Source organism: Phyllobacterium sp. K27 (assembly GCF_054796155.1).
Genome location: NZ_JBTWND010000002.1, coordinates 1 through 115,343, shown reverse-complemented (window position 1 = coordinate 115,343; position 115,343 = coordinate 1). Strand labels below are relative to the sequence as shown.

At 56.8% G+C, this 115,343-nt stretch carries 105 protein-coding genes and 7 pseudogenes (1 of these 112 running past the window's edge); 55 read left to right on the top strand and 57 right to left on the bottom strand.

The features are described from left to right. Both ACYJL1_RS17415 and ACYJL1_RS17410 read left to right on the top strand, forming a co-directional pair. On the top strand, positions 1-587 hold the 3' portion of the coding sequence (locus tag ACYJL1_RS17415; RefSeq protein ID WP_460898198.1) for an HpcH/HpaI aldolase family protein. Its footprint begins 169 nt before the window's first position; the window shows 587 of its 756 coding nt (coding positions 170-756); its start codon lies beyond the left edge, outside the window; it ends in the stop codon at positions 585-587. A gap of 149 nt (positions 588-736) precedes the next feature. Further along, positions 737-1,537, top strand: a complete 801-nt coding sequence (locus ACYJL1_RS17410) for an IclR family transcriptional regulator (RefSeq protein WP_460898197.1) — start codon at positions 737-739, stop codon at positions 1,535-1,537. A gap of 353 nt (positions 1,538-1,890) precedes the next feature. On the opposite strand, the gene ACYJL1_RS17405 is transcribed toward ACYJL1_RS17410, so the two are convergent. The 3 genes from ACYJL1_RS17405 to ACYJL1_RS17395 all read right to left on the bottom strand — a co-directional run bounded on the left by ACYJL1_RS17405 (position 1,891) and on the right by ACYJL1_RS17395 (position 5,862). Then, complete coding sequence (locus ACYJL1_RS17405) at positions 1,891-3,186, bottom strand: ImmA/IrrE family metallo-endopeptidase (protein ID WP_460898196.1); 1,296 nt, start codon at positions 3,184-3,186, stop codon at positions 1,891-1,893. 389 nt (positions 3,187-3,575) lie between these two features. Continuing rightward, the gene (locus ACYJL1_RS17400; RefSeq protein ID WP_460898195.1) at positions 3,576-4,601 is read right to left on the bottom strand and encodes a TIGR02391 family protein; all 1,026 of its coding nucleotides are present in this window, start codon (positions 4,599-4,601) and stop codon (positions 3,576-3,578) included. Positions 4,602-4,758: 157 nt separating this feature from the next. Then, a complete protein-coding gene (locus ACYJL1_RS17395) occupies positions 4,759-5,862 on the bottom strand; it encodes an AlbA family DNA-binding domain-containing protein (RefSeq protein ID WP_460898194.1) in 1,104 nt (367 codons plus the stop codon). A gap of 137 nt (positions 5,863-5,999) precedes the next feature. Here ACYJL1_RS17395 and ACYJL1_RS17390 point away from each other — a divergent pair, with 137 nt between their 5' ends. Further along, a complete protein-coding gene (locus tag ACYJL1_RS17390; protein WP_460898193.1) occupies positions 6,000-6,806 on the top strand; it encodes a hypothetical protein in 807 nt (268 codons plus the stop codon). A gap of 310 nt (positions 6,807-7,116) precedes the next feature. Here the strand turns inward: ACYJL1_RS17390 and ACYJL1_RS17385 are convergent, their stop codons facing one another. The 6 genes from ACYJL1_RS17385 to ACYJL1_RS17360 form a co-directional block, all read right to left on the bottom strand. After that, positions 7,117-9,066: a MacB family efflux pump subunit gene (locus tag ACYJL1_RS17385; protein WP_460898192.1), complete on the bottom strand. Its 1,950-nt coding sequence runs from the start codon at positions 9,064-9,066 to the stop codon at positions 7,117-7,119. An 8-nt stretch (positions 9,067-9,074) separates the two neighbouring features. Further along, positions 9,075-10,268, bottom strand: a complete 1,194-nt coding sequence (locus tag ACYJL1_RS17380; RefSeq protein WP_460898191.1) for an efflux RND transporter periplasmic adaptor subunit — start codon at positions 10,266-10,268, stop codon at positions 9,075-9,077. A gap of 245 nt (positions 10,269-10,513) precedes the next feature. Beyond that, positions 10,514-11,863: a sensor histidine kinase gene (locus tag ACYJL1_RS17375; protein WP_460898190.1), complete on the bottom strand. Its 1,350-nt coding sequence runs from the start codon at positions 11,861-11,863 to the stop codon at positions 10,514-10,516. A gap of 1 nt (position 11,864) precedes the next feature. Continuing rightward, the gene (locus ACYJL1_RS17370) at positions 11,865-12,539 is read right to left on the bottom strand and encodes a response regulator transcription factor (protein WP_460898189.1); all 675 of its coding nucleotides are present in this window, start codon (positions 12,537-12,539) and stop codon (positions 11,865-11,867) included. 208 nt (positions 12,540-12,747) lie between these two features. Further along, on the bottom strand, positions 12,748-13,032 hold the full coding sequence (locus tag ACYJL1_RS17365; protein WP_460898188.1) for a YMGG-like glycine zipper-containing protein: 285 nt from the start codon (positions 13,030-13,032) through the stop codon (positions 12,748-12,750). A gap of 230 nt (positions 13,033-13,262) precedes the next feature. Further along, positions 13,263-14,150: an NmrA/HSCARG family protein gene (locus ACYJL1_RS17360; RefSeq protein WP_460898187.1), complete on the bottom strand. Its 888-nt coding sequence runs from the start codon at positions 14,148-14,150 to the stop codon at positions 13,263-13,265. Positions 14,151-14,257: 107 nt separating this feature from the next. On the opposite strand from ACYJL1_RS17360, the gene ACYJL1_RS17355 reads away from it, so the two are divergent. After that, positions 14,258-14,653: a winged helix-turn-helix transcriptional regulator gene (locus ACYJL1_RS17355; protein ID WP_460898186.1), complete on the top strand. Its 396-nt coding sequence runs from the start codon at positions 14,258-14,260 to the stop codon at positions 14,651-14,653. A gap of 267 nt (positions 14,654-14,920) precedes the next feature. Here the strand turns inward: ACYJL1_RS17355 and ACYJL1_RS17350 are convergent, their stop codons facing one another. From ACYJL1_RS17350 to ACYJL1_RS17310, 9 genes are all read right to left on the bottom strand, one after another. Further along, positions 14,921-15,151, bottom strand: a complete 231-nt coding sequence (locus tag ACYJL1_RS17350) for a hypothetical protein (RefSeq protein WP_460898185.1) — start codon at positions 15,149-15,151, stop codon at positions 14,921-14,923. A gap of 25 nt (positions 15,152-15,176) precedes the next feature. Then, a complete protein-coding gene (locus ACYJL1_RS17345; RefSeq protein WP_460898184.1) occupies positions 15,177-15,641 on the bottom strand; it encodes a TniB family NTP-binding protein in 465 nt (154 codons plus the stop codon). 35 nt (positions 15,642-15,676) lie between these two features. Further along, positions 15,677-16,795 (bottom strand): branched-chain amino acid ABC transporter substrate-binding protein, encoded by a 1,119-nt coding sequence (locus ACYJL1_RS17340; protein WP_460898183.1) that lies wholly within the window; start codon positions 16,793-16,795, stop codon positions 15,677-15,679. 113 nt (positions 16,796-16,908) lie between these two features. After that, positions 16,909-18,543, bottom strand: coding sequence for an AMP-binding protein (locus tag ACYJL1_RS17335; RefSeq protein ID WP_460898182.1), 1,635 nt, complete (start codon positions 18,541-18,543; stop codon positions 16,909-16,911). A 2-nt stretch (positions 18,544-18,545) separates the two neighbouring features. Then, the gene (locus tag ACYJL1_RS17330; protein ID WP_460898181.1) at positions 18,546-19,295 is read right to left on the bottom strand and encodes an enoyl-CoA hydratase/isomerase family protein; all 750 of its coding nucleotides are present in this window, start codon (positions 19,293-19,295) and stop codon (positions 18,546-18,548) included. A 10-nt stretch (positions 19,296-19,305) separates the two neighbouring features. Then, on the bottom strand, positions 19,306-20,997 hold the full coding sequence (locus tag ACYJL1_RS17325) for a methylmalonyl-CoA mutase family protein (RefSeq protein ID WP_460898286.1): 1,692 nt from the start codon (positions 20,995-20,997) through the stop codon (positions 19,306-19,308). Between the two features lie 5 nt (positions 20,998-21,002). Beyond that, positions 21,003-21,992, bottom strand: a complete 990-nt coding sequence (gene meaB / locus ACYJL1_RS17320; RefSeq protein WP_460898180.1) for a methylmalonyl Co-A mutase-associated GTPase MeaB — start codon at positions 21,990-21,992, stop codon at positions 21,003-21,005. Then, a complete protein-coding gene (locus tag ACYJL1_RS17315; protein ID WP_460898179.1) occupies positions 21,989-22,456 on the bottom strand; it encodes a cobalamin B12-binding domain-containing protein in 468 nt (155 codons plus the stop codon). Before ACYJL1_RS17315 ends, meaB begins: the two co-directional genes overlap by 4 nt. A 16-nt stretch (positions 22,457-22,472) precedes the next feature. Next, the gene (locus ACYJL1_RS17310) at positions 22,473-23,810 is read right to left on the bottom strand and encodes an aspartate aminotransferase family protein (RefSeq protein WP_460898178.1); all 1,338 of its coding nucleotides are present in this window, start codon (positions 23,808-23,810) and stop codon (positions 22,473-22,475) included. A gap of 93 nt (positions 23,811-23,903) precedes the next feature. Between ACYJL1_RS17310 and ACYJL1_RS17305 the strand changes: the two genes are divergently transcribed. Beyond that, on the top strand, positions 23,904-24,761 hold the full coding sequence (locus ACYJL1_RS17305; RefSeq protein WP_460898177.1) for a LysR family transcriptional regulator: 858 nt from the start codon (positions 23,904-23,906) through the stop codon (positions 24,759-24,761). A gap of 489 nt (positions 24,762-25,250) precedes the next feature. On the opposite strand, the gene ACYJL1_RS17300 is transcribed toward ACYJL1_RS17305, so the two are convergent. From ACYJL1_RS17300 to ACYJL1_RS17270, 7 genes are all read right to left on the bottom strand, one after another. Continuing rightward, positions 25,251-26,228: a hypothetical protein gene (locus ACYJL1_RS17300; RefSeq protein ID WP_460898176.1), complete on the bottom strand. Its 978-nt coding sequence runs from the start codon at positions 26,226-26,228 to the stop codon at positions 25,251-25,253. A gap of 215 nt (positions 26,229-26,443) precedes the next feature. Further along, complete coding sequence (locus tag ACYJL1_RS17295) at positions 26,444-27,952, bottom strand: hypothetical protein (RefSeq protein WP_460898175.1); 1,509 nt, start codon at positions 27,950-27,952, stop codon at positions 26,444-26,446. 240 nt (positions 27,953-28,192) lie between these two features. Continuing rightward, positions 28,193-30,268 carry an AIPR family protein gene (locus ACYJL1_RS17290; RefSeq protein ID WP_460898174.1) on the bottom strand — a complete coding sequence of 692 codons (2,076 nt, stop codon included), beginning with the start codon at positions 30,266-30,268 and terminating at the stop codon, positions 28,193-28,195. Positions 30,269-30,270: 2 nt separating this feature from the next. Then, on the bottom strand, positions 30,271-31,263 hold the full coding sequence (locus ACYJL1_RS17285; protein ID WP_460898173.1) for a PD-(D/E)XK motif protein: 993 nt from the start codon (positions 31,261-31,263) through the stop codon (positions 30,271-30,273). Beyond that, positions 31,250-33,976 (bottom strand): Z1 domain-containing protein, encoded by a 2,727-nt coding sequence (locus tag ACYJL1_RS17280; RefSeq protein ID WP_460898172.1) that lies wholly within the window; start codon positions 33,974-33,976, stop codon positions 31,250-31,252. The genes ACYJL1_RS17285 and ACYJL1_RS17280 overlap by 14 nt, the downstream gene beginning before the upstream one ends. Beyond that, positions 33,969-35,438 carry an ATP-binding protein gene (locus ACYJL1_RS17275; protein WP_460898171.1) on the bottom strand — a complete coding sequence of 490 codons (1,470 nt, stop codon included), beginning with the start codon at positions 35,436-35,438 and terminating at the stop codon, positions 33,969-33,971. Before ACYJL1_RS17275 ends, ACYJL1_RS17280 begins: the two co-directional genes overlap by 8 nt. A gap of 114 nt (positions 35,439-35,552) precedes the next feature. Next, positions 35,553-37,163 carry a DNA cytosine methyltransferase gene (locus tag ACYJL1_RS17270; protein ID WP_008126518.1) on the bottom strand — a complete coding sequence of 537 codons (1,611 nt, stop codon included), beginning with the start codon at positions 37,161-37,163 and terminating at the stop codon, positions 35,553-35,555. Between the two features lie 76 nt (positions 37,164-37,239). Between ACYJL1_RS17270 and ACYJL1_RS17265 the strand changes: the two genes are divergently transcribed. The 3 genes from ACYJL1_RS17265 to ACYJL1_RS17255 are packed head-to-tail and all read left to right on the top strand — an operon-like array spanning position 37,240 to position 39,315. Continuing rightward, entirely contained in the window at positions 37,240-37,770 is a 531-nt protein-coding gene (locus tag ACYJL1_RS17265; RefSeq protein ID WP_460898170.1) for a very short patch repair endonuclease, read from the top strand. 59 nt (positions 37,771-37,829) lie between these two features. Continuing rightward, entirely contained in the window at positions 37,830-38,441 is a 612-nt protein-coding gene (locus tag ACYJL1_RS17260) for a type IV toxin-antitoxin system AbiEi family antitoxin domain-containing protein (protein ID WP_008126514.1), read from the top strand. After that, the gene (locus ACYJL1_RS17255) at positions 38,434-39,315 is read left to right on the top strand and encodes a nucleotidyl transferase AbiEii/AbiGii toxin family protein (protein ID WP_460898169.1); all 882 of its coding nucleotides are present in this window, start codon (positions 38,434-38,436) and stop codon (positions 39,313-39,315) included. Before ACYJL1_RS17260 ends, ACYJL1_RS17255 begins: the two co-directional genes overlap by 8 nt. Positions 39,316-39,318: 3 nt before the next feature. On the opposite strand, the gene ACYJL1_RS17250 is transcribed toward ACYJL1_RS17255, so the two are convergent. From ACYJL1_RS17250 to ACYJL1_RS17235, 4 genes and pseudogenes are all read right to left on the bottom strand, one after another. After that, complete coding sequence (locus ACYJL1_RS17250) at positions 39,319-40,620, bottom strand: hypothetical protein (protein WP_008126512.1); 1,302 nt, start codon at positions 40,618-40,620, stop codon at positions 39,319-39,321. Then, complete coding sequence (locus ACYJL1_RS17245) at positions 40,621-42,759, bottom strand: ATP-binding protein (protein WP_460898168.1); 2,139 nt, start codon at positions 42,757-42,759, stop codon at positions 40,621-40,623. Positions 42,760-42,817: 58 nt separating this feature from the next. Then, positions 42,818-43,093: a hypothetical protein gene (locus ACYJL1_RS17240; protein ID WP_460898167.1), complete on the bottom strand. Its 276-nt coding sequence runs from the start codon at positions 43,091-43,093 to the stop codon at positions 42,818-42,820. Between the two features lie 164 nt (positions 43,094-43,257). Further along, positions 43,258-44,373 (bottom strand): annotated as a pseudogene (locus ACYJL1_RS17235) (RHE_PE00001 family protein); the annotation flags it as partial. 288 nt (positions 44,374-44,661) lie between these two features. Here ACYJL1_RS17235 and ACYJL1_RS17230 point away from each other — a divergent pair. Next, positions 44,662-45,573: a recombinase family protein gene (locus ACYJL1_RS17230; RefSeq protein WP_460898166.1), complete on the top strand. Its 912-nt coding sequence runs from the start codon at positions 44,662-44,664 to the stop codon at positions 45,571-45,573. On the opposite strand, the gene ACYJL1_RS17225 is transcribed toward ACYJL1_RS17230, so the two are convergent. From ACYJL1_RS17225 to ACYJL1_RS17210, 4 genes are all read right to left on the bottom strand, one after another. Beyond that, positions 45,562-45,975, bottom strand: coding sequence for a type II toxin-antitoxin system VapC family toxin (locus tag ACYJL1_RS17225; protein ID WP_460898165.1), 414 nt, complete (start codon positions 45,973-45,975; stop codon positions 45,562-45,564). The genes ACYJL1_RS17230 and ACYJL1_RS17225 overlap by 12 nt on opposite strands. Continuing rightward, positions 45,972-46,205, bottom strand: a complete 234-nt coding sequence (locus ACYJL1_RS17220; RefSeq protein ID WP_460898164.1) for an AbrB/MazE/SpoVT family DNA-binding domain-containing protein — start codon at positions 46,203-46,205, stop codon at positions 45,972-45,974. Before ACYJL1_RS17220 ends, ACYJL1_RS17225 begins: the two co-directional genes overlap by 4 nt. A 330-nt stretch (positions 46,206-46,535) precedes the next feature. Continuing rightward, entirely contained in the window at positions 46,536-46,970 is a 435-nt protein-coding gene (locus tag ACYJL1_RS17215; RefSeq protein WP_460898163.1) for a type II toxin-antitoxin system VapC family toxin, read from the bottom strand. Further along, the gene (locus ACYJL1_RS17210) at positions 46,967-47,224 is read right to left on the bottom strand and encodes a type II toxin-antitoxin system VapB family antitoxin (protein ID WP_460898162.1); all 258 of its coding nucleotides are present in this window, start codon (positions 47,222-47,224) and stop codon (positions 46,967-46,969) included. Before ACYJL1_RS17210 ends, ACYJL1_RS17215 begins: the two co-directional genes overlap by 4 nt. Before the next feature lie 173 nt (positions 47,225-47,397). Between ACYJL1_RS17210 and ACYJL1_RS17205 the strand changes: the two genes are divergently transcribed. The 3 genes from ACYJL1_RS17205 to ACYJL1_RS17195 are packed head-to-tail and all read left to right on the top strand — an operon-like array spanning position 47,398 to position 49,285. Further along, on the top strand, positions 47,398-47,919 hold the full coding sequence (locus tag ACYJL1_RS17205; RefSeq protein ID WP_460898161.1) for a hypothetical protein: 522 nt from the start codon (positions 47,398-47,400) through the stop codon (positions 47,917-47,919). Further along, positions 47,919-49,073 (top strand): site-specific integrase, encoded by a 1,155-nt coding sequence (locus ACYJL1_RS17200; RefSeq protein WP_460898160.1) that lies wholly within the window; start codon positions 47,919-47,921, stop codon positions 49,071-49,073. The genes ACYJL1_RS17205 and ACYJL1_RS17200 overlap by 1 nt, the downstream gene beginning before the upstream one ends. Further along, complete coding sequence (locus ACYJL1_RS17195) at positions 49,070-49,285, top strand: DNA invertase (protein WP_460898159.1); 216 nt, start codon at positions 49,070-49,072, stop codon at positions 49,283-49,285. Before ACYJL1_RS17200 ends, ACYJL1_RS17195 begins: the two co-directional genes overlap by 4 nt. Before the next feature lie 17 nt (positions 49,286-49,302). Here the strand turns inward: ACYJL1_RS17195 and ACYJL1_RS17190 are convergent, their stop codons facing one another. From ACYJL1_RS17190 to repA, 5 genes are all read right to left on the bottom strand, one after another. Next, positions 49,303-49,611: a helix-turn-helix domain-containing protein gene (locus ACYJL1_RS17190; protein WP_460898158.1), complete on the bottom strand. Its 309-nt coding sequence runs from the start codon at positions 49,609-49,611 to the stop codon at positions 49,303-49,305. A gap of 395 nt (positions 49,612-50,006) precedes the next feature. Beyond that, positions 50,007-51,047, bottom strand: coding sequence for a non-homologous end-joining DNA ligase (gene ligD / locus ACYJL1_RS17185; RefSeq protein WP_460898157.1), 1,041 nt, complete (start codon positions 51,045-51,047; stop codon positions 50,007-50,009). Between the two features lie 64 nt (positions 51,048-51,111). Next, positions 51,112-52,332: a plasmid replication protein RepC gene (gene repC, locus ACYJL1_RS17180; RefSeq protein WP_460898156.1), complete on the bottom strand. Its 1,221-nt coding sequence runs from the start codon at positions 52,330-52,332 to the stop codon at positions 51,112-51,114. Between the two features lie 161 nt (positions 52,333-52,493). Then, positions 52,494-53,483, bottom strand: a complete 990-nt coding sequence (gene repB / locus ACYJL1_RS17175) for a plasmid partitioning protein RepB (protein WP_460898155.1) — start codon at positions 53,481-53,483, stop codon at positions 52,494-52,496. 78 nt (positions 53,484-53,561) lie between these two features. Then, complete coding sequence (gene repA, locus ACYJL1_RS17170; protein ID WP_460898154.1) at positions 53,562-54,767, bottom strand: plasmid partitioning protein RepA; 1,206 nt, start codon at positions 54,765-54,767, stop codon at positions 53,562-53,564. Positions 54,768-55,135: 368 nt separating this feature from the next. Here repA and traI point away from each other — a divergent pair, with 368 nt between their 5' ends. The 14 genes from traI (at position 55,136) to ACYJL1_RS17100 (ending at position 67,597) form a co-directional block, all read left to right on the top strand. Then, complete coding sequence (traI, locus tag ACYJL1_RS17165) at positions 55,136-55,771, top strand: acyl-homoserine-lactone synthase (RefSeq protein WP_460898153.1); 636 nt, start codon at positions 55,136-55,138, stop codon at positions 55,769-55,771. Continuing rightward, positions 55,768-56,739, top strand: coding sequence for a P-type conjugative transfer ATPase TrbB (gene trbB, locus ACYJL1_RS17160; protein WP_460898152.1), 972 nt, complete (start codon positions 55,768-55,770; stop codon positions 56,737-56,739). The genes traI and trbB overlap by 4 nt, the downstream gene beginning before the upstream one ends. Next, positions 56,729-57,133 carry a conjugal transfer pilin TrbC gene (gene trbC / locus ACYJL1_RS17155; RefSeq protein ID WP_460898151.1) on the top strand — a complete coding sequence of 135 codons (405 nt, stop codon included), beginning with the start codon at positions 56,729-56,731 and terminating at the stop codon, positions 57,131-57,133. The genes trbB and trbC overlap by 11 nt, the downstream gene beginning before the upstream one ends. Beyond that, positions 57,126-57,425, top strand: a complete 300-nt coding sequence (locus tag ACYJL1_RS17150; RefSeq protein WP_460898150.1) for a conjugal transfer protein TrbD — start codon at positions 57,126-57,128, stop codon at positions 57,423-57,425. The genes trbC and ACYJL1_RS17150 overlap by 8 nt, the downstream gene beginning before the upstream one ends. A 9-nt stretch (positions 57,426-57,434) precedes the next feature. Next, entirely contained in the window at positions 57,435-59,903 is a 2,469-nt protein-coding gene (locus ACYJL1_RS17145) for a conjugal transfer protein TrbE (protein ID WP_460898149.1), read from the top strand. Between the two features lie 13 nt (positions 59,904-59,916). Then, positions 59,917-60,684 carry a P-type conjugative transfer protein TrbJ gene (trbJ, locus tag ACYJL1_RS17140; protein ID WP_460898285.1) on the top strand — a complete coding sequence of 256 codons (768 nt, stop codon included), beginning with the start codon at positions 59,917-59,919 and terminating at the stop codon, positions 60,682-60,684. After that, positions 60,681-60,908, top strand: coding sequence for an entry exclusion protein TrbK (gene trbK, locus ACYJL1_RS17135; protein ID WP_460898148.1), 228 nt, complete (start codon positions 60,681-60,683; stop codon positions 60,906-60,908). The genes trbJ and trbK overlap by 4 nt, the downstream gene beginning before the upstream one ends. Then, positions 60,902-62,089, top strand: coding sequence for a P-type conjugative transfer protein TrbL (gene trbL / locus ACYJL1_RS17130; protein WP_460898147.1), 1,188 nt, complete (start codon positions 60,902-60,904; stop codon positions 62,087-62,089). Before trbK ends, trbL begins: the two co-directional genes overlap by 7 nt. Positions 62,090-62,106: 17 nt before the next feature. Then, positions 62,107-62,769 carry a conjugal transfer protein TrbF gene (locus ACYJL1_RS17125; protein ID WP_460898146.1) on the top strand — a complete coding sequence of 221 codons (663 nt, stop codon included), beginning with the start codon at positions 62,107-62,109 and terminating at the stop codon, positions 62,767-62,769. 17 nt (positions 62,770-62,786) lie between these two features. Further along, positions 62,787-63,638, top strand: coding sequence for a P-type conjugative transfer protein TrbG (gene trbG, locus ACYJL1_RS17120; RefSeq protein ID WP_460898284.1), 852 nt, complete (start codon positions 62,787-62,789; stop codon positions 63,636-63,638). Next, positions 63,638-64,114 (top strand): conjugal transfer protein TrbH, encoded by a 477-nt coding sequence (gene trbH / locus ACYJL1_RS17115; RefSeq protein WP_460898145.1) that lies wholly within the window; start codon positions 63,638-63,640, stop codon positions 64,112-64,114. The genes trbG and trbH overlap by 1 nt, the downstream gene beginning before the upstream one ends. A gap of 9 nt (positions 64,115-64,123) precedes the next feature. Then, the gene (gene trbI / locus ACYJL1_RS17110; protein ID WP_460898144.1) at positions 64,124-65,449 is read left to right on the top strand and encodes an IncP-type conjugal transfer protein TrbI; all 1,326 of its coding nucleotides are present in this window, start codon (positions 64,124-64,126) and stop codon (positions 65,447-65,449) included. A gap of 931 nt (positions 65,450-66,380) precedes the next feature. Beyond that, positions 66,381-66,587 carry a hypothetical protein gene (locus tag ACYJL1_RS17105; protein ID WP_460898143.1) on the top strand — a complete coding sequence of 69 codons (207 nt, stop codon included), beginning with the start codon at positions 66,381-66,383 and terminating at the stop codon, positions 66,585-66,587. A 791-nt stretch (positions 66,588-67,378) separates the two neighbouring features. After that, positions 67,379-67,597 (top strand): hypothetical protein, encoded by a 219-nt coding sequence (locus tag ACYJL1_RS17100; protein ID WP_460898142.1) that lies wholly within the window; start codon positions 67,379-67,381, stop codon positions 67,595-67,597. 100 nt (positions 67,598-67,697) lie between these two features. Here the strand turns inward: ACYJL1_RS17100 and ACYJL1_RS17095 are convergent, their stop codons facing one another. Next, positions 67,698-67,979 carry a hypothetical protein gene (locus tag ACYJL1_RS17095; RefSeq protein ID WP_460898141.1) on the bottom strand — a complete coding sequence of 94 codons (282 nt, stop codon included), beginning with the start codon at positions 67,977-67,979 and terminating at the stop codon, positions 67,698-67,700. Between the two features lie 66 nt (positions 67,980-68,045). On the opposite strand from ACYJL1_RS17095, the gene ACYJL1_RS17090 reads away from it, so the two are divergent. Continuing rightward, on the top strand, positions 68,046-69,107 hold the full coding sequence (locus ACYJL1_RS17090; protein ID WP_460898140.1) for an endonuclease/exonuclease/phosphatase family protein: 1,062 nt from the start codon (positions 68,046-68,048) through the stop codon (positions 69,105-69,107). Between the two features lie 277 nt (positions 69,108-69,384). On the opposite strand, the gene ACYJL1_RS17085 is transcribed toward ACYJL1_RS17090, so the two are convergent. Continuing rightward, a complete protein-coding gene (locus tag ACYJL1_RS17085) occupies positions 69,385-69,534 on the bottom strand; it encodes a hypothetical protein (RefSeq protein ID WP_460898139.1) in 150 nt (49 codons plus the stop codon). Positions 69,535-69,812: 278 nt separating this feature from the next. Continuing rightward, positions 69,813-70,391, bottom strand: a complete 579-nt coding sequence (locus ACYJL1_RS17080) for a TetR/AcrR family transcriptional regulator (protein WP_460898138.1) — start codon at positions 70,389-70,391, stop codon at positions 69,813-69,815. 76 nt (positions 70,392-70,467) lie between these two features. Between ACYJL1_RS17080 and ACYJL1_RS17075 the strand changes: the two genes are divergently transcribed. Then, a complete protein-coding gene (locus ACYJL1_RS17075) occupies positions 70,468-71,679 on the top strand; it encodes an FAD-dependent monooxygenase (RefSeq protein ID WP_460898137.1) in 1,212 nt (403 codons plus the stop codon). A gap of 220 nt (positions 71,680-71,899) precedes the next feature. Here the strand turns inward: ACYJL1_RS17075 and ACYJL1_RS17070 are convergent, their stop codons facing one another. Then, positions 71,900-73,030, bottom strand: a complete 1,131-nt coding sequence (locus ACYJL1_RS17070) for an ATP phosphoribosyltransferase regulatory subunit (RefSeq protein ID WP_460898136.1) — start codon at positions 73,028-73,030, stop codon at positions 71,900-71,902. Between the two features lie 420 nt (positions 73,031-73,450). On the opposite strand from ACYJL1_RS17070, the gene ACYJL1_RS17065 reads away from it, so the two are divergent. Both ACYJL1_RS17065 and ACYJL1_RS17060 read left to right on the top strand, forming a co-directional pair. Beyond that, positions 73,451-74,176: a UTRA domain-containing protein gene (locus ACYJL1_RS17065; RefSeq protein WP_460898135.1), complete on the top strand. Its 726-nt coding sequence runs from the start codon at positions 73,451-73,453 to the stop codon at positions 74,174-74,176. A 218-nt stretch (positions 74,177-74,394) separates the two neighbouring features. Continuing rightward, positions 74,395-74,626 (top strand): annotated as a pseudogene (locus ACYJL1_RS17060) (IS5/IS1182 family transposase); the annotation flags it as partial. A 61-nt stretch (positions 74,627-74,687) separates the two neighbouring features. Here ACYJL1_RS17060 and ACYJL1_RS17055 read toward each other — a convergent pair. From ACYJL1_RS17055 to ACYJL1_RS17045, 3 genes are read right to left on the bottom strand one after another with little or no spacing between them, the layout of a single operon-like run. Further along, positions 74,688-75,314 carry a HutD/Ves family protein gene (locus tag ACYJL1_RS17055; protein ID WP_460898134.1) on the bottom strand — a complete coding sequence of 209 codons (627 nt, stop codon included), beginning with the start codon at positions 75,312-75,314 and terminating at the stop codon, positions 74,688-74,690. Positions 75,315-75,364: 50 nt separating this feature from the next. Further along, entirely contained in the window at positions 75,365-76,267 is a 903-nt protein-coding gene (locus ACYJL1_RS17050) for a branched-chain amino acid aminotransferase (protein WP_460898283.1), read from the bottom strand. Positions 76,268-76,289: 22 nt separating this feature from the next. Then, on the bottom strand, positions 76,290-77,087 hold the full coding sequence (locus ACYJL1_RS17045; RefSeq protein WP_460898133.1) for an N-formylglutamate amidohydrolase: 798 nt from the start codon (positions 77,085-77,087) through the stop codon (positions 76,290-76,292). A gap of 97 nt (positions 77,088-77,184) precedes the next feature. On the opposite strand from ACYJL1_RS17045, the gene hutU reads away from it, so the two are divergent. The 4 genes from hutU to ACYJL1_RS17025 all read left to right on the top strand — a co-directional run bounded on the left by hutU (position 77,185) and on the right by ACYJL1_RS17025 (position 83,234). Then, positions 77,185-78,840, top strand: a complete 1,656-nt coding sequence (gene hutU, locus ACYJL1_RS17040; RefSeq protein ID WP_460898132.1) for a urocanate hydratase — start codon at positions 77,185-77,187, stop codon at positions 78,838-78,840. Positions 78,841-78,879: 39 nt separating this feature from the next. Beyond that, a complete protein-coding gene (gene hutI / locus ACYJL1_RS17035; protein WP_460898131.1) occupies positions 78,880-80,148 on the top strand; it encodes an imidazolonepropionase in 1,269 nt (422 codons plus the stop codon). Positions 80,149-80,200: 52 nt separating this feature from the next. After that, positions 80,201-81,736: a histidine ammonia-lyase gene (gene hutH / locus ACYJL1_RS17030; protein WP_460898130.1), complete on the top strand. Its 1,536-nt coding sequence runs from the start codon at positions 80,201-80,203 to the stop codon at positions 81,734-81,736. An 85-nt stretch (positions 81,737-81,821) separates the two neighbouring features. Continuing rightward, positions 81,822-83,234: an FAD-binding oxidoreductase gene (locus ACYJL1_RS17025; RefSeq protein ID WP_460898129.1), complete on the top strand. Its 1,413-nt coding sequence runs from the start codon at positions 81,822-81,824 to the stop codon at positions 83,232-83,234. Here ACYJL1_RS17025 and ACYJL1_RS17020 read toward each other — a convergent pair. Next, a complete protein-coding gene (locus tag ACYJL1_RS17020; protein ID WP_460898128.1) occupies positions 83,231-83,920 on the bottom strand; it encodes a hypothetical protein in 690 nt (229 codons plus the stop codon). The genes ACYJL1_RS17025 and ACYJL1_RS17020 overlap by 4 nt on opposite strands. A 157-nt stretch (positions 83,921-84,077) precedes the next feature. Here ACYJL1_RS17020 and hisC point away from each other — a divergent pair, with 157 nt between their 5' ends. The 9 genes from hisC (at position 84,078) to ACYJL1_RS16975 (ending at position 93,846) form a co-directional block, all read left to right on the top strand. After that, on the top strand, positions 84,078-85,175 hold the full coding sequence (gene hisC, locus ACYJL1_RS17015) for a histidinol-phosphate transaminase (RefSeq protein WP_460898127.1): 1,098 nt from the start codon (positions 84,078-84,080) through the stop codon (positions 85,173-85,175). Continuing rightward, entirely contained in the window at positions 85,172-86,599 is a 1,428-nt protein-coding gene (gene hutF, locus ACYJL1_RS17010) for a formimidoylglutamate deiminase (protein WP_460898126.1), read from the top strand. The genes hisC and hutF overlap by 4 nt, the downstream gene beginning before the upstream one ends. A gap of 89 nt (positions 86,600-86,688) precedes the next feature. Next, positions 86,689-87,669: a succinylglutamate desuccinylase/aspartoacylase family protein gene (locus tag ACYJL1_RS17005; RefSeq protein ID WP_460898125.1), complete on the top strand. Its 981-nt coding sequence runs from the start codon at positions 86,689-86,691 to the stop codon at positions 87,667-87,669. A gap of 221 nt (positions 87,670-87,890) precedes the next feature. Then, positions 87,891-89,084: an ABC transporter ATP-binding protein gene (locus ACYJL1_RS17000; RefSeq protein ID WP_460898124.1), complete on the top strand. Its 1,194-nt coding sequence runs from the start codon at positions 87,891-87,893 to the stop codon at positions 89,082-89,084. 48 nt (positions 89,085-89,132) lie between these two features. Then, a complete protein-coding gene (locus ACYJL1_RS16995; protein ID WP_460898123.1) occupies positions 89,133-90,266 on the top strand; it encodes an ABC transporter substrate-binding protein in 1,134 nt (377 codons plus the stop codon). A gap of 56 nt (positions 90,267-90,322) precedes the next feature. Further along, positions 90,323-91,273, top strand: coding sequence for an ABC transporter permease (locus ACYJL1_RS16990; protein ID WP_460898122.1), 951 nt, complete (start codon positions 90,323-90,325; stop codon positions 91,271-91,273). After that, complete coding sequence (locus ACYJL1_RS16985) at positions 91,270-92,079, top strand: ABC transporter permease (protein ID WP_460898121.1); 810 nt, start codon at positions 91,270-91,272, stop codon at positions 92,077-92,079. Before ACYJL1_RS16990 ends, ACYJL1_RS16985 begins: the two co-directional genes overlap by 4 nt. A gap of 146 nt (positions 92,080-92,225) precedes the next feature. Further along, positions 92,226-92,444, top strand: a complete 219-nt coding sequence (locus tag ACYJL1_RS16980; protein WP_460898120.1) for a hypothetical protein — start codon at positions 92,226-92,228, stop codon at positions 92,442-92,444. Between the two features lie 163 nt (positions 92,445-92,607). Then, positions 92,608-93,846 carry an MFS transporter gene (locus tag ACYJL1_RS16975; RefSeq protein ID WP_460898119.1) on the top strand — a complete coding sequence of 413 codons (1,239 nt, stop codon included), beginning with the start codon at positions 92,608-92,610 and terminating at the stop codon, positions 93,844-93,846. A 125-nt stretch (positions 93,847-93,971) separates the two neighbouring features. Here ACYJL1_RS16975 and ACYJL1_RS16970 read toward each other — a convergent pair whose 3' ends face one another. Together ACYJL1_RS16970 and ACYJL1_RS16965 are read right to left on the bottom strand one after the other, a co-directional pair. Beyond that, entirely contained in the window at positions 93,972-94,790 is an 819-nt protein-coding gene (locus ACYJL1_RS16970; protein ID WP_460898118.1) for an HpcH/HpaI aldolase/citrate lyase family protein, read from the bottom strand. 16 nt (positions 94,791-94,806) lie between these two features. After that, a complete protein-coding gene (locus ACYJL1_RS16965) occupies positions 94,807-95,664 on the bottom strand; it encodes an HTD2 family dehydratase (protein ID WP_460898117.1) in 858 nt (285 codons plus the stop codon). A 325-nt stretch (positions 95,665-95,989) separates the two neighbouring features. On the opposite strand from ACYJL1_RS16965, the gene ACYJL1_RS16960 reads away from it, so the two are divergent. Next, the gene (locus tag ACYJL1_RS16960; RefSeq protein ID WP_460898116.1) at positions 95,990-96,829 is read left to right on the top strand and encodes an IclR family transcriptional regulator domain-containing protein; all 840 of its coding nucleotides are present in this window, start codon (positions 95,990-95,992) and stop codon (positions 96,827-96,829) included. A gap of 30 nt (positions 96,830-96,859) precedes the next feature. Here ACYJL1_RS16960 and ACYJL1_RS16955 read toward each other — a convergent pair whose 3' ends face one another. The 3 genes from ACYJL1_RS16955 to ACYJL1_RS16945 form a co-directional block, all read right to left on the bottom strand. Beyond that, entirely contained in the window at positions 96,860-97,858 is a 999-nt protein-coding gene (locus ACYJL1_RS16955) for a hypothetical protein (RefSeq protein WP_460898282.1), read from the bottom strand. After that, positions 97,765-98,169: a hypothetical protein gene (locus ACYJL1_RS16950; protein WP_460898115.1), complete on the bottom strand. Its 405-nt coding sequence runs from the start codon at positions 98,167-98,169 to the stop codon at positions 97,765-97,767. Before ACYJL1_RS16950 ends, ACYJL1_RS16955 begins: the two co-directional genes overlap by 94 nt. Positions 98,170-98,243: 74 nt before the next feature. After that, positions 98,244-99,698: a thiamine pyrophosphate-dependent enzyme gene (locus tag ACYJL1_RS16945; protein ID WP_460898114.1), complete on the bottom strand. Its 1,455-nt coding sequence runs from the start codon at positions 99,696-99,698 to the stop codon at positions 98,244-98,246. 122 nt (positions 99,699-99,820) lie between these two features. Here ACYJL1_RS16945 and ACYJL1_RS16940 point away from each other — a divergent pair, with 122 nt between their 5' ends. The 7 genes and pseudogenes from ACYJL1_RS16940 (at position 99,821) to traR (ending at position 105,632) form a co-directional block, all read left to right on the top strand. Further along, positions 99,821-100,741, top strand: coding sequence for an alpha-hydroxy acid oxidase (locus ACYJL1_RS16940; RefSeq protein WP_460898113.1), 921 nt, complete (start codon positions 99,821-99,823; stop codon positions 100,739-100,741). Next, complete coding sequence (locus tag ACYJL1_RS16935; RefSeq protein ID WP_460898112.1) at positions 100,738-101,010, top strand: alpha-hydroxy-acid oxidizing protein; 273 nt, start codon at positions 100,738-100,740, stop codon at positions 101,008-101,010. Before ACYJL1_RS16940 ends, ACYJL1_RS16935 begins: the two co-directional genes overlap by 4 nt. Positions 101,011-101,086: 76 nt before the next feature. Then, complete coding sequence (locus tag ACYJL1_RS16930; protein ID WP_460898111.1) at positions 101,087-101,230, top strand: hypothetical protein; 144 nt, start codon at positions 101,087-101,089, stop codon at positions 101,228-101,230. A gap of 310 nt (positions 101,231-101,540) precedes the next feature. Next, a complete protein-coding gene (locus tag ACYJL1_RS16925) occupies positions 101,541-102,764 on the top strand; it encodes a CoA transferase (RefSeq protein WP_460898110.1) in 1,224 nt (407 codons plus the stop codon). A 115-nt stretch (positions 102,765-102,879) separates the two neighbouring features. Continuing rightward, positions 102,880-104,467, top strand: a pseudogene (locus ACYJL1_RS16920) (acyl-CoA dehydrogenase family protein). Positions 104,468-104,544: 77 nt separating this feature from the next. Then, positions 104,545-104,679, top strand: a pseudogene (locus ACYJL1_RS16915) (electron transfer flavoprotein subunit beta/FixA family protein); the annotation flags it as partial. A gap of 248 nt (positions 104,680-104,927) precedes the next feature. Continuing rightward, positions 104,928-105,632: an autoinducer-binding transcriptional regulator TraR gene (traR, locus tag ACYJL1_RS16910; protein WP_460898109.1), complete on the top strand. Its 705-nt coding sequence runs from the start codon at positions 104,928-104,930 to the stop codon at positions 105,630-105,632. Positions 105,633-105,635: 3 nt separating this feature from the next. Here traR and ACYJL1_RS16905 read toward each other — a convergent pair whose 3' ends face one another. The 6 genes and pseudogenes from ACYJL1_RS16905 to ACYJL1_RS16880 all read right to left on the bottom strand — a co-directional run bounded on the left by ACYJL1_RS16905 (position 105,636) and on the right by ACYJL1_RS16880 (position 112,077). Then, entirely contained in the window at positions 105,636-105,944 is a 309-nt protein-coding gene (locus tag ACYJL1_RS16905) for a transcriptional repressor TraM (RefSeq protein WP_460898108.1), read from the bottom strand. A 322-nt stretch (positions 105,945-106,266) separates the two neighbouring features. Continuing rightward, positions 106,267-106,892 (bottom strand): annotated as a pseudogene (locus tag ACYJL1_RS16900) (TraH family protein). A 4-nt stretch (positions 106,893-106,896) separates the two neighbouring features. Further along, positions 106,897-108,141, bottom strand: coding sequence for a conjugal transfer protein TraB (locus ACYJL1_RS16895; protein ID WP_460898107.1), 1,245 nt, complete (start codon positions 108,139-108,141; stop codon positions 106,897-106,899). After that, positions 108,062-108,592, bottom strand: a complete 531-nt coding sequence (gene traF / locus ACYJL1_RS16890) for a conjugative transfer signal peptidase TraF (RefSeq protein WP_460898106.1) — start codon at positions 108,590-108,592, stop codon at positions 108,062-108,064. Before traF ends, ACYJL1_RS16895 begins: the two co-directional genes overlap by 80 nt. After that, a complete protein-coding gene (gene traA / locus ACYJL1_RS16885) occupies positions 108,589-111,891 on the bottom strand; it encodes a Ti-type conjugative transfer relaxase TraA (RefSeq protein ID WP_460898105.1) in 3,303 nt (1,100 codons plus the stop codon). The genes traF and traA overlap by 4 nt, the downstream gene beginning before the upstream one ends. Before the next feature lie 18 nt (positions 111,892-111,909). Continuing rightward, entirely contained in the window at positions 111,910-112,077 is a 168-nt protein-coding gene (locus tag ACYJL1_RS16880) for a hypothetical protein (RefSeq protein WP_460898104.1), read from the bottom strand. Between the two features lie 69 nt (positions 112,078-112,146). On the opposite strand from ACYJL1_RS16880, the pseudogene ACYJL1_RS16875 reads away from it, so the two are divergent. The 4 genes and pseudogenes from ACYJL1_RS16875 to ACYJL1_RS16860 form a co-directional block, all read left to right on the top strand. Continuing rightward, positions 112,147-112,317 (top strand): annotated as a pseudogene (locus tag ACYJL1_RS16875) (TraC family protein); the annotation flags it as partial. Positions 112,318-112,422: 105 nt separating this feature from the next. Next, the gene (gene traD, locus ACYJL1_RS16870; protein WP_460898281.1) at positions 112,423-112,668 is read left to right on the top strand and encodes a type IV conjugative transfer system coupling protein TraD; all 246 of its coding nucleotides are present in this window, start codon (positions 112,423-112,425) and stop codon (positions 112,666-112,668) included. Beyond that, a pseudogene (traG, locus tag ACYJL1_RS16865) lies at positions 112,655-114,630 on the top strand (Ti-type conjugative transfer system protein TraG). Before traD ends, traG begins: the two are co-directional and overlap by 14 nt. Positions 114,631-114,762: 132 nt before the next feature. Further along, positions 114,763-115,128 (top strand): hypothetical protein, encoded by a 366-nt coding sequence (locus ACYJL1_RS16860; RefSeq protein ID WP_460898103.1) that lies wholly within the window; start codon positions 114,763-114,765, stop codon positions 115,126-115,128. Positions 115,129-115,343: the final 215 nt, after the last annotated feature.

The following is a 115,343-nucleotide window of genomic DNA, read 5'->3' as shown; positions in this document are numbered from 1 at the left end:
GCGCATGCGACGCACATCGCCTGCCTGCTATGGTTCGCGTCCCGAGCCATGACGCATTTTGGATGGCTTCAGTGCTGGATGCCGGCGCCGCTGGCATTTTGATTCCACGGGTCTCAACTGCAGCGCAGGCGGAAGTGTGCGTCATGAATTCGCGCTATCCGCCCCAAGGCATTCGCGGCATCGGTCCTGGCCGAGCTTCAGGATTCGGATACCAGATCGCGGATTACCTGGATCATGCCAATGAACGCACGGTCCTGGCTTTACAGATCGAAACCGCGGAAGGCTTGGCTAACGCGGATAGTATTGCGGCGGTTGACGGTGTGGACATCGTCTTCATCGGCCCAGGTGATCTCGCGGTTTCGATCGGTGCCGGCCGCGTCGAAGGGTCTGCGGCACTCAACGCTGCCATTATCAAGATCGCGAATGCAGCGCAGATGGCCGAAAAGCCGGTAGGTATATTCTGCTCATCGCCGGCAGATGTAGGAAAATGGAGCAAAGTTGGCATCAGCTTCTATGTTTTAGGAAATGATGCAATGTTCCTGCGCGACAGTCTTGCATCTGCAACTGTCGAAGCGCGTTCATTGTAACGAAGTAGCTCGGCACCACTCCATCAAAATGGGAGCATTTCTGAATCGCTGCAGTGCTGTGAATTTCTTTGTCTTTTATAATATACATTAAGACGCTGTAGCGATAATGGCTATGCGCTTTGACATAATTTGGCGGAGATCGAACGAAGATGGAACGCGCGCGCGGTACAGACAGACTGCTTGATGTTCTCGACTGTATATTGAGTCAATCACAACCGTTGACGCGAAACGCGATTGCTTCAGCCATCGGCGCGCCGCGCTCAACGATTTACAGCATCATAGAACAATTGCTTGAACGAGAGTTTTTGGAACAGTTCGGGCCCGAGGGACTGATCTTGCCCGGCAGTAAGTGTGGACAGTTAGGTTTTGCTTACGATAGGCATAATCCTTTCGGACGAAAAGCGCGCCATGTGATCTCAAAACTCGCGAAGCTTGCCGGGGAGGTCGCGGAACTCGACGTAATGCGCGGGTGGCGTCAGGTCGTGCTGATTTCCGAGACTGGGCGGGATCACAACTACCGGGTTCCCGTGGAAGGATCGAGCTCACCTTTGCCGCGAACCGCATCGGGTCGCTTTCTGCTACAAGGAGTCGATGTGGCAGATATGGCTGCAAACATACCGTTAGCCGATTTCATTATGGCCGATGGCAACAAGGTCACCGCAAAAAAATTGGCTGACGACATTTCCCATGCGGCCGCGCAAGGATATTGGATCGCGCGGGGTCTGATCGACCCTTATATCGCCTGCGTTACCGCGCCGGTCCATGACCGTAGCCAACGCTGCATAGGTGCAGTCTGCCTAGTAGTTCCGCTGCCGGAATTGGAGCCCCGGGAACCTGAACTGGTTGCCATGACGCGCAACGCCGCAGAGGAACTCTCCCAGCTTTTCCTGACCTGGAATGGGGTACTGGGGCAACACCCGGATGATGCACTTCGCTCAACTTGGCGCTAAACTGCACCGTATCACTCATACACTGCACGGTGAACCCATCCGCCCGCACAATCAACGCCAATCCCCAGTTGCACTCGTGGGTTTCCGGAGCTCCTTAAGATAAGCTTGTCGCGCCTGTACAAAAACTTAAGCTATGAGAAAACGTTCCTTTGAAAATGCCGATAATACGCGAATTTCGAGCACTTTGGATTGTAGCGTAGATGTCTACAATCCATGCTAAAGTGCAAATTAGGAAATCAACGGTCGGCCATGGTGTGAGGAGAGCGTTGTCTCAACCACGCCAGAAGCGGTCATTGTGCACTTTGATCGCGCGCTACAGAGGCATTTAAAGTCGCTCGCGGTGATAAACAGGGTTATATAGATGACGTAAAATTTCCTAGTAGGCGCCCAACAGGGGAAGCTTGGTTCCTCGTTCTTTGATCATTAAGTAATCCCATCTTCTTCAATTTTATTTCAATCGCCTGCTTTGACACGTCAAAGTATTGCGACAAGCTGGATAGTAACTGATAATAAGGCAGGAAATTGCAAGGTTGATCATCAACGAATATATCGCCAAATCCCTTATTTCTAATGTCAAGCTTACTCCGGGCCACATTGGTTGCCGTCCGAAACATTTCATCAGGCAGAATCAGGTCTGAGGAGAACGCATTCGCCTGATACTCAAGGCGCTCATAGTTGAAACGATTGTGTGGTTCGCTATCTATGAGTAGGTCTTTCTCCACAATAGTCTCTGATCGGAGATACTGTTTGTGCTTCAAACAGAAATGGCCGATTTCATGCCCGATGGTAAACCGTTCACGATTACTGTCCGCGTGGGCATTTATTTGAATTGTGTTGCGATCGAAGTTTGCTGATCCAAGTATGAGTGTACCATCCTCATCCTTCACGACCTGCTTGCTATAATGCAAATCTATAGACAGCGCCGAACAAATCATCCCAAGATCGACCGGGCCATATTTGTAACCGATCTGTTCCAAGATGTCCTTAGCAGATTGTTTTATAACGTCAGCAGAAAGATACGGGACAGATATCAGGGAATTGCGATTTTCAATTTCATTACTAACAGATAGCTGTGGCTCCAAGCTGCTAAGAAATTGGCTGATGGTGCCGAAGAATTTTCCGTCATGATAAGCTGAGAATTTTAGAGCCTTTCCGGAGAGTTGATTTCGAAAGATTTGTGATTTTACAAAACCATTCTCTAAACAATAACGCCCGCTGCGATCGGCTACGACTTCAAGTCCATTCTCATCATATTTAACGATCCCCATTGATCTGCTTCGGGCGACGTTCTCCGCACCTGATTGCAGACGTGAAGAGACGACAAGAACCCCTTTGACGGCGTGCTTGAATATCCGCCCGAGTTTATCCGAAAAATCCGTTACACATGTCTCTGGAATACTACCTTCATAGTTCTTGCACTCGAAAATAACGTAGAGAGATGGGTTTGAGCTTCCTAGCCGGTATATCTCTATGACGACGTCAAATTGAATGTCAGCCGCACGCTCCTTGCAGTAGTACCCTTTTTTCTTAAAAATCTTGCAGTTGTCCGGTGGATTTAAACCATAAACAAGTTCCCCACGACGTTGCTGATCGAGAAGGTATTGGTAGAAGGCATCTTCTAGATTATCGCCCTTTTGGGTGGAATTCACGAAACGTCCTCAAGTGAGACAACCGGTAAATGATTATCTAATTCTTTTCGCTAATTTGCTATTTCTAAGTTATTGGAGCGCCTCTAAGCTCGGCACTTAGGTTTGAACCTGCTTTGGGCTAATTACAGATCCACCAGTCGAGCATTCTCGGAGTCCCGGTTTGGCTATTATGAGATTATGGAAATGAAGTGGTCAAACTAATGACGGCTGCTTTGGGGCCCGAACGCGCGGTTGCGAAAATTTTTCACCGCTTCTCAAAACTGGACTTCGTCGCGGCTAAGCTCAAGGTCGCCGGCCCCTCCTGTAAACCTAAAAAACTCGTCATGGGCAGGTTACGCTCCGACATCTAATCTGTAAGAAGGTACGGTTGTGCACCAGAGGACAGGCATTCAGACCCTTTGCGGCATCGTCGCCTTGTCGATCCTCCGGTGGATAAAGGAGAGGAGCGACATCAGATCCTCTGCGTCTTCCTTCTTCATCTCCCAGTCTTTTCTAGGCGCATGAGCAGTAGGATTCCGGAAGGTGCCGTACGTCCCCTTCAGCAGGTTCACGAAGCCCTTCTGCTCGCTCTTCTCGCTCATAGTTTGAAACCCGTTGATGATGAGCACCGGGGTGTCCCCGCCGAAGACGTGGTCGAACAGCACGTTGCCGTCGTCGATGAGGCCAGTCCGATTTCGTAGCTTCTCGACCACGCTCTTCACGGCCTCCTGGACCGCGTGGAAGTAGTTGTTCGCAATCAACTCGGCCCGGCAGAAATCGAGGACGTCAGGATGGGTGCCACGCGACGCCAAATCCTTCCTAAGTTCCGACGCTCGGCGTTCAGCTTCTGACAGCGTGGTGGCTGTTCCACCTTTGCCGAGCTTCCCAGACTCGTCGACGTACAATCTCGTGAAGGCCAGCGCGCGATTGACATTCGCCCGCATTGGCTCGTACCGCTCTGGAAACCTGACAAACCGGGCGGGCTTCAGAGCCTTCCGGATGAAGGCGAGAATGTGGGTGTTGATTTGCTCTCGGTTTTGGTGCTCAACGAAGGCGTTGTAAATCCTATCGCGCTTCGTACCGGGGCCGGGATTCTTCAGTTTCGCGCTCTCAAGGAGGAAATCGATCTCGCTGTTCTTCAGACCCTCGTCAGTGTCGCCCAGTAGCAAGCCTCGAGCAACCGCACGTGAAAGATAACGAGCTGACCTATCGCCATCTGTGACTGGCGGTACATCAAGGCAAGAACAATATATTTTATCATCGACGCTAATCCGTAGCTCGCCGGTTTTCAATGCGGACAGAAAGCTGGCATAGGTGGAGAAACCAAAAGCTTTCGCGGCAGCCTCCATTCGGGATGTCGGGCGTGAACCAGGATGCGCCTTTCTCAGGCTTTCTTTAATGGTGGGCAAATCGGATTTTTGAACAAACAAGTGCATGGCGAAACCTCATCGTTTCGGCAGCCGGACGCCATTTAATCAGCAGCCGAGGGATGGGATTCGGCGACGCATGCAGAAAGAAAAAAGTGGTTTTTAACTTGGCGACAGGTTTGGAACCACGATCCAACTGAAAAGATCGCCCCACCGCCGCGATTCGTCAATACCACATTACAGCAAATCCTCCTCGGCCGTAAACTGAAACACCTCTAACCTTGTCATAGAAGCGATCCACAAGGCCTTGTTCATCGACACGCTCTACCCGTATCGGCCTACCGAGGCTCGCGGCACTGGCATTAGGAAACGCCCATTCAAGTTTTGAGTTGCGGCGCAGATTTTTTACTGCAAACAGAACGCCAAAGGGGCCTCGGATGCCGGAGTCGTCAAGGATGAGTTGGATATCCCGCAAATGCCGCGCGAATTCCTCACGAAACTCGTGAATCGTCAGCCGCCCTTCTCCATCCCGAACTGCGAATGGATGGGAGACATAAGAGTGGACCAGCCAATCATCGCCGATAAAGAAGCGCGAAATTGATCGCCCCTCCTGAAAAGTCGCGTCCTTAACTTCGACGCCATTTTCGCAACCTTTGAAAACACCATAACTCTCGCCGTGATAATGGCGCATCACTTTCAAAGAACCCCGTCCAAGATCGAAAGGCAACCGCTCACGCTCGTAGTGCTCTTGCGGTACGATTGCGGTATGCAGCGTTGCGCCATTGGTCTGCATGATGTCACGCACCTCAAGAGCCGCGTTCTCACGTTCCATCAGCTGGACCGTATCGGCTTCCAGTTTCTCGATCGGTGTAAACAGCGCGTGAAGCTGGTCATGCGGGATCGGTGTATTTTGGGCACCGGTGCGCAAATAAAATCCGCCGGTTATTTTGTTCTGATAGGGTCGCAGCCGATAGTCGGAGAGATCAAGACAAAGAATAAACCCTTCCGTATCGAGATCGAGAAACTCCACACGAACGCCCAATGGCTTGGGATCAATATTGTCCTGAATAATTGAGGTGACGCGGCGGCGTATGGCGTCGCGATCGCCATCTATCGGCTCGAAACGTTCGAAGGCGCCCTTCTTCTCATGCACGCCAACGAGCAGATACCCGGGACCGGCATTCAGGAAAGCCACAACATCGTCGATAAAGTTTGACTTTCCACGTTGTTCCTCAAGGTTTAACTTCGCCTTGAACTCATACCGCTGACCCTCGATAAAGGCGCCAGATATAATTCCATCAATGGTCGGCGTCGCGGGTTTCTTGTCCATTCTTCAATCCTTACAGCTGTTCCGACCGAATTCTGTTGGCAACATTTCATTGTCACCGATCGAGATCAACGCGCACTTGAGAAATATAGCCATAAGTAACAGTATTCGCGGGATCTGTTCGTATACGGAAACATCTCTTGAACATCGCCGATATTGATCTCGACATATTCCTTGATGACGTCTGTTCGATCGACCGACGGCCGCGAGCACCCTCGACGATACGACCCTGGAATGAGGAGCAGCTCCGCCATTTCCTAGAGGATCCGTGCAAACTGACGCGTTGCCTCTCGTCTCGGCGGCCCAAAGGGCGATTTGTCGTGCATCACGACGAGGCATTTCAAGTTCTGGAAACCCTCTCGCAGAATGGCGCTGTACCGTTAACGCTGACCCACATCGATGCCCATGCCGACTTGGGAACCGGTTTCGGGGATCTCTCGTGGAAGGACATCGGCGCAAGGCTCCTAGGTCTGCCCCCAAAAGAGCGCAAGGCTGCTATTCTGCACAATGGTATGGAGCGCATTTCGCCAGCAAACTATCTCGCATATGCCGTGGCATGTCGTTGGCTCAAATCGCTGACTTATGTGCATCACGCGCACAGCGGTGACGATCTGATGCCCTTCTTCTTCCGAGACTTTGATCCAGCATGCGAGGTCATGCAATTGCGGTACGTGCCACGTCTCCGTGAAGCCCACTCCAGGGAAGAACTGCGTGTTTTGCCGCATATCCTCGAGCCGCCCGTCCTGTTTCAGAAGGTTCAAGTTGACAAATATCGCGTCGCTGAGCCATTCGATTATGTGTTCCTTTGTCAGTCTCCCGGCTACACACCGCTAGAGGCAGATTTACTGATCCCGGTATTTAAAAATTATGTCGACTTCGACAATGACGGCTCAGAGGGATTTCTGGGCTCAGGCCTGCAGATGAGTGGCAAAGAAGAATACCGATGACACTGGACGGGTTCCTGAGTTTTCTCGCACTCTTCATCGCCTTTTACGCGATCGTATCGCCAGTAACGCGGCTACGCGCGCAGTTGCATCTCGCGATACAAGTTCCGTTGGCGCTTGTCTTACAGCGGTGCCTTTTCCAAACTAAAAGAAAATATGCAGTTTATAATCAAGTTTTTCACGAGGATAGCTAATTTTGGCAAGTCATCGAGTGATGTCCCTTGTCCGAAAGCAGCTAGGGAAGACCGATATTTGTATTTCAAAGTTGCAGAAGTGCAACAATCCCAGTTGCTGAACTGAGACTTGAGGGTCATCAGTCGCGCGCCAAGGCTTCGATCGGGTCAAGATTTGCCGCATTGCGAGCGGGAAGGAAGCCGAAGACGATTCCGATGAGGGTCGAACAGGTGAAGGCCATTATGATGGACCCGGAGGAGAAGATCATTTTGAAGTCGGGGCTCAGCAAATCGAAGACAGCGCCGATCCCGAGGGCGAGCATGACGCCCATGAAGCCGCCAACAAGGCAGACCAGAACGGCCTCGATCAGGAACTGGGAGAGGACGTCACTGCGGCGCGCGCCGACGGCCACACGCACCCCGATCTCCTTGGTGCGCTCGGTTACGGACACCAGCATGATATTCATCACGCCGATGCCGCCGACAATCAGCGATATCACCGCAACTGACGAAATCAGCAGCGTCAGGGTTTGCGTAGTGGTCTCGATAGTCTCGCGAATGGTCGCCGAATTGGTGAGGAAGAAGTCCTTCGCGCCGTGCCGACGCTCGATAAGGCGCGAAACCGCGGCCTCGACGTTTCCCGGATCGACATCGTCGCTAATGCGAACGGTGATGCCATCAACGTTCGGTCGACCCAGCATGCGCCCCATGACGGTCGTGTAGGGCGCATAGACAGTCAGTGTATCCACCGCCGGTCCGAAAGAGTTCTCCTGCTCCGTCACACCCACGACCCTTGCCGGCATTGTGCCGAGAAGGATCACCTGCCCCACTGGATTGATCCAGTCGGGAAACAGGTCGCGCGCGGCGTTCGCGTCGATCACAACGTTCTGGCTGTAGCTTGTGACATCCTGGGCATCGAACACCTGTCCATGCGCCAACTCAAGGCCCCTTACACGAAAGAAGTCCGCGCCGACCCCGGTGACCGCCGCATCGACGGCCACGGCGGCGCGCTTGACAGTCACGCTGGTCGAGACGATTGGCGTCACGCTGTCGACATAGGGCTGGTTCGCCAGCGCTTCGGCGTCGGCGGGAACCAGGGTCCGTATCTTGCCCGCTTCCAGATCACCGAAGCCTTTCCCGGCCCGCACCTCGATCGTATTGGTGCCGAGCGAGCTGATACTGTTCAGGATTTGCTGCTGCGAGCCAGCGCCCAGGGCCGAGATCGCGGCCACCGCGGCAATGCCGATGATGATGCCGAGCATGGTCAGCAGCGAGCGCATCTTATGCGCCCAGATCGCAACCACTGCCATACGGAAGGCTTCGGTCAGCCGATCGACCGCTCCGCGCCAGCCCGCGTCCGGCGCCCGTTCGCGGATGGGACGCCCCGTTGCCACCGCCTTCGGTACATTGCGCACATCGGAAATAATGACGCCGTCGCTGATCTCTACAACCCGATCCGCATGGTCGGCGATCTTCTGGTCATGCGTGACCAGAATGATGGTGTGCCCCTCGGCGTGAAGCTCGCGCAGGATCTTCATAACCTCGGCGCCACTGTGCGTATCCAGCGCTCCGGTCGGTTCGTCAGCCAGAATTATCTCGCCGCCATTCATCAGGGCGCGAGCGATCGATACCCGCTGCTGCTGGCCGCCCGACAGCTTGCCGGGGATATTGCCCGTCCGCTCGGCCAAGCCCAGTCGGGTCAACAATGAGAGGGCTCGCTTGTGCCGATCGGATCGGCTGCGTCCGGCATAGATGGCTGGCACCTCAACATTACTGGCCGCGCTGAGGTCACCAAGCAGATGATAACGCTGGAAAATGAAACCAAACCGCTCACGACGCAGCGCGGCCAGTTCGTCCACGGCCATCTTCGACGTTTCGCGCTCTTCGATCCAGTAACTGCCGGTCGTCGGACGATCCAGGCAGCCAAGGATGTTCATCAGGGTCGACTTGCCGGAGCCCGAGGCGCCAATGATGGCCATCATCTCGCCGGCCTCGATGTCGAGATCGACATCTTTGAGCACCTGCACCATCTCGTCGCCTGCAGGGAAAGCGCGGGATACACCACGTACGCGGATCAGTGGCTTCGTCATAGCGCGCCCTACCGCTTCGCCGCGGCCAGTTGAGCCTGGCCATCTGTGCGTTCATCTGTGGATGTTCCCAGGACAATGATCTCTCCCGCTTGAAGACCGCTAAGGATCTGGATCTCCGCGCCATTGTCGATGCCGACTTTAACTTGCAGGCTCTGGACCTCGCCCGTCGCGTCGAGCACCCGAACACGCGCATCGTCGCCGGCCCTCGGCGCACCTTCCACAGCGCTCAGCGGAACCAGCACGGCGTCGCTGACGCGGTTGAGAACAATCGACACCTGTGCCGTCATGGACGGCCGCAGAACCCCGTCGGCATTCGCGACGTCGATCAACCCGGTGTAATAGACCGCACCGTTGGTTGAGCCACGCGCGTTCGCGGCGGCGTTGCCCTCGTTAGCAATGGAGGCTGGGGCCGGTTCCATCTGGCGCAACTTTCCATCGAAACGGCGCTTCGGGTCGCCAAGAATGCTGAACCAGACCGGCAGGCCGCGTCGTACACGCACGACGTCAGCCTCGGATATATCCGCGCGCACCGTCATTGTGTCCAGTCGCGCGATCATGACGATGGTCGGAGCGGTCTGCAGGGCATTCACGGTCTGACCTTCGTCGGTGACGATCGCGACCACAGTGCCGGCGATTGGAGCGGTGATGCGTGTATAGCCCAGTTCTATACCCGCCAACTCCAGAGCGACCTGGGCCTGACTGACCTGAGCGTCCAGCGCCTTAACCTCCGCCCGTGCAATGTCTAGTGTGGCGAGAGCCGCATCATACTGGGTGCGTGGCGCCGAACCACCTGCCAGCAGCTCACGCTGGCGCTCGAAATCCCTCTCAGCTTTCACCAGACTGGCCATACGCGCAGCGTGGACGGCGCGTATGTTGGCCAGGGCGGCCTCCCGGTCCCGCAAAGTGTTGCGCCGGGTCTGTGAATCGATCTCGGCCACCAATTGGCCAGCCTCGACGACGTCACCGATCTCGACAGCCAAACGCTCAACACGACCCGTCGCCTGGGCGCCGACGCGCACCAGCTCGAGCGGTTCGAGAACCCCTGTCGCCAGCACGACCTCTTCAATGTCGCCCGTTCGCGCTTGCACGGTCACCAGTTCAGGCTTCGCCGGTGGCCGCAGAAACAGGTGCCAGACGACCAGCAGGCCGACAAGGGTCGCCGCTGCGAGGATCAGACTCTTGCGGGTAATGTATCGTGTCATTAAGCCTTGGTCCGTGCTATTGAAAATTGCGGGCTTTCTCTGTCACGAAAATTACCCCAGCATTACGGGGAGCGGTCGTCGCAACTAGTCCGTTTGGCACGCGCTGTAAAATCAATCGATCAAGAGTGCTTGCAATGTGGATGGTATGCAGGGGATTGCCCGCGAGACATCGAGCAATCACGGCTGTGTTCAGCCAACACCGACGGATGAAGATGCCTTGACCTGTTGGCGCAAGCGACGGGGCCCTACGGCTGCTGGAAAACGCTCCTCTCGCGCCAGCGCACGGCAAATGTGCTGCCCTTGCCTGGAGCGGAAGAAAGCTCAATGTAGCCGCGGTGGCGGGTCACGATCTCGTTGACCATGCTGAGCCCCAAGCCCGCACCGGAGCCGTGAGGGCTGACCCGGTAGAACGGTTCGAATATTCGCGATTGCTTATCGCCGGCAATTCCGCAGCCCTGATCGGCTATGGTAACGCTGCCGTCAACCTCAATACCGACCGATATCTGTCCTCTTCCACCTCCGTACTGGATCGCATTGCGCACCAGATTGACGAATGCACGCTCCAAAGCTTCGGCATCACCAGGAACGAACACGCCTTCCGCGTCGCTGTCGAACGAAATCTCGTAGCCTTCGGCGATGGCCAAGGGAGCAAGGTCGGCGACTACCTTCGACACAACGCTGTTGAGATCGACAGGTGTATTCTGCTGAGGCTTCTGCCGGTACTTCTCGGTGTCGAGAAGCTGGTTCGCGATCGCTGTAAGTCGCTTGATGGCCGTCTGCAGGTGTGTCTTGTCCGCACCTGGTGAAAGGGCATCGATTCTCACCTGAAGGATAGCGATCGGCGTTCGAAGTTCATGCGCCGCGTTGACGAAGAAGCGCTCCGTCGCCTCGAAGCCACTATCGAGACGACGTAGCGCCCTGTTGATGTCACGCACAACGCGAAGCACTTCGTTGGGCAAGCCACGCTCTTCGACTAGGGCGCCGCGAGTGTCGAGATCGATCCTGTCAAGACGCGTGGTCAGATCGCTGAAGGATCGCAAAGCCCAGCGTGTGACGAACGGGACGCCGATGAGGGAAATGGCGACGAGGATCAGCGCCGGCACGCCGATAGCAAGGTTCCCCAACAGCACGGTCACACCGTATTGGGACATCGAAACACCGCCAGCAAAAATCGTTGCCTCACCGGCCTGGGTTTCGAAACGCTCCATTCGAGCAACGCTCAGCGGATCATCGAGATTGCCATGAAGCTCGACACTTCTGAATGTCCTCAGAAATGGTGTATTGCTGGTAATGCTCTGAGGAGTTGCACCGTGTGAGAGAACACCACCATTGCCCAAGTCTACCACGAACCACAAGTCAGGCGCGTCCTTCATCATTTCTGTCAGTTTGGCTGTCGGCTCTAGGCGGGCCCGGCCATCCGGCCCAAGATCAATCGAATCGGCTATTTCCTGAGACAGCCAGATGGATGTAATCGCCACATCGGGCTTTATGCCGGAAAGGAGATAGAACACCAGGCCGAGCGAAGCGATGACCGCGCAGAGCTGCAGGACAATAAAACCAAGAGTGAATCGCCAGCGAAGGGATGTGCTGGTCATCTTATTTCTGCTCATGAAGGTAGTAGCCTATGCCACGAATGTTCTTGACAACAATGTCAGCCTCAGCATCGCTGAGCTTCCGACGCAGGCGAGACATATTGGCCTCCAGCGAGTTCGACTGGATCTCATCGTCAAAGGAATAGACGTAACCCTCAAGGGAAGAGCGCAACACGGTGCGACCGCGGTTTCTTAAAAGCGTTTCCATGATAAGCAACTCCCGGCGGGTGAGCGCAACCCGGATGCCGTTCACATGCACATCGCTTGAAACACGATCATAGGTGACGTTTCCCGCCGACAAGACGGACGGGCCGGTTGTCGGAGCGCGCCTCAGCACAGCGCTCATTCTGGCAATCAGCTCCGGGATTTCGAACGGCTTCGGCAAATAGTCATCAGCGCCGTCATTGAGACCGGAAATTCGCTCGTCGGTCGACCTCAGAGCGGAGATGATGATCGATCGCGTATTTGAACCCGTGCGACGCAGCTCGGCGAGGAACGTACTGCCGTCACCATCCGGCAATTGCCGATCGATAAGGACGATATCGTAATCCGCCATAGCGATGGCTTCCCGCGCCGTTGCCAGATCTCCAACGGCGTCAAGAACGATGCCATGCTGCGAGAGGGCCACCCTCAACGCATCCGTCATTTCCGGATCGTCTTCGATAAGTAGAAGTTTCATAATCGCCTAATGGTTCAAGTCTCGAGCTATCATTCCTGATAGTCTTTACAGCAAAACTAGGGCTCTGGTTCAGATAAGCTCGACGGTCGCGACGTCCTGACCGTCAGGTTGTTGCATCATGAGACTGCCGCGGACGTGGAGACCGGAGAAACCGAAGTTTGTCCGGTATCCATCTCGCCTTTGACGTGCGCCGCCAAGGCAGCAATCTTTATCGACAGCGACCGTAATGATCCCGGTATCTGCAGCCGTAACTACGTCGGTCCCGATGTTCCCAGCGGTCACGGCGGTTCCTGTCGTTACGTTCGCTGATGTTGCCTACCACGGCCCCTCCCGCGCCACCTGCAGCGGCTCCCACTGCAGCGCCTTCCCAAGTGCCGCTTGCCAGCCCACCAATGATAGCGCCGCCCGCCGCACCAATGCCGGCACCTTTTTCCGTCTGGCTGCACGCTGTCAGCGCCAAACAAACGAGTACGCCTGAAATGATCTTTTTCATGCTTGTCCTTTCGATCCATCGCTACTACGGCCGTCCGTCGACCGTTGAGAGGCAACAAGGCCAAGACCTATGGCCACCGAAAATTACGTGGAAGTTACGCAGAATCGTCGGCACTGACACTGAGCTATGGGAGCCCTGTCGAGTTCGAGGAAAAAGCTAGGTTAGCTTAACCCTGGTGTCCGAAAAGCTGGCGGCAGGCCAGCAAGAGCGGGCCTTATAATTGATCATTATTACCCACTCCCTTTACTTAGCGCTCTGTTGAGGGCCTCGCGACCTCTGCCAGCAAGCCAAGACCTAAACGAAAGCAGTTCTGGATTAAGCTCGCGCATGGCGCTCAGATCAACACGCTCCGCAAGCGGTCCATCCTCCAAGCTCGAAGCCATGTGCGCCAGATCAACATTGGCTGCTAGGACTTCATTTGGAAATCGGGCATAGATGATAGGTTTGCCGGCGACTTCGGTGAAGGCGGCTTCCAACTCATGGCCTGTAACTCTGTCACTAGCAATCTTTAATGTCACCCCGCCAAACCGAGCTTTGTCCGCAAACATCGCTGTAACAATTTTTCCGATGTCTTCCACGGCCGTGAGTTGTATCGAATGATCAGGGCGTATGAGGGAAATCAGCCGTCCTTCATCGAGGCCAAAGCCGGGTCGCACAAGCATCTCCATGAAGATCATCGGCCGGACAATGGTTGCCGTGAGCGGCAATTCGCGGATATGTGCTTCGATGCGGGGCTTGGCGTCGAAGCGCGGAACGCCTGTCAGCGTGTCGCCAACGCTTGCGCCCGAGGAATAGATGAAGTGATCGATGCGGCTCTGTGCAGCCAGATCAGCTATGGATGTTCCATAGTGAACCTCATCCTCCGCTGACAGGTTGGCTGGAAGCACGCTGAAGACGCCATGTACATCCTTCATCGCGGCCGCGATCACATCGGTGTCCTCGAACGACCCATGCACGAGTTCGGCACCTGCATCCCGCAACGCAATAGACGCTGGTTCTAAAGGATCGAGCACAAGGGCACGAACCGGCCATCGGAGCTTTAGCAATGCTTTGGCAACCGATCCGCCCTGCCGGCCAGTAGCTCCAAAAACCAAGATTGGAAGTCGAACATCTTTCATGGGATACCCTCGTGTTGGACAAGGGCTATCCATATATACAATTCTGGCTGGGTCGGAAGACAGCACATTTCTTAGCGTCAGGCACAAAGATGTGCGTTTTGGAGAATATGATGGTCGGTAAAACAAATAACCATACAGATGATGGTCGCCACTTCAAGCCATACCCATCCAATGGGATTTGTGGAAAACTTGGAGACAAATGGACAGCTCAAGTGATCTGGCATCTTTCGCTCGCTAGCGGACGAACGCTTCGATTCTCGGCGCTTAAGTCAGAGATTGAGGGGATCACACAACGTATGTTGACGCTAACTCTGAGGAATCTTGAGCGAGACGGCTTGGTGGTGCGTCATTACTTCCCCGAGGTGCCGCCACGTGTTGAATATGAACTGACCGATATGGGCGCGGAGTTGTTGCATGTTCTTGAAAGTATTAACTCTTGGATATGGGAGAATCTTCCACGCATTGAGGAATGCAGGCGAGTCTATGATCGCCACGACCAATAACTTCCATCGATAGCGGCCAAGCAATGTGTTGAATGTTGAGCACATCTGCCATTCACAAAGTCGTTAGTGATGAAAAAACGGTAACAGTGGTGACTAAAGCGACGGCCCCCTTTGCCACTCAAGCTGCCGCGACGCCCGCGACTTCGCGGCCAAGCTGGCGGTCGCTCACAGTCTCCGCAATGGACAATAGTGAACTCGTGACTCTGCTCGACGATGGGCGAACTTGGCGCTGGAGGTTTCGCCAGGCCTGGAAGGGAAATAACGCGGTCAAAGCAGCTTGGTATCGTTCAATGCGGGAAAGGCCAAAGATTGGATGAGTTCGGGAGTAACGCGCAACCAGGGCGATCTTTTCGGCTGCGCCTGCTTCGAGCCTAAATCGAGGAAAACTGCATACCGATAATCCACGCCGATATGCGCCAGAATATCTACGAAATCGCAGTAGTTGGCTGTCGCAAGTCGTGTGAGCCAGCCAGAAAGCAACTCATCTTGGAAAGGCATGACAGTCTTTGGCAGCGGGCGCAGTTTATGAGCCCGCCTGCTCCAGCCACCGTTGCGCAGACGCATGACGCGACCAGACGGGAGACCATCTGACGACCGCGCCATCGGTGATGCATTCCTCGCCCGAGTGGATGGCATCGATGGAAAGATCCTTGACCAAAGAGAAGATGCGCGATGTCACTCCACCAGTCAGCGCCAATATCTGCTTGAGGGATTTTATGTTCAGATTGGATTTCTTTGCGAGTGGCATCGCCGCGATAACGGACTGGATCATATCAGAGAATTCGGCATCGTCACGCCAGTTTGGCAAATGATGCTCATCGAGCCGCCGGGCCAGTTGAACATCGCCGCGGATGGCATCGACCGCCTCACTAACCCCGAAGCAGACCAGCGAGGCCTCAAGTTCATTGCTGAGGTAACACAGGACATTGAGGAAACGGCGTTGTTCGCGATGTGTAATCCAATGCGCGGCTAGGGAACATGCCCGCAACAGTGGGCATGTTCCTAATAGATTATTTTAGTATTTTATTTCTCAAAATAGGTAGGCTTTCCGTCTTCACCTTTTTTCCACTCGTAGATGATGTAGTCAGGTCGCGTGACGTCGCCCTTTGAATCGAAACGGATGTCGCCAATTACAGTTGACAGGGATTCGCCCGTTTTAATGCTGTTGGCGACCTTTAGTGCGTCATCAGGTGAGCCCGCCTTTGAGATACCGGCAGCGATGATTTGGACAGCCGCATACGAGTAAAGCGTGTAGGCTTCAGGCTCGAAGCCGCTCTTACGAAATTTTTCAACGACATCCTTTGCGGCTGGGTTCTTGCGCGGGTCCGGCGCAAACGTATTGAGCGTCCCTATCACGGCGTCTCCGGCAATCGAAGAAAGCTCGTTTGATACCATCCCATCCCCTGAGAAAAGCGTGGCCTTCAAACCTTGATCGGCAGATTGACGCATGATCAGCCCTGCTTCGGTATGCAGTCCTCCAAAATAAATCAAGCTGACATCGGCTTGTTTCAGCTTGGCTATGAGAGCCGAGAAATCCTTGTCGCCGACATTTATGCCTTCGTAAATAACCTCTTTAACGCCCTTTTGATTGAGCACGTATTTCGCCACGTCAACGAGTCCTTGCCCATACGGGCTCTTGTCATGCACTATTGCGATCTTGGCGTCCTTGAAGTTGGCTGCGATATAGTCACCAGCGACCTTGCCCTGCTGATCGTCGCGTCCGCAAGTGCGGAGGGTATTCCACAGTCCACGCTCGGTGTACTGCGGATTGGTGGATGCTGGAGTGATCTCAAGGATACCGTTTTCGGCATAGACCTCAGAAGCCGGGATTGAGACGCCCGAGTTGAAATGGCCGACCACGAACTTAATTCCATCGCTGACGAATTTGTTGGCTACCGATATGCCCTGCTTCGGGTCGGAGACATCGTCTCCAATTCTTATACTTATTTGCTGGCCAAGCACCCCTCCGGCAGCATTAATATCGGCGGCGGCGCGTTCAGCCCCTTTCTGGAATTGCGCACCGAATGCGGCATTGGGACCCGTAATTGGACCGGCCACCCCGATTAGGATGTCTGCTCTGGCGTTGGCGCCGAACACGGCTAACAGGGTAAGGGAAAAGACTGACACAAGTGACTTTTTCATTTAAACGTTCCCATTTTTTGCTGTGGGCGTTTAGTAATACTTTCATGCAGTGCCCACTTATCCGCCGAAAGCAAAATGACCAATTCTTTGCATTGCTGATTTGGATATCCGTATTATCTGTGCCCCCGATCAAACGTTGCCTCGGTCACGCCCCGCTGCTGCAGGGCGCTCCTCGCGATCTTTTCAGTGGGGGTCCTGGGGAGCGGAGTGTCGATGAGTTCGATATAGCGCGGGAGCATATGACGAGGCGCGCACCGCCTGAAATGATCCAGCAAGCCTGACGGCTGGATCAAGGCCCCGTCCCGACGCATGGCGACAAGCATGATGTCTTCTTCGGTAAACTCTGACGGAATGCCAAAGGCAACGCTTTCGATGATGTCAGGATGCTGGTCGGCAATGGTTTCGACTTCAAAGGCGGAAATATTCTCGCCCCGGCGGCGTATGACCTCATTCAGCCGATGCTTGAAATACAACCATCCGTCTTCGTCCATGAAGCCGGCATCGCCAGAGTGGTACCACAGGTTCTTCAGCGTCTTCACAGTCTTTGAATCGGCGCCGAAATAGCCGGAAAACATGCTCCAGCTTTTATTTGGACGTGACACAATCTCCCCCACCCTGCCTGGCGGAAGAAGCATGTCATCACCATCCAGAATTGCCACCTGCCAGTCCGGGTGTGGCTTTCCGCAGGAGCCCTGCCTGGTTTCATCAACAGTATCAAAGGCAACAAAACTTGTTTCGGTCTGCCCATACCCCGTAACAAGCTTCATATCGAAACGGCGTTCGAAGATTGCCTTGTCGGGCACCATGGGGATGCACTGGCATATCCTGAACGGATTATCGGTATCGTTCGCCGCTTCAGTCATTCTCATGAGAATAACCGCCATTGCGCCAAGCAGGTTTGTTGCCGACGCACCGCTCATCCGGGCTTGATCCCAGAACCGGCTGGCACTGAACCTACCTACGAGTGTCGTTTGCGTGCCATATATCAGCGGCAGGTAGACACCGAACATCTGGGCATCGGTGTGAAACAGCGGTAAAGCCGAGAAATAGCTGTCATCGATCGTGTAGCCCAAATTTTGAGCCATCGCGGCGGCCCAGGAGTAGCAATGATGATGGGACATCAGGGCACCCTTGGCGGGACCAGTCGTTCCGGAGGTGTACAGAATAGCCATCGGATCGGAATAGCCAACGTCCACGGAAATTAAATCCAGCTGCGGCGCGAGGCATTCGTCAAACGCGATTACACAATCAATTCTTATGCCAGCGGTGCGGGCTTCTTTTGGATCAATCCCAACAAGGACGAGTGTTCGTATCGCCGGCAACTTGTCCTGAATTCTGACAATTTCTTCCAGAGCTGCTCCGTCGGCTACGAGCACTCCGGCTCCGCAACTGTTCAGATTGTGGCACAGCAACTCCCCTTTCAGTTCCGGATTGCTTGGCACTTCTATAGCGCCCAGTGCCGATACCGCAAACCATGTTGCAACAAACTCGAAGCAATTGGGCAATAGCATCGCGACACGATCCGAGCGTTTCACGCCAAGTTTGCAAAAGCCATGCGCGAGCCGGTTGGAAATCGCCAGCATTTCCTCAAAACTGGCCGAACGCCCGCATATATCAATAAACTTCTTGCTGCCGAACCGTTCTGCCTGCTTCAGAAGAATTTTTGGCAGCACCCTTGCCGAAATGTCATCATCCCGCTTACCAGGAATATACAACTGCGAGGCAACTTCCTTGGTTGTAGGGAACACAGTCAGACCCTTCTTGCTCGCGCTTGCGATTCCGCAGACAGAAAACCCCTGACCGTGGCGGCGGTTTCAATGGCCATTGCATCCTGAAGGGATGAATGGAACCCTTCATTGATGGCGCGCTTTATCTCTGCAACCGAATTTGCAGGGCGTTCTGCAACCATCAAACCCAGCTGTTTTGCTGCTTGCAGCAATTCCCCTTCCGGAACAATCTTCCATGCGATACCAGCCTCGAGAGCCTTTTGTGCGTTATGGCGCTCGCCCAGCAGGATCAGTTCTTTCGCAATCTGCGGGCCGACATGTTTCGTCAGAAGTGCTGTGACGCCACCCGTGACGAAGAAGCCATAACTTACCTCGGGGAAGAACCAACGGGCGTTGTCGGCAAACAGTCTGAAGTCGCAATTGATCGCCCATTCCAGAGCGCCGCCCACACACCAGCCGTGTACGGCAGCGATCACGATTTTCCTCGATTGCATGATTTGCAGGGTGATGTTCTGAATGGCCTCGACCCAAGCCTGTGTCGCTATCTCAGACTCTGTCTGGACATCAAGATCTTTCAGGTCATCTCCCGAGCAGAAGGCTCGCCCTTCACCATGAAGAATAATGACCCGGATCGCATCTTCGGCTTCAGCTGTCTCGAGCGCTAGGGCAAGCTCATCAACGAGTTGACTGTTCATGGCATTGAGCCGTTCCGGCCGGTTCAGCCTAACCCAGGCAATCGGCCCGTCATGCGTGGAAATAACGGCAGCTGCCATGGCGTCCTCCTCATACAATCATCGGTTCGGTGTAAGAGCCCCATACGTCCTGCAGTGCACTGCAGATTTCGCCCAGGGTCGCTCTTGCTTTCACGAGCTCTATCGTTTTCGGAAGCAAGTTGACGTCGTCGCTACGGGCTTGTTCCACCAGCTCTTTCAAAAGATGCTGCACACGGTTCCCGTCCCGGTTCGCACGTACGCACTTCAAGCGGTCAATCTGCAGCTGCGTGCACTGCTCGTCATAAGGGTGGATGGCCACCTCGGCCGTGCGGCTTTGCTCATCGACATATCTGTTCACGCCGACCGAGATCTTTTCACCGGTATCGATTTTCCTGAAGGTCGCATATGCCGAGTCGGCCAGCTTCTGCTGGAACCACCCTTCCTCCACCAGCTTGATTGCACCTCCACGCTCGTTGACTTCTTCCAGCACCTTCCAGATTTCATTTTCCATGTCCTTGGTCAGGCGTTCGATAAAGTATGAGCCTCCGAGAGGGTCGATCACCGAAGTCACGTTGATTTCATCGCGGATGATTTGCTGTGTACGGATGGCCAGTTTCATGGCCTCTTCAGTCGGGATAGCGAAAGCCTCGTCCAGACCATTCGTGTGCATGCTCTGACAGCCAGCCAGCACCGCACCAAGTGCCTGGATGGTCGTTCGCATGAGATTGTTTTGGTGTTCGACCTTTGTCAGACTCATGGCGGCGGTCTGCACGTGCACCCTCAGCCGCATCGACTCCGGTTTTTTGGCGTTGAACCGCTCGGACATGATCTTGGCGTAGACGCGACGGGCCGCCCTGAACTTGCAAATCTGCTCGAAGAAATCCTGTTGGCTAATAAAAAAGAACGACAGCCTGGGTGCGAAGTCATCGATATCCATACCGGCATCCATGACTTCCTCGCAATATGCGATTGTAAAGGCCATGATGAACGCGATCTCCTGGAGCGCATTTCCTCCTACGTCCGACAGATGATATCCGCTGAGGCTGATCGGATTAATTTTTGGAGTCGTCTTTGCACTGTGCATGATCAGATCGCGCATGAGCCGGACAGCGGGCCGCACCGGATAGATCCATTCCTTCTGGGCGACATACTCCTTAAGCGGATCTGCCTGCAGCGTTCCGGTTAGCTTATGCAGGTCGCAACCGCGCTCTTCGGCAACGGTGACGAACATTGAATAGATTACCCAAGCCGAAGGATTAATGGTCAGGGAAACAGATATTTTTTCAAGATCGATGCCATCAAAGAGGCGGTCAACATCATCCATCGTATCGATCGCCACGCCAACGCGACCCACCTCGCCGTATGCCATTGGATCGTCTGAATCCAGCCCGAGCAAAGTTGGGAGATCGAAATCGGTGGAGAGCCCTGTCTGCCCCGTCTGGATCATATATTTGTAGCGTTGGTTGGTAGCTTCGGGATTGCCAAAGCCGGCAACTTGGCGAATGGTCCACGGTCGCCCGCGATACATCGTAGGATACGCGCCCCGTGTAAAAGGATAGGACCCGGGAAAGCCCAAGTCGCTGGCAGGGATATCTGCGATGTCGGCGGCGGTGTAGATTCGCTTTAGCGGAATGCCGCATTCAGTTTCATAGACCGACTTTTCCTCAGGTCTGCTCTTCAGTGCAGCTGCAAGTTCTTTCTCTTCCCACTTGGCTTGCCTTTCCCGTACGTCCTTGATCGCCTGTGCTGAAAACAGATCTATCTCGTTCACGCCTCATCCTCCCAGCCCAGCAGCATGTGAGCAGCCAGGGTCGGGTCCATATCCCTGCTCACCACTGCCTGAATGTGTGTTTCGAGGACTTCGGCTTCCTCATTAAACTTATGCTGAAAAAGATGCTTTGCGGTGCCGAGTATCCGAGTTTTGCAAATGCTGTGCTGACGCTGAGCCAATTCGCCACTTTGCTTCAAATGCACCCAGTGTCTGGCGATGGCATCTTTCAGATCAAGGATACGCTCGCCGGAAACCGAACTGACTGGCAGGACCGGCGGATTCCAGCTTGTCCTGGTCTTTATACTCCCAAGCGCCATCATGCCTTGCAAAGCCGACACCATCGCTGATGCCTCCGGTTTGTCGCATTTGCTTACAACGTGTATGTCCGCGATTTCCAGGATGCCTGCTTTGATCGCCTGTATGTCGTCGCCGAGCCCGGGAGCGGAAAGCACGACGACTGTATGCGCGGCTGTCACGACCTCAACCTCGTCCTGACCTACTCCGACCGTTTCGATGATGATGGGCGAATATCCCGCAGCATCAAGAATATCGACGGCCTGAAGGGTCGAACGAGCCAGGCCACCAAGGTTACCGCGGGTTGCCATACTGCGGACAAAGGCACGACAAGATTCGGCGGCGTCGCTCATGCGGACCCGGTCACCCAAAATTGCGCCACCAGAAAACGGGCTGCTGGGGTCGACCGCGATGACGCCCACCTTATGTCCCTCTGATGCGAAGGCTTTGATAAGGGAAGAAACAAGGGTCGACTTGCCCGCGCCTGGCACGCCGGTAATGCCCACAATGTGTGCTTTCCCCGTGTTTCTGTAGATTTCTGCCAAGGCTCCTGAAGCCTCGGCGTAGCTGCCCTCGGCGCGGGAAATCATCCGGGCAATGGCCAGGATGTGTCCAGCAAGTATCTCGGGCACAAGCTCAGTCGAGGGTCTGTAGACGCCCCGCTTTGCCTGTTTGGTCGGCAATGCCTTCATATGCGACCACGAGCGGTGATAAGATTTTTGATCGTCGTGACAATCAGGTCCGCCCGCGCCTCCTGCGGAACAATCGCATCGACTCCGCCATCCAGCAAAGCGATATAGTCGTGCTCGGGGATCACGCCGCCGGCAACAACGAAAATATGCTCGGCGTTTTGCTCTCGAAGGCAACGCCCCAATTCGCGAAAAAGTGGCACGTGAGAGCCGGATAAAAGACTGACCCCGATTACGTCCACGTCTTCCTGGATCGCCGCGCTGACGACTTCATTTGGGGACTTGTAAAGGCCGGTGTAGACGACTTCCATGCCAGCATCCCGCAATATCCGCGCCACCACTTTCGCTCCCCGGTCATGACCATCCAGTCCGAGCTTGGCGACAAGTACCCGGATACTGTCAGGCGAATGGGTTTCAGCATTGGCTGCAGTGCTGGAGTCCTGGATTTTTATGCTCGTCTCAATCATGAGTTCTCTGCGCCCTTCACTGTGCGGCCACGCTGGTAATGTCTGCAGTCGCGGCCAGTCCCGCTTCGATTGAATCGCACATTATCCGCAGGCCAAGATCTATCTCCCCCTCGGAAATCGTCAGTGGCGGTGCTATGCGAAACACACCGCCCATGCCCGGCAGCTTGACAATGTTCATGCTCAGACCGCGGCTCAACGCCTCTCTGGCGATAGTGGATCCGAGCTCGTGGTCCGAACTGTTGCCCTGTCCAACTTTGACAATCTCGACGCCGAGCAAGAGGCCGCGTCCGCGCACATCGCCCACGCATTCGTATCGGTGCCTAAGCTGTGACAATCCGTCGAACAGCTTTTCACCCAGATATCTCGCCCGTTCGACTAGGTGTTCTTCTTCCACTACGTCGAGAACCGCGAGACCCACGGCTGCCGGCAAAGGATCGGAAACATGCGTCGTATAAAAAAGAAAACCTCGTTCATGCGCGGTTTCTTCGATTTCCCGTGTTGTCATGACGGCTGACAGGGGAAGGCCCGCGCCGATGGTTTTGGACAACGTAAGGATGTCCGGCGTGACATCATCTCTTTGAAAGGCGAACATATCGCCCGTACGACCGATACCGGTCTGTGCCTCGTCGAGAATGAGCAACATGCCGCGTTCATGACATTTCTGTTTCAGAGCGGCGAGGTAGCCCGCTGGTAGCTCGAGCATGCCGCCGCTTGACAGGATCGGCTCGGCAATAAACGCCGCAAGGCTTCCCGTCGACTGGCTATCAATCAGGTTAAATGCGTCATCCAGTTCGGTAAGCCAGTCCAAAGAGCCGTCCGCATTCTTGAAGCGTGGATGGAAACTGTTGGGAGCGGGAATGGAAAGAGAGCCAACCGTTGCCGGTCCATATCCTTTGCGGCCAGCACTGTAGGTCGCCGATGCCGCGGCTCCGGTCATGCCATGCCAGCTTTTGGAGAAGGCAACGATCTCATGCTTGCCCGTTACCAGCTTCGCCATTCGAATGGCAGCCTCGTTCGATTCCGCTCCGGTGGAGAGTAGCAAGATCCTGTCCAGGCCTGGCACCAATGCAGCAAGGCGTTCGGCCAGTTCAACCACGGGACGAGACAGCATGCCGCTGAAAAGATGTGCCACTTTCCCAATTTGCCTTTGAACCGCCGAAACAATTCTAGGATGGGAGTGGCCGAGCAGTGCGCTCATCTGCCCCGAAGTGAAATCGAGGATCGGCCGATTGTCCGCGTCATAGAGGAAGGATCCCTCGGCGCGCTCGATAATGACCGGGTCAAATGTTCCACCATAACGGATCAGATGCTTCTCTGCAGAAGCCCAGAACGCACGTTCATCGTTTTTTGACATCGGTCCGCTCCATTCATTCAAAAGAACAATTAGCGGCTGGTACAACTCCAGTAAAATTGATAATACTTGGATTCAGATATAAGCGGAATTGATATGAGACCACAGCTGGATCTTCGATTGCTTTTAACGTTCGTGCATGCTGCACATTCGGGGTCCCTCAGTGCGACGGCGGCGCAGGTTGGGCGAACCCAGTCGGCGGTGACTATGCAGATGCAACGGTTGGAGGACGTTTTGGGGCAAAGTCTGCTGCATCGAAGCGGCAGCGGGGTTCGGCTTACGGGGAGTGGCGAACGGTTTTTGGCTTATGCCGAGCGCATACTCCAAGTGCATGATGAAGCTGTATCGGCGTTCTCAGACAAGGGACTGCACGGCTCCATAATTTTCGGCTGCCCGGAAGACTATCTGATCGCTTTCTTTTCGACGCTGTTAAAAAGCTTCGGGACCCTATATCCAGCCGTAGAAATCAAGGTCGTTTCCGCGCCGACGGTTGAATTGCAGACGCTTTTGCACGCGCACAAGGTCGATCTTGCCCTCGTTTCCACGCCTGATCTAAGCGCCACAAAAGAGATTGTACGGACCGAACCGCTGGTTTGGGTGGGCAGCAAACCGACCCTTGAGCTTCATGAATTTGGCGACACCATGCCTCTGGCTCTTCCAGCATCGAATGCCATGGACCATAGAGCTGCGTGCACCGCCATGGCCAATGCCAAATTGCGTTACAAAATATCATATGCGAGCAACAGTCTTGCCGGGCTGATTGCTGTTGCACGATCCGGGCTGGCGATAAGCGTTATGACCCAGGAAGCCGTCCCGAATGATCTTTATATTCTGGACACGCCACTTCCTGGGTTACCGCGTCTCGGTATCGTGATCGCTTTTGCTGAAACCGAGCAGACCCCCTTGGTAAAAGCGTTCGCCGATCACATCCGACATGTTCTACCTTCACTCTAGTCCCCGGATATAATTACCCTCCGGCGCAACCTCTAAATGTCAGAAGAATGTAAGCTGAACACTCCGGCTAAGGTCGGATTTGGCAGTAAGCAAAGACTTTTTCAACCGACCACGCCGTCGTGGTATTGCAAACATCCTATCGCAACATGGATGCGATACTTGAAGTGCTTGAGGGTCTCGTGTCGATGCTTCCGGCATTTGTTCAATTTCAGAACGTGCCAGCAACCCTTCCTTTGAAAATGCCGATAATAGGCTAATTTTCGCCGATTTCGATTGTAGCGCAGATGTCTACAATTCCTATTAAAGTATTGTATTAAAAGGATTATCCACTGAGCGCATTATACTGCAGGTCGGCTGCGTGCCAGAACGTCTGGCGCAACTCGCAAGGTATTTCAGCGTTTTTGTACAAACTGCCCGAGCATATTGAAGGTTCAAGGATTAAAGCACGCAGCCTCGGCGTTCGCGTCCGGCATAACCGGCCGCCCCTCGCTAGGGAAGCCCGTCAGATTCACCCGTCTGGCTGTGAAGGGACTGATCGTTGAAGAGCATTTCTCGCCTGATGACGAAGCTCGTGAATTCCATGAGATTCTTCGGGTTACCCGCGGCTGACGGCATTGCGCATCCCTCGATACCGTCCGGGTCCAGCTGCGGAATGAAGTGAGACGTCACGGGCTGCGACGCGACAACCTTGCCTGCATGGAGATATTTGGACCGTCGTTGATAGCTTTCCTTGAAAATTCTCTCGACACCCGGCCCGAGGTGCTTTCTGCCCAGATCCACGACACGCTGCGATATCTTGTACGTTGGCTGACTGCATGCGGGGCAGCTGGCAGGATTGCTCAGAGGCAAATCAACGGCTTCGAGCGCTGACACGAAAAGCGCCATGGCGACGTCATGGGCTTCCGGAAGGTTGCGATATATGCCCGTGGCCCTGTGGAAGATGCTCGCCGCGCGCGTCAGACGGTTGTCGCCAGTCCTTTCTTCAACAAGGTCCTCGCAGAATCGCAGCTGCGCAACGCTGAGCCGGAGCAGACGATCTATCGTGGGAAAGTCATCGAGCCAGTCTTCTTCGACCAGAAACTGGTTTGCATCTTCGTGCCGGGCACTCACTTCACCCTCTCTGTCATGAACCTCTTCGAAGGCGACATTGGTCATGCAGGACAGGGCATCCATCAGTGGGACAAGGCGTACAGCGAATTCGTGCCGAAGATCGGCATCGTCGAAACCCCTGACAGAGATACCAATCTCCGACTGTCCATTGGTCAGCGGCCCGCAGTTCCAGTTGCTGCCGCGGTAGTGAGCAAGCGGGATCTGAGGGAATGTTCTGACCTGGGTCGACAGGAAGTGCTCACTGGGCTGGTCCTTGCGTTTGAAAGCCTCCTTCACACACGCCCGGAGCATCTGTCCGATGTCGGGATGGATCTCTTTTATTCCGTATTGAGGATTGAACTGGACCGCCGTGATCACGCCCACCTTCCTATAGCGTATGCTCACCTCCACGCCTGTCGGAGCTGTCGTGCCGAGAGACATCCATCCAAACCGGACCAGTTGCTGCGAGCCGGTTCGACGGGGTGTATATTGCCAGCCAAGTCGCCCAAATCGATCGCGAAGACTTGCCCAGAGCGCGCGCAGAAAAAGGTTGGAATCCGCCAGGGAGGCTAGTTTGAGCTGGTCGACAACGATCACAGGACACCGGAAGTCAATGTGGAAACAATGGGTTCAGCCGCCGCAGTCGGCATGCCGCATTGCGATAGGAATGCCTCCGAAAACTCCACATGCGCGCTCCTGCCGTTCATCGCGACCTTGTATGTCGAGATCATCAGCCCTTCCGCCTCGACTGCAGAAACGAGGGCCGCACTCGGCTTTCCGGGAAGGAGAAGAACGCGACGATGATCGGACAGATCCAGCATGCGGCTGTAGAGAACGAGCTGGCCCACCCCCTCGTAGATGTCAGCAGCCGATGAGCTGGTCTTGATTTCGATGAGAATCCTGGACGGTCCGCCAAGGATGATACCGTCGACTTCATAACCTGCGTCGTGCCGCAGCTTCACAAGATGAAAGCCCGCCTCTTCAACGACACGGCGCAGCGCAAGCCATACCTCGCCCTGACGTCTCAGTATTTCCTTTTCAGGAGTGGCATCCTTCGCCCGCTTGACGAACACACCGCCCTTTTCGTCCGACGCCCATGTCGGCGGTGCGGGCTGCGGGAGAACCAAGCCTTTTGAGAGAAGGCGAGCTCTGGCGCACGCGTGAACGAATTCGCCCGTCTGCCGTCTGATTTCCTCGGCGCTGCCATCGATGTCCGCAACAACATACCAGTCGCGGGCGATCTTGCTGACGGCGCCGGTAACGATCACCGGCTCAAGGCCGCTCAACGTTCTGAACTTCGCGCCTTCGACCTCACCGTCGGAATCCGGGTTTGGACGCAGCCGACCCTGCCGGAGGACGAAGCGGCGGCCCTCCGTATCGGCAGCAACGCTGACGAGGCCATTGGTATCGGCCGCCGCCCCGGGTGAATTGATTTCTACCGACCAGGGCTTTCCAGAACTGTGAACCCCCAGCTGCACATCGAATGCGCCCGCTCGCTTGTCGGATGCCGATACCTTCAACATCACCATCTCTTCGCTCATCCAGAGCCGGTTGCCCTTGTCCGGACGTGTTCCCTGCCTCAGCGCCTCGAGCCATTTACCGAGGGCTGCAACGACGTCATCCAGCTCTGGTATCATTTCAAGAGGCCGAACCGCGAGACGGCCGGCCAGAGCCTGCTCCAGGTCTGCCGCTCCCCGCGGAGGACCAGGCAAATCCAATGAAAGCGTCATCTTTCTCGTGTTGTTTCCACCACTCGCCTGGTCACTCTCGACCCGACCGCCGGCGGTTCCCAGAGCCTTGCGAAGCTTGACGCTATCCGTGCCCCGAAGGCGCAGGGGAAAAGGAAACGCCCGGGGCTCGAAGCTCGGGTCGATGGCCTTTTCAAGAACAAGTTTCAAAACGCGATCGCTCGTGATCTGCGCTCGCGTCAGTGTCGCATCGAGATTTGACAGTCTTTCGAGGACGATTTCGACGCCGGCTCCATACTGGGAGTTCCGTCCACGTCCGTCCCCTGATTCGAACGTGATCTCGAAGGTTGGATGCGCGCCTCCGACGCTGAAGGTCGAACGAAGCTCGAGGCCGTTGTTGTCGAGGGGTTTCAAGCGCGCTCCTTCAAAGTATTGTCAGCAGCTTATTCAAATTTCGAAGAGGCTTTTCAAGCTTCTTACGTGATGGGACCGAGGCGGCCGCCCCGGTTCCCGTTTCTCGAGGTTACGACAGCCCCTACTGAATGGGAGATCAACTCCTGCAGACCGAGCAAAATTCTGAACGTCCATAAAGATCCTGCGCTGGCCAGGGTGTCACCATGGATACCTTCGAAAGCCTGCGTCCGTTTCGTCACCTCATGCAAGCGCAGAGGCCTGAAATCCGTCGGCCTCGAGGCGCTGGAGTATCTGCAATAGCCGGGCGCACTGCCGCTCTGTCGGTAGCCGTCTCGGAATGCCCGCGGCGACTGCGAGGATCGATGCTTCGTCGGGTGACAAGGCTCTCCGGCGGGTACCCCACCCCTTGACCTCGGACCAGAACCCGCCGCCACGCCTGAGGACCTCGGTCTGCGCCTCGATGCCGTTCAGCATTCGCTGGTCGCGCACTGCGCTCCTTCTGTTCGCACGATGTTCGTCCCGCCCGACGAGCGTATCCTCCCAGTCTTCCGGCCAGGATACCTGCAGGGCCTTGACCCTCGCCCAGCACGCCTGCTGCTTGGCCCACTCAAGCGGATTGGCGATTTCTCCCGGTCCTCCGGTGATCACCGCATGCACAGCTTCCAGCGCGCAGCAGAGGGTGCGCTCGAGAACATCTGTCAATCCCTGCCGTCGCCAGACTTTGTCAAGGTCAACGACACCATCGATCCTGGCAGCATCGAACTGTAGTTTTGCGATGGCATAGGGCACCACGCGGGACCTTATGCCACCGCCCTGGTACCAGGATTGCCTGGTGACAAGTCGCTCTGCCTCGCGGAATACGATTGCCTTTGCTATCGACTGGCGGAAAAAGTCCTCGTTGAACGCGTCCGAACTCTTTTCCCACTCCTTGCCGATGCTGTCTGCGAAATGCACGAAGTTCTTCTGCGAGCCCCTGCTGACGATCTCCGGAAACCCGCGCCAAGGATTGAGGAACTTTGCGAGATCCGTCTTGTCGATCATCTGGCTCTTCGGAAACTCGACATCGAACTTTCGTTTCTGCGCCGTCTTCAGCAGGTTCTTCGCGTCCTGGTACTGGCCCCGGGCCCGTTCGTAGAACCATTTCGATTCTCTGAATGTCCCGTCCGGTGACGGCGCGAAGATTCGCCTCGAAAATTCTTGAAACCGGACATGGAAGGCATGATTTGCGAAGAAGTCGGCCGCATTCACCTTGTTCTGGCTGTTGGCGAACTCCGAAATCTTCGGGACCACGTCGGATGCCATCGACTGCTCGACAATCGACAGCTTCATCTGAACGAAGACCTTGTCGAGACCCGGCTCCTTCTTTCTGCTTGCAGCATGGATCGATGCGGTGGTCTGTCCCCCGTTGACGATCTGAAGGTTGCTGATCGAGGCGATTGACAGGGTCCCGGCGTCCTGCGTAAGCTTCACGCTCTCGGCGGTGGCCGTTATCCCATTGTTGAACGCAAAGAACATTTCCGGATCGCGTTCTATGGTTGTCCGGATTCCCTTGTTGACGCTGCCTCTGGCTTGAAGAAATACGCGAACATTCTGCTCCAACAGCTGGGCACCCCATCGCTCGTAGATGGCAGCGAGTGTGGTTCCTGGGATGACGACAAGGTAGGCCTCGTAGCCCGCCTCCGAAAGGTGCGCCGGGAGTGCTGGGATTGAGCCCCCGAAGTCTTCGGCGAGATCGATCTCGATCTCCTCTCGCCCATGTCCGGAAGAAACGAAACGGTGCAGTCGTGCGATGTCCCATACCGAGTATGCGACGGGAATGTCCCGAAGCTCGTCCGATTCCCTCCCTTCCACCCTGCTGCTCAGCTGCCGATTGGTAATGAGGACGAGCTTGATCTTGTCAATGGTGTGCCAGCGCTTCGCAATCATGTCCGCGACACCGAAGCCAGGTGAAGTCTCTTCCAGGCCCTGCCTGAACGTCGGGTCGAGCGCCTTCAAGATGAAGTTCGTAAGCCTCTTGAACGCGGCGTCCATCTCCGCACGGGAAAGCGACCTGATCTCCGAAGCCTGCGAAAAGTCCACGATGATGAGCGTGAGCTCACCTTCATTCGAGTTCGGATCGCCTGCATAGCCATCAACACGCATGCCGCGCGCCGACTGATAGAGAGCGCGATCTGCAGTGTCGAGTTCACCCGCATCGATCAGTTGCTTGCAGAAGAGATCGAAGAACGCATCTTCCGTAAACTGGCCCTCGGCATCGGCAGATGCCAGCACTTCCTGGAAAAACTCGTGGTTGAACTCTGCCAGCTCCTCGGACACCCTCACCCCCCGCTGAGACATGATCTTATCGACTCTTCCGCCAGAGCATATTCCTGACACTCCGACAACGCTACCGTGTATTTCACGCGCGCAACCCCCGGGACGCAGGAACTCGCCGTCAGTCGCGGAAAGCCATCGCGCACCTGAAAGATTTCGAACTGACCCTCGACCCATAGCGACGTCGAATAGTCGTCTTCCCATCGAAATCCTGCAGCCTGCAGCCGTTCGTCGAGCAGAAGCAGGGCGCCCTGATCAAGATTCTCGATCCTGGTGCGGATACCGTTGGCGTAGTCGTTAAGGCTTCTCGCCCCCGGATGGCCAGACTGCGCTTCGGAAAGATGCACGACATGGAGAAACAGCTGTTCGAGGCCGGCATCATCCAGCTGATGCTCCGAGGAGATGACGACGGCAGAGATGGCACCGGCGCGTCGCGTCTTGACCTCGACCGCTGTCAGGCCGATCTCGAAATCCTTTGGTGCATCCTTGGGGCCGATCCAGGCGAGCAGCGCATCGCTCGCGCTCATGACGGGAAGAAAATGCCTGTCCAGAGTTATCAGTTCACCGATGAGACCCTTCTGTTCCTCCGGGGACAGAAGTATGGATGAACCTCCACGAAGCAGGTGATGCCAGCGCCATGTTCTGGCCACCGCTCGACCAAGGGCGTCGGTCTCGCTGATCGCCTGGGACGTGGATGCGAGGATACTGTTGCACAGCTCGAGGAAGATGTCCCTCAGGGAAGCGTCGAGCAGGCGGATGAGAAGACGCCCCCCGTTCCCGTCTTCGCGCGACTGGGTTGCTACCTCGATCCCGTGTAGCCGCGGGAGCGACACGACAGTTTCAAGAGCGCGTTGATGCTCCAGGAGAAGCATATACCTCCCCGCCAAATCCTTGGCCCAGAAGAAGTCCCATCGACCACTGGCATCGACGCGCCGGGCACTGGCTGTTTCCGTTCCAACGGGGGTGCTCAGATCTTTCCATGGATCACTGATCGTCACCCGCCATCTCCTCCTCGTCGCCCTCGTCACGGAAGTGCTCCCTGATCCAAGTGGTGTTCACGATGTACTCCACGGTGTCCTCCTCCTTTGCCGTTCTCGGGAAGCTGATGCTGTAGGCAACCACGGGCTGCGGATCGTCGGCCACCTTGGCAGTTTCCGGATCAACTCGCAGGAGGTGTACGATCAGCAGGGGGCGCCGCCGAACAGCTCGGTAGATCTTGTCCGGGAAGTTTACGCGCTCGCCCGCAGCCGGCAGCTTTCCGTCCCGCTTGAGCTTGGCAAGATGATCATCGCGCGCCGATGCGATCTCGTCGACGTCAAGACCTGTCGCTTCGACGCCGCGGGAGGCAACACGCTGCTTGTTCGTTATATGCAGCGTCTTCTGGTTGCTCTGCTTCCCGGCGGTTCGGCGCTGCCGGTTCAGCGATATTCCGAGATTTTCATCAACCGTGTCGTCGGTACCCCGCTCAACCCCGGCAAAGAGAATATCCCAGCGCTCGAGCTCGTCGTCAGCGCGAGCAAGGATATACCGCCGGAGAGGATCTCCGTCCGTCAGCAAGGCACCCTCGTGGTTCTGGAATTCCTTCAGAAACTGCAGAACCGGGGCAACGGGCGCTCCGGTCAGCAGCCTTCCCCCGGTGACGGTCGCGGCTCCCGACAACGGATGCCCCCCTTCCTGCAGGCCGGCCGCGAGATTCTTCGCAGCATCAAGGTTGCGCTTCAGCTTGTCGTTGGTTCGATGGAGAATTGCGGTTTCGACGAAACTGTTGGCAAGACCGACAGAGACAACCAGCCGTTCCCCCGAGCCCATCTTGTTCTTTGCCGTGACAAGCAGCGTGTCCGGGTGGCTTCTCACCTTGAGACCGAACTGCTCGGGGGTGGCATTCGCGGCCTCCATCCGCCTCAGTTCGTCCCTGAGCTCGTCGATCGACTCAGCTACATGGGCATACCAACCCTCTGCCTCTTCCGGCATCCAGACCCGGCAAAGATCATCGTAGCCCGGTCTATAGCCGAACCACCGGCCCATCTGCATGAGCGTGTCGTACATCATGGAATTGCGAAGAAAATAGCTGACCGTGAGGCCCTCGAGGGTGAGCCCGCGCGAAAGGGAAAACCCGCCGACGGCAATGACGTTCAGGCCGGAGCCCTCATGATCGGCATAGGCGAGGTTGCCGGCGGAACGGCTGTTCACCTCGACGACGCTGATCGGCGCAGCAGACGAATGAAGAGCCATCTGCACTTCGCTCCACTCGGTCCCCGACGTGAGTGAATACTCCTCCTGCCAGACCGCGTGAAGCGCACGGATTTCCGGGTCTCTCAAGGCGTTCCGCTCGGATTGAGCTCCGTTGACGCTGATACTCGCCTTGATGGCTTCAAGAGTGTCATGGATCTCGTTGCGAAGCTGCTGCTGAACGTCCGTGAACCGCGATGCATTCACGAGCATTGAGTTGTGCGCCGATTGCTGACCCCGAACGAGGCGAATCGCTCGCGCGACGATGAAGGTTCGGATAGCCTTGAGCAGGCTGTCGGGCAGCACGGTGATCACCGTATCCCTGGGATGCTTGAGAGGAAGGATTTCGTCGTGATCCTCGATGTGGCGAATGATCTGCTGTGGTTCGTCGAGGAACACCCTGTTTGCACCGAAATAATTGGACGGTGGATCAAGACTGACGATGAAGTTCTTCGGGAACAGGTCCTCGCCCCTCATCTCGTCGAAGGAATCGGGATCGATGAAGATGTTGGCGAACGGTGTTGCGGTATAGCCGATATAGCAGCTGCGGTCGAAAAGCTTTAGAAGCGACCGGATCTGCCCGTTGATGTTGGAGACTGCACCTTTTCCGTGCTTGATGTTGATGGACGCATTATCGGCTTCGTCATCGATGACGAGCATCGGAGCCGAGATTGTCCTGGCGCCACGCTTGCGATTGTAGTTTCCCAGCCACTCGAGGAGAATGCCAAGCGTACTGCTGTTCTTCTTTATTACGAAGACCGCTGGTACGGAGAGGGAGTCGAGATTGCCGCCACCCTGGCCGGCGCCGATCGAATTGAAATCGCGGACGGAGGTGGTGAATGTCCACGGATGGCGTGAGCTGTCATAGCGCCCGACGCCAATGATGCGGTCACCCTTGGTTGAGCCGAGACGGGCGCTGTCCCTGCCGACGAAGCCCTCGTCAATTCGCAGCTGCGTCTGGTTGCGCAGGTTGTTGTGTATCCCGGCTATGACGATGATGAGCTTGTAACCTGCGTCGGCGGCCTTGCAGATGAGACCCGTGTAATTGGCGGTCTTTCCCGATTGGACATGGCCCACGACCATTCCCCGGCGGTCCCATTCACCTTCCTTCCGGGGATTTTCCATCAGGCCGAGGATACGATCGGTCACCGCATCAAGTGTCGCCAGAACCTGCCCTGAAAATCTTTTTTCGACGAGGAGCCGCCGATATCTCATCCAGTAGTAACGGTCCATCGTCGGCTTTTCGCTCTCGAGCCACGGCGTCCATTCCTTGTCGACAAGCACCGAACCAATCTTCATCGATACGCCGTGCTGGGCTTCGAGCTCGCGAGCGAGCCTTTCGGCGTCTGCGTCATCGACCTGGCAGTCAGGTACCAGCCTGAACTGGGTGATCCACGATCTTATCGTTTCCGGAGTTGGCATCGCCGCCCTCGCGATGAACGGCTCGACGGCCATCCGCAGATTTTCGTAGTTCTCAGTCATCTCCCCTGCCCCCAAATCTCTCGTTCAGAATGTCTTCCGTTGCAGCCCAGTGCGATCGGAACGGCTCGGTCACCTGCATCATCAGCCTCACCTCTTCGGCGGAGGTGCCTGAACTGATCAGATTCTCTGCTGTGAAGTCGATGATCCTGCGCAGGGTGTCATCCGGGATTCCGACGTTTCGCACGTTCTCGGGCTCGCTGCCCATGTCTGCGTAGAGGCTCTCCATCGGGATCGTTGCTTCGATGAGGACTGTCAGGCGATCGAACGCTGCCTTCTGCTCCTCGCTGAGAGTGCCGACGAAACCCGAGATCAGCGGATGCTCTGGATTCAGCCGATAGGAAATCTCATTCTTGTCCTGGTGCCGGTTCCATACCGGAAGGCGGGCATCGGAAACCAGCTTCCTGCCGCGGGCGGTGTATATTCGCTTCGAAGTCGCACCGATCGTTTCAATGATGCGACGAAGTCTCTCGCGAACATTGAACGGAGGCTGGGCCGATGCCTTCTTGACGTCGATCTTCCACTCGGCATCGAGGCCCGTGGGAATATCGATCTTCACACGAGCCAGCTTGGTCAGCTCCGTCTGCCGCGCGAGCCCGAACCATGTTCCGTGAATGATGAGGCGACGTGCCCGGTAGACGTAGAAGCCTTGGTTCTTGAGGTAGCCGGCGCGACCTGCATTGCGTTCCCAGTCCGTCGCAGCAAGCTTCTTGTGGTGGGGAAGCGTGAAGCTCTGGATGGTGACAATGTGCCTGCCGGAACGGAATTCCTCTGTCGGGCCGACTATTGTCGCCGTATTGCTCTGATCGAACGGATCAAAGGCCCTGAGTTCGCGATTGTTGAGCCGCATCTGCACACGGGAAAGGCCGCGCTCTCCCGAAATGTATCGATGGAACACCAGCTCGAGGTGTTCGCGTGCCAGTTCGAGTGCACGGACGAGATCGCCTTTCGGGGCAAGCCGGTCCAAGGCTTCCCAGATCACGAGGGTTCCTTGGCTTCCAAGCTGATCACTCCATGGCTGGGCCTCGCTCTGGTCAGGTAGCTGCAGGAGCCATTCATTCTGCTCCGCCACGAAGTCGAGGTCCCAGATCGCTGCAGATCGCACGCCGTCCTTGGCAGTGATCACCGTCAGACGCCTGCATTGTGAAAACGATGCAGTCTTCAGTCCCAGACCGAATCTTCCGAGATCCGTGCCTGTACGCTCCTCCAGGGGATTTCTGCTTCCGGGCCGCATCGCTGCCATCAGCTCGTCCGGGGACATGCCGCTCCCATTGTCCAGAATGGCAATCTTCGGATCATCGCCCGCGGTGTCCGCAAGAATATCAATCAGGTTGGCGCCGCTTGCGAGCGAATTGTCGATGATGTCTGCGAGGGCTGTTTCGAGCGAGTAGCCAATGTCCCGCAAGCTCTCGATGAGGGTCGCAGCAATTGGTGCAGCCGGAAAGGTCCTCGCCTTTTTTTTCACGACGCCGCCTGCCCCGATCGTATCATATGGTGATGGCCGGCTCGGTCCCCGCCTGGAAGCGGGGCTCGCAGGGACTCGAAGAGTTCCCCTGCTCCCGGACTGGCAATGTCGTGATCAGGCGACATTCGACAGTCTGGCCCTTTCGACTGGTTCCTCTGCAGCGTCGGTATGTGCTGTGAGAATGGAAAACAGCGCCTCGCCGATCCAGCGGGCGAGAAGGGGCGGAACCGCGTTGCCGACCTGGATGTACTGCTCCGTCCGGTTTCCTTTGAAGAAGTAGTTGTCGGGAAAGGTCTGAAGTCTGGCGGCTTCTCGTACCGAAAGGCTGCGGCACTGAAGCGGATCCGGATGGATAAAATAGTGCCCATCCTTGGAGATGTGACTTGTCACCGTTGTCGACGGTCCACCGGCAAGCTGGACACGGAAGCGATCGGCGAACTTGCCGGTATTCCAGTTCTGATGGTTCGGAGATAGCTCCTCGGGGAAATCGGTCGCCTTGGGTGATCGACCTACCACCTGAGCAAAAACCGCCGCGAAGAAATAGCGTGCAAGGTCGCTTGGCATGTGGCTTCGCGTTGCATGGTTTGGAAGGTTGGACAGTTTTTCATCAACAAGCCAGCGCCGCAGTTCGGCGGGGCATTCGGCGGAAATCCCGTTTCCCCAGGCTTCACGACCCGGAAGCCGGTTCATCCCCCTTAAGGCGGCGAGACATTCTCGTGCCCGGTCAGTGAAGGACAGCTGCAGGTCGTCGCATTGACGGATGTCGAGATCTGCCACGAGGGCCATGGCATCTTCAACCACGACACGCCATTCGCCGTCGCCATCGATGCCACGGCTCAGCCCGCTCCTGAGCTTCGGCATGCCGTCGAGGACATGCTCAACAGTCGTCTTCAGAGTGTGGCGCACCATGAGGTCAGCCAAGGCCGCTGTCGGCAGACCTTCTGCGACATCGGCGCGCAGTCCCACAACAATGACCCTGTGACGGGCCTGCGGAACGCCGAAATCCTCCGCACGCACGATGAAATCGGCAGCGCGTGGTTCGAAGGCCGACAGATCCAGCTGGCGGCGCGATCTCGGATCAAGCGCAACGAGCCTGTATTCGTTAGCCCGCGGCCTTTCTCCGCGAAGGTCGCGAAGGACCTGATCGAAGATCCGGTTCTCGCCATCCACGGATGACGACAGCATGCCCTTGACGTTCTCCATGACGAAGGCAGCCGGCTGCAGTCGATCGAGAATGCGGATGTATTCCTTGTAGAGGAAGTGTTTCTCATCATCGCTGGCGATGTAATCCTTCTTCCCCTGATTGCGAGCTCGGCCCACGAGTGAATAGGCCTGGCACGGAGGACCGCCGATCAGGATGGAATTGCCACCGCTTTGCTTGCGGATCTCGTCGATGCGCCCATTGAGCCGCTGCTCGGGATCTTCCTTGCCCAGCTCCAACTGCCATGCTTCATCCACGGCCCTAGTCCATTCCCGCGGATATTCGGTCGCCCAATCCGGTTCATCACCGCCGCGCATCAGGAAGTTATAGTACTGCGCAGGGAGCGCGCCATTGAACTGACGCAGGAAACTTCTTAGACGCAGGGTGGAATGTGCAGCCCTTTCCTTCTCGATGGAAAGAGCAACGTCAAAGGCGCGCTCATTCCCGATGCCGGGAACGCTCGAAAAGCCTTCCGCCAGCCCCCCTGGCCCAGCAAAGATGTCGACGACTGAATATGACGGCAAGAATCACGCACTTCGGAGTTGTAGACAATATCTGCAATGAATATCATCTTCGTGTGGAAATGATAGGCAAAACGTCATGATCGACGTAGTGAGTCCAGAAAAACGGTCGCAGATGATGGCTGGTATCCGCGGCAAGAGTACGAAGCCGGAGCTGACACTTAGACGTCATCTTCACGCCGCTGGTCTTAGATTTCGTCTCCACGATCCGGATGTAACTGGTCGGCCTGACCTTCTGTTCAAATCGAGAAGGGCAGCCGTGTTTGTCCACGGGTGCTTCTGGCATCGGCACGAGGGCTGTCACTGGTGCACCACGCCGGCATCGAACCCCGAGTTCTGGGCCGCAAAGTTCGCTCGCAACATAGCTCGCGACCTCGAGGTTCGTATTGCCCTGAACGCATCCGGCTGGCGGGTGGGTACTGTCTGGGAATGCGGCCTGCGCTCCCCATGGCTCGCGCTGACGCTGGAAGAGGTCACCTGCTGGATCAGGGACGGAGCGGAAAATTTCGAGAGTGCTCTGGTGCGGCAGCGACGCGAGACAGAGAGTCCACAGTGGACAGAAATGTTACCTATCCTGGGTGAAAAATGCAATTACACCCAGGATAAGTAACAAATAATGTGTTACCTATCCTGGGTCCAGATTCGAACTGCACCCAGGATAGGTAACAAGTGGCCGCATTAACACAGCAGGAAAGACTGCGCGATTATATCGCCGAACACCCGATTGTAAGGTTCTATGAGCTGCGAAAGGCTGGCATATTCGCGATGACAATCGCCCGAGCCGTAGAAGCCGGAGAGCTTGTCCGACTATCGCGCGGGCTGTACCAGCGTCCGGATGCCGATACGGATACGCTACAGGCTCTGGCTGAAGCAGCAAAACTGGTCCCACAGGGCGTCGTTGCTCTGACTTCAGCGCTGGCCTTTCACGGTTTGACAGATCAGATTCCCCGCGAGGTGTGGATGGCGGTAAGCCAGAAGGACTGGGCGGTTGCGCCCACGTATCCGCCTATAAGGATTACGGAATTCCAGGACGCTTACATGAAGCAGGGCGTGGAGCATCATCAGATCTCCGGAATCGCAGTACCAGTCTTCTCAGTCCCGAAGTCGCTTGCCGATGCCTTCCGGAGCAGGCTCGTTGATCGATCGGTTTCTATAGAAGCGCTGCGTGCAGCGCTCCAACAGAGAAAGGCGAGCCCCGCGGCCATAACCGAGACCGCCATGGCGAACGGCGCCTGGAGGAAGATGAAACCGTATCTGGAGGCGCTGACCTCGAATGGCTAGGGAAATCAGAAACAGGGCGGCTTCCATCAAGCAGAAGCTCAGCAACCTTGCCCGTCGTGAGGGACGGGTCTTTGAAATTGTCATGGTCCGATATGCCCTCGAGCGACTGCTCTTTCGGCTATCGGTGTCCGACAAGGCCGATCGTTTCATCCTCAAGGGTGGCATGCTTGTCACTCTCTGGCTGGATGGAGACAATCGCGAGACCCGCGACGTCGATTTCCTTGGATACGGTCAGGCCGACGGAGACACGCTGAAATCGATCTTCGCAGACATAATGGCAGCTCAATCCGATGACGGGCTCGTCTTCGATATCGACGGGCTGCAGGCGGAGGTCATCCGGGAGGAGATGGAGTACAACGGAGTGCGACTTCGCACGATGGCCCTGCTGGAGCGCACGCGAATACCTGTCACGATTGACATCGGCTTCGGCGATGCTCTGACGGGAACCGAGATGACCACCTACCCGTCCCTGCTCGGCATGGAATCTCCACGCATCCGCAGCTATCCTCCCGCAGTCGTCATTGCCGAGAAATTCCAGGCAATGGTGCAGCTCGGCGTCATCAACGGCCGGATGAAGGACTATTTCGACCTCTGGGCCATCCCTCAGGTCGCGAGCATCCCGGATCTGGAGCTCGATGCAGCGATCAGTGCGACGTTCGAGCGCAGACGAACGCCAATCCCGTCGGCACGACCACCGGGTCTGTCCAGTATGTTCTTTGAGGATATCGGCAAGCAGGCTCAGTGGCGAAACTATGCCCGGTCGATCCAGGTCACTGACTTGGCGCTTGGCGAAGTCACAGACGCGATCTGGACCCTGGTCGGCCCATGCTGCGCCCGCCTGCTTGCCGAACCGGACGTCGACAAGAAGCCCTGATCGCTAGAAGCGAAGTGTCCCCGGTCGCATCGCATGCGAAGCAACGTGAACAAGGATCGTCGTCAGCAGCTGTTCGCGCAGCCGAAGCGTGGCTATCGGCCAGTTCTGAAGCTCCTGTGCCACGGTCGTCGTGCTGAAACGCGCATGGATCAGAAGACTGACCGGCTCCTGATAGCCGTCGAGCTCGAACTTCTCGTCGCAGACGTGGATCGCCGGCGACCGCTTGTTCTGGGAAAGCGCCGTGCTCGGGACCAGAAGACCAAGAAGCAATGGAATGGGTCCGCTCTGACTCTGGGCCTGGTCGCAGGCAGCACCGGCGCGCACAACAACCAGTTGTCCCTCCGTCCGACGTTCAGCTCTCAGCTTGAATTCCCGATCACGGAGATGGTCTGCCGCGACGCCGAACCTTGCATTCATGGCGGCGTCGCTCAGCTGATCGTTCCCGAGAGGAACGATCGCACCCCAGTCGTGCCGGTTGACGGGCTCCGCCGGTGACACGGCGAGATGGAGCATTCTGTTCATTCGCGCCTTCTGGGCAGCCTGAAGTTCCGGTCCCTGAGGGAAGGTCACCGCCTGCTCCCACAGGGCGTTTGCATCTGCATCCTGGGGGCGGTTCGCTATTCGATCTGAAAGCAGCGGTGCGAGGGCAGCGGTTACCGCGCCTTTCCTGTCATTCCGGGCATTGGCATTGCCCGCCGAGGCGACGGCAATATGACTGAGGACTCCATCCAGCGCGCCGGCATATTGCGCAACGGTTCGCTGTTCGGCGGGCACCAGGCCGCCGATGACCGCCAGGGTCTCATTCGCTGCCGCGAGAACATCGCGTTCCCAATTTAGAAGCGCCTGGAGCTGAGGCATGGAACCGACGCGCGCCTCGATTGCTTCCTGCAAACCCGCCGCATCCCATACTGCTCCGTGTCGAAACTGAACCTTGTCGAGTGCAAGCACAGCGATAGGTTTCTTGGACGCGGGCAGTATTTCTTCGAGACGCGCTGCGAGCGCCGCCCTCTCGTGCTCATGCGATGTCCACAGGACAAGCAGGTAAGGGCCATGGCTTTCTGGGACACAACGATCAAGAAGCCCTGCAAGAGTGTTGTAATGCTGCACTCCGGCTGGCTGAGCCTTCACAAGATGCAGATCACTGAAAAGGACGCGCAGCCCCTTGAAATGCGCCGGCTTCGGAAGATCAAGCGGATCGAAACGAATTCCGATGCAGGGCGCACCCAGAACATGAAGGGCATCAACAAGAGTTGCGAGTTCAGAGAGTTCATCGTCCAGAACGATATAGCGTGCAGGCGTAAACAATCAGGCTCTCCCGAAAACGAGCGCTGCGACTGCCCCGTCATAGCCGTCAGGTACCTCCGCCTGATCCATGGTCGGAAATACAAGTCTACCTTCGTTCAAATCCATCACCAAGTTCGCAAAATAGAGCCCAAGACCGCTCCCCCCTGGTCGCCGGGTAAAGAACGGGCTGACCATGGTCGCGGGATCATCGAGGAAACCGGTACCGTTGTCGGCTACCACGATGGCCGGGCCGCCCTCGTAGTCAGGGATCACATTCACGTAGATCCGGCGTTCGCCTGGCTCGGGATGCCGCACCTTGACCCAGTGCACCGCATTGTCGATCAGGTTGGTGAGGGCGCCCAGTACAAGCCCCGAGGCAAAGGTTGCGGTCGCGTCTGGGCCGTGATCCTCTAGCGCAGGGCATTCGAGCTTGATGCCATGCAGTCGAAAGCGCAGTAGACTCAGATCGCGAGCCGTGCGGACCATGTCTCTCAGAGACCCCGGTTTCGTCGTCGTGTTTCGAAGAAGCTGCGAGGAGGTCTCGAGCACGCCCTGCAGCTGGCCGGCCTGATCGCGAAGACTTTCGATCGTCATGCTGGGGTCATTGATCGAACCTGTCAGAACCCTGACACCACGCTCGACCTCGTGGAAGATGATCGCCAGACCCGCATGCGACACGCCGGAGCGTGCGAAGTTTTCGCGCAGGGTCTGATAGTCCTCCTCGATCCTGCGTATGGTCGGCTCAAGCACGTCACCGACGCTGTTCTCGCGTGCGAGACGGCGAAGTTCGGTCAGCGGGCCCGCCAGTCCCTGTGGCACGTCGCTCGCACCCCCGGTCACCTTGCGGATTCGCTCCTTGTCGAGGTTGCGCTCAACCTGCAATATCCAGAGCGCGCCAAGAACGACGCGTCGCAGGCGCTCGTATGCAGCAGTCTCGACAAAACCTTCGCGGTTCGTCTTTTCCTGCAATCCCGGGCTTTCCGCTAGGCCGAGATCGACAACGCCGATCGTTATGTTGCGGCTGAGGCGTTTGGTCGGCTCGTTAACGCGGCGCAGATCGAGGCCAAGCCAGTCATCACTGGGTTCACCATAGTTGTAGACGCGGACCCCATCGCGATAGACGCGCACACCGCCGTTCTGGTTCAGGAAGCGCTCGAGAAAGCGGGTGTCGCCGTAGTTCGGCAGGACCTTCTTGTCTCGGTCGAAGATGTGGAACTTTCCTGAGACCTTGCCGATGCCTTCGAGAGTCGAAGGATTGGCAGTAATGCGGGCCCGGCGCTTTGGTCTCGGTTCATCGATCGGGTCAAGGTCGTCCGGCTCGTCCGCAGGCGGCACCTGAAAGTGAACTTCTTCCCGTTCGGAGACGCGTCCTTCCAGCTTGACCCCCGGGATGCCGACAAACTCGTAGCGATAATGCAACCGCGAACCGTCGAAGTCGAACTCGAAGCGGTACGGGGCCATCGCGAGAAGCTGGCGAAGTCCTGGGAGCGTTGAAAGCCACTCCGGATGTTCGGGCACCTCCAGCTTGACCTCGAAATTGCCACCTCGGTCTCCAAACGGCGAGGCTATCGATGTAACCTGGCGGTAGAGGTCGCGGATCGTGCCTCGCGTCCAGTTTTCGCTTCTCAGGCGCGTGACCTCGATCAGCGTGCCCGTACCGGACGAAAATACTTCCGGCGCACGCTCGCGGACGGTAATTTCCGCATCGTTCAAATAGGTTTCCTGGAGCAGTCTGTCCCAGTCGAATTCCGCCACGCACTCGGGTTGTCCTTCGGCTCTGGTCACGAGCCTGATCGTGTCGCCGAGCTTGTGCACCGCGAAGCGGCCAACCCCCTTTTCACCGAGCGGAAGACGCTGAAACTTTGGAGATCTGACAGCACTCCCACGCTCTCGCTCGCGATGGTCGTCGCCCGGAACAAGCCAGATGTTCTCGATGACATCCAGAGACATACCCTGGCCATCATCCCTGATCGAGATGGCAGCGTCCGGCGTCTCTAGCTTCGTGAAGGTAATCGTCACCTCGCTCGCATCAGCATCATATGCGTTCTTGACAAGTTCGAAGAGCGCCAGCCGTGCCGATCCGATAAGTTGATCACCCAGCAGCTGAAGCAGGCGGGCTCGTGGCCTGAAAGCGCGTTGTAAAATGCGTTCGTCCGTCAAATCAGATCCCCAATCTAATGTCCCTGTCTATCAGAAACCACAGCTCGCGTGCAGAGGTTTAAGCCAGCCCAACCCCGAACCGTTTCGGGGCCAGCATGTGAAGCCGGTCTTCTTCGTACGGCCAATAGACGAGGAAGGTAGCCTCTGGAAAATCCGCGGACGTACATTCAAGCTCGACGGGAGCACCTCGATGTATATCGACGCCATTCGCCTTAGCCTGAGTTCGCAACAGCTGCTCCAAGGCCGGCGGCACTTCGATCATGGCCATGTCTGCAAGCGGGAGACGTTGATCTATGAACGGATAAAGTCCGTCCGGCAGGTCAAAATCCATCATACTACCTCCCAAATTCATGACGACACTGGTTTCAACCTGGAGCGACAGAGAGTCAAGTCTAGCGTACATCAATAAGACGGCCCGCAAAACCTGCGAAACCTCCGACGCTCTCTTAAGTCTGGGTCAGGTGTTTCTACCACGGGCGCCGGTATCTGCCTACATGATCCCCACGCCCGAAACCGCCCCCTCCCCGTCATCTCCCACAACCCCAGCTCTTCTACGATCCGAAGCGCTGCCCGCGGGGTGATGGCGAGTTCATTCGCGATCATGCCGGCCGACACCAGCGGCCGCGAGAGCGCCAGCTCGATCAAACCCGGCAACTTTGAGGATGTGCGCTTCCGACCAGCCGCCGCTCCATCATTTTTCGCGACAGAGCCAGCCGGTCGTGCTCCTTCAGACCGAGCTCAGCGGCCGCCATGAAACCCTGTGTCATGGCGAGCAGCCGGGCCTCCCGGTCGCGATGGCGGCGGCGATCGACGGCGATAATTTTGAGCCCGACATTAAAGGCGGCCAGATGCGCTGCCGTCGTCAGCCCAGCATCACGCAGGATCGACGCTGCCAGAAGCCGACCAAGCCAGGGCACATGCTGCAGCACGCACAGCTCATTCCAGGCATCAAGGGCGAGCACCGCCTGCAGCATCGGTGGCAGGTCTTGCGTCTGCCGCAGCACGCCGCGCCATTCTTCCAGCCGCTCGTCCTCGTCCCAGTCGAGATCGTAAACTAGCGGATTCTTTTCCGCGGAACCGGTGCTACCGGGCCGCCTTGCCTGCTCGATCGCTGCGTTAGAGCGGGCGAGCAGCGCATCAATGGCGGCAAGTTCGGTGTCAAGCGTGTTTACACCATCTTCGACCTCTTCAACCTCCCCTCCTCCGAATAACTCATCGGCACCCGGCGCCGGCTCGCTCGCGCCCGCGATGCCACCAGATGCCTCCGTCGCAGCCTGGCCTCGTAGGCTGCGGAGACCGTCGGGCGACAGCGCCCAGCCGGGTGCCTGTGCGGCGATGCGCCGACGGGTTTTCAATACATCGCGGGCGATTGTCAGTTCATGCGTCGATGTGCGAATATCGCGCGTGGCGTTGTGGAGGACGAGGTCCTCGAGGTGGACCAACTCGCCGTCGATCCACAGCGAGGCACAGGCGTCGGCGAAATGCGAGCGTTCGACAAACCCTTTCGCTACCGGGAGACGGGCAATACGCTCGTCAAGCCCAGTCAAAGCGGTTGTTGCGCCGAAATCGGCCCCAGCAAGTTGAGATGGGCGATTTAGCAATATCGTAAGACATTGAAATTATGGTAAATACAGACTTAACGCGAATCTATCTAGCGAATAACTTCTGTTGTATAGAGTTCATGCTAACTCCGTTCTAACCATCGATAACTAGCCATTATCAATTGCCAGGCTGGGCTAGGCACCGTGCACTCTTCGTCGTGGAAACGCCTATTTCCTGAGGATCAGCCTATCTCGTTAGCCTCTCGAGCGATTCCGGACTCCATTATCGGCATTTTCAAACGACCGTTTTCTGATAACTTCCGATATTGTACAAACCGGCTTTTCTGCCTAGAATCGCGATATGAAACTCCAATCCAAGCCACGTCTTATCGGATATGCTCGTGTTTCCACGGAAGATCAGTTGAGCGATGCTCAGCTGATCGAATTGCGGGCAGCTGGCTGTCACATGGTTTTCGAAGAGCGGGGTTCTGGTGCTTCGCGCGCTCGGCCGGTTCTGGCAAAGTTGATACGTGAGATCGATGCAGGAGAAGTCCTGGTCGTTGTTCGTCTGGACCGCTTGGCTCGTTCTGTCAGCCATCTGCTGCAGGTAATCGAACAACTGGAAGACAAGGGTGCGCATTTCCGCTCGTTGAACGACCCGATTGATACCTCCACACCGCAGGGTATGTTCTCGTTGCAGGTACTGGGCGCGGTTGCGCAGTTGGAAAGAGCCTTGATTTCGGAGCGCACCAAAGCTGGTATCAAAGCCGCCAAAGGTCGTGGCAAACTTCCTGGCAATCCGGGTCTGCGCGCGCGGACACCCGAGGCCATTGCCAAAACATCACGGGCAAGAAAACGCGATCATCTCGCTGATCTGACCGCAACGATGGCCTCCTGGCTGCCGATTGTGCAGCGCATGCGTCCAAGCCACCCTTGGGAAGACGTGGCGAGAAGCCTCAATCGCGAACGCGGGCAGAAATGGTCGGTTGATCGCTTGCGGCGTTCGGTAAACCGCCTCGTGCATGAAGGTTTGGCTGATCCGGGATTGGTTAGCCCTGCCCGTCGCCGCTTGCCGGAGGACCGGCTGATGTCTCTGATCACCGGCATTGCCAACGCGAATCCGAACCTCACCTTGCGTGACATTGCCACCCAGCTTGAAGCGATGTACGAGCGCACGCCGCGGGGATCGGCAACCTGGACAGCCTCGTCGGTCAAGCATCTGCTCGATCGAGCAAAGAAGCTAGGCCTGGTCTCGATTTCTTCAAGCGATTGAAGTGTCTGGTGTAATTAGTGTCAGGGTCGGAAAATAAGTTCGGTATCGACTGGTATCGCGAGTTAACAGAGTAAATCCACTTATAGCGGCTTGTGCACCGATGAAGAAATCGGGAAGAACGCCGGTTCGCGAGCCTCCGGATTTGCGATACCGTGTAAATACCTTTCCGGCCAAGAATAGTGCAGCTCGGGGCATTGGCTGAATTTCGAGGCCTGCGGCGTCAATGAATGCGTCAAGTTCCTCAATGGTCTTATAACGCACTGCTAGCTCGGCGTAGACAATATCGTTAATCAGTAGTGGGCCGCGCAACGAAGCGGTTTCCAGTTGTGCAATCGACCAATCCGCCCAATTTGGGTCATCTGTAACAAGATCAAGCAGCACGTTCGTATCAATAAGGGTCATCCTTCACCGCGCGTGAGCGCCATGATCGCGTCCGTATTAAGCCCCTCCCCGGCATGACCACGCAGATTGTTAAATCGGCTCTTCGGCTGATGTCTGTCAGCACGAGTAATCACAACGCTTCCGTCGCTCGCTCTAAGAAAGTCGATTTTACTACCAGGTACGATTCCAAGGAAATCACGCACTGGCTTGGGAATGGTCACCTGGCCCTTTGTCGTCACGGTGGTTGTCATTTCTGCCTCGGTAATGATTGTTTTACAGAAGGTAATACTTTTGAGGCAAGCTTTCAAGTATTCTCCGTCCTGCTTCAACAGTAGACAATTGCCAATGCCAATCCAGATATCACCTTACGCGACATTGCAGCCCAGCTTGAAACGATATATGAGCGCCTACCGCGAGGATCGGCAACCTGGACAGCCTCGTCGGTCAAGCACCTGCTTGATAGGGCGAAGAGGCTTGGCCTCATAGCACGATAGCCTCGCATCCATAAGCAAGGCCGGAGGCAAGTGCCCGAAGAGTATTGTGGGGCCCTGCCGTGCCAGATGCTTGAGGGTTGCCACGTCTTAGTCGGTGAGCTGGTCGCGGCGATCGATCGGCGGCACTGCAGAGCCCGGGTGACATCGTATATCCGTTTTGGCGAAATCATTTCCCTTGAATAGCAGCGGCGCCTTGGCGATGGCTGCGACTGCATAAGAAAAGCAGTCGCCCATGTTAAGTGTGGCTGGATGGCGACCTTTACCGAAGCGGTCAAACGCTCGTTCCGCTTCACGATAATGCTTTTCGTCGAAAGCAATCGCGGTTACGTTCGGAAGCCGAACAAACTGATCGACAATGTCCGAAGCGTTTGGAAATCCTCTTCCTGTCAGCACCATTCGAGCCTCAAGCAGGGTCGGCCAGCCGATTGCAAGTGCCTCCCGACCCACCAGCGATATGAACCGTTCGGCCTCCGGCTCTCCCAAAGCCATCGCCAGAATGACCGACGTATCGACAGCGATCATCGTGGCAAACCATATTCGTCGTAGAAATCGTCATGCGCAGATGTCGTGCCGGTCGGCACAGCACACCGGCCCTGGGCCATCAAGTCCGATAGGACATCGATTGGCGTCCGGGCAGACTGTTGGCGCAATTCCAGATCGTAGCGCTCGAGCGCCTGCTCGACGAGCTTGTTGATTGGCTGACCGGTGCGGCGCGCCAGCGCATGGGCCAAGTCCCTCGCCTTAGTGCTGCGGACGGAGAGTTGTGGTTCAGACATCGGCTTTCCTCTATCGAAATCCCGCAAATATAGCGATTCCAGCCGCAGATGGCAAGGAAAACTCCAATAGATGGCTCACTATCGATAGTTTGCAGGTATCGATAGTGATTGATTTCACATGGCAAATCAGCAATTCTGCATCTTCGTGCCAATCACAACGAGGAAAACACACCATGCTGTCCTTTCACAATCGCCACGATCGGCCGTTGTTCAACGCCGTGCGCACTGATCTTGAGATACACGCAACCGTGCTCAGCTACATGCTTGCGGGCGCCTTGGCTTTCAGCCTGCTGTTGCGTCTCTTCCTGCCGTTGGACAAGGCTGTTGCAGTGGCGATGGTCTATATGCCTTCTTTAGCGGACGACACGAAGACATTACTCCTGTCGCTCCTATGGATATCGGTCGCTTTTGGCCTTATCCGGTTACATAGGACCCGGAGAATGGCACGGATCGCCGCCAATACTATAGCCGGAACAATCGTTGGCAGTGCCGCCCTTGCGCTCGGTATCAGTGTTGGTCTAGCAACGAGTGAAGCATTCTTGAAGAGCGTGGGTGGGGCGGCGAGCTCCAGCTGGCAGGACATCCTCGTGCTGGTCGCAACTGCGGCTTCGGCTATGCTTCTTGTGGCCGTCACTGTGCCCATGGTGCTGCTGATCGGGAATTTACCGATCGCCTACTACGGCGAAGAGCGCTGATGATGCCACCCGCCATGTCGATAACTGCCCGGGCCGAGGCGCTGGATGCCCTTGATGCCATCCTGCCGTTCGACCGCCGCGACCAACTCGCCGCAATCCTCACCGACGCCGATGTGGCGACGCTCAAGCATCTGGCCAGTGAAGGCATGGGCGACAACACCATGCGGGCGCTGGCATCCGACCTTGGCTATCTCGAGACCTGGTGTTTGGCCGTCACTGGCGGCCCCCTGCCCTGGCCGGCGCCGGAAAGTTTGTTGCTGAAATTCGTCGCCCACCATTTGTGGGATCCCGCCGAGCGCGAAAACAATCCGGAGCACGGCATGCCGCAAGACGTGACAGTTGCATTGCGGGCCAAAGGCATGCTGCGCAGCACCGGCCCGCATGCGCCGGGCACGGTGCGCAGGCGGCTGACCAGCTGGTCGATCCTGACACGCTGGCGCGGCTTGACCGGGTCGTTTTCGGCACCCTCCCTCAAAAGTGCGCTGCGGCTGGCTGTCCGCGCCAGCGCCCGGGCCCGTCAGCGCAAGAGCAAAAAGGCGGTGACGGCGGATGTGCTGGTCAAGCTGCTGGCTGCCTGTGCCGGCGACAGGCTGGTTGATGTGCGTGATCGTGCCCTGCTGCTGATGGCCTTCGCTTCCGGCGGCCGCCGCCGCTCCGAGGTCGCCGGACTGCGTATGGACAACCTCGTTGACGAGGCGCCGGTCCCCGCTGATCCGGCCAACAAGGATTCCCCTCCCCTGCCCTGCCTCGCCATCCATCTCGGCAGAACAAAAACCACCTCGGCCGATGATGACGAACAGGTGGTGTTGATTGGTCGGCCTGTTCTTGCATTGAAAGCCTGGATCAAGGCAGCCGGAATTGAGAACGGCGCTGTGTTCCGGCGCATCGATCAATGGGGCAATCTTGACCGGCGGGCGCTGACGCCGCAATCGATCAATCTCATCGTCAAAACACGCGCCAGGCAGGCGGGTCTCGATCCGGCAATGTTTTCGGCCCATGGGTTACGTTCCGGCTATCTGACGGAGGCGGCCAACTGCGGCATTCCGCTTGCGGAAGCTATGCAACAGTCATTGCACAAGTCCATGACGCAAGCGGCAGGCTACTACAACAATGCCGAGCGCAAAATGGGAAGAGCCGCCCGGATCATTGTTTGACCGCCTCTGGCGTTGGCGATGGGGAACATTTTCGGTTCGCGGCGCCCATCGGCATTGCCAATGCAAATCCGGACCTCACCTTGCGCGACATTGCAGCCCAGCTTGAAGCGATGTACGAGCGTACACCGCGAGGATCGGCAACCTGGACAGCCTCGTCGGTCAAGCACCTGCTTGATCGGGCAAAGAAGCTGGGATTGGTCTTGGATCGGTGATATGCGTTTCCGGCAATTTAGTCTGTCGCAAGCGCACGCATTACTGCTTCTGGTTCTTTTGCCATGACATGCAAAAGGGTTCTGGCTGCTCCCGAAGGCTGACGCGATCCTTGCTCCCATTTCTTGTAACCGGAAGGACTTGTACCCAAGGCAGCCGCCATTTCGTCCTGTGTGAGATTAAGCCGCTTTCGAACGGCTTTGGCATCAACGTTGGTAACATCCACTTTGTGGACGACAATACCCTTGACCTCCCGGCCTTGCGCATGTGAAAGCGCATCGGCCATGGACTGCATCAAATCGTTCGCAAATGTAGACTTTCTGTTCATTTCAAACTCCTTGCCGCCGCTTTAATCGCCTTGGCGAATGCGGCAACCGCAGATCGTTCATCCGCTGTCAAATCTGTCTTTGCATTCTTCGGGTATGCTAAAAGCGCATAAATTGGAGCCTCATCGCTATACCAGTAGTAAGTGACCCTGGCCCCACCGCTTTTCCCCTTCGCTTTCGCCCGAAACGAAATTTTCAAACACCTCCGCAACCGGGCATTTCATCACCCGCGAGAGGATTACCTACCAAGAATGCAATCAAATCCGCTCGCTCTTCGAGTGCGAATATCTCAGCAGCCTGTTTGATAAATAGGGGAGATCCACAAACTGTCTGCATTATTCTTCAGTAACCCATTGGGGTATATATTGCGTAGCGACCCATATTTGTCAAGTTGCATTCAAACTTCATAGACGGCAGCGTTATCCTGCAGTTCGCGCAGGCCCTTGTAGGACGCATGCCTGAGGTTGCCATCATGCGTCCACCCCCGGAACTCAATTTCCGCGATCAACGTCGGCAGGACGAATTGCACACCCTTTTCCTGGATCGGAACCTGCGGCTTGGTGGTCTTCAGCTTCTCCAGGTCCTTGCGAAGGGCCGTTGCCGTACGCTGGCTAAACCCGGTGCCAACACTGCCAACGTAAACGAGATCATGGCCTTTGTAGGCCGCGAGCAGGAGACGCCCAATCCCGCCACGGGCAAGGCTTGAAGGCTCCCAACCGATAATGAAGAAGCTTTCGCTTTGCGTGCATTTGATCTTGAGCCAGTCGCCGGTGCGGCCACTGCTGTAAGGACTGTCTCTCCGCTTGGCGATTATGCCTTCAAGACCGTGCCGACAGGCATCAGCAAGAAGACTATCGCCATCGCCTTCAATCGTTTCAGAATATTTTATGACGCCATCCGCTTTTCCGATCAGATCCTCAAGCAGATGTCGGCGTGACACCAGTTCCATGTCCCTGAGGTCATGGCCGTCGAAATAAAGCAGATCAAAGGCATAAAACGAGGCCTCCTCCGATATACGCTTGCCACCTCGACCGCCGAGCGATTGTTGCAAAAGGCCAAAGTCAGGCAGTCCATCGTCATCAAGAACAACTGCTTCACCGTCAAGAATGGCGATCGCCACCCCCAGGTTCCTTGCCGCTTCTGCAATTGCCGGAAAACGGTGGGTCCAGTCGTGCCCTCCCCGTGTCAGAATACGGATCCCTTTGGGTTCGATATGAATAGCAAGCCGGTAACCGTCCCATTTGACCTCAAACAGCCAGTCCGGACCTGTCGGCGGCCTTGTTTTGAGTAAAGCCAGACACGGCTCGACACGCTCCGGCATGGGATCAAGTGACAGTTGCGGCTGCGCCGGATCACGACGCTTGCGCGGTGTGCTCTGCAAGGGACGCTCTGTTTCACGAAGCAGCGGTCGAGAAGACTGACGAGGAGTTTTTGCCATGAAGATATTTCATGCAGAGATTGGTTAAAGAGTCGAGTCCTCAAGCATTTTACCCCGAACCAGATCATTTCGGCACCATCTGCAGATGCGTTCCGGTCGAACGAAGAGCAGCCATCAGCATAGGACCAACAGAGAACTCCCCTGCCCTCGCCTTTTCGGTCAATGCCCGCAGATATCCGCCCGCCGAATTTATAGTTTCGGCGCGCTGCAGCATGCAGGCGATGACAATGGCCGTGTTTTCCTGTCCCAGAACATCCAGAGCATCCTCGTAGGCCGAGGGCGATATGCCGAGATAGCCCCGCACCTGCGCCGCCGTCATCAGCAGCTCACGCCAGCTGCCAATACCGCTAACCGCATAATCAGCAATTTCGGGGCAGGCTTTCATCACCAAACCCAAAGGATAGGTGTTTGTAACATTCTCAACCCCCTCCCCTTTCTGGACAGGTTCAGGTTTTGCTCCTTGGTCTTTTCTAAAGCCAGGTTCAAGGTTAGATGTAGAGTCGGGTTTTGAATTCTGTTGCTGCGTCTCATTACGGGACTCATTGCCGCTCATATTTTCAGTATTAATATGATCTTCCAGTAAGTTAGCCACTTCTTCATGCAGTGCAGCCAGATCGCCGAGGATCGGTTCCAGGACGCCAAGGCTGGCTTTGCGCGGAAGGGCGCCGACGAGAGCACGGAAACGCTCCCAGATGGTTCCCCAGTCCCCAGGCACGGCTTCAGTGACCGCAACTTCAATTAGTTTGGCAATATCGCGCCTGTGGAGCGTTATTCTCTCTCTCACCAGCCTCAGAGCCATGGATGCGGCCCGAACGCTCTCTGCGGCCTGCTGTAGCTCTTCTGCGCGCACGAGCAGTGGTGCGAGGGAGAAGCCGAATGCATCCGTGATCTCCCCACCCCTGTCCTTGCGGGAATAACGTTTGCCGTTGGGACTGTCCTTGCGGGTGATCAAACCACATTCGAGCAACGCCCCAAGGTGCCTGCGAAGTGTTGCCGGCGCCATACCATGGGCGCGTAACGACAGCTGGGCGTTTGATGGAAAGACAATCAATCCGTTTTCATCCGAGAGCTCGTTGTCCGGTAGAAACGACAGCAAGGCGTTCAGGACGGCCAGTGACCGATCACCAACCCCGATAATTTCCTTGCCTTCACACAGCCAGCGATACACCTGCCACTTGTCGGCAACTTTTCCTGCTTCAATTTCCTGGGCACAGGCCTGCGCTTTCATCTGGCCAAGCGACATCGGCCGCCGCCCAAAGGGCGTCGTTATAAGATTTCCAAGCATCTCCGTTCACCTTTCAATAAGGCAAAAGATTTCCGCTCGCCAAAACGACGTCAAAGACTCTTGACTATGATTCGGGGAAGTGCGATTCTCAACTTGCTACAGATCGAGAAGGGCTTCCACGACGGCGACGTTTGGGGGCCTTTTTCTTTTGCTGTCTTCCGTTACTCCTGCTCCATCTTTTGGAACTCTTGATAGAATTGCTCTAGATTCTCCGACAGGTAAGCTCCAAAGCGGGATGCGTTCTTTGCCTTGAGCGCCAAGGTAAAGCCTTTTCCCGTATCCTTTGTCGCAACTTTCACAGCGTTGCCCGCAAGCGACCAAGCCTTTTCAGCAGGCTTGGCTATGGCCGTTTTTTTACCCTTTGCCTTTTTCGTCAGTTCATCGAGCAACAAAGGGAAACGCTGGTCGAAATCGATAGCAGCAAACGCGTCACTTCGAATCAGATTTGATGCTTGCGCGGATTTGTCAGGCAATTGGACGAGCTTCTTAAGTTCCTCCCACCGATCTCTCCCGACACCTCTTGCCGCGCCTAGCGCATTCAGAACATCTTCAGGTACCTGCTCTACGACGGAGAGCATTCTGGAAAGCAGAGTATCGTCGATTGTCAGTGCGCTCTTGACCGTTTCCTTATCCATTCCGGAGACGGTGAGTTTTCTTGCAAAAAGCGCCTTCTCGATAAAGGTCAGATCCGAGCGCGCCGTATTCTCCTGTCCCTGTGCGATAACGTGGGCAATATCTTCTATTGGCTTGACGACAGCTCTAACAGCAATCCCCAACTGGCGGGCTGCGCGAGCGCGACGGTGACCGTATACAATGATAAAGCGTCCGGAAATGTCCGGGTGAGGTCGTACCAGGATGGGTGAGGACTGACCTGCCTGCTCGATGGCCGAGACCAATGCGGAAAAATCTTCGTCATTACTGGTAATGCGATCAGCAAACGGTGATGCTTCCAGTACCTCAGGATCAAGTGAAACGATAGTCTCGCCGTCAAGCACACGCATTGAGTTCTCAGCCATCTCATCAAGAGATTGCATCATCGAACGCGTTGCCCCCCGCCGGGCATAATCAGCTCTGCTTACCGACGGGCTGTTTTGAGGTTGTGAATCACTAACGGTAGACGCGATATTGGCCAAAAGGTGTTTTCTAGCCATTTGCACCCTCCATTTTTGTAAATAATCCTCTGATTTTCAAAGCTTTTTCGCTATTCTGCACGGCTGTCAAGAAAGTGGTCATTTTCTCCCCCATGCCTTGTGGATAAGCGCGACGATCTCACTGTTGACTGCGTTGAGAGATTCGATGGCGCGATCATAGGTCGTTCTTGTGAACTGGCTCCGCTCAACCTCGTAAAGCGTCTGTTTAGTTATGCCAGCATCCGAAATTGCAGTGGATTTAACCATCTGGTTATTGAGCATCCGCTTATTGAACATGGCCTGCATGAACCCAACCATTTGCGCTTGTGGTCCATCCATCGGTTCATATCGTGTCACGAGATATCGGAACCACTTCAGCCGCACCTTTGCGCCCGCACCTTTGATTGATTGCAAGATGCCCCCCAACATGAGCAGGAACTGGCTCATGGACATGATGTCGAGCATCTGCGGATGGACTGTAATAAGAACTGACGTCGAAGCAGTTAATGCTGTCAGCGTTAGGTAACCGAGCTGGGGAGGGCAATCGATAACAATAACGTCATAGCGATCATCCACCTCTTGGAGTGCCTTGGAAATCCGGGTGAAAAACATGCGCCCTTCTGGAGAGTTCTTGTTTGACGCAGCTAGTGGAGTCTCATACTCGTATTCCTGGAGTTCGAGGTTCGCGGGCACAATATCAAGCCCTGGAAAATTCGTACTCTGAATTACGTCCTTTATAGATTTACGTTGATCATCGTAGCGTAGTGCCTCGAACAGCGATGGGTTCTTGTCGAGTTCAGGCTGAATTCCATGAAGAGCCGACAAGGACGCTTGCGGATCAAGATCTATCGCAAGAACGCGGTGACCTGTGAGAGCCAAATACTGGGCCAGATGCGCGGCCGTGGTCGTCTTCCCGCTACCCCCTTTAAAATTCACAACGGAGACTACCTGCAAGCCTTCGGTGCCGCGACGGTGGGGAACATAACGCTTGAAATCGGTGCGGCCGTACCTATCGAGGAAGGCACGCAGCTCCATCATCTGCGCTGCTGTGTACGAACGGCGTCCGGACTGTGATACGAGCGGCTCTGGGCCTTTTCCCTCAAGATGCAGTTTCTTAATATGGTTTTGTGTTACCCCGAGAAACTCGGCAACCTCCGCTGAAGAAAAAAGGCGCAGGCCTTTCTCGGCGTCCGGTGGATATTGCTCAATGCGCAGCATATTCAGCTTGTCGGAGATGAGTTCGCCCTGCTGGAGGATCTCCTCGTCGAAGTCTATGTCCAAATCGAAGGTCTGCGCCACGTTCATTTCACCGCTCTATCCAAGAATAACGCTTTTCCGGCTCCATGCGAGTGGAAAGCGTGATTAGTATGTGCGATTCGACGAGAGCTGCAAGGCATTTCTGGTTAACGAGAAGTTAACACAAATTTAGATAATTCAAGCCCGAACCGGATTCACCATTTCTTATCAGCAGGTTAGGTCGATTCGCAATTTCTACGCTAGTGATCCGCAACTGCAGATTTGCACATCTTCTTCGACCTTCAGCATCAACCACCAGCCCGCACTGGAGTTTACGGTCGCGCGACTCAAGAGAATCAGTGGGTGCAAATCTGCACGTGGTCGAACGCCTCGCGAAGTGATTTCTGTTCACCTGACCTATTCATGAGGAGATCACAATGCGGATACTGACCATCTCACCCTACCATTACGAACGTCGCCAAAGTTTCCTTATGCAGATGCATCAACTACGTGCAAAGGTGTTTGGTGGACGCCTCGGATGGGACGTTTCCATATCCGAAAACGAGGAGCGCGATCAGTATGACGGGTTGCTCCCGACATACATTCTTGTCCTGTCGGATAGTGATTTGGTCGTCGGTTGCGTCCGTCTTCTTCCGGCTTCTGGGCCGACAATGCTGGAGTACACCTTTCCCCAACTGCTGTTCAAAGGCTCACTTGATGTGCATCCCGGGATGGTCGAGAGTTCACGTTTCTGCGTCGACACGTCTTTAGCGGATGAAAGGGGAGGGGGCCAGCTGCATCTGGCGACGTCGTCCTTGTTTGCCGGTATCATCGAATGGTCGATGGCGAACGGTTACACCGAGATTGTCACGGCAACCGATCTTCGCTTCGAGCGCATCCTGAAACGTGCTGGCTGGCCGATGCGACGGCTCGGCGAACCGACCGGGATCGGTAATACAATCGCCATTGCCGGAAGCCTGCCGGCCGATTGGGTCAGCTTCGAGCAGGTCTGCCCGTCGAGCTACCATCTAATCTCTGACATCACAGGCGCAGGCATCAGGAGTGCCGCGTGACCCAACTGCGCTCCCATTCGCGTCTCATTCGCAAACTTCAGGATGCCCTCGGCGACCAACTCTGCGTCGCGCTTGATGATACGACGGTCGTCGAAATCATGCTCAATCCCGATGGGAAGCTCTTCATTGAGCGCCTGGGGCAGGGGATAGCTTCGGCCGGAGTCATGAGCCTGACCGCAGCAGAAGTGATCATCGGCAGCGTGGCCCACGCGCTGCAATCGGAGGCCGACGATCAACAGCCAATCATTTCCGGCGAACTGCCGATCGGCGGGCACCGCTTTGAGGGCCTGCTGCCGCCCCTCGTTTCCGGACCGAGCTTCACTATCCGGCGCCGCGGGTCACGCCTGATTCCGCTGGACGACTACGTAAAGGCGAGATTTATGACCGAAGCACAGGCATCCGTCTTGCGCCGCGCGATCTCGTCTCGCATGAACATTGTGGTATCAGGAGGCACGGGTTCGGGCAAAACAACGTTTGCAAACGCGGTCATCGCCGAAATTATCGCGAATGCGCCGGACGATCGAATCGTCATTCTGGAAGACACGGCAGAGATCCAATGCGGGGCCAAGAATGCGGTGTCACTGCACACCAGCGACACGATCGACATGGCGCGGTTGCTCAAGAGCACGATGCGCCTGCGCCCGGACCGCATCATCGTCGGCGAGGTCCGTGATGGCGCAGCGCTGACCCTCCTGAAGGCCTGGAACACCGGCCACCCCGGCGGCGTCACCACGATCCATTCCAACACGGCGATGTCAGCCCTGCGCCGGCTGGAGCAGCTGACGGCGGAAGCCAGCCAGCAGCCGATGCAGGAGGTGATCGGCGAGGCCGTCGATCTCGTTGTCTCTATAGAACGAACGGGAAAGGGACGACGGGTTCGTGAGGTCATTCACATCGAAGGATACCGCAATGGCTGCTACCAGACTGAACACTATGCCCAGATCGATGAGGACAGCCATGTCGCTTAAAATCTCCATTCTTGTCACCGGCGCGACGCTTGTCGCCGTCTCTGTTGGCCTTGCGGATTCCGCGCTCGCCTCCTCGGGTGGCGGCAGTCTTCCCTGGGAATCGCCGCTGCAACAGATCCAGCAATCGATTACCGGACCTGTGGCGGGGTTTATCGCGCTTGCCGCGGTTGCCATTGCCGGGGCTATGCTGATCTTCGGGGGCGAACTGAATGATTTCGCGAGGCGCCTTTGCTACGTGGCGCTGGTGGGTGGCGTCCTTCTTGGGGCCACCCAGATCGTCGCTCTTTTCGGCGCGACCGGCGCATCGATCGGCGAGGCTCATGCACAGGCCGAGCAAAACACTCCCGAACCGACGATGACGCCGGCCACAGTGGGGGAGGAGGCTCATGGCTGACGCCGGCTCCTCTCTGGCACGCTCGCGGGTACACAGGGCGCTATCGCGTCCTAACCTGTTGATGGGCGCCGACCGCGAACTGGTGTTGCTGACGGCGCTTGCGGCCATCATCCTGATCTTCGTCGTGCTGACCTGGTATGCGGCGCTGTTCGGCATCGCGATCTGGCTGGTCTCGGTCGCAGCACTGCGCATGATGGCCAAATCCGATCCGCTGATGCGGCGCGTCTATCTCCGCCACATCGCCTACAAGACGTTCTACCGCGCGACCTCGTCGCCGTGGCGCAAGTTCTGAGGGCTTCAGATGGTCGCCCTCAAATCATTCCGCCATTCCGGACCGTCGTTTGCCGATCTGGTGCCTTATGCCGGCCTCGTCGATAATGGGGTTATCCTGCTGAAGGACGGCTCCCTGATGGCCGGTTGGTACTTTGCCGGGCCGGATAGCGAGAGCTCGACCGACGCCGAGCGCAACGAGGTGTCGCGACAGATCAATGCAATCCTGTCGCGACTCGGCTCCGGATGGATGATCCAGGTCGAGGCCATCAGGGTTCCGACCGGCGATTACCCGACCGAGACTGAATCCCACTTTCCCGATCCCGTCACACGCGCCATCGACGATGAGCGACGAGTGCACTTTCAGACGGAAAGGGGGCATTTCGAGAGCCGGCACGCTCTGATCCTGACCTCGCGGCCGCCGGAGCCGCGGCGCTCCGGGCTGACGCGCTATATCTTTTCGGATGTGGGCAGCCGTTCAGCCACCTATGCCGACAAGGCACTCGAAAGTTTTCTCACCTCGATCCGCGAGGTCGAACAGTATCTCGGCAATGTCGTGTCGATCCGGCGGATGATGACGCGGGAGACGCCAGAACGCGGCGGCTTCCGCGTCGCACGTTACGACGAACTCTTCCAGTTCATTCGCTTCTGCATCTCCGGGGAGAACCATCCGGTTCGCCTGCCTGACATCCCCATGTATCTCGACTGGCTCGTGACGGCTGAGCTTCAGCATGGGCTGACACCAATGGTCGAGAACCGGTTTCTCGGCGTGGTGGCGATCGACGGTCTGCCGGCCGAAAGTTGGCCCGGAATCCTCAACACGCTCGACCTTATGCCGCTGACTTATCGCTGGTCGTCTCGGTTTGTTTTCCTTGATGCCGAAGAAGCAAGGGCAAGACTCGAGCGGACCCGAAAGAAGTGGCAGCAGAAGGTGCGGCCGTTTTTCGACCAGTTGTTCCAGACGCAGTCGCGCTCCGTCGATCAGGACGCGATGCTGATGGTGGCGGAGACAGAGGATGCAATCGCCGAAGCCTCGTCGCAACTCGTCGCCTATGGCTATTACACGCCGGTCATCATTCTGTTCGAACAGGACCAAACCCGCCTCCAGGAAAAGTGCGAGGCGATACGCCGGCTGATCCAGGCGGAAGGTTTTGGCGCACGGATCGAGACACTGAACGCCACGGATGCCTTTCTCGGTAGCCTGCCAGGCGTCTCCTACGCCAACATCCGCGAGCCGCTGATCAATACCCGCAATCTCGCCGATCTTATGCCGCTGAACTCGGTGTGGTCGGGCAGTCCGACCGCGCCTTGCCCGTACTATCCTCCGGCATCGCCACCCCTCATGCAAGTTGCGTCTGGTTCGACGCCATTCCGGCTGAACCTGCACGTCGATGATGTTGGCCATACGCTGATCTTCGGCCCGACCGGTTCCGGCAAGTCGACACTGCTGGCGCTGATCGCGGCGCAGTTCCGGCGTTACGCGGATGCCCAGGTGTTCGCCTTCGACAAGGGCGGCTCGATGCTGCCGCTGACGCTCGGCGTTAACGGCGATCACTATCAGATCGGCGGCGACATTGGCGCGTCGGCCAATGGTGAGGTGAGGGCACTCGCCTTCTGCCCGCTGGCAGAACTGTCGACCGATGGCGACCGTGCCTGGGCGGCGGAGTGGATCGAGATGCTGGTCGCGCTACAGGGGGTGACCATCACCCCGGACTATCGCAACGCCATCTCCAGGCAGCTAGCGCTGATGGGTAAATCCCGCGGTCGCTCGCTTTCTGATTTCGTCTCAGGCGTCCAGATGCGCGAGATCAAGGACGCGCTGCATCACTACACCGTTGACGGGCCGATGGGCCAGTTGCTCGACGCCGAGGAAGACGGTCTTGCGCTGGGCGCGTTCCAGTGCTTCGAAATTGAGGAACTAATGAACATGGGCGAGCGCAACCTCGTCCCCGTTCTCACCTACCTGTTTCGCCGCATCGAGAAACGCTTGGCTGGCGCGCCCAGCCTGATCATTCTCGACGAGGCCTGGCTAATGCTCGGCCATCCGGTGTTTCGCGACAAGATCCGCGAATGGCTGAAGGTGTTGCGCAAAGCCAATTGTGCCGTGGTGCTCGCAACCCAGTCGATTTCAGACGCGGAACGATCCGGCATCATCGACGTCCTGAAGGAGTCTTGCCCCACGAAAATCTGCCTACCAAACGGGGCGGCACGCGAGCCGGGCACGCGAGAATTCTATGAGCGCATCGGTTTTAACGAGCGGCAGATCGAGATCGTCGCAACGGCTTCGCCGAAACGAGAATACTACGTCGCTTCGCCGCAGGGCCGAAGGCTATTCAACATGGCGCTTGGTCCGGTCGCGCTCTCCTTCGTCGGCGCGACCGGTAAGGAAGACCTGAAGCAAATTCGCAACCTGCATTCCGAACATGGGGCCGCATGGCCTCTCCACTGGCTCCAGCAAAGGGGGATCGCCCATGCCGAAACACTCTTTCCAACCTCTTGAGACCTACCGTGCGATGGTCATCGTGGTGACCGGCCTCGCAATCGCGACACCAATCCAGGTCCACGCCGGTGGCGTGACCGGCCAGGCAACAGAATGGACACAGCTGGCCAACAATGCGGAGCTGATCTCGCTGGTCGGCAAGTCGGCCGAACAGGTCAATAACCAGATCACCCAGATCTCGCAGCTTGCCGAGCAGATCCAGAACCAGATCAACATCTACAACAACATGCTGCAGAACACGGCGCAATTGCCGAACCACATCTGGGGCCAGGTCGAAAACGACCTCAAGAACCTGCAAAACGTCGTCGCGAAGGGGCAGGGGGTAGCGTTTTCGATGGCCAATATCGACGATGTACTGAAGCAGCGTTTTGAAAGTTTTTCCGACATGAAGAGCAATCTGCCGGATGGAGAAAGCTTCTCGTCCACCTATCAGAACTGGTCCGACACTAATCGCGATACGATCGGAGGCACCTTGAAGGCCGCAAACCTGACAGCCGACCAGTTCTCGAGCGAAAAAAACACGATGTCATCGCTGCGATCGATGTCAGAGACGGCCGATGGGCAGATGAAGGCGTTGCAGGTCGGACACCAGATCGCCGCCCAGCAGGTCGCACAGATGCAAAAACTGCGCGGTCTGGTTTCCCAGCAGATGACGATGATGGGCACATGGTTCCAATCCGAACAGGCGCAAAGGGATCTCGCTCAAGCGCGCCGCGAGCAATTCTTCAGCGGGGACGAGCATGACATCCGCGGTGGGCAGACGATGGAGCCGCGCTGGTGAGCCCGCGTTTTGTCATCGTCCTCGTTGTCGTGGGGATCGCCGCGTTCGGTGTCGGCGCCGCAAGATGGATCGTCCAAACGGGTCCGGAGCCCATGTCCGGAACAGGAGAAGCATCACCGGCGACTGCATCCGAGGCAGACCGCCGCGCCCATCGCCAGAAGTTCTTTGGTGGCAATGCCGAGCGTGACATTCGCGGTGGCCAAGAGATGAAGCCGCGATGGTGAGCATACCTCCCTCCCGGCGCACCAAGCTCGCCTTCGTCGCGATTGGCCTCTTCCTCATCGCGAGCGCGCCGGCTCTGGCGCAGCAGGGTCAAGTGCTGACAACCCTGGAGAATTCCGTCGTTGCAGCCGCCAAAGGCTGGGAAACGACGGTCATGGATGCGGCGCGGTCGTTGTTCTGGATCCTGGCGGGCATCGAGATCGGCATCGCTGCCGTGTGGCTGGCGATCAACGCCGCATCTCTCGATAGCTGGTTTGCAGAGCTCGTGAAGCGCATCATGTTCATCGGGCTCTTCGCCTTCATCCTCGATCGGGGGCCGGCATTTGCCAAGGCCGTCGTTGACAGCCTCTACCAGATCGGCGCCGGCGGTGGCTCGGCGTCGCCCGCCAACATTTTTGATGCGGGCATTCGCGTTGCGACCAAGATGTCCGAACAGGCAAAGTTCGGTCTATGGGAGGACAACGCGCTCGCAATCGCCGCCGTGTTCGCCATGGTGGTGGTGGTCGTGTCCTTCTCGCTCGTGGCAGCGATCTTCGTCGCCGTCATGGTCGAGATGTATGTGGGTCTTCTGGCTGGCATGATCATGCTCGGACTAGGTGGTACGTCCTATACCAAGGATTTTGCCATCAAATATCTGGTCTACGCCTTTTCCGTCGGCATGAAGCTGATGGCGCTGGTGATGATCGCCAAGATCGGTTCCGACATCCTGCTCGGCCTCGCGGAGGCGCCAACGGCAACCTCCGAACAGTTCATCACCACACTGGCAATCGCCGGCATTTCGGTCGTGGTATTCGTCATTGCCATGTATGTGCCGCCGATCCTGCAGGGCATGGTCCAGGGTGTTTCGGTATCCGGGGGTATGGAGGCCATCCGCCACAGCGGACAGGCCGCATCCTTTGCGGCGGGAGCCGGGTTTTTGGCGACGTCAGCCGCCAGCAGAGGATTCCAGGCTGCGAGTGCGGCAAGGGCAGGGGGAGCATCCCTTGGCAGTGCCGCCATGCGTGGCATGGAGGCCGGGATTGGTAGTGCGGCAGGTGTCGGCTCAGCGGCCAAAGATAAGGCGATCGCTTCCCCCGGCGCCTATGCCGGATCGCTGCTGGGGCTTGCCAATGCCAAACTGGAGCAGCAGTCCAGCCGACCCGGATCACCGCCTCCACCCCCGCTGATCAATGACACCAAATGACTGGAGGCCGATCCGCCATGGCCGGACACAACATACCCGATAACCCCTATTTTGCTGCGCGCAACGAATGGAACGAGCGCTATGGATCCTGCGTGAAGGCAGCCGCCGCGTGGCGGATCGTCGGTATCACCGGCATGATTATGGCGGTGATCGGTTTCAGCTACGCGCTCTTCCAAAGCACGCAGGTCAAGCTGGTGCCGTATATTGTGGAAGTGGACAAGCTCGGGACGGCCTCGAGCGCCGGTTTCCCACAGCAGATCGAATATGCGGATCCGCGTGTGGTCCGCGCCACCCTTGGAAGTTTCGTCTCAAACTTCCGCAGCGTCACGCCGGATGCAGTCGTGCAGAAGCAATATATCGACCGCACCTACGGTCTGTTGAGGACTTCGGATCCCGCAACCGAGAAGGTCAATGCCTGGTTCCGGTCGAACTCGCCCTTCGAAAAAGCGAAGAATTCGACGGTGGCCATCGAGGTCAACAACATCGTCGCGCTCTCTAACCAGAGCTACCAGATCGACTGGACCGAATTGGAGCGCGACCGGCGCGGTAAGGAAACCGCCGTTCGCCGTTTCCGCGGCATCGCGACCGTGACACTGACGCCACCTCAGGACGAGGGCGTCATCCGCCTGAACCCCATTGGTCTCTATCTCCGCGACTTCGACTGGACAGCACAGCTTTGAAAGGCATGGCCCCGAACATGATCATCCCACGCACTCGAACACGGGCCACGCTGACGGCTGCGCTTGCCTCGGCAATGTTGGCGTCTTCAGTGATTGTTCCTCCGCATGCTTTTGCGGCGGATGGCGTCACCGCCAACGAAGCAAAAGGCATGGGGATTTCCACACAGTGGCGTGGCTCGCGCGGTCTGGTCACCAGGGGCGCCGACGGCAAGGTGATTTTCCTCTACGGCGAGGTTCAGCCATCCGTCGTCTGCTCGCCACTCCAGGTCTGCGATATCGAGCTTCAGGGCGGCGAGGTGGTCCGAGACGTGCTGGTCGGCGACACGGTGCGTTGGAAAGTGGAGCCCGCGACTTCGGGAGCCGCTGGCGGCCAGGCCATCCACCTGATCGTCAAACCATCGGAGCCGGGTCTTGTGACCTCGATGGTGGTGACGACCTCGCGACGCACATATCACATTCAGCTCAAGTCCCATTCGACGCATTATATGGCGCGTGTCGGCTTCGAGTATCCCGAGGATGTCTCGACAAAGCTTGCCGACATCAATGCACGGCTCGAGGCGAGCACCATCCCGGGGGCTGGTGTCCCCGCCGAACAGCTGAACTTTAGCTATTCCGTTTCGGGCAGGGCCGGCTGGCGACCGACACGCGTCTATTCCGATGGACTCAAAACCTACATCCAGTTTCCGCGTTCGATCTCCGGTCAGGATGTGCCCGTTCTGTTTGTCACGTCAGGCGGAAAGAACCGGATCGTCAATTACCGGATGAAGGGCGACATGATGGTCGTCGACTACCATGTCGATCGGGCGGTGCTGGTTTCCGGCGTTGGCTGGAAACAGGAAAAGGTGACGATCAGAAGGGGAGGGAGGTAATGAACATCCTCTCCTCTTATTCGCACGCCTTGCGACCCCTTCGCAGTTTTGCCACGGCCTGTGCCCTCGCCATCCTTCTTTCCGGATGCCAGTCGATGGGAACGGAAGGACCCGTTTCGAGCAGCGCGCCGCCGGAGATCTCCGGTCCGGCGGCGAGTGCCATCGCCGGCGATATGGTCAGCCGCCTTGCCGAACAGATCGGGCCGGGGAAAGCGACCGTTGCTCTGAAGACTGATACCTCGGCCTTCGGTCAGGCGCTGGAGGCGGCGCTAAAGGGATGGGGCTATGCCGTCGTCACCGACCAGAAGACGGATGGCGGGACAAAGGTCATCCCGCTCGCCTATGTGATCTTGGCGGTAGATGGCCAGGTGCTGGCCCGTCTTTCGACAAACAGCGTCGAGCTCGGTCGAGCCTACACGGTAACGGCCAACGGTGCGACGCCGGCGAGCGCTTTATCGCTCATGCGGCGCGGGTGAGGGGAGATCATGGTGCAATCTCTCAATCTTGGCGGCGCCCAAAACAGCGTGGCGCAGTCCGGCATCCGGCGGCTCAACCGCCTGCCGATTGTCGTGGTCATCGTCTTGACGGTCACGTTCCTTGGTGTGATCTTCTACGGGCTCGCTTCGCGTGGGTTCAACTTCGGTAAGGACAGTGGTCCAGAGACAAGTTCGGGCAATCCCGCCTCCACCTATGCTGACCAGATCAAGCGCGGTGTTACCGATGGCATCATCGGCGAACCTCAGCAGCAGACATCCTTCCAGCCGTCACCGGTGGAAACGAAACAGGAAGACGAAAAAGAGAACGACCCGTTCACTCCGACGCCGGGACAACATCAGGAACAACGTCGCGGGCAAGAGCTGGAGCCGGAGGAGCTCTGGCGTGCGCGTCTCGAGCGTGAACAACAGGAGCAATATTTGCGCGAAAGACAGCGCCAGCGGATGGCCCGTCTGCAGGCTAACAATGCCGCCTATGACGCGCCGCTTGCAATAGATCGGAGCAAGCTGGAAGCCCGTGCGGAAACGCATGATGCCGTCGCAGACACGGCATCGAGAGCGACCACATCGATAAATATGGGCGGCGCATCCGATCTCTATGCGGCAGCGCTGCGCGCCGGGCTCGGTGGTCAGAATGTCGATCCCAATGCGCAAGGCGCTAAGGAAGACTTCTTCAACGCCGACCTGAAAGAGCTAGGCTACCTGCCGAACCGTGTCGTACCCCAACAATCACCGTTCGAACTGAAGCGTGGTTCTGTCATTCCGGCGACACTGATCACAGGAATCAATTCCGACCTTCCGGGCCGGATCACCGCCCAGGTCAGCCAGAGCGTTTACGACAGCGCGACAGGACATCGCCTGCTCATTCCGCAAGGTACGAAGCTCTTCGGCCGCTACGACAGTAAGGTCTCGTTTGGACAGAAACGCATTCTCGTGGTGTGGACTGACATCATCTTTCCGAACGGCTCGACTCTGCAGATCGGCGGCATGTCAGGGACGGATGCGCAAGGGTATGGTGGTTTCAACGACAAGGTGAACAACCATTATTCGAAGACTTTTGGCTCGGCCGTGCTAATTGCCCTGATCGGGACAGGTATTGACATGGCCGCACCGGAAAGCTCAACGCTCGCGAACCAGGACACGGCCTCGGATGCTACGCGGCGCAATTTCACGGAGAGCTTTGGCCGCGTTGCTGAACAAACCATCAGCCGCAACCTTAATGTCCAGCCCACACTGGAGATCAGGCCAGGCTATAAATTCAACGTGCTTGTCGATCAGGACATCCTTTTCCCCGGGCATTTAGCGCGATCGAATTGACGTGTGCCACTTGGGTCGGATCGGGATCCGCGGCGCTGTCGAGATATCCCTTCGATTTGTCTGCGCTTGACTTCGAGGGCTCGCTTAGCCCAAAAGCAAGCCGAGAGCCGCTGGCGGCTATCGGCTGATCAAATGTTGGGAAGCAGATCCAACGTTCGCCGAACAGGCAAGGGTACCTCCAATCGGCGCAGATGCACGTCTCCGGCCGCGACAAGGCGCGCCTGTCACTGCGTTACACTTAATTCTGACGCTAATCCCGTACTAATCCAGTCTCCGCGCGATAGATTTCGTCGGGGATGAAGGTCTTGGCGGCGGCAAAATATCATGAATGAGACTCGGGTCCTAGTCCAATTCATATGAAAAGCTACCGAAAGCAACCCGCCATGGCGCAACGCAATAGCAATCCTTTTCGATGGAACTCACCTCCTTATTATCGGAGCCTATGAGCAGAGTGATTCAAATTGGACTCTCCCGCAAACCTGTAGTGAAGGTTGTGGCTAGCCGAGCCCGACTCATTTCAGCGGTCGCTCGTCGATCAATAGGATGCGATTATGCATTTTATTGACTTCTTCCTTCCAACTCTAAGATGCATTGATATATCTTAACCGCCGAAAGCGTTATCGTCGACGTCGAATGTTTGAAAGCAGAATGCATGAGCCAGACTCGAAACGCTGGAGTTCTTGCGATTGCCCTGTCGGCTCTCCCAGCATGTGCTTCCGTCCCACTGACGCAGACAGGCGCTATATCCAGTTATGAGAGGCTCGCGCCAGACGCAGGGACGTTCTCTGAATCCCGATCCTTTGTAACCGTAGTTCCGTTGTTGCGGCCGAATCGGTCTCTATCGCGCGGACGCTGCTTTCTGCAGAAGCAATTCTAAGATAGCAAATAAAGAAGACGGTAAACTTGTCGCAAATGCCGTCGACAGGGCGCTATGTATTACCTTGAGCGATCGCTTCACCGTGTTGAACACGGCAGACCTGCCGATCTTCTCATCAGCGCGACCATTTCCGACCTTATACCCACTGGCGCCACAGCAGCGGGCCTTTCTAAGGTTACTGCGCTTGGCACCTCCACACTTCTTCCGGTCGGCGTGCCACGCCTTCCAATCGGTCTGGCCGGCCTTGCCATGGGAGGCTGAGGCGACGGATCTCTTGGGCCGACAGCAGGCTGCGCTGACGTGGTCGCGCGGTGCCACTTCCTTCACCAGTAGTGCACGTGTTTAGGAAGTTGGCGATGCCTACGGCGTCGCTCCAGATTTCGGAAACCGCTTCGGAGGAATGCTGGTCAAAGGCGATGAGGACCCGAGCTTCGAATTACCTTCGGCACAACGTTGCTCCTCCGTCATGGGCAGACGCAGGTGCGCCCATGACGTCTCACAGACGCGAGTTCTATTGGGCGCTTAGGGTATGTTATGAATGGAGGCATCGCAAGTCGGCAACCGCGAGCGCGAGGAAGTTTTTATCTGTTTGCAGGCACGCTTATCGGGTGCTCAAACTGACCTTAGCGATCGCCGTTACGGTTTCGGTGCAGACGACTGTTGCACAGTCTCCCTCTCAGACACTCTCCGCCACGTGCGGCCCACAAATCCGATCGCCTGCCCATGGCGGTTCACCCCCGATTCGATCTCTTCGTGTGTCGCCGAAAACCGCGCGAGCCTTACTCCCGTCTGCCAGGATTTTTGGGCCACTGCGCAGATGTGTCAGGCAGAAATCAAGGTGATATGCGGGGGGCTCAATCCGTTTACGATAAAAAGCTGCGTCACCCGAGAGCAGCACAGGCTCTCCGAGACTTGCCGGCGGGCTTTCGATCTACGATGGCCTACAGTCGAACAACGCAGAAATGCAGGTGGACGTTTTAAAGGGGCGCGGTGCACCCGAGGAACCTCGCAACTTCGCTCATTGTCTTCTTTTGGCCGATGAGCCGGCGAGCATGCACGATCTGTTGGCCGACCGGGCAAGGAGAGGCGAAACGCACGCCACGCGCCTTCGCCGATCCCGCCGGTCTCGTGCGCTCCGCGTTCAAACTGCATTCGAAGTCCGCTATGCCGGCGAACCCTGGGGCATAGCCGGTGGCGTCGTACCCGTTCGCGCCTTGGTCCGCGAGCGCGCGATTGCGCCGGCATCTTTGATCCGGTGGAGCAGGACATGATTTCCCCAGGATCGCCACCACTGTGATCCAACACTGTCGGTTCGACCGACGCCTGCCGCAAATCAGGGGTTTCCTACACCTCAATGCAGCGCGTACTGCTTCACTTCAATTTTTCGGCAACCCGCTGGAGAGGCCAGACACTTTTCACGAAGCGGTGATCACAGAACTTGTTTGCTCGCGGCTCCATGTCGTGCGGTTGGGGCCACCAGTGAACGGTGGTCCATGCTGTTCGAAATCCCATATCTACAGAGGGAAACCAGGTGAAGCGCTGTGGAAATCGCAGCGTATGCGGATGAATCGCCGTCAGAAGCCGCGCGCAGTTCAAACCGCTTCGTCTCAAGGCAGTGACCACGTGCGCCTCTGCAAAAGTTTTGATCGTCATTTAGCTGTTCGCAAGCTCTGGTACGATTGAACCGCAGCAAGGCGAACACCTGCAACGGAGGGACCCATGAAACTCAAGCGCTTGAGCATCGGCACGTTCAATCTCTATAATCTGAACGAACCGGGATTGCCGATCTACACCGATAAGGCTGGGTGGTCGCAGGAGGAATACGAGCGCAAGATCGGTTGGACCAGCGCAACCATCCGGATGCTGCATCCCGACATCTTTGGCTTCCAGGAGTTATGGCATGCAGCATCCATCGAACGCGCGCTATTCGCGTCTGGATTGGCAGCCGAGTATGATGTGATCGCCCCGGAGAATGCCGATGGCAAACGGATCGTCTGCGCCGCCATTGTTCGAAAGGGGCTGGTTGTCGGTGAACCGAAGTGGATCGAGCGCTTTCCGGAAAAGTTCATGCTGAAGAGTTCCGGTGACGACCAGCAAACGCCGGCGATCAGCGTCTCCATCTTGAGTTTTTCGCGCCCAGTGCTGCATTTCACCGTACAACCGCGCGAGGATCACGAGCCGATCCACGTCTATGTCTGCCATTTCAAGTCGAAAGGACCGACCAAGGTATTTCAGGAAGACTGGTTCAGGGCAGATAGCGTGACCTACAAAAAGCACGCGACCAGTATCGGTGCCGCAATCTCGACGATCCGGCGCACGGCCGAGGCGGGGGCACTGCGTTTCATGCTGACCGAGCAGATGAAGGGAACGCGCGCACCCGTCATCGTGCTCGGCGATATCAATGACGGCCAGCACAGCAACACCGCCAACATCCTCACCGAGCAGCCGCGTTACCTTGTTGGGGATTCGCTCGGCGGCGGCGATGTCAGCCTCTACACCGCCCAGACCCTGCAAGAATATCGCAGCACGCGGGACGTCTACTACACCCATGTCCATCAGGACATCATGGAGTCGCTCGACCACATCCTGGTCAGCGAGGAATTTTACGACAATTCACGACGACGGGTGTGGATGTTCGACGGAATGACGGCGAACAACGACCATCTCAATTTCAAAGACCACAAGGAATCGGGCACGAATGATCACGGCGTGATCTGCGCTACCTTCAAGTATAAGCCGATCAAGACCGAAGCCCAGGAGATCGCCGACGGGCCGGCGTGACGTTCTAAGTCGGACCGGTTTAGAACCAGACAGCAACATGATCGAGCCGATGGGTAGGGAAAGACGCGCCTGAAGCCGACGTCTCAAGTACAGGATAAGGGGCCGCCGGGAATGTTCTGGCGGCCCCTTCCGACCACAGGCGGCTTCCAGCCCGAGCGAAACCCACCGCTAAAAGCTGTCAGCACCCTGCCCAGCCTATCGAATGATCGATCGGCGGCATCTGAATCGAAGATGCCCGTCTTCGAAATCAACTGTCGTAACAGTTTCTTGCTCGAGCTTACACGAGGAACGATCTGCCCGCCGTGGCTATAGCGTCGAGATCCGCCGCCGATAGGACATGAACGAGATAGGCATTCAAACCCGCCGCCCGGAGCGTCTGGCCGATTTCGTCATAGACGGCTGCTCCAAAGCCTCTGCTGCTGCTCAAGATTACCACGGCCGGACAGGTTGCGTTCGCGCAATCCCCGAAGCTCTCCACCAGAACCCTGCCGCCAGCTGTGGGGACAGTCAATTGCTGCCGCGACGATTGAGCGTTGGCCCCGATGGAAAACGGGAAATGGCCAGGGCCGCGATAATGAAATTGAAAAGACGCATGAGCCTGCCTGTGTTGGCTTTCAGTGCGAAAGATTGAATCACGCAACAGTCAGGTGCTGCCCATCTGAGTAATGATCCTTTACGCGCGGTGCGCTCGCCCTTGCGAAAGCACTAACCGGTCCGCACAAGGGGCAGGAATACCGTGTCGATCCAGGCATGCTGCAAATCAACAGACGGCGGGGCCATGGACATGACCACGTGATGGCGGAAAAGGTCGGCCGGCAGGCTTGCCACTGGTGGCAGCAGCTTGCCGGGGTCGATTTCACCGCGAGCGACGCCGCGGTCCAGTATGATCTTGAGCGGATCTTCCTCACCGGCCAGCAGCACGGTCGCCCGAAATTCGCCGGGCGACGCCCTAGTCCCTTGGCGGAATTCGTGGAGGAAGAGCGCAAAGGCGGCCGTGAACACGTCGGCTCGCTCAGAAGCCTGCTGTAGAAATGACAGCAGCTCGTTGCGCAGATCGCCGAGGTCGGGAACTACCACCGGTCGACGGGCCAGTTCGCGCTGGATGGCAGCAGTCGCCAACTCCTGCCCGCTGGACCAGCGGCGGCTAAGCACCGGTCGGCTGGTGCCGGCCCGCGCCGCCGTCCCCTCCATCGTCAGCCCGGCATAGCCTTTTTCTCCCATCTCTGCCCATGCGGCGTCCAGGATCGCATTTTCGAGATCGGCTCCGCGACGGCGTTCGGACATGTTTACTCCGCTTTAAGATGCAATAATGTATCTTGTAAATGCTCTGCTTTGCTATTAGATGCGTTTAAGCATCTTAATGCAAGGAGACTGTAGGATGTCTATCGCACCATGTCGCGGCCGCATACTTGTGTCTGGCGCCAGCGTCGCCGGGCCGGTCGTGGCCTTTTGGCTCACTCGCTACGGATTTGAAGTAACCGTGGTGGAGCGGGCGCCAAGCCTTCGCGCCAGTGGCTATCCCATCGACCTGCGTGGCGCCGCCATGGTGGCCGCTGAGCGCATGGGGCTGCTACCGCAATTGCTGGCGGCCCATATCGGAACGCGGCGAATGACCTTTGTCGATGAGGCCGGCGCTGTGTTGGCCCGTGTCGAGCCGGATGTCGTAACCAGCAATGTCAGCGCAAGGGCCGTGGAACTTCCCCGCGGGGAACTGGCCGCAATGCTGTTCGACCTGACGCGGGAGCATGTCGACTATCGCTTCAGCCAATCCATCATGGCGCTGGAGGACGGGCCTGAGCATGTGGCAGTCACTTTCCAGGACGGCTTGCAGGAGACGTTCGACCTGGTGATCGGCGCCGACGGTTTGCATTCCAACACACGAAAGCTGGTCTTCGGGGCCGAGGCGCAGTTTACGAAAAATGCCGGATTCTGCTTTGCCGGCTTTGCCATGCCCAACACTTTTGGGCTCAATCGAGAGGGCGTCACTTGGAACGTGCCCGGACGAATGGCAACTCTTTATGCGGCGGGCGGGCAGGACTACCTGCATGGACTGCTGGCCTTTGCCCATGACGGCGTGGTGCGGGATGCGGGTGAGCAGCGGCGGCTGGTTCAGCGAACTTTTGCCGGATATGGCTGGCATGTCCCGCAGATGATCGACGCAATGGATCGAGCCGAGGACTTCTACTTCGACACTATCCAGCAGGTGCGTATGCCGAGCTGGCACAAGGGCCGCGTGGCGCTTGTCGGCGACGCAGCCTATGCACCCTCATTCCTGACTGGCCAAGGCACGAGCCTCGCTCTGGCCGGTGCATATGTGCTGGCGAGCGAACTAGCCCACCACCCTGATCACGCGTCGGCGCTCGCCGCCTATGAAGAGCGCCTGCGGCCATTCGTATCGGCAAACCAGGCCACTGTGGACGAGGGTCAGGCGATGGTCTTTCCTACCTCGATTGAGCAGCTGCAGTTCAGGAATGCCGCAATTCAGGGGATGCACTCGGCAGCGGAGGCCGCTCCGGAAGGGCAAGCCCCCCATGATGCGCTTGACTTGCGGGACTACGTGGCGATGCTATAGCACGTACAGGCCGCCCAACGGCGTGCATCGCAGAGAGTCACAACAACAGGAAATAGATGTGTCTCGGCCCGCACTTCGGCTTCTAGAAAGCCTACGGTTTTCGATGAAACTGATAGAATGTTCGCATGTGCTCACCCGCCAGTTTTTGCGGTGTCGAAGAGTACCTTCTACCCGCTTTCTTGAAGACGCCGCGTAAGCCGCTAGTGTCCTGAGAACGATACTATAAGCCCAGGAGTTTGTCCTTCTCCGCCTTGATATGATCAAGTTGCAGCGAGAAGCCGACACTGGGAATACCCACCTGCGATCCAAGCAAGGTTAGAAGGCTATCAAACCGGCCACCGCCAGCAATGACGGTAGAGTTCTGAAGCCCGATCACCTCAAACACCAAGCCTGTATAGTAGTCAAAAGGTCTCCCAAAAGCGGCTCGGTATCGAACAAGCCCAAGATCAACGCCGGCGTTCTCCAGGGCTGCCTTACGCCCGTTGAATTGAAGAAGCGAGGCACTGATGTCCAATCCTGTCCTTGATGCAAAATCCGAAAGTGCGATTGGCGCGTCGGCCAATGGCAAATCAAGCTGCAAGAACACCCTCAAGATTTCTAGGCATGTGGTAGACAGCTGTGTTTGAGCCATCGCCATTTTTGCCTTCAACCTCAAGGCAATTTCAGATGGTGAACGTGAGGCGTCGGTGCGGTGGCCATGATTCTTCATCGCCCCGGCTATATGGGCGATCAATCGCTGCTCGTCACCGCTTGCAATTATAGCAGCGAGCTTAGCATCAATCTTGGGACCGGAGTCGGGCCTTGCCAATTTTTTAAGTAGCAAGTCAATCTGTGTAGGCTTCCCGAACGCCTGAATGAACCGCCGCTGCCAACCTGCATGTAAGTCGAGCGCTTGCACCACCGCCTGAAAAACGCCTTGGTCACCGACAATGACTTCAAACTTTTCTATAGGAAGCAGGTTATGAGTGATATGACATGCGTTTGCGATGACCTTGGCGTCTGCACCGGCAATGTCATCATCACCGATATCTTCAATCCCACTCTGCAACATTTCTCGTGGTCCATGTCGATCTTGTCGGAACACCTTGCCAAGGTACGAATAGCGTCTAAGTCCAGACGCTCCATTTTGCAGATGATAAAGGCATACGGGAATCGTGAAGTCGGGACGTACGCAAAGGCTAGCGCCGGCCTCGTTCTCGGTCATAAAAATCTGACGTCGCAAATTTTCCCCGACTGCATCAAGAAACGGGTTCGCCGGTTGGATGATCGGGAGTTCCAACCGTTCGGTATCCAGCGCGGCAAGTATCTCGCGCAGTTCGTCCAGATAGCTATTGCCTTCAGGTTTTTTCATAGAATTTGCGATCCAGACTGATTTTCCCGGCATAAGGCTGTCAGGCAATCCCGAGCTAGGTGGGTGTTGAGTTTGCGCAACGAAGGCATGCTACCATCCATCCAGCGGGATGACTGAAAGCTGCACCTTCGACGCAACCTCGGTTTAAAAACCGCGCATCGTTCACATTTGTGAGAGCAGCAGCGAATATCGCGTCCCATCCGCCAAGGTTTTCCTTTCGCAGGCCTGATCGATGAGGATGCAGCGGATCGTCTATCTAAAAGTGTAGCCTTTTGCTTCTGACCGACACCTGCCTACTGGCAATCGTGATTGCGACTTGAAATGTTTGTACCAGCATATACAAAGAAGTACTTGACTTGTAAATCGGCGAATACGCGCTATTGCTAGCGCGAGGAATTCTATTCAAAAGAGCGGAAAGCTATGGCGAAACAGGAAGACGAGCGACCATCCACCCTATACGACATGGTCAAGCGCCATGTGCGCTCAAAGATCGAAAGCGGGGAGTGGGGACCAAATGATCGCCTGCCGTCCGAGGTGGTTTTGGTCGAACAGTTGGGTGTCTCCCGGATGACGGTTCACCGAGCTCTCCGGGAACTTACATTATCCGGAGTCCTCTTTCGTATTTCAGGTGTCGGTACCTTCGTTTCGGCTGAGATCCCCGCGTCGATCCCTCTAGCGTTGCGGGATATTTCCGCTGAAATATCCGCACAAGGAGGGGTCCATTCAGCCGAAGTCGTAAAACTCGATGAAGTAGAGGCAGACGGCGAAGTTGCACGAGCCCTAGAAGTGAAGGGCGGAACTAAACTATATCATTCCATCATAGTCCATCGTGAAAACGAAAAAGAGGTCCAGCTCGAGGAGCGCCATATTTTGCCAGTCTTCGCTCCAGAATACCTCAACACCGATTTTACGAAAGAGACTACATTTCAGCATCTCTGGAGAAACTCGAAGCCGACCGCTGTCGAGCAATATATTTACGGGGTGTTGGCCGGAGAAAAGAATATTTCAGACCTTCTTTCAGTTGGCAAAAATGAACCGTGCCTTCTTCTTGTAAGGCGGACTTGGGTGGGAGATACTGTAGCTACCTTCAGTCGGTTCTATTATCCTGGCAGCCGCTACAGACTCCGAGATTTCCATCAATCGTAGCGCTCATTTCGCGCTTAGAGCCTGTCCGACAATTGGATGAGTGATCGGGCCGATGATGGTTCCATGGAGGTGTCTGGAGCCTGAACGGAAGCGCCATGTGGAAGCCCCCACCTAACGGCAGTATAGATGCAACCAATCACGATACGATACCGACCTAACGGACGCGGAATGGGCGGTGATTCGCCCCATCTGCCGAGAGGACCGTAAGCCAACTCGGCCCCTTCGTAGCCAAGGTATTTGCCCACATGGGCAACTCAGGCGACCGGCCGCAAAATGCTACGCTGGTCAACGTCAAGATAGTCTGCAAGCCGGATCAGGTAGGCTTTGCCGTCCATCCAAAGCGGTGGGTTGCCGAGCGCTTCTTCGCTTGGACCAACCGAAACCGGCGACTTTGGAAGGGTCCCGGAAGCGACTGTCAGGTCTGCCACGGTCTTCCTCTACGCCGCTTAAGACGCGCGGAACTCGGCATCGGCCGCGAACGCCGGGGCAAGGTGAGTCTGCGACACCGTCGTCAGCCGAAACCCGACCGTTGCGGAGCGGCGGCTAGAAACAACATGACTTGGGCATCAGGACTAAGAGCTTCTAGAGAAAGGGATAATTCTTCGGCTTGAACCGGACTATTAAAAATCAAGGTATCTCCTTCGTTGATAATGTCCGCGTTCTCGCCGTCCGCGCTAACAAGGACACTGCCGCTCACGGCAAAGCAAATCGCGACCGCTGCCCCCGTCCAACGAAGCTGCATGCTGCCACTGAAAGTGATCGATTCCGCGCGGGCGTCGATATCGTCTTTTCGGAAAAGGAAATTGAGATCGCGGCATTGCCGCGAACTCGACAGTTGCGCATGCAGCGGCCGATTGCAAGAAAAGCGCTGTGGCATTCCTAGGTTCAACGTAAGCGATTCACCATCTTCGAACTCAAGCGTCATCGGATCTCCTTCAAGGAGAACGATGATCCGATCCAACTCCGGAAAAACAGAAAATGGCCCGCTCTCCGCCACCGTGGCAAGGCTGAGACGCCAGAGCAAACCATCGCAGTCGTCCTTGCGAGCGATTTCACGCGTGTCGCCGGCACCATTTTTCCAACTCATTTCAACATGGTCCGCGTATCGAATTACGCGTGTGAGCGGCTGCTTCCGCAAATCGGATCTCCTGAATCTCTATTTTTAGGCAACGGGACGGCATCCACGCGCTACCCCGGTGCGGGCTGGAGTTGGACGTCTATCGCGCTGGCATTCTCCGTTCGCACAAGCTCGGCATAGGCCTCAATCAACCGGCTGGTGATGGCGCTCGGCCGAAATGCAATCGCATCGATAGCACCGACCGGCGTTATCTCCGATGCAGTTCCTGTTAGAAAACACTCTGTAAACTTCGATATTTCGGTTCGTGCTATTTCTCGCTCGACTACGCTCAAGCCGGCTTGATGGGCAAGAGCGACGACTGTCTGCCGTGTCAACCCGTTCAAGAAGCACAGGGGCGTTGGCGTGTGGATTTTCCCCTCCGCGACGAAAAAGACGTTTGCTGCCGAAGCCTCTGCGACGTTGCCCATCCAGTCGAGCAACAAGGCGTCCTGATATCCATTTCTGAGGGCCGCGTGCTTCGCTATGGTCGTGATCGCGTAATTTGCGGCTGCTTTTGCCTGGGGCGGGCTGCATTCAGGCGGTGGACGGCGCCAGGACGCTGTCTGGATCTTGATGCCGTCCAGGCGGTCTTGCTCATTGAAATAGGAGGGCCAATCCCACGCCGCGATTGCAACATGTATGCGATTGTTTGGAGCGGCGGCCGACGTGGTCTCGCTGCCACGCCAGACTACTGGGCGGATGTAGGCATCCTTGAGCCCATTCGCCGAAAGCACTTGCAAGGTTGCCTGGTTGAGTTCGGCCTCATGAAATGGGATTTTCATATCCAGCAAAGCGGCGGACTGAATCAAGCGCTGGGTATGGCGCGTCAGTTCAAAAACGAACCCGCCATAGGACCGCTCGCCCTCGAACACAGAACTAGCGTAGTGCAACCCATGTGTGAGGACATGCAGTTTCGCTTCACGCCACGGAATAAGTTTGCCATCGAACCAGATCCAACCGTCGCGGTCATCCATCGGTACAGACACGATACTTTCCTTATTTTTTGATTTCAGGTTTCCAGCTTGCGGCTGCAGCAACGAAGGCCTCCAGCGTTGGCTGGAGGTTTTCACACTTTTCGAGATCAAGCGTCGGAGCAGGCTGTTCGTTCATGTACACCGCCCGCGACATCTCCAGTTGGAAAGCATGGATGCCATTTTCAGGTGAACCGTAGCTGCGGGTGATGAATCCGCCCTTGAAGATTTCGTCGACTGCTACAGAGTAGCGGCCAGATCGCTCCAGCGCTGAAGCAAGGCGGCCCCGAAGCTCGATTGCACAACTTGTTCCGCCCCCGGTACCCAGATTTAGATCTGGTATCCGGCTGGCAAAATAGCGCGTCACGACCGAACGTATGGAATGGCAGTCGAACAGGATCGCGTAGCCATGCTGGGCGCACGTCTCGTTTAACGCCGCAGATAGTCGGTCGTGATAGGGGCGCCAGTAGCGCGCAACGCGGGACGCGATTTCTTCCGGTCCGGGTTCCTCTCCGCTCTGGTAGAGAGGAACGTCGTCAAAGTCGGCTGTCGGCACGAGTCCAGGATGGTTCATGCCGGCGACCTGCTTTCCAGTGGGGTCGCGACTAAGGTCCACGACATAGCGCGATAGTCGCGATGTGATGATCGTGGCGTCCGTATCCCACAGGAAGCGATACAAGCGGTCGAGGTCCCAGTCCGTGTCCCCGACCATTCGCCCCGTCGCAGACATACGATGCTGGATTTCTATGGGGATGTAGCTGCCGCTATGCGGCATGCTGACGACGAACGGGGAGTTTCCTTGTCTGTACTCGTAGTTGTGCATGAGCCCTCCAAAAATACCGTTGACGTACTGTTTGGACCGGTATAGACCGGACTATACAAAATGACAACTGGGAAATATGCCCTAAAGGAGGATGCTAATGAGACTGCCGCCCAATGAAAAAATCCTGGCCCCGCGCGGATTGGACCTGAACACCAAAGGCTGGCAGCAGGAGACTGCTTATAGACTGCTGATGAACAATCTCGAGGTCGCCGAAAAACCGCGGGAGCTGATCGTATACGGTGGCCGCGGGAAGGCTGCCAGAAACTGGGACAGTTACTTCAAGATCTTGGAAAGTCTCGGCAACCTAGAAGGTGATGAGACCCTGATCGTTCAGTCAGGCAAGCCCGTTGCCATTTGGCGCACCCATGAATGGGCGCCGCGCGTACTCATCTCGAACGGCATGCTTGTGGACCACTGGAGCACGCTGGAGCACTTCAATGCGCTCGAGGATAAGGGCTTGACAATGTACGGTCAGATGACGGCCGGCAGTTGGTGCAACATTGGTTCGCAAGGCATCGTCCAGGGAACCTATGAGACCTTTGCAACTATCGCCAAGATGAAGTTTGGCGGTACATTGAAGGGGCGTATTTCGATCACCGGCGGTCTTGGGATGTTCAGTGGGATCATGCCCCACTGCATCACGTTAAACGGTGGCGTCAGCATCGGCGTGGAGATCGATCCGGAACGGATTGCCCGCCGCATTGAGCTGGGCTTCGTTCACGAGATGGTTGAAGACGCGGATGAAGCCTACCGCCTGGCGAAGGAATACGCTGATCGCGGCGAGGCCCGTGCGATTGCCTTGCTCGGCAACATCGCCGACGTTCTGGCTTATTATTTGGAGAAAGGAATCCATTTCGATATCGTGACGGACCAGACATCGGCCCACGATATGTTGGAGGGGTACGTTCCCGGTGGCATGACCTACGGCGAGGCTCTGTCGCTCAGGAAAAGCAACCCCACGGAGTATATCCAGCGCGCGCGCGCGACCACGGTCAAGCAGGTCAAGGCGATGGTCGGCTATCAGAGCCGCGGGGCAATGGTGTTTGACTACGGCAACAACGTCCGGCAGGAAGCGCTGAACGCCGGCTACAAAGATGCTTTTGCCTTCCCAGGCTTCGTCGAAGCATTCATTCGTCCACTGTTCTGTGAAGGTCGAGGCCCGTTCAGATGGATCTGCCTGTCCGGCGAAGAAAGCGACCTGCGCAAGACCGAAGCGGCGGCATTGCGCGAATTTGGTGACGACGAGGTTTTTGCAAACTGGATCAAACTGGCATCAAAGCACCAGCCGATCGAAGGGTTGCCGGCTCGGCTTGGCTATCTGGGTTACGGTCAGCGAGCGCATTTCGGTCTTGTTCTCAATGAGATGGTGCGCTCAGGCGAATTGAAAGGCCCCGTCGCCATCAGCCGCGATCACCTGGACACTGGTTCAGTCGCATCACCGAACCGGGAGACCGAACGCATGCTCGACGGAAGTGATGCCATTGCAGATTGGCCGATCCTCAACGCCATGCTCAACGTGGCCTGCGGCGCAACCTATGTCGCCGTGCACAATGGCGGTGGTGTCGGCATCGGGTATTCCACGCACAGCGGTGTCGTCGTCCTTGCCGATGGCACAGATCTCGGTGCCAAGAAGGTTGAACGCTGCTTGACGGTCGATTGCGGAATGGGCGTCGTTCGCCACGCCGACGCCGGCTATGACATCGCGATCAACACAGCGAAGTCGAAAGGCATCAGAATGCCGATGCTTGCCTAGTCGGCACCAATCGCACTTCGGCGTTAAGGAGTGGCACAAATGCTAGTAGATCTGATTATCCAAAACACTCGAGAGGTTGTGACACCATTTGGTGCCGGAGGGCCAAAAAAAGGGCGGGAGCTTGCAGAGCTTCACGTCATAGCTGATGGCGCGATCGCATCATCCAAGGGTCGGATCGTTGCGGTCGGCCCTCGAAAGGAAGTCCTTTCGCAGGTCGATCTCAGTCCGGACGCGCGCATCTTGGATGCGGGGCAACGCGTCGTCGTCCCGGGATTCGTCGATCCCCATACTCATCTGCTTTTCGCCGGTGGACGTGAAGATGAATTCCTGATGCGTGTGAGGGGTGAGAGTTACCTCGAAATCGGACGCAAGGGGGGCGGCATTGTCAGAACGACAGCCGCCACCCGTTCCGCTTCGCAAGAGGCGCTGGTTACCCAGGGGCGGGCTCACCTCGACATGATGGTGCGTCAGGGCACGACCTCGGTAGAAATAAAGAGCGGCTACGGCCTGTCGACCGAAAGTGAGGTCCGGATGCTTCGCGCCACCGAGGTGTTGCGTGACACTCATATTGCAACAATCCGCACAACCTTCCTTGGAGCACATGCGGTTCCCCCAGAATTTGAGGCCGATCCGGACCGCTACGTGGATCTGATCATCAATGAAATGCTTCCGGCGGTCCACGCCGCAAATCTCGCTGACTACTGCGACGTGTTTTGCGAGACGGGATACTTTGACGTGGATCAGTCCCGAGAAATCCTTCGGAGAGCGAAGGCCTTGGGAATGAAGCTCAAGGTTCATGGCAATGAGCTTGCCCCGTCCGGTGGATGCCGTCTGGCCGCGGAAATGGGGGCGGTCAGCGTTGATCATTGCAATTGCGTCGATGATGTCGATCTCGACGTGATGGCGACCGCCGGAACGATGGCTGTGGGACTGCCTGGCACCCCATTCTTCAAACTTGCGCCGAGTTACGCCAACGGTCGCCGCATCGTCGACGCAGGCGTGGCGCTTGCTCTCGCCACCGACTACAATCCGACAGCGTCCATCTCGTCGATGCACTTCGTCATGTTTCTGGGCTGCCTGGAGATGGGACTTGATCCCGCCGAGGCGCTGTGTGCGTCCACCCTCAATGCCGCATATGCCATGGGTGTAGAGGCAAGCGTGGGATCGCTCGAGGTTGGAAAATCCACTGACGTCCTGTTCCTCGACATCGAAGACTTCCGGCATATTCCGTTTTACGTAGGACGCGACATCATTGATCTTGTCGTTAAAGCCGGCAAGCCGGTCGCTGGGAAGACGCGGGTCAACTGAACCGCACGCCATCGCTTGCAACCAGACATCAACTTATCTTGGGAGAATATTCGTGACGAAACTGAAAATTGAGATCGATCCTGGTGCCGTAACTCTTGGAACGCTGAGAAGCGTGTTGTTCAATAGCGTTGAAATCGAGCTTGCTCCGAGCTCCAAAAGCAGGATCGACGCGTGTGCTCAACAGGTTCAATCGATTATCGACAGCGGTCAGACCGTATATGCGCTGAACACGGGTTTTGGAAAATTTTCCCAGACCAAGGTCACCTCGGAGCAAATGGAGCTCCTGCAGCGCAACCTCGTGCTCTCGCACAGCACCGGGATTGGGGACCTCCTTCCCGATGAAACCGTTCGCCTCATGCTCGTTCTCAAGGTCATCGCCCTTGCTCGCGGCTTCTCCGGCGTCCGCTATGATGTCATTGACTTTCTAGTGAGACTGATCAACGCGGAAGTCTATCCATGTGTCCCAGCCAAAGGTTCGGTAGGGGCTTCCGGCGATCTTGCCCCACTCTCCCACATGGCCTCTGCAATGATCGGCGTCGGAAAGATGCGCTATCAGGGCAAGGTGGTCTCCGCCCAGGAGGGTCTGCGCATTGCTGGGCTGGGGCCCTATCGCCTCGGTCCGAAAGAAGGTGTCGGGCTTGTCAACGGAACGCAGACTTCGACGGCTTTAGGTCTTCAGGGCCTGTTCCAGGCCGAACATGCTATGGCGGCATCAATCTGCACCGGCGCCTTGTCGGTGGAAGCTGCAGCTGGTCTCCATGGGCCATATGATCCGCGAATTCACGCCGCGCGGGGCCAAGCCGGCCAGCAGAAGGTTGCAGCTGAAATTCTCCGCCTCGTGACTGGCAGCGAGATCCGTCACGCCAATCGCGACAGCGGAAAAGTCCAAGACCCGTATTCGCTTCGGTGCCAGTCTCAAGTCTTGGGCGCGGCGCTCGACGCGATAAACTACGCCGCCAACGTGCTGGAGATTGAAAGCAACGGCGTTTCGGACAGCCCGCTGATCTTCACGGAACAGGGAGATGTGGTTTCTGGTGGCAATTTCCATGCGGAGCCGGTCGCGATCGCGGCAGATGTGCTGGCAATCGGGATCGCGGAAACGGGCGCGATTTCCGAGCGGAGGCTAGCGCTTCTCATCGACCCGATTTTCAGCGGGTTGCCGGCATTCCTGATCAAGGATGGCGGGATCAATTCGGGATTCATGAACGTGCAGGTCACGGCCGCCTCTCTTGCCTCGGAAAATAAGTCGCTTGCTCATCCCGCGAGCGTCGACTCGATCCCGACATCGGCTGGTCAGGAGGACCATGTGTCGATGGCGACGTTTGCAGCGCGACGAACGGTCGATATGGCACGCAATACAAGCGCGATCATCGGCTGCGAGCTGTTTGGAGCGGCACAAGGGATTGAACTGCGCAGACCTCTGCGCGCGACACCTGCGCTTGAGGCGTTCGTGGCCAAGGTCAGAGAACAGGCGAGCTTCGTCGAGGTCGATCGCTTCATGGCGCCTGATATCGAGTGGACGACGAGTTTGGTTGAGAGCGGATACTTTTACGACGCTGTGTCTGGCGTCTTGCCGTCGGCCAGGTAAGTAAACTTCAGCGAGACCGCATTATTTTTCTGGTGCGGCAGCTAAATCCTGCTCTGAAAGTTTGTCATCTTTGATGGAGGAGACCATGGCGCTATCCCCGGTTGACAATGCCATCACCCGCATTCGTGAAAGTCTTGGAGAGCGAATTTCTCAAGCGGCGGCTGAAAGGGAAGCACATTCCCACGGGGAGTCGTGGCACGTTGCCCTTATCCCCGATGCCGTCGTCTACGCACAAAATGCGGAAGAAGTAGCGAGCATCGCCAGGATATGTCACGAAGAGCGCGTTCCATTGATACCTTTCGGGGCAGGCACCTCATTGGAGGGTCACGTCACCGCCGTAAAAGGTGGCATCATACTCGATCTCAGCCGGATGAACAAAATTCTTGAGGTCAGTGCAGCGGATCTGGATTGCACGATCGAGCCGGGTGTGACACGGCTCCAGCTGAACGACCACATCCGTGATAGTGGTCTGTTTTTTCCCATCGACCCAGGCGCGGATGCTTCGCTTGGCGGGATGGCCTCAACTCGCGCCTCAGGCACCACAGCGGTCCGATACGGTACGATGCGGGAAAATGTTCTTGCCCTCGATGTTGTCTTAGCCGATGGGACAGCTTTGCGAACAGGCTCAAGGGCACGGAAATCCGCGGCTGGATATGATCTTACAAAGTTATTTGTAGGCGCGGAGGGAACGCTCGGGATCATCACGAAACTTTCGCTCAGACTTCACGGGATACCCGAAACAATCGTCGCCGCAGTCTGTTCCTTTGAGACACTCGGCGGGGCCGTCGACACGGTCATCGAAACAATTCAATCGGGCATACCCATCGCCCGCGTCGAGTTGCTCGATGATGTGCAGATGGATGCGGTCAACAAATATTCCAAGCTCTCCTATCCTGTAACATCGACGCTTTTCTTCGAGTTTCATGGCACGCCGCGTGCCGTTGAAGAACATGTCGCCATAGTACGAGATATCGCATCGGCAAACGGTGGCGGCGACATGACTTGGGCGGACAATACAGAAAAACGCAGTGCATTGTGGAAGGCGCGCCATACAGCCTACTATGCGGCTCTGGCGCTGAGACCAGGATCCAAGGGCTGGTCGACCGATGTCTGCGTCCCAATATCGCGTCTGACGGAATGCGTTCTTGAAACAAAGGCAGATATCGAGGCAAGCGGTCTGCTTGCTCCGATCATCGGTCATGTGGGAGACGGAAATTTTCATCTTGCCCATGTGATCGACCCACTCGACAAGGATCTGCTGGCGCGTACCTATGCGTTCAACGAACGCCTGGCACAACGCGCCCTCGATTTTGGAGGCACTTGCACCGGTGAGCACGGCATCGGAACGGGCAAGATGCGCTTCCTCGAGATCGAGGCGGGGGAGGGCGCGATTGCTGTTATGTCCAGTATCAAGAGAACGCTTGATCCCCACAATATAATGAATCCTGGAAAGGTCTTGCGGCTCTCAGAAAATGCCGATACCGCCAAGCTTTTTTAGCTTGGCGTTAGTTGCTCAATCGTGCGCGGCAACGCGGTGCCGGATGCAAGAGACATCGCATGGATCATCATCGCGCGGTTGCCGGTAAGCACACGTCCACTGAGCCTCGAGTTCATCGACTTCGGGATCGCCTGCCACGTCCTCATGGCAGTGCACGGAACGAGAACGACTTCGGCGGATGGATCGTCTGCCTCTGCCAGCGACTGCTGGATTGAAACAAGACTGAGTGTGGACATGGCACGATCGTGCGCAAGTCTCAATGTAAGCGCACGAATTACCTCAAATCCCTCCGCTTCGTAGCCCGCCACCGTTCTTTGATTGATCGCGGGGTCGGAGGTTGTCAGCAACAGCGATATACGCCGGACTCCGGCCGCCTTCAGCACAGCAATAGCGGCCGCGCCGGGGTCTGTCACATTCAACTGTGGCCGTCCAAGCCGGAGTATCGTTGACAATGAGTCGCGACCGATCGCCATGGCCGCGGCGGAGCATGCGACCGCGATGACGTCGAGGCGATCGTCTCGAAGCACGGTGCTCGCTACATCGGCGATCGGCTGGGCAAGAGCAGCCAACGACTGGCGGGTGAAGTCTATCGGATCAGGTATTCTTGCGACGTGCAGCGTCAGCTCTTGGCTGGTCAATGCATAGCTGCACTCCGTCTCGCAAACGGGGTCACGACCCAAAACCATAAGCCCAATCCTCCCGCGGGGGCCGGGACCGACATCGAAGACTTTGGGTGTGGTTACCGGTGACACGGACGGCATGAATACCTCGATTTGCTATTGACATGGAGGTGTGAACTAATAAAAGTATATACCGGTATGAACATTATAGCAAGGACGTTACATGCCCCTCACAGCTAGACTTGGAATTGATCAAATCGTTGGCTATGTCCCCGATGAGGCGCGGTCGCCCGCGAATATCCGTCCACTGCATCTGGCATCCAACGAACTTCCATTTGGCCCCTCCCAAGCCGTCAGGAGTGCAGCCGTGGCGGCGTGCAGGCAAACAAATCGATATCCCGACGGAGGGGCCCAGCTGCTTAGAGAGCGGGTCGCTCACCTGCACCGACTCGAGACTGACCGGATTCTCGCCGGGTCAGGGTCGGAGGAGCTGCTGCAGCTCGTGTGTCGTGCCTTCGCGAAAGATGGTGACGAGGTGCTGAACAGCGAATTCGGCTTCATGATGTATCCAATTATCGCGCGAAGCGTTGGTGCGACGCCCACGACTGCGAAGGAACAGAACTTTCAAGTCGACGTGCGAGCCATGCTGGCGGCGGTGACCCCGGCTACACGCGTTGTCTTTTTAACGAACCCTGCAAATCCGACCGGTACATACATTCCGAAAGCGGATATTGAATTGCTCATCCAAGAGCTTCCCTCGGACGTTCTCCTGGTGGTGGATGAAGCATATGCCGAATTTGTCGATGCCCCGGACTTTGCATCGGCGCTCCCTTACGCCAAAGACGTATCGAATGTTGTCGTAACGAGGACCTTCTCCAAGATGTTCGGCCTTGGTGGATTGCGCGTAGGCTGGGCTTACGCGCCAAAAGTTGTGATGGACGCGGTCAACAAAATACGGCTGCCGTTCAACGTTTCCGTCGTTGGCCAAGCTGCTGCGATGGCCGTGATGGACGATCCGGAACATGTCGAGAAAACGCGCGCTTATATTCGCACTGCCCGTGACTGGACGTCGGAGCGCTTGCGTAAGCTCGGCCTGGACGTAACGCCGAGTGTGACGAGCTTCATCATGGTTGGATTTCCTGAAGGTCGCGGGACTGCCGCGGAAGCAGTCGATGATCTGCGGGCAAACGGAATTCTCGTGCGTCCGCTTGGCGCCTACGACCTGCATAATCACATACGCGTCACGATCGGAACGCATTCCGACATGCGCCGTGTCGTAGCAACGCTGGCGGCCTACCTGAAGCGAGCAGCGCGACCATGAGGTGGGCCGATAGGACGGCAGACCAGTTCGAAGTCTCAGGCAGCAGTAGTTCAAGTACAAGTCTTTTTGCTCGCACAGCGCTACTGCCGCAGGGCTGGGCTGATGATGTCGCAATCGAGGTTGAGGGGGACACGATTGCTTCCGTCACGCCAGGGGCCAAGCCCGCTGGCGAAGTGCTCGACGTGTTGATCCCGGGAATCCCCAATCTGCACTCACACGCTTTTCAGCGACTGATTGCTGGCATGGCGGAATCGAGGAATTCACGCTCGGATTCTTTCTGGTCGTGGCGGGACTTCATGTTTCGGGTGCTGAGTGCTCTCGATCCCGACGCGCTCGAGGATATCTACGCCTATGTCTTCGCTTCGATGATCGAAGCAGGATACACATCGGTCGCGGAATTTCACTATGTTCATAATGACCGTGACGGCCGAGCTTACGATAACGATGCGGAAATGTCGTTGCGTGCAGTCGCTGCTGCACGGGCTGCCGGTCTGGCCATAACGCACCTGCCTGTGGTCTATTGCCGTGGCGGTTTCGATAACGCCCCTCTGAGTACCCACCAGCGGCGTCTCGCCTGCAAACTCGACAGGGCGCAATCCATGGCGATGGCTGTGCGCGCTGAATTCAAGGATTGGGGTGGCCTTAATGTCGGGCTTGCGCCGCACTCGCTTCGAGCGGTTGCGCCCTCCTTGCTACGTCCTCTTTCCCAGGCAGTTGCGGAACTCGGTGCAAGCTCCGTCATCCATATTCATGTCTCGGAGCAGGTTCAGGAGGTTGAGGAATGTCGACGGATTCATGGCCTTACCCCGATCGAGCTCCTAACGCAGTCAATAGACCTCAGCGATCGCTGGAACCTTATCCACTGTACTCAGGCGAATCCGCAAGAGTTCACGGAGATCGCTAAGGCTGGCGCTGCGGTTGTGCTTTGCCCTGTCACCGAGGCAAACCTCGGCGATGGCGCGATCGATTTACCCTCGCTGATCGCAAGCGGCGTCCGCTTCGGGATAGGCTCCGACTCTCAAGCCTCGCTCGATCCGTGGCTGGAGCTTACAATTCTCGAGTATTCGCAGCGCTTTCGCTTGAGGCAGCGAAACGTCGCGTGCGACGACCGCCGATCAGTTGGCCGCTTTTTAGTCGAAAACTGCACTGAGGCAGGTGCGAAATCACTTGGCCGCCCAACCGGTCGCTTAGCTGTTGGCTACAAGGCGGACATCGTCGAGCTGCGGCGGGATGCCGATCCAAGCTTGGCCTACTTATCAGGCGACCAATTTCTCGATGCTTGGATGTTCGCAGCGGACCGAGCTCGTCCCGCGTCGGTCTTTGTCGGCGGTAGCCGTTTGGTCGAAAACGGAATGCATAGGAATTCGGGCGAATTGGAAAAACGTTATCTAAAGGCAGTCGAACGGATGCGTGAGCTGCTTTAGGCGGTGGCGATGGATCCCCGTCGTTAGGCATAAAGATCAACTGAGTGGAGCGCTTTTGAGCAACTTCGCTAAAATCATGAGGCTTTGAAATGCTACCTCGCTTTGATCAAGATGGCAAAAGTTGGGGCATACTGCCGATTCCGCATTCGAGCCATGTATCGGCCTACGGCCAAATTGAAGTGCCTGTCGGAATCATCAAGAATGGAGCCGGACCAACTGTGTTGCTTATCGCTGGCAACCATGGCGACGAGTACGAAGGCCAATTTGCACTCAGACGCCTCTTCCATGAACTCAACCCCCACCAGGTGAATGGCCGCATCGTGATCGTACCCGCCGCCAATCCTCCGGCTGTCTATGCTTCCGCTCGCACATCTCCACTTGACCAAGGCAATCTGAATCGCTTGTTCCCCGGCGACAAATTCGGCGGGCCGACATCGGCAACCGCCAATGCGATAACCGACATACTGCTCCCCCACGCGAATTATCTGATTGACCTTCATTCCGGGGGATCGTCCCTTGAATATCTGCCATGCACGATACTCCAGCGTGTGCGCGACGAAAAAATCTACAAAATCCAGGAGGACATGGCCCGGGCTTTTGGAGCGCCTCTCAGCCTGGTATACGACGCGCTTCCCGGCCTCGAGCGGTCGCTCAGCGGGATCGCCATCGGCTTAAATGTGCCAAGCATCGCAACCGAACTTGGCGGTGGGGGAGGGTGCACGCCGGACACGGTCAAAATCGGATATCGTGGTGTTCAGTCCGTCTTGGCGCACCTTGGTGTCCTAGAGGATGGATCTGCTGAGCCTTCGGATACCTTCCTCTTCGTCAATACGAGCACCGACTACCTTCGGTCACCGGACGACGGTTTTTTCGAGCCCCACGCCGAGTTGGGGGACGAGGTTCAAGAAGGACAGATTGCGGGACTCCTGTACCGGTTTTCCGACCTGGATGAGGTGCCGAGACCACTGCATTTTGGGCGTGCCGGGGTCGTCGTGTGCAGGCGCACCCACACAAAGTCGAGCCGCGGAGATTGTCTGTTTCACACGGCAAAAGGTGCCACGCCGACGTAAAGCAGCCCCAATTCGATGGCGCCCGGGCGGAATGAAGTGACCTGAAGATGTCCGCTCTCATGGTTGGTGAATGGCAGAGACGAGAGTGCAGCGCGTCACAGTATTTGGGCCAGCATTCTGGCGGGAACCTAGACCAGATTGTCCTTGTCATAATGTCTATACCGGTATATAAGATTGCCAATCAAGCTTGGCATCAAAAAACAAGCAAGGGAACATAATCGGTGACAGAATTAACCTCGATATCAGGAACCATGCTGGGTACCCGCGTGGCCCATGAGCCAGTCGCCAATGGCCACAGCAACGGTCCAAACCTCGTTGCGGACCCAGCGACAAGAGTCCTCGTGTCGGTGGACAGGGTATCCAAGCGTTACGGCAGTTTCGTTGCCGTAGACGATGTTTCCTTCGATCTCCACGCCGGCCAATTTCTCACGATCCTCGGACCGAGCGGATGCGGGAAAAGCAGCTTGTTGCGGCTCATTGCTGGCTTCTCGGACCTGAGTGGAGGTCACATACTGATCGACAGTAAGGCGGTGGACGCCGTGCCTCCCCATCGTCGTTCGATTGGTATGGTCTTCCAGCGACTGGCTTTGTTTCCCCATATGACGGTGGCGGAGAATGTGGCGTTCCCCCTCAAAATGCGACGCTTTGATCCCAAAACTATTCCCGAACGTGTAGAGCGGTACCTTAATCTCGTACGGCTCGGCGGTTATCAGAGCCGGCGGATCTCGGAATTGTCCGGCGGGCAGCAGCAGCGAGTTGCCATCGCGCGCGCGCTGGTTTTTGAGCCCGCGCTGCTTCTGTTGGATGAGCCTCTCGCGGCGCTAGACAAAAAACTACGTGAAGAGATGCAGATCGAGTTCCGCCGCATTCAGCGTGAACTCGGCGTTACGACCATCAACGTCACACATGATCAGCGCGAGGCGCTTGTAATGTCGGATCGCGTGATGATTATGAACGAAGGTCGCGTGCAGCAGTTCGCGGCGCCGGAAACCGCCTATCAGGCTCCCGGCAATCGTTTTGTTGCCGATTTCATCGGGATGACCAATTTCTTCGCCGCGATTTTTCGGACATCCGAAACAGGTCCGTCGGTTGAAGTGTCCGGTCGTACGATCGGCCTCGATAAGCCGGACACTTTCGGTCTTATCGAAGGGGGCGAAGTGCAGTGCGGGATTCGCGCACACAGCGTTCTGATTGGCATCGACGCGGAACGCGATGCCGATGTTAAATTCGAAGGTGAGATTACCGAATCGATCTTCGAGGGGGAGCGGCTGATCCTTGAAGTGAAAGTCCCTGCACTAGGCGATCTACCTTTTAAAGCAGTCAGTTATCGAGTGGACGACGCGGCCGGACTGACACCCGGAGCAAAAGTGGCCTTTGGTTGGAAAAAAGAGAAACTGCTCCTTTTTGAAAGGTAGGCAGAAGACGGGAACTAAAACGCAAAACTCAAACTGGGAGACTACAAAATGAGCGAGCATGACGACCATTGGACCAACCACGCGGTGTCGCGGAGAAGCATGCTAAAAGGCACAGTAGCCGCGGGTGTCGCCGCGACGCTCGGGGCAGGAGCAACTGCTATACTGCCCCGATCCGCCCTCGCAGCGGAGCCAGAAAAGCCTAGTCAGTTGATCGTGCGAGCCTGGGGCGGAAGCTGGTCAAAAGCGCTTGAAGATTTCGTTTCGAAGCCCTTCACGGAAGCGACGGGTATCAAGGTCACCCACGACAATACCTACCACACGGAGATGAAAACTAAGATCTGGCAGGCGCAAGCTCAAAAGCGTGACTTGCCATGCCACATTACCTGGGACACGACCGCGAACGCCGAGACGTCAGCAAGACGTGGCGCAGCTGTTGATCTCGCGGACCTCAGCAATATCTCCCATATGAGGGAGCTCGCCTCGAAACGCGACGGTGGCGGTGTCCCCTATCTGAACATGTACATCTATGTGTACTGCATGGGATATGCCCCCAGCAAATTCCCCAATGGCGCGCCCGACAGTTGGCAAGCGTTCCTGGACCCGAGATTCAAAGGCCGGCTGGCACTGTTCTCGAGTGGAAACGGTACGATCCAAATTGCCCAAATCGCGGCCGGCGGAACGCTCGCAGACTATCCTGACAATATGGAGAAGGGATGGAAGTGGATTGAGTCCCTTCGGGCGCAGGAGCCACTTCTCGGTAAGGACGAGGATATTACCAGGTGGGGCCAGCAGCGTGAGTTTGACATCTCGATGAACGCGATTGCCGACATGGTCGACTATAAGCGTTCAGGCGGAGATATTGCCTGGACCGTACCGAAGGAAGGCGCCTACGCGACGACGGATTGCCTTTGGGTTCCAAAGGGCCTCCCAGAGAACGAAGAGTACTGGGCGAAGCAGTACATCAATTTCGCGATGCAGGATGAACCCAGTCAAAAATGGTGTGACGCGCTAGGGAATCCAAGTCTGAACAAGAGCTTCAAGGCTCCTGCCGAGTTCGCCAACGACCCGGCTTATCCGTCCAAGGAGGAGGACTACAAAAGGCTCGTCCTGATTCCCGCAGGGATAGAAGCAGACAATTCCGACAAGTGGGTGCTCCGCTTCAAATCCATCATGAACATCTAACGCAAGTGTGGCGAGGCGGTTCGATGCCGCCTCGCCATTTGTTGGGGGAAAATGACGTGACTATTTCCATTACACGCTCCTACCGATTGCCCATCAGGTGGCGGGTTGCCGATTTTATCGAGTCGATATTTTCGAGAATCGTCGGCCCCAACTTGCGTCATGCAGCCCCTTACGTCTGGTTGATCCCGGCGTGCCTGTTGGTTGGTCTTCTGGCAGCCGGCATGATGTTGATGTTCGTCAACAGCTTTCACCAGTTGGACCGTAGCACTTTCCTGCTTTCGGACGAATTTTCGCTCGCTAACTACGAGCAGCTCCTCGCCCAGCCGGTGTTCGCCACAGTGCTTCAACGTTCGGTTATCTACTCGCTTATCGTGACCGCAATTACCGTGCCGCTCTCATTCCCGTACGCTTACGTCATGGTCCGGACCCGGTCAGCGCTCGTCCGGCGCATCCTCTTATTCTGTCTGTTCGTCCCCTTCTTCATCGGATCAGTGGTGCGTGCATACAGCTGGATCGTGGTTTTGGGTCGACACGGACTAGTTAACGAAATGCTGAGTCTCGGCGGGTTCGAAGCGGTAAAGATTCTTTATACGCCAACAGCAGTCGTCATCGGATTATCCCAGTACATGCTTCCATTCTCGGTTCTAATGATGGCTCCCGCCGTGACCTCAATCCCTGAAGAGATTGAAATGGCCGCAGAAGGTCTGGGTGCGTCGTGGTATCAGACTTTGATCCAGGTCGTGTTTCCTATGGCGAAGCCCGGTATCGTCGCGGCGACGATCGTCGTTTTCACACTATCGCTGACGGACTATGCGATGCCGACGATGATGGGCGGCGGCACATTCGATTTCGTTTCAAACCTCGTCTACGACGTGTTCTTCGGTCTATCGGACTGGGGGTTGGGATCTGCATTCATGGTCGTGCTTGTTGTTGTGGGAACCTTGATGGTTGTCGCGATCATGGCAGCCTTCGACCGACCTGCGTTGTTCAGAAGGAGAGCAAAATGAGAGGAGCTTCACTTCGGCGGATCATCTTTGGCGGATGCACGATATTTGTGGTCTTATTCCTGACCATTCCAACAGTCATTGTGGTAATCTCCTCGTTTACCAGCGGCGAGATACTGCAATTCCCGCCCCAGGGATTCTCACTTAAGTGGTACAAAGCTCTGGTGAATCATTCCGATATTCAGTCGGCCATGATGCGCTCCTTGATGGTGGCAACGATATGTACTGCATTGGCGATCCCAGTCGGGACGCTCGCGGCGTTGGCGATGAACAAATATCGGATCCGCTTCGCCGGAGTCTTCAAGTTGTACCTGCTGCTGCCCTTTACGATCCCCGTGGTTGTGTCGGGCATCGGTCTTCTGGTCCTTTATGGCGAAATAAACCTAGTAGACAATCTCTGGGGTGTCGGAGTGGCACTTTGCGCGATCAACATCCCATTTATGATCTGGGCCGTCGCGGCGAGCGTCAATGCACTGGATTTCGATCTAGAGAACGCAGCAGCCAATCTTGGCGCGCCGCCATTGCAAAGCTTTCTCTTCGTAACGGTTCCGGCCGTCACGCCCGGGATCGTGACGGGTGCTTTGCTTATGTTTATTTTGGCAATGAACGAATTTGTGGTGAGCTTGCTGCTTGTGAGCAAGCGGACCATGACGCTTCCTGTTCAAATGTTCCTTTCGATTCGATCGAACGTGACGCCTGATCTCGCCGCCGTCGCGGTGATTTACATAGTCATCTCGATCATCGCGATTGTTGTTTTAGACAAGGTTGTCGGTTTGGACTTGTTCCTGAAATCCCGCGTCACGGTCTAGGCGCCGCGACGACCGAGTTAACCAATACCTTTCGGCCCCGACACCCGTGATTTTGAAAAGATCCGAGGCTTAAATTTTGCCTGTCGCTCTCGATGAACGTAAGCCGGTTCTCCGGAAGCGCTGACTCATGGGTGGGAAGGGCTGCGATGAGCAAGACCACGAATGAGTTTTCGCCAAGGCGAGGAAGTAGAATGTTCTCGCAGAGCATCGCGAGCTGGATGGCGGCACGAGCCGGTTTCCTCAAGAGCGACTTCGGAACCTACGTACCGGCACTTCAGATTGCCGGACTCATGTGTCTGTTGACGGCTCTCTCTGCGCTGTTGTTGGGACGATCGGGTCTGGCAGGCGCTCCTCAAGCCAATTGAGCAGTCGGCTGGGCTTGAGAACCCAATATAGCAGGTGGCTGCTCAAGCTAAACATTTGCTGGCGCCCTGGCGCGTCTGGACGCAGACGCATCTGCTCACCGTGTTCGGACGCGCGAAACACTTGGTGCCGTTGGGGCTCTTACGATGCGAAAAGGATTGAGCTATGCGGCCTAAACAATTCTATGGGTGGTATGTCGTTGCGGCGGCCAACGTTCTGTTGATGGTCACATTCGGAGCTTCATATTCCTTTGGAGCCTTCTTCACCGAGATTCAAAGAAACTTCGCGGCAGATCGCTTCACCGTAGCATCTGCGTTCTCCATGACGGCTTTTTTCTCCTACTTCATTGGTGTCTTTTCTGGGTCGTTCGCCGACCGTTACTCGACCCGCGGCATCATCGCACTTGGTATCGTCTTCCTCGCTGCCGGCTTTCTGCTAAGCAGTTTTGCTTCACAATCCCTCCAAATCTTTATGACGTTGTTCTGCCTTTTCGTCGGCCTGGGAGTTGGTCTTGTCTACGTACCCACCATCAGCGCCGTCCAGCGCTGGTTCATAAAGCGCCGGAGCAAGGCCTCGGGTATTGCGCTCGCGGGAACCGGCGTTGGCATATTCGTCGGACCAAACGTTGCCGGCTTGCTGATGCAGTATTTTACCTGGCAAGACACCATGCGAATATTTGCAATCGCCATCGCAATAGCTGGTCTATCTTCGGCACTGGTGCTTCATTCGTCGCCACAATCGGTCGGACTATTACCCGATGGGGATACTATCCTACCTCCGGAACCGAATGCTGTGGACGGCATTTTATTGTTCGAGGCTTTGAGCACAACACGCTTTTGGTGGTATTTTGGGGCCATTTTTTTGGGTTCGGTAGGGCTCTTCGTCGGTCTGGTTCATATCAATCCGTTTGCGCAAGGGATTGGCGCTACACCGATCGAAGCCAATCTACTTATCGGCCTTATTGGTGTCGGGAACGTCGGCGGGCGATTGTTTCTTGGTGGCGTGGGGGACAGGCTCGGTGCTCGCCGACTGCTTCTGTGGCTCACGATCTCGCTTGGCGTGTTGAACGGACTTTGGCTTACCGCACAAGGGATGGTCAGCCTCTCCTTGTTCGCCCTCTTATTCGGTGCGGCAAATGGCGGATGCATCTCGCTCTATCCAGCCGTCGCTGCAGATTGGTTTGGAACGAGAAATCTCGGCGCAATTTTGGGCGCCCTTTACATTGCTGTTGGGGTCGCAGCAATTGGGGGCGGGAGCGTCGCCGGACTTCTTTACGATCATTTCCACGATTACACGGTCACCATAGCGCTGAGCGGCCTGTGTGCCCTTTGTTCCGCAGCGCTACTGGCCTTTGCAACAGGGAACTCCCCGGGCCGGAAGCCGTCAACTGTCCCCTGGCGCTAAAAGCTAGATGAAACCTCTGTCGACAGCGTCACATCCCCAACAGCCGGCCCGTCCTGTCGCCGAGCAGTCCTCATAGCAGTCCGAGATGCATCTCTCAGCGCGCAAACGATACGAGTCGGGTGGTGCTAGTCTGTCTCGCGCTCATGAATGACCCCGGCGACCAAACTCAGGATGTAGTCGGCGCGATCGGCCACTGGCTTGTCGATCATCTTGCCCTTAAACTGACCCACGCCACCCTTGGCATTCTTGAAAGCAGAGACGACACCCGTTGCCCAGGCGATCTCGGCTTCAGTAGGCTGGAATCCCGCTTTAACCGCACCAACCTGCCGTGGATGAATGCAAAGCTTGGCCGAAAAGCCGAACTGTCGCGCTCGAAATATGTCGTTCGCCAACGCATCATCATCATTGATCGACGGCGTAACGCCATCGATTGGCGGTGGAAGATTCGCATAACGAGAAGCTATCGAAATTTGGAAGCGCGCGAAGTCAAGGGTGGCCGGCACACATTCCATGCGCGCATCGCTGGAAAAATCAAGATTGCCAAAAGCGAGCCTTTTTACCGAAGAGGCCGACGCGATTGAGTTTATTTCGACCAGGCCTTCAACGGTTTCGATCAATGGGATTAGCGGGTAATCGGTCAGTTTGACCGCAGCGATCGTTCGAGGGGTCGCCTTGGGCACCATAATCTCAACACCTGGACAGCTTGCCAACGCGGCCATGTCGCGTTCGAACCAGTCCGTGCTCTCCGCGTTAATCCGCACCACACCTGACCCACCTTGGCGAAACCATTGCACGACAGCGTCGCGGGCGAGATCCTTGTCTCCAGGTGGAACGGCGTCCTCTAGATCAAGAATGACGCTGTCGGCACCCGAGGCAACCGCCTTCTCAAAACGATCGGGCCGATTGCCTGGGACGACGAAAAGATAGCTGGAAGGTAGACCCATCGCCTTGGCCTTTCATTTAGACAAAAATTGCCTGTGCTTGCATCGCCAGTCCGCCACTGGAACCTCGCGCCCAGAGTTTCAGTTCGTCCCCGGTGCCTCCGGGACCCGCCTCAAGGTAGAGATCCTGATCGACAAACAGGGGAGCCATACCGCGGTAATCGAAGCGAAAGAGCCGCACGTCGCTCTTGGATCTGACTGCGAGCCCGTGCAACAAAGTAGCGATCAGCGGTCCATGGACCACCAGGTCAGGATACCCTTCCCCTTGGCGGGCGTAGGTTCGGTCATAATGGATCCTGTGTCCGTTGAGAGTTAGGGCAGAGTAGCGGAAAAGGAGCACCGGATCAGGTTTCATTATTTCCGAGGATTCCGCAGTGTCAGACACCAACGTTGGAGGCGGCGCTGACGCCCCGGCCGCGAGTGGTTCACGGTACACGATGTCCTGTTCTTCCTCGATGCACAGGACGCTGTCCGCAAATATCTGGTGTCGCACCGTAACAAACAGGAGCCGTCCGGCGCGACCCTTCTTGGCAGAAACAGCGACTATCTCGCTCTGCCGCTCAGCCTCAACACCAATCTTGAGGGGCGCGTGATAGACGATCCGGCCGCCCGCCCACATTCGTCGTGGAAGGCCAACATCCGGCAAGAAACTCCCGAGCCTAGGGTGGCCATCAGCACCGACCTCGCGGCGGCGAACCAAGGAGTTGAAGTAGATCCAGTGCCAAGCGGGTGGCAGCACGGTGCCGCCATTTGGTATTCCGTCGAGGTCGAGAGTGCTAGCCAAAGCCTCGGCCTTGTTACGAGTGATCCATTCGCGATTTTGTTGTCTCCGGCCTACCGCCTCTGAGGCGCCGACAGTCTCGGGATTCGATGTCACGTGTGGTTCCAATTTTTAGGTCTGCTCCAAGGCTCGCTAAGACAAGTGCGCTCTCAATGCGATTCGCGCGCCAGTTTTATTCATTTAATGATTATACTATTCATTTCACAAGAAGCCTAAGTCAAGATATGTATGCTCTTTTCAGAAGCGACTTGGCGCCATAAGTTTTGCAATTGCATACTTTAATGTGACGACGCCCGATCCTTGCCCTGTTATCCCGGAGCAATTTTTATTCACTGAGTGAACTGGTTGTGATAATTGCCGTCGGCAGGAGCTTCTAGTTTTGTGCGCAGGGTCTTCGTGCTGAAGACGAGAAAGGAAATGAATGCCGTCTTTTGAGCCCGTGCGGGCCCTCATTCGAGGCTTGGATATATTGCGTTTGATCAGCGAGGCAGGTCCGATCGATGCGACTAGTATTTCGAAACAGACCAGGTTGCCTCAGCCCACCACGGTCAGAGCACTCGAGACTCTCATGAGCGCTGGATACATCTACCGCCTTGAAGAGACGGCTCTCTATGGAGTTACCGCGCGAACCCTGGCCCTGAGCCGCGGGTTCGACGCGACCTCACGTCTTGTGCAACTCGCACGCCCACTGATCGAGAGCCTCCGTGCCGAGATCGGCTGGCCCTCTAACCTCGCAACGTACGCGCAGGGTGCGATGACGATCGCGTACACCAACCGCAGCGCTCACGGTATGTCCATTCCGGGTCGTCTAGGGGCAAGAATACCGCTTTTGGCGACAGGCGTTGGGCTGGTCTATCTGGCCTATTTACCGTCTCAGGAGCGCGAGGAAGTTCTCGCCGCACTGAGAACCTCAGACAGCCGTTGGGATACCAACCCGAAGATTCTCGCCGGGCTGGATGAAAAGCTCAATGCAGCCAGAGAGGACGGTTTCGCTTTCGCGGAAGAAGCCTACTTAAATGACATCTATCATTCTCAAATCTGGGCTGTTGCAGTCCCGATAATTGTTGAAGGGCAAGTCGTTGCTGGTCTAAGCAGCCTCGTGTTGAGAACCGCCGGCCAGCGGAAGAGAATTCTTTCGCAGATTCTTCCCCCCTTGCAGCGCACGGCGACGATGATTGCCGAAAGTCTCGAGAATGACGCTGGACGTGCCACGGCAACGCGAGCTGCCCGCCGAAAGGCGCCAAAGGCAAATCCGCCATAGGTATGACGTGGACGATATCTCGGTGACCTGTTATCGTGCGTTCACGTTTCCCGCATTGCTGTGACCGAAATCCAATACGCGGTCCATCAAAATACGGTGCTCTCGCTCATGGCGTTCGATTGAACCACCAGCAGACACTGGCATTGACGGACGAGCGACCACCGGCATTTTTTCGGACCACTTCACGCCCGATTTAGCCAGTTCGTCGCGCAGATACGGCCAAGCGCCTTGATTTTCCGGTTCCTCCTGGAGCCAAACAAACTCAGCGTTCTTGAAGGCAGTGACTATCTCAAGGATGCGCTTCCTCGCAAGGGGATAAATTTGTTCGATCCTGATTGGATGAATTTGGTTCTGTAGACCTGTGGCTTCCCGCTCCCTCTCGAGGTCGTAGGAAATTTTGCCAGATGAGAATACAACCCGACGAACGCCGAGAGGAGCTTCACACAAGGGGCTAATGACTGGAAGAAACGTCGTGCCTTCCGCCATAGCCGACAGCGGAGATGCGGCGGTTTTGGCGCGCAGTAGCGACTTCGGTGAAATAATGAACAGCGGCTTGCGCCAAGGGGCGCGGACCTGGCGTCGAAGAAGGTGAAATAGATTTGCGGGCGTCGACGGTTGAGCAACGATGATGTTTCCATTGGCACAAAGCTGAGTTAACCGCTCGATCCGCGCGGATGAATGGTCAGGTCCCTGGCCTTCCAAGCCGTGCGGGAGCATTATGACCAGTCCGGATCGCAACCGCCATTTCGACTCGGCCGAGACGATGTACTGATCGACAGCAACTTGAGCGCCATTCAGAAAATCGCCGAATTGTGCCTCCCAGATGGTCAACTGGTTGGGATCCAAAAGACTATGGCCATATTCGAACGAAAGAACGCCGTACTCGGACAGAGGACTGTTGATCAGCTCGAGGCGAGAATTTTCCCGGGTGGAAACTAAAGCGGAAAGCGTATCCCGCCTTTTTTTCGGTCGTGGACGGCCAGATGCCGCTGCGCGAAAGTTCCCCGAACTGCGTCTTGGCCTGACAATCTGACATTAGAGCCTTCCGAGAGCAGCGTCGCAAACGCCAGCGCTTCGGCCGTAGCAAAGTTGATACCCTCGCCGTCGATTAAGCTCTCGCTGCGCGCCGAGTAAAACTTTTCGACCTTGGCATTGACGCTCACATCCGACAGAAGAGACGTCGAGATACCGATCTCTCGCAGTCGGTCCATCTCGATCCCCGTCGAGACATCCTTGTTTAGATCGGTTTCGGTCGCTTCGGCCAGGTGAGCCCATGCATCTGACTGGAATGGCTGTTCGTTCGGATTTAGCTCAGCCGCAAGTTCGAACCCGATTTTCATCTGGTTTTGGAATACCTGTCCGACCGCTTCCGCTCGAACTATGATGTCAGGCTTTTGCTTCTCGAGCCTCGACGTCAGAATCTTCCGGACCGGTGGGTGGCATCAATCGTATTCCACATTTCAGGTTGGGTGAACCGGGGTTCGTCGAGTTCATTGTGTCCGAACCTGCGATAACAGACCATGTCGACGACAATGTCTTTTCTAAACCGGTCCCGCCAAGCGACAGCCAGTTGTGCCACACGAGCAACGGCGACCGGATCGTCGGCGTTGACATGGAGTACGGGAACCTCGACCGCTTTGGCGAAATCGGTGCAGTAACGTGCGGTTCGTCCCTCCGACGGCAGGGTTGTAAAGCCGATCTGATTGTTCACGACGAGATGGATCGAGCCTCCGCAGCTGTAGCCCTCCAGGCCGCCGATCTGCAGGAGTTCGGCGGCCACGCCCTGTCCGGAAAAAGCTGCATCCGTGTGAAGGAGAATGCACGCTGTATCTTCGATAATCGCACCATCTCTCTTTGAAACAGCGCGAGCAAGACCCAAAGCAACGGGTGCGACGACGAGAAGATGTGAAGGATGGGGTAAAAGCGTGACATCGATCGGGTGTTTTCCAACTGTCACATCCGTCGCGTAGCCCAAATGGTAAGGCACGTCGCCGGTGAACACAGTATCACCCGTCAGGTCCCTGCCGATAATTTCCGCGATCAGTGTCGCCGGGTTCTTTTTCAGTGCAGCGGCCAGAAGCGCCAACCGGCCGCGATGCATGCCGCCCATCACCACTCGCTTGGTATTCGTCTCCGGGAGGAAACGAAGAAGCTCGCGAACGAACACAATGGATGATTCAGATCCCTCGCTTCCGAAACGCTTCTTCGCCGGAAATTTCATCCGGATGGCTGTTTCGAATTCATCGGCCAGAACGATGGATTCGAGGGAATTGAAAAGAAGGTCGTCATCTGGCTCGGAGAGAAATGTCTTTTCAAAGGCTTCGTAGAGCCAGCCTCGCTCCTCGTCGGAGTTAATATGGTCCGCTTCTAACCCAGTTGAGGCGACGTAGATCGAGCGCAACAGGCTATCCGTTTCTACTGGGGTGGCGGATCGCGGAGATGCTCCAATAGTCAGAGCCAATGACGGGCCATTTGTGGATTGAACCTCCGCCCTGAGCAGTTCGAGACGGGCATTTCGAAAATTGTTTGGCGAGAGCGGATCAATCTGCGCCTCGAGGTGACCGAAACGTCGATAGCTATCGATTAGATTCGCCACCAAGTGCTCGCCAGTTAAGAATTTTGCTTCCGCAACGTCACCGTCGATCTCTTGAAAGTGAATTGCCAAATCTGCCGGAACCGAATTCGGATCCCTCTTATATCGAGCATAGAGATCGACGAAATATGCGTTATCGCCGCCTGAAGTTAGGCTCAGACTTGTAGGGCGGTGCCAGCCGTCCGTTCTTTTTGGCAACGATGTTCGAGGGCCTTCGAGGAAATTTCGGGGATTCGATGTCATTCGTTTTATTCTCTTGATGAATACCGAATTCAAAGTTATAGACGTTTAAAGGGATTGTCATCAACTTTGTGAGGACATTCGAAAGCGGGGTGATGTCAGGTAACCTCCCGGGGGAGGCTTCGACTCGACCGCCCTCGAATGAAGTGGAAATTTTCATGAACGGTCAGTCCAGCCAGCCTCAGTCCATTGCGGATTTTCGCGAAGCCGCCAGGCGGGCGTTGCCCAAAATGGTATTTGAGTTCGTGGACGGAGGTGCCTATCGGGAGGACACCCTTAGGCACAATCGCGATGCTCTGGATCGCGTGCGGTTGCTCGCATCCGCGCCCGTCGACGTTGCGACCCGAGCCCTGACCACGACGCTTTTCGGCAAGACTTATGCGATGCCGTTGATCATTGGGCCAACGGGACTTGCCGGCGCGATTTGGCCAGCCGGCGACGTTGCGCTGGCTCGTGCGGCAGGCAAAGCCGGTGTCCCGTTTGTCATGAGCACGGCCGCGACCTGCACTCTGGAGCAGGTCGCCGAAGCAACCGACACGAAGTGGATGCAGCTCTACATCTTCAAGGATCGAAGTTTCAGCCAGAGGATCATGGAAAAAGCGGACGCCCTCGGCTTCGACGCACTACAGATTACGGTGGACAGTGCGGTCGTAGGAAGACGGCTGAGAGATGTCCGCAACGGGTTTTCGCTTCCATTCAATTGGACTTCAGCAAAGGTGCTCAGCCTCCTTCTGCATCCTGCCTGGACCCTGCGGATGGCGCGAGGCGGCAGTCCTCAACTCAAGGTCATGGCTGCCGAACTTGGGCTGGAGAAGAATAAAACCATTTCTCAGTTGATGCAAAGCCAGCTCGACCCTTCAGTTAGCTGGGACGATATCGCTCGATTCCGTGACCGCTGGAAAAAACCACTTATCATCAAAGGCGTTCTCGATCCGCAGCACGTAAAACAGGCACTCAAGATTGGCGTGGATGGCCTGGTGATCTCCAACCACGGCGGGCGCCAACTTGACGGCGCCGCTTCTACAATCGATGTCCTGCCAGAATTCGTGTCTGAGCGGCGGGTCGGCTGTCGCTATTGATTGATAGCGGGTTCCGCAGCGGGACCGATATTGGGCGCGCCCTGGCCCTCGGGGCCAATGCCGTCCAGGTCGGTCGGGCGACCCTCTATGCGCTTGCGTCAGGTGGAGAAGACGCTGTTGCTCATGCCCTTGCAATATTGAAGCAAGAGCTCGATGTCGTGCAGGCGCTCACCGGCGCGAGGCGCGTCGAACATTTCCATCCCGGTATGATTTATCAATCTACGGGGATGCCGCTCGGCGGCAAAAATAGCAATAAGCTTACGACCTGAGCTTGATTAGCCGACACTTCGAGAAGGCTTTGTGTGTTCATGTGCCCTCTCCACACTGCAGATTATGAGCAGAGCCATGGCCGCTATCGTCGTAGGCTGGCTCTTCCGGCTGCGGACGCATGAGAACGAGCAGACTGGCTTTGACGGTCAGCCCAGTCAACGTTTTGACGCAAGTGACGCATCGCCAGGAAATACCAATCGCCATTACCCGACGTCGTAACAGAAAGTCTCTCTTCGAAAACAAATTAGTTATTCTCTTGATGAATACAGAATTCAAATCTATGATGAGCTTCGCGGTTCTGTTTTTCGGCACCTAATGCTTACGGCGCCGCATGCGCTCACTCGTGCGTTCCCGGTGGAATGTTGTCGACGTTCGCATCCAGTGGTGTCGCAATGGAGGACTCCATGGACGGAGAGTGTAAAAGTTTAAGGTGCCAGCGGTTGTCGTTTGCGAAACGGCCTCGGTGGGACAACTCGCGATTTGCCGCAGCGCTGGTCGTCCTCCCCGAACGACACAGGTAGCGCCCACCATGTATCAAGTTTTATCTGATCTTCGCGTTGTTGAGGGTTCGTCCTTTGTAGCCGCGCCGTCTTGCGGAATGCACCTGGCCCAGTTAGGCGCGGAAGTGATCCGTTTCGACTCGCTTGGTGGTGGACCAGATTTCAGACGATGGCCGAAGGGGTCCGATGGCGCCAGTTTTTTCTGGGAGGGAATGAACAAGGGCAAGAAGTCGATCGCAATAGACTTGCGACGTCCTGAGGGGCGTGCTTTGGCGGCGGACCTCGTTACGGCGCCCGGACCTGGCGCTGGCTTATTCGTTACCAACTTTCCTAAGGACGGTTTCCTAGGCCACGAGCGCCTGTCACAGAAGCGATCCGACTTGATTACGGTGCGCGTCATGGGGCGCGCCGATGGTGGGCAGGCCGTCGACTACACAGTAAACGGCGCGGTCGGATTTCCATTTCTAACTGGCCCCAAAGAACTCGGAGACACTCCAGTAAACCACATCCTGCCCGCCTGGGACCTTCTCGCCGGCGTCCATGCCGCATTCGGGTTGCTAGCGGCTGAGCGTTCAAGACGGATGACCGGGCAGGGGCAGGAACTGACCCTTCCGCTTTTCGACCTCGCGCTGACAACGCTCGGGCACCTCGGACAGATTGCCGAATACAACGAAACTCAGACCGATCGCCCCAGATACGGGAATGCACTGTACGGAGCCTTCGGAAGGGACTTTGCCACCGCTGATGGCGAGAGGCTCATGCTCATCGCCATCACGGCAAAGCAATGGACCAGCCTTCTTGGAGCGCTCGCGATCAATAAGGAGATCCACGATCTCGAAACCGAGCTCAAAGTTTCGTTTGCTGAGGATGAAGGCGTTCGGTTTGTCCATAGGGAGCGACTGTTTGCCATTGTCGAGGCAGCAGTGGGACGCTCAAGATTGGATGAGCTTGCCCTACGATTCGATGCCCAACAGGTGTGTTGGTCGAAGTATCGGACGGTCGGCGAGGCATTGCGCGAGGATAAGGACGTTTCATCCGCAAACCCTGTATTCGCCGAGGTCGCGCATCCCAGTGGTGCAACCTATCTGACGCCCGGGTCCGCGACCGGCTTTTCGGGAGCAAAGAGACTTCCGCCCGTCCGCGCGCCAAATCTCGGCGAGCACACCGAAGAGGTGTTGGCATCGGTACTTGGACTTCCAGCTCACGAAATCGGCCGACTACATGACGAAGGCGTTGTCCAATCTGCCCGGTGAGGCGAGTGGACTCCAACAGCAGGGGATCAACATGCTGACTGCAAATTGGCACCATTCTGGAAACACAGATCTTTCTCTTTTTGGTGAGGCTTCGGAAGCCGCATCGACTTTACTGATGCACGTGCGTTCAGCGATCGGTTCTCGCCTTTCAGTGAACGGCCGGTTGGCCGGGGAGACCGTTGACCGGCATCAACGGGAGATCCATGGCCTTGCTTGGATGGCCACCACGGCCGAGGCAATCATGCAAACGGTTCGCTGGGCGCAGGACAGTTCCGCTAATAATCGACTGGCGGAAATAGACCATATCGCCTTGAGGATTGGAGTAGGCGAATACCTGCACCACTTGGCCTCCGGAATTCCGATGAGCCAGAATGAGATTGTTCGCCCGGGCGAGATGGGACTCATCGAACTGACTGAAAGATTCGTCTCCGACCCCGCAGTCGCCTACCTGTTGCAGCACGGCAATACCGCTGAAAACCGGCACACGCTTATTCAGTTGGTGCGCGACGGCCAGAACATCACGGAAGATCTCAACGACGACACACTTGATATGGTGCGCCAGACTTATCGAAGGTTTACGGACGACCGCATCACACCGAACGCCCATAAGTGGCATTTGGAGGATGCATTACTTCCCGACGAAATCCTTGGCGAGATGGCCGATCTTGGCACCTTCGGCATTTGCATCGACCTTGAGTATGGTGGACTTGGGTTGGGCAAACTCGCAATGTGTATTGCAACCGAAGAACTGAGCCGCGGATGGATTGCCGCCGGTTCGATCGGCACCCGCTCCGAGATCGCGGGGGAACTCATTCATTCGAGCGGTACACTGGAGCAGAAGGCCCGGTGGTTGTCCGGCATCGCATCCGGGAGTGTCCTGCCCACTGCTGTGTTCACAGAGCCAGACACCGGCTCGGACCTGGCTCGCCTTCGTACCCGCGCATCCCCCAATGACGACGGCTCATGGGAGATCAATGGGAACAAGACATGGATCACACGCCGGGCGCAGTGACCTAATGACGGTCCTTGCAAGGACTGATCCTGAAAAGGCCGATTATCGCGGGCTTTCCATGTTTCTTGTTCCCAAGAGCCGCAGCACAGACACGGAGATATTTCCCGATCAGTGGCTCTCCGGCGGAGAGATTCCCGTGCTGGGATATCGCGGCATGCGTGAATATGAGCTTTCGATCTCTTCATGCAGGGTTGAGGCCGGAGGACTACTGGGGGACGCCGAAGGGGCCGGTTTCAAGCAGCTCATGCAGACGTTTGAAGGCGCAAGAATACAAACAGCGGCTCGTGCACTCGGTGTTGCCCGACGCGCTTATGAACTTGGGATATCCTACGCGTCCGACCGAAAACAGTTTGGACGGTCGATTTTGGAATTTCCGCGCGTTGCGGACAAGCTTGCGTTGATGGTGGCTGAAATTCTCATGGCCCGACAGCTCACTTATCACGCTGCGCGTCAAAAGGATTCCGGCAAACGATGCGACGTCGAAGCCGGGATGGCCAAGCTATTGGCCGCCCGCGTTGCTTGGAGCAACGCCGACCTTAGCCTCCAAATTCATGGGGGCAACGGCTATGCGCAAGAGTTTGAAATTAGCCGCATTCTCTGCGATGCGCGGATCCTCAACATTTTCGAAGGGGCCGCTGAAATACAGGCGCAGGTCATCGGTCGAGGTCTGCTCTCGGGCAGCAACGCTTAGACGAAGGAGAAAACCGTATCCGCCTGAGTGGCGACCGCGGTATCAACGGACGTCAACAATAGGAGCGAAACAAGATTATGAAGATTCTGGTCCCGGTAAAACGGGTGGTTGATTACAACGCAAAGATCCGCGTGAAGGCGGATGGCACGAGTGTAGAGCTTTCCAATGTGAAGATGTCGATGAATCGGTTCGACGAGATTTCGGTCGAGGAAGAGCGCGGGCTCATCTGATCGCCCAGTTCTTCGCTGTCTCGTCCGGGATGTTGCAACTAGTGAGTTGCAACGCCGGCAGATCGACGTGGAGTTGCGCGAGTCCGGATATTACTTTTAATCGATGAGTTCCATAAGGCATCTTATGCGATTTTGAAGAAAATTTTGGGAGATATTCAAGCCGCTGAACCCCTCAAGTCATTGAGGCCGTTCATGATTCTGTTCTACCTGACCTATTACGGAGGGACCAAATGCAGCATTGGCTGGACAAGTTAACCGACCTAACAGCAATTGAGACTAACCAAAGGAACCTTGAAGACGCACTTGCTGGTCTAACCGAACAGGTCGGTTTTGGTGGTTACGCTTATCTCAGTGTGCGACCCGGACATTCCTTCGCGATCTCCAACTATCATCCAGACTGGCAAGCCCTTTATTTCGAACGGAATTATTTCGCGCTTGATCCGGTGGTGAAGCGGGGAAGAACGCTGAAGAGAATTTTCACTTGGGCGGGTGAACGAGACATGCCCCGCGTTACAAAAACCGAGAGGTCGTTCTACTCACACGCGGCTAATTTCGGGATTCGGTCGGGCATCTCCATCCCGGTCAAAACCGCCAACGGTGCGATGTCGATGTTCACCATGGCCTCTGACAGGCCGACAATCGACCTCGACCAGGAGGTCGATGCGGTTGCCGCCGCGAGTGCGGTCGCCCAACTCCATGCCCGCATCGCATTTTTGCGGGTGACACCCACTGTTGAGGACGCAGCCTATCTCGATCCGAAGGAGGCGACCTACCTCAAGTGGATAGAGGTTGGCAAGTCCATGGAGGACGTGGCTGCAATTGAGGGAGTTAAATACAACACTGTTCGGGTCAAGCTTGCAAACACCAAGAAGCGCTTCGATGTGCACACAACAACTCACCTCACCGCTCTGGCAATTCGAAGAAAATTGATCTGAGATCTAATCCGCCGAAACTTTTGGGATGTAGCCTAGAATGCCGACAAGTGTGTTTACCACAGACATTTGGGCATGCATATCCAAACAGGCTTCAATGTACCTCAGATGGTCAGCGCCACCGGTAACTTTCCCCGCTTGATACTCTTCCGGCAGCTCCTTAAAGAGTTTGTCAGCTTTTTCCACTAAACGCCGGTGAGTACAGACGGCCGTGATTGTGAGCCTCTCCAAATCGGCCAAAGGCAAACCGCGGGTGAGCCCAATGGCGGCCCGAAGCTCAAGCTTGTCTTTTGGCGTCGCGTCTTCCGATTCCATGCTTTTCCAACCCTGGTTTTGTCTGCGGTACGCCCCCGCAAACGTTAATCCCTGATCCCACAAGCCGGGGGTTGGAAACTGTACTCGGACAGTCCTGAGACCTTTAGCACCGAGGTGCCTGGACATACGTCACAGGCCCCCGGCCACAAGGCCAGAGGATTCTGATGCAGTAACGGACTGCACCAACCGCCGAGTAGGGGTTTCCACACCCCGGGGCAGCGCGTACTGCCCCACCGATACCTATAATTGCTCCAAACTTGTTTTACCAGTGCAAGAGTGCAGAAATGGATGGCGAAGGACAGCAAACTCATTCGACTTTCAGTTATTGCGAACCAATTGTCGAAAGATTCACGCGGATTCCCGCCTTGTTCGGGTCGAATTTGTCCGCATCAGTCGGAGGTTCGGGGTTGCTGGATGCTGTTCTGTCACCTGATTGCCGGTGATCCCTGTCGACTATATCCAGAGATGCGGGCTCGACCGGCTTCGTCTCTTCGGCACCCGCGCCTGAAACACCGCCACCCCCTCGAAATAACCTGTCTGCCACGCGATGATGGCATCATCGAACACCTGCGGCAGAACCTCTTTGTTGGTTGGATTGCCATACCACTTGGTGACGATGCGGTAGACCTTGCCAAACAGCGCGGTGCCCATGCGAATGTTCTGGCAAGGCTCGATCAGATCCGGCTTCAACTGACCTGCCTCAATGGTGCCAAGCCCGGCAGGATACTGCGTGATGCCAACACGCACGGTACCGCGGCCGAGGTTGTCACGGATCAGTGCTAGAGCCTCGTTCGCCGTCGCGGGTTTCGGCACGAGCACGATACGGTTTCCGGAGCGGACCGTAACGCTAAGCGGATCCCGCGATCCTGCCCGCTCGATAAACATCTCGGCGATCTCAGGCTTCAGAGCCTTGTCGGCGCATTGCTGAATTAGAACCGCATCGATCATCTGGTCACTCCTGTGGGTTCTGGTTGAAAGCCATGACGATCGGCACGCCGAACAGCCGCGACCATGCGACAGCGCTGGCCTGCTGGATGGCGATGATCGTCGTTCCGGAGGTCCACCAACCATTGCCGGTCGCGACGATGATGTCTGGAGCGTGAAGCGTCGACTGCAGGATTGGCCAGAGGATCAACTGCTCGTAGCAGATCAACGGAGCGATCCTCATACCCGAGACATCGACGATCGGATTGGCAAAAAAGCGAGCGCGCGCGCCGACGTCCTCGCCCATCCAGACCCGCCACGGCTGCCACATAGAGACCGGGACCGGCATGCGCTCACGATAGAGGATACGCCCCTCAGCAGCTGAGATGGAGACCATAACGTTGTCGTAACCGGCAGCATCGATGACCGCCGCACCTGCGATCACGGTGATGCCTGACCCATGCAAACCATCTTGCCAGAGACGCATCACACTCGGCGTCCAGAATCCCAGTGCGCTCTCCGGCAGAACGACGAAACGCGCGTCTCCGGCCTTTGCTTTAACTTCTGCGATCAAATCGCGATGATAGCGTATCGAGCCGTCGCGACCGAGATTTTGCCCAAGCGCGAGGTCGACCCCTTTCCACCTGTCTGGTAGTTTGGGCTGCGTCCAGTCCGTGGCGGACCAAGCGTATAGTACCAACATGACTGCGACTGCAATTTGCCACCTTCGACCGGTCATGACGACCAACAGGATCGCGGTCGCGACCAGTCCAACCCATCCCCATCCTGGAACCAGAACGCCGGCCGCAGTCAGCGGATGCGCCCAGCCGACTATGCCGAATGGCGGAAGAGCCATCAGCACGATGGCCACGACATAGCGCACCGCCCGCACCCTTCCCGGTTGCCTTGTCCAAAGGACGGCATGCACCAAGGAAAAGCTCGAAGACGCCATCACCCACAGCAGAAGCCCTGGCCAAAAATCGGCGGCGTAAAAGTTCGCCACCCCCTGCGGCAAGCCGCGGGACGCGGCGAGGAAATAGCTCGCCGAAACGGCCGCTGCGACCACGCGTGATGGCGATTTCGCCCAGAGCAATGGGAAGAACATCGCGACCGGAAGGGCCGCCATGTTTCCGCTCCAGGCGACCGTTCCGACCGCTACAGACACCCCGATCAGGAGAGGTCCGCGCACGCGTTCAGGGATCGACAGTAAGGATCGGCCGGGCAAGCCCAAGCACGCCGCCAACAGGGATCGGTCCAAAATATCGGGAGTCATAGGAGCTCGCAAAAGATGAGTGAAGAAACAGCTGTCTCGGTGGCACGGGACCACCGGGATCCGGCGCGAGGGCACGCCCTGTCCCGTCCTGTGTTCTGAGGGTGGATGCCTCGACTGGCCGACCATCGATCACAACCTGACCACCGATCTGGACACGCTGACTGGCAAGAGCTGCGACCGTTTTGATCAATGGTGCAAAGCCACCGAGACACGTTCCCCAACGAAGGTATCCGCGCTCGCGGGCCGCTTGAAATGCGACTGTTGCCGGCGGGCAGATGAAGACGAGATCGCCGGTCGCGACGTCGCGGCTAAGCGCCTCGATGCGCCAGAGCCCGAGTGGCTCGCTGGGCGTCAGGTTTAGCCGGTAGCCGCCGATATATGCGGCCGCGACAAGACTGGAGACGACCACGCCAGCACCCGCCAGAGCCAAGATCACCTGCCGTCTCGTCATTGCTTCAGCACCGGGTTCTGGCGCTGCGTGAGACGCAGTTCCTCTGACTGCTTCATCAACTGCACCGTGCGTTCGTGGGCCGCGAGCTGCTGCACCGTGCGCATGACCGGCCATGCCTCCTTCAGCCGTTCCTTCTCCTGAGGTGCCAGCCCCTCTGAGAGTTTGTCGAACAGCTGGCCGTCGGGATTGCGGGCGGAACTTGCCAGCAGGGTCCGCTCACCGAACCGCTCGGTGACCGCCTTGTTAAATCCGTCGAACTCGGCCTTGGTTTCGCGGTTGCTGAGTGCATACCCCATGGCCGAGGGCAGGTCGTTGCGGTCGATCGCATCGCGCACGCGCTCGAGCACCACATGTGCCGCCGGCGACAAAGCCGGAATGTCGATCGACACGCGCTGACGCAGGGCCCGCTCGTCAGCCAGCAGCCGCTGCATGGCAGTCCCGCGCATCCTCAGATACTGCTCAAGGTCGCGCGTCAGGGCCGGGACATTCAGTTCTGCGACCCGGCGGTCTTCCCGGTCGGCCTTGCTGGCGAGAATGCCAGTCCTGCCCCTAAGCGGACCGATCGACGCCGGATCGGACGCCAGCGTCTGAAGCGCACGTTTGGCCGTTTCCTTATCGGTCAGAACCGCATCGAAGTCCATCACCCGGAAAGCGGTCTCGGGATCGGCATAGACGTAAGAAAAGCGGGTCGAGACCTCTTCCCATTGTTTGTTGAGGGCTGGTTCGGCGTCGAGCCTGTGCTCAACCCTATCGGCAACGGAACCGGAATATTTCTTGATGCCTGCGACCATGGGCGAGGCCTCCTTCATCGTTTGGGTTTTCGGGATTTGTTGAAGGCCGAAGCGCTCACCAATTGCACGAAGCCTCTGAGCAAGATCGGCAAGTCTGGTCTTCTGGCGTAATGTCCAGTCGAGTTGATCTCGCAGCAGCGTACGCGCCACCTGGACGATGTTGAGGCCACGACTTTCCGCAAAGCGCAGCGCCTCGCGGTAGAGTTTCCCGTGCTCATGGTCGAGCGTGGTTTCCTTGGCGTTCCTGCGGGAGAGAACCTTGGCAAGACCGCCATTGAAGGCAAAGGATCGCGTCCCGTAATAGAGCTGCAGATCCTCACGGTGACGGGTCATCGCCACATAGGTCAGATGCCGATCAAGGGACAACGAGGCCAGCACTTTCACCCGATCGACGGTCGCACCCTGGCTTTTGTGGATCGTAGTCGCGTAACCATGATCGAGATTGCTGTAGAAGCGCTGCTCAACGACAACTTGCCAGCGTTGATCGCCCTCACCTACAGCAGCAACGATGCGATTGTGAGCGGCTTCAACGACGTGGCCGATCATGCCATTCTTAACGCCGAGCGAGGTCTCGTTCTTCAGGAAGACGATCTGGTCACCCGAGTCGAATTGGCGAATGCCGTCAGCCGTTTTGAAGAGATGGCCCTCACCGACAATGCCGCGTTCGACAAGTTTTTCGCGGGCCATGCCATTGAGCATCCGAACGTCGCGGCGCAGATGCGCGAGGATCAACGTTGTCTTCGTCTGATCGTAGTCGTGGTTCCAGTCACCAATCAGCCGCTCGACCGCTTCGGCCTTGAGGCGCGTTCCCGTGATCCTGACATTGGCGTTATAAGCGGTCAGCGCCTTTTCCACATTGCCTCGGGCCAGATCGAGCGACGCCTTGCGCATCCAGTCCTCGCGTTGGCGATAGATCGTCTCGAGTTCGGCATAACCGATGCGATCGACGATGGCGCGGAAGGCAGCACCCGCCTCGATCGGCTGGAGTTGTTCCGGATCGCCCACCAGAACGATCTTGGCACCTGCCCTGACGACGGTATCGACAAAGCCGGCCATCTGTTTCGACGCGACCATACCTGCCTCGTCCATGACGAAGACGGTTTTGCTTTCCAAAACATCACGGCCCCGATTCCAGCGCCGCTCCCACGACGCGAGGGTCCGGCTATGGATCCCCGCTTCATTTTGCAGCCCCTCTGCCGCCTTCCCGGCAAGCGCGCCGCCGACGACACGGTATCCGGCCAGTTCCCAAGCTTCTCGGGCAGCCTTCATCATCGTGGTCTTGCCGGCGCCGGCGCGTCCAACCACGGCCGCGATCCGGGCGGGACCGGCGATCCGCGCGATCGCGGTTTTCTGTTCTTCCGAGAGCCGCTCATGCCGCCGGAACGTTGTTGCCAGAGCAGCTTCAAGGACAGCATGCCCGTCCCGATTCGACAGCCATAACGCCTGCCTCACCATCGTCGCTTCCAGCCGGATCATCGCCCGCGTCGAATAACGGGCGGGCATCTTCTCTCCGGTCGCGAACTCAATCGTGTCCCCCTGCAGACGGAGAACCTCGGGGTTCAGGATGATGCGTAACATCAGTTGCTGGAAGACAGCCGGGTCATCGACATAGCGATGCAGAACCTTGGCGATATCGCGCTCGTCGAAAACGCTCTTCTCGCGGGTGATGAGGTCAAGCACAATCGCCGGATTGCGTAGGATACGGCGCGCATTTTCCGCGCGGCGCTGCTCATTCAGCTCGATCCGCTCAAGCTCTGGACGCGAGCCCTGGCTTTCTGCCTTGTGCTCGATCGCCTTGGCCCCGACACCAAGATGGATGGTCGGTTCGAGGTCGATGCCCTGCTTTTGGTAGGACCGGCCATCGATGCGGAGATCGATACCGCCGAGCGCCAGGTGATCGTTCAGCCGCCCGAACCAACCGTCCCTGAGGACATTGAAGTCGTCGGTCGATCCGGCCCAGAGTCCGTAGATGATTTTGCCGGATTTCGTGCGAATCGGCTGTCCGTCGTCGCCAAGGACCGTAACCTTTTTTGCGCCGAACCCTCCCTCCGTCAGCGGGCGCAATGTCGTCATCAGGTGGATATGCGGGTTACCTGGGTTGTCGTGGTAGACCCAGTCAGCAACCATGCCTTTCGACAGGATGTGCGTTTCCACGAAATCCCGGACCAGCGCGATATTCTGTTCGGGCGTGAGCTCCATCGGCAGCGCAATAGTCAGATCGCGGGCAAGCTGCGCATCGGCCCGTTTTTCGAAAGTCTCGACCCGGTTCCAGAATGCTTCGACTGCACCCGATACAGAGCGATCAGAGATAAGGGTCCGGGCCCATTTTGGGGCATCCGCGGGGAGAACGAACTCCTTGTGCAGCAGCCCCTGTTTGCGGGTGTAGTCAATGGTGCGGGCCTCGCGTTCGTATTCCATTTTCGCACAATGCCGGTAGGCCGCAGACAGCACTACGCTGCGGCCGTCGCCGCGGCTGACAATGCTGGCTGAAAAATGAGCGATGGCCACGGCGTGAGACACTCCCGGTTAGAACCTGTTCGTCAGGAGTGGCGGTCCTACCCGGCCCCGCCAGGGCCGAAAGCAACCACGTCGCATCAGGGACGTATAATTGCGCCCTTGAAACCGCTCCTTCGGAACGGCGGGATCATCCACCAAAGTATCGGCTTTGCCGATCTGCAGATCTGCAGATTCCATTTCTCGAGCATCCGGGGGATCCTCGGCGTCGCAACAGCAACGCCAAAGACCTCAAGGAGAGCATCCGGAATGAAGAAGCCATCATCGAAGATCAGGGAGGAAATCGCCAGATTGCAGGACCAGTTGAAAGCCGCCGAAACACGCGACGCCGAACGCATCGGCCGGATCGCGCTGAAGGCTGGCAGCATTGGTGAGATTGAAATCGAGGAGGAGGCAGAGCTTCAGTCGGCCCTCGAGGAGTTCGCGGAAGGTTTCGCGGCAGTCGGGAGACGGCAACGGCAAGAAAAAATCCCACCGGCGGCCGGACCGGCAGCGAGGCCACTTCGACGCTCGCGTCTGGCACGGATGCGGGCGGGCCTGATGAGGCTTGAGCGTATGGCGAAGGGGTTGACGACGGAAGCGCGCAAAAAGGACACGCGCGAAAAAATCGAACTCGGCGGGCTGATCGTAAAGGCTGGCTTGCGCTACGAGAAGCGGGCACTTCTGCTCGGTCTGTTGATCGAAGCCAGCCACCGGATAAAAGGTAATGACGCCGAGCGATCGCGACTGACTGCCCTCGGAGCGGAGGCCTTCAGTAATGACAGCGAATAGGCTGCTTCTCGGGATACTTCCAGCGGTCATCATGTTGGCCGCGATGGCCGGGACAACTGGCATGGAGCACCGGCTGGCGGCGTCTGGAACGAGCGCGCAGGCAAAGCTTTTCCTCGGTCGGGCAGGCCTTGCCCTGCCTTATGTCGCGGCTGCCGCGCTCGGCGTCACCTCGCTGTTTGCTGCGAACGGCGTGGCAAATATCAAGGTCGCCGCGCTGAGCGTGATTGCCGGAAACGGCGCGGTCATGTTCATCGCAGTCGCCCGGGAAGCGATCCGCCTCGCTAGCATCTCCAGCAGCGTGCCATCAGGGCAATCGGTTCTTGCCTATGCCGATCCTGCGACCATGGTTGGCGCAAGCGCTGCATTGTTCAGCGGAGTGTTTGCGGTACGCGTAGCCATCAAAGGCAATGCAGCGTTTGCTCGAGCACGACCAACACGCATCGCTGGCAAACGTGCCGTGTACGGTGATGCAAACTGGATGAGCATGCAGGAGGCCGGGAAGCTGTTTTCGGACGCGGGCGGCATTGTGGTCGGAGAACGATACCGCGTTGATCGCGACAGTGTTGCAGCCTTGGCGTTCCGCACCGACAAGCCGCAGAGCTGGGGTGTCGGCGGCAAGTCGCCGCTGCTCTGCTTCGATGGCTCGTTCGGCTCATCGCACGCTATCGTCTTTGCGGGCTCCGGCGGTTTCAAGACAACGTCCGTAACGATCCCGACGGCGCTTAAATGGGGCGGCGGGTTGGTCGTGCTCGATCCGTCGAGCGAAGTGGCGCCGATGGTCATCGAGCATCGACGGAAGCCTGGCCGCAAGGTGATCGTGCTCGATCCCGGCAACCCAGCCACCGGTTTTAATGCCCTCGACTGGATCGGCCGGTTCGGTGGCACAAAGGAAGAGGACATCGTCGCGGTCGCGACATGGATCATGACCGACAATGCACGTGCTGCATCTGCCCGCGACGACTTCTTCCGCGCGTCGGCCATGCAGCTCCTGACCGCGCTGATCGCCGACGTCTGCCTGTCCGGACACACCGACGCAAAGGATCAGACGCTGCGCCGTGTCCGGGCCAACCTCTCGGAGCCTGAGCCTAAACTGAGAGAACGGCTGACGCGAATCTACGAACAGTCCGACTCCACCTTCGTGCGCGAGAACGTCGCGGTCTTCGTAAACATGACGCCAGAGACTTTTTCTGGCGTGTACGCCAATGCGGTGAAAGAAACCCACTGGCTTTCCTATCCGAACTATGCCGCCCTTGTGTCGGGCAACAGTTTCTCGACCGATGAGTTGGCAGCAGGCGTCACGGACATCTTCATCGCTCTTGACCTGAAGGTTCTGGAAGCGCATCCGGGATTGGCGCGGGTGGTTATCGGCTCCTTTCTCAATGCGATCTACAACCGCAACGGTGAGGTCATGGGCCGCACCCTTTTCCTCCTTGATGAAGTAGCATGCCTCGGATATTTGCGTATCTTGGAAACGGCCCGTGACGCCGGCCGCAAGTACGGCATCAGCCTGGCGCTGATCTTCCAGTCGATCGGCCAGATGCGAGAAGCTTATGGCGGCCGTGACGCCAGTTCGAAATGGTTCGAGTCCGCATCTTGGATCTCGTTTGCGGCGATCAATGACCCTGAGACGGCCGAGTATATTTCCAAACGATGCGGCGACACCACGGTCGAAGTAGACCAGACAAACCGCTCTTCCGGAATGAAAGGATCGTCCGGTCGCGGTCGAAGCAATTGACCCGCCGCCCGCTGATTCTGCCGCACGAAGTGCTGCGCATGCGCAGCGACGAGCAGATCGTTTTCACCGCTAGCAATGCACCGTTGCGCTGCGGACGCGCCATCTGGTTCAGACGGAAGGATATGAGAGCGTCTGTGGGGGGAAACCGGTTTCACAGGCAAGCCATGAAAGTGTCGGGAGCCAATGTGACAGGCCCCGTAACAGGAATTGAGGAGACGACAGATTGAAAATTTTGCCCGCCGTTGCCACCCTATCGACCATGGCAATCTGCCGATTCGCATCTGCGGGGTCAACCCAACAACCGAGAAGCTCAAAACTAAGCATTCGCTATCTGCGGAAGCGGCCAACGCGTCACCTGCGTGGTGGACGGCGATACGTTCTGGTTCCAAGGTAAAAAACAGGATCGCCGACATCGACACGCCAGTGAGGAAGATCGCTTCGGTCGCAAGGTTAGGATCGTCAACCGCGACCGGCGATCGGTGGGCGATATGCTCGTCGCCGCGCCGGAGTTGGTGCGAATGAAACGAACGCAGGACGTGTTGGCCTATGCAGAGCATTGTGAGTACATCGCGTACCCGGCCATTGGAAATCTCACTTATCGCGAAGGCATAGCTATTTCCAAGCCCGCCGTCCGCATCTTCAAGAACATCCGGAATAGGATTATCGATGACGGCCGGTTGCGGGAAGGCATTGCTCCGTCCTACTTTTTGGAGGGCATGCTTTGAAACGTGCCCATCTGTCTCTACGACGGCAACAAGCAGCAGACGGTGGTCAACTGCTACGGGATGGCAGATAAGTCGCCGCTCAGGTGCGCCAACGGTATTCACTGGCTTCCTTTCAAAACAACTCGGTTGCTATCGATTGAACCGGAATGTTTACATCCTCCCGGGGCGCTACACGTCTTTATGTTTGCAGAGCAGCGAAATGCCGAATGCTTTTT

Excerpts from the sequence above, each read along its gene's own strand:
- ACYJL1_RS17410 (WP_460898197.1), top strand. The coding sequence starts at position 737 with ATGGAACGCGCGCGCGGTACAGACAGACTGCTTGATGTTCTCGACTGT.
- ACYJL1_RS17400 (WP_460898195.1), bottom strand. The coding sequence starts at position 4,601 with ATGCACTTGTTTGTTCAAAAATCCGATTTGCCCACCATTAAAGAAAGC.
- ACYJL1_RS17395 (WP_460898194.1), bottom strand. The coding sequence starts at position 5,862 with ATGGACAAGAAACCCGCGACGCCGACCATTGATGGAATTATATCTGGC.
- ACYJL1_RS17385 (WP_460898192.1), bottom strand. The coding sequence starts at position 9,066 with ATGACGAAGCCACTGATCCGCGTACGTGGTGTATCCCGCGCTTTCCCT.
- ACYJL1_RS17380 (WP_460898191.1), bottom strand. The coding sequence starts at position 10,268 with ATGACACGATACATTACCCGCAAGAGTCTGATCCTCGCAGCGGCGACC.
- ACYJL1_RS17375 (WP_460898190.1), bottom strand. The coding sequence starts at position 11,863 with ATGACCAGCACATCCCTTCGCTGGCGATTCACTCTTGGTTTTATTGTC.
- ACYJL1_RS17370 (WP_460898189.1), bottom strand. The coding sequence starts at position 12,539 with ATGAAACTTCTACTTATCGAAGACGATCCGGAAATGACGGATGCGTTG.
- ACYJL1_RS17365 (WP_460898188.1), bottom strand. The coding sequence starts at position 13,032 with ATGAAAAAGATCATTTCAGGCGTACTCGTTTGTTTGGCGCTGACAGCG.
- ACYJL1_RS17360 (WP_460898187.1), bottom strand. The coding sequence starts at position 14,150 with ATGAAAGATGTTCGACTTCCAATCTTGGTTTTTGGAGCTACTGGCCGG.
- ACYJL1_RS17355 (WP_460898186.1), top strand. The coding sequence starts at position 14,258 with ATGATGGTCGGTAAAACAAATAACCATACAGATGATGGTCGCCACTTC.
- ACYJL1_RS17350 (WP_460898185.1), bottom strand. The coding sequence starts at position 15,151 with ATGCCTTTCCAAGATGAGTTGCTTTCTGGCTGGCTCACACGACTTGCG.
- ACYJL1_RS17340 (WP_460898183.1), bottom strand. The coding sequence starts at position 16,795 with ATGAAAAAGTCACTTGTGTCAGTCTTTTCCCTTACCCTGTTAGCCGTG.
- ACYJL1_RS17330 (WP_460898181.1), bottom strand. The coding sequence starts at position 19,295 with ATGGCAGCTGCCGTTATTTCCACGCATGACGGGCCGATTGCCTGGGTT.
- meaB (WP_460898180.1), bottom strand. The coding sequence starts at position 21,992 with ATGAAGGCATTGCCGACCAAACAGGCAAAGCGGGGCGTCTACAGACCC.
- ACYJL1_RS17315 (WP_460898179.1), bottom strand. The coding sequence starts at position 22,456 with ATGATTGAGACGAGCATAAAAATCCAGGACTCCAGCACTGCAGCCAAT.
- ACYJL1_RS17310 (WP_460898178.1), bottom strand. The coding sequence starts at position 23,810 with ATGTCAAAAAACGATGAACGTGCGTTCTGGGCTTCTGCAGAGAAGCAT.
- ACYJL1_RS17305 (WP_460898177.1), top strand. The coding sequence starts at position 23,904 with ATGAGACCACAGCTGGATCTTCGATTGCTTTTAACGTTCGTGCATGCT.
- ACYJL1_RS17280 (WP_460898172.1), bottom strand. The coding sequence starts at position 33,976 with ATGACTGAGAACTACGAAAATCTGCGGATGGCCGTCGAGCCGTTCATC.
- ACYJL1_RS17265 (WP_460898170.1), top strand. The coding sequence starts at position 37,240 with ATGATCGACGTAGTGAGTCCAGAAAAACGGTCGCAGATGATGGCTGGT.
- ACYJL1_RS17255 (WP_460898169.1), top strand. The coding sequence starts at position 38,434 with ATGGCTAGGGAAATCAGAAACAGGGCGGCTTCCATCAAGCAGAAGCTC.
- ACYJL1_RS17240 (WP_460898167.1), bottom strand. The coding sequence starts at position 43,093 with ATGATGGATTTTGACCTGCCGGACGGACTTTATCCGTTCATAGATCAA.
- ACYJL1_RS17230 (WP_460898166.1), top strand. The coding sequence starts at position 44,662 with ATGAAACTCCAATCCAAGCCACGTCTTATCGGATATGCTCGTGTTTCC.
- ACYJL1_RS17225 (WP_460898165.1), bottom strand. The coding sequence starts at position 45,975 with ATGACCCTTATTGATACGAACGTGCTGCTTGATCTTGTTACAGATGAC.
- ACYJL1_RS17220 (WP_460898164.1), bottom strand. The coding sequence starts at position 46,205 with ATGACAACCACCGTGACGACAAAGGGCCAGGTGACCATTCCCAAGCCA.
- ACYJL1_RS17215 (WP_460898163.1), bottom strand. The coding sequence starts at position 46,970 with ATGATCGCTGTCGATACGTCGGTCATTCTGGCGATGGCTTTGGGAGAG.
- ACYJL1_RS17210 (WP_460898162.1), bottom strand. The coding sequence starts at position 47,224 with ATGTCTGAACCACAACTCTCCGTCCGCAGCACTAAGGCGAGGGACTTG.
- ACYJL1_RS17205 (WP_460898161.1), top strand. The coding sequence starts at position 47,398 with ATGCTGTCCTTTCACAATCGCCACGATCGGCCGTTGTTCAACGCCGTG.
- ACYJL1_RS17200 (WP_460898160.1), top strand. The coding sequence starts at position 47,919 with ATGATGCCACCCGCCATGTCGATAACTGCCCGGGCCGAGGCGCTGGAT.
- ACYJL1_RS17190 (WP_460898158.1), bottom strand. The coding sequence starts at position 49,611 with ATGAACAGAAAGTCTACATTTGCGAACGATTTGATGCAGTCCATGGCC.
- ligD (WP_460898157.1), bottom strand. The coding sequence starts at position 51,047 with ATGGCAAAAACTCCTCGTCAGTCTTCTCGACCGCTGCTTCGTGAAACA.
- repC (WP_460898156.1), bottom strand. The coding sequence starts at position 52,332 with ATGCTTGGAAATCTTATAACGACGCCCTTTGGGCGGCGGCCGATGTCG.
- repB (WP_460898155.1), bottom strand. The coding sequence starts at position 53,483 with ATGGCTAGAAAACACCTTTTGGCCAATATCGCGTCTACCGTTAGTGAT.
- repA (WP_460898154.1), bottom strand. The coding sequence starts at position 54,767 with ATGAACGTGGCGCAGACCTTCGATTTGGACATAGACTTCGACGAGGAG.
- traI (WP_460898153.1), top strand. The coding sequence starts at position 55,136 with ATGCGGATACTGACCATCTCACCCTACCATTACGAACGTCGCCAAAGT.
- trbC (WP_460898151.1), top strand. The coding sequence starts at position 56,729 with ATGTCGCTTAAAATCTCCATTCTTGTCACCGGCGCGACGCTTGTCGCC.
- ACYJL1_RS17150 (WP_460898150.1), top strand. The coding sequence starts at position 57,126 with ATGGCTGACGCCGGCTCCTCTCTGGCACGCTCGCGGGTACACAGGGCG.
- ACYJL1_RS17145 (WP_460898149.1), top strand. The coding sequence starts at position 57,435 with ATGGTCGCCCTCAAATCATTCCGCCATTCCGGACCGTCGTTTGCCGAT.
- trbJ (WP_460898285.1), top strand. The coding sequence starts at position 59,917 with ATGGTCATCGTGGTGACCGGCCTCGCAATCGCGACACCAATCCAGGTC.
- trbL (WP_460898147.1), top strand. The coding sequence starts at position 60,902 with ATGGTGAGCATACCTCCCTCCCGGCGCACCAAGCTCGCCTTCGTCGCG.
- ACYJL1_RS17125 (WP_460898146.1), top strand. The coding sequence starts at position 62,107 with ATGGCCGGACACAACATACCCGATAACCCCTATTTTGCTGCGCGCAAC.
- trbG (WP_460898284.1), top strand. The coding sequence starts at position 62,787 with ATGATCATCCCACGCACTCGAACACGGGCCACGCTGACGGCTGCGCTT.
- trbH (WP_460898145.1), top strand. The coding sequence starts at position 63,638 with ATGAACATCCTCTCCTCTTATTCGCACGCCTTGCGACCCCTTCGCAGT.
- trbI (WP_460898144.1), top strand. The coding sequence starts at position 64,124 with ATGGTGCAATCTCTCAATCTTGGCGGCGCCCAAAACAGCGTGGCGCAG.
- ACYJL1_RS17105 (WP_460898143.1), top strand. The coding sequence starts at position 66,381 with ATGTATTACCTTGAGCGATCGCTTCACCGTGTTGAACACGGCAGACCT.
- ACYJL1_RS17100 (WP_460898142.1), top strand. The coding sequence starts at position 67,379 with ATGCACGATCTGTTGGCCGACCGGGCAAGGAGAGGCGAAACGCACGCC.
- ACYJL1_RS17095 (WP_460898141.1), bottom strand. The coding sequence starts at position 67,979 with ATGACGATCAAAACTTTTGCAGAGGCGCACGTGGTCACTGCCTTGAGA.
- ACYJL1_RS17090 (WP_460898140.1), top strand. The coding sequence starts at position 68,046 with ATGAAACTCAAGCGCTTGAGCATCGGCACGTTCAATCTCTATAATCTG.
- ACYJL1_RS17080 (WP_460898138.1), bottom strand. The coding sequence starts at position 70,391 with ATGTCCGAACGCCGTCGCGGAGCCGATCTCGAAAATGCGATCCTGGAC.
- ACYJL1_RS17075 (WP_460898137.1), top strand. The coding sequence starts at position 70,468 with ATGCAAGGAGACTGTAGGATGTCTATCGCACCATGTCGCGGCCGCATA.
- ACYJL1_RS17070 (WP_460898136.1), bottom strand. The coding sequence starts at position 73,030 with ATGAAAAAACCTGAAGGCAATAGCTATCTGGACGAACTGCGCGAGATA.
- ACYJL1_RS17065 (WP_460898135.1), top strand. The coding sequence starts at position 73,451 with ATGGCGAAACAGGAAGACGAGCGACCATCCACCCTATACGACATGGTC.
- ACYJL1_RS17050 (WP_460898283.1), bottom strand. The coding sequence starts at position 76,267 with ATGGATGACCGCGACGGTTGGATCTGGTTCGATGGCAAACTTATTCCG.
- ACYJL1_RS17045 (WP_460898133.1), bottom strand. The coding sequence starts at position 77,087 with ATGCACAACTACGAGTACAGACAAGGAAACTCCCCGTTCGTCGTCAGC.
- hutU (WP_460898132.1), top strand. The coding sequence starts at position 77,185 with ATGAGACTGCCGCCCAATGAAAAAATCCTGGCCCCGCGCGGATTGGAC.
- hutI (WP_460898131.1), top strand. The coding sequence starts at position 78,880 with ATGCTAGTAGATCTGATTATCCAAAACACTCGAGAGGTTGTGACACCA.
- ACYJL1_RS17025 (WP_460898129.1), top strand. The coding sequence starts at position 81,822 with ATGGCGCTATCCCCGGTTGACAATGCCATCACCCGCATTCGTGAAAGT.
- ACYJL1_RS17020 (WP_460898128.1), bottom strand. The coding sequence starts at position 83,920 with ATGGTTTTGGGTCGTGACCCCGTTTGCGAGACGGAGTGCAGCTATGCA.
- hisC (WP_460898127.1), top strand. The coding sequence starts at position 84,078 with ATGCCCCTCACAGCTAGACTTGGAATTGATCAAATCGTTGGCTATGTC.
- hutF (WP_460898126.1), top strand. The coding sequence starts at position 85,172 with ATGAGGTGGGCCGATAGGACGGCAGACCAGTTCGAAGTCTCAGGCAGC.
- ACYJL1_RS17005 (WP_460898125.1), top strand. The coding sequence starts at position 86,689 with ATGCTACCTCGCTTTGATCAAGATGGCAAAAGTTGGGGCATACTGCCG.
- ACYJL1_RS16995 (WP_460898123.1), top strand. The coding sequence starts at position 89,133 with ATGAGCGAGCATGACGACCATTGGACCAACCACGCGGTGTCGCGGAGA.
- ACYJL1_RS16985 (WP_460898121.1), top strand. The coding sequence starts at position 91,270 with ATGAGAGGAGCTTCACTTCGGCGGATCATCTTTGGCGGATGCACGATA.
- ACYJL1_RS16980 (WP_460898120.1), top strand. The coding sequence starts at position 92,226 with ATGAGCAAGACCACGAATGAGTTTTCGCCAAGGCGAGGAAGTAGAATG.
- ACYJL1_RS16975 (WP_460898119.1), top strand. The coding sequence starts at position 92,608 with ATGCGGCCTAAACAATTCTATGGGTGGTATGTCGTTGCGGCGGCCAAC.
- ACYJL1_RS16970 (WP_460898118.1), bottom strand. The coding sequence starts at position 94,790 with ATGGGTCTACCTTCCAGCTATCTTTTCGTCGTCCCAGGCAATCGGCCC.
- ACYJL1_RS16960 (WP_460898116.1), top strand. The coding sequence starts at position 95,990 with ATGCCGTCTTTTGAGCCCGTGCGGGCCCTCATTCGAGGCTTGGATATA.
- ACYJL1_RS16950 (WP_460898115.1), bottom strand. The coding sequence starts at position 98,169 with ATGAAAATCGGGTTCGAACTTGCGGCTGAGCTAAATCCGAACGAACAG.
- ACYJL1_RS16940 (WP_460898113.1), top strand. The coding sequence starts at position 99,821 with ATGAACGGTCAGTCCAGCCAGCCTCAGTCCATTGCGGATTTTCGCGAA.
- ACYJL1_RS16930 (WP_460898111.1), top strand. The coding sequence starts at position 101,087 with ATGGCCGCTATCGTCGTAGGCTGGCTCTTCCGGCTGCGGACGCATGAG.
- ACYJL1_RS16925 (WP_460898110.1), top strand. The coding sequence starts at position 101,541 with ATGTATCAAGTTTTATCTGATCTTCGCGTTGTTGAGGGTTCGTCCTTT.
- traR (WP_460898109.1), top strand. The coding sequence starts at position 104,928 with ATGCAGCATTGGCTGGACAAGTTAACCGACCTAACAGCAATTGAGACT.
- ACYJL1_RS16905 (WP_460898108.1), bottom strand. The coding sequence starts at position 105,944 with ATGGAATCGGAAGACGCGACGCCAAAAGACAAGCTTGAGCTTCGGGCC.
- ACYJL1_RS16895 (WP_460898107.1), bottom strand. The coding sequence starts at position 108,141 with ATGACTCCCGATATTTTGGACCGATCCCTGTTGGCGGCGTGCTTGGGC.
- traF (WP_460898106.1), bottom strand. The coding sequence starts at position 108,592 with ATGACGAGACGGCAGGTGATCTTGGCTCTGGCGGGTGCTGGCGTGGTC.
- ACYJL1_RS16880 (WP_460898104.1), bottom strand. The coding sequence starts at position 112,077 with ATGGAATCTGCAGATCTGCAGATCGGCAAAGCCGATACTTTGGTGGAT.
- traD (WP_460898281.1), top strand. The coding sequence starts at position 112,423 with ATGCGGGCGGGCCTGATGAGGCTTGAGCGTATGGCGAAGGGGTTGACG.